Raw genomic sequence first — 113,967 nt, 5'->3', positions numbered from 1 at the left:
CCGCCCGGGACCGGCCCGGCGCGTCGGGACCCCGGTCGGTGGGGAGCGGCAGGAGCACGGTCCCGACCGCCGGGGCGGCCGGGAGGGGAACGGCCACCGGGGCGGGAGCGCCGCGACGACCGCTCCGTAGGCGCCGGCGACGGACGCGTCCCCGCCCCCTCCCCTCCCGGCGCCCGCACGGCACCGCCCGGCCGTCGCGGACACACGTGTGTGCGCCCGTTCCCCTCACCCGCCTACCATGACCGCGCCCCCGCCCACCTGGAGGAACGAGGAACCATGTCCCACTCCGCCCCCGACGGTCTGTCCGCCTTCATCGCCGGCCTCCCCAAGGCGGAACTCCACGTCCACCACGTCGGCTCCGCCTCCCCCCGCATCGTCGCCGAGCTGGCCGCCCGGCACCCGAGCACGTCGGTGCCGGCCGACGAGGAGGCGCTCGCGGAGTTCTTCACCTTCCGTGACTTCGCCCACTTCGTCGAGGTCTACCTGTCGGTGGTGGACCTCGTGCGCGACGCCGAGGACGTCCGGCTGCTGACCTACGAGGTCGCCCGGGACATGGCCCGCCAGAACATCCGCTACGCGGAACTGACCGTCACCCCCTACAGCTCCACCCGGCGCGGCATACCGGGGCCCGCCTTCATGGAGGCGATCGAGGACGCCCGCCGGGCCGCCGAGAGGGAGCTGGGCGTCACCCTGCGCTGGTGCTTCGACATCCCCGGCGAGGCCGGTCTGGAGGCCGCCGAGGAGACCGCCCGGCTGGCCTGCGAGCTGCGCCCCGAGGGCCTGGTCTCCTTCGGGCTGGGCGGCCCGGAGGTGGGGGTGCCGCGCCCGCAGTTCAAGCCGTACTTCGACCGGGCGATCGCCGAGGGGCTGCACAGCGTCCCGCACGCCGGCGAGACCACCGGCCCGGAGACGATCCGGGACGCCCTCGACGCCCTGCGCGCCGAACGCATCGGCCACGGCACCAGCGCCCCGCGCGACCCGCGGCTGCTGGAGCACCTGGCCGAGCACCGGATCCCGCTGGAGGTCTGCCCGACCTCCAACCTGGCCACCCGGGCCGTGGCCGCGCTGGAGGAGCACCCGGTGCGGGAGATGGCCGAGGCGGGCGTACTGGTGACGATCAACAGCGACGACCCGCCGATGTTCGGCACGGACCTGTGCACCGAGTACGGGATCGCGGCCCGTCTGCTGGGCCTGGACGCGGCCGGTGTGGCGGAACTGGCGAGGAACGCCGTCCGCGTCTCCTTCGCGCCGGACGACGTCAAGAAGTCCCTGCTGGGCGAGATCGACGCCCACCTCGCCTCCTGGCCGGCCTGAGGCGGGCCGCCGGGCGCGGACCGGCGGCGGTCCGCGCCCGGCGGCGGGCCGGTCAACCGGTCACAGGGCCGTCATCACGTGCTTGACGCGGGTGTAGTCCTCCAGCCCGTAGGCGGAGAGGTCCTTGCCGTAGCCGGACTTCTTGAAGCCGCCGTGCGGCATCTCGGCGACCAGCGGGATGTGGGTGTTGATCCACACGCAGCCGAAGTCGAGCGCCTTGGACATCCGCATCGCGCGGGCGTGGTCCCTCGTCCACACCGAGGACGCCAGGGCGTACTCGACGTCGTTGGCGTGGGCCACGGCCTCGGCCTCGTCACCGAACCGCTGGACGGTGATGACGGGGCCGAAGACCTCGTTCTGGACGATCTCGTCGTCCTGCCGCAGCCCGGAGACCACGGTCGGGGCGAAGAAGTAGCCCTTGTCGCCGACCCGCTTGCCGCCCGTCTCGACCTTCGCGTGTTCGGGCAGGCGCTCGATGAAGCCGGTGACCTTCTCCAGGTGGGTGGAGCTGTTCAGCGGCCCGTAGAAGCAGTCGGGGTCGGCGACGTCACCGGTCTTCACCTCGGCGGCGGCCTTGGCCAGGGCGGCGACGAACTCGTCGTGGACCGACTCGTGGACCAGGACGCGGGTGGCGGCGGTGCAGTCCTGACCGGCGTTGAAGAAGCCGCCGTCGCGGATGCCCTCGACGGCCGCGTCGATGTCGGCGTCCTCGAAGACCACACAGGGTGCCTTGCCGCCCAGCTCCAGGTGGACGCGCTTGACGTCCTTGGCCGCGCTGCCGGCCACCTCCATGCCCGCGCGGACCGAGCCGGTGATGGAGGCCATCGCCGGGGTGCGGTGCTCGACCATCAGGCGGCCGGTCTCCCGGTCGCCGCAGACGACGTTGAAGATCCCGGCCGGCAGGCCCATCTCCTTCAGCACGCCGCCGATGATCTCGGCCAACAGGACGGTGGAGGCCGGAGTGGTGTCCGAGGGCTTGAGGACGACGGTGTTGCCGGCGGCCAGGGCCGGGGCGAACTTCCACACGGCCATCATCATCGGGTAGTTCCAGGGCGCCACCTGGGCGCACACCCCGACCGGCTCGCGCCGGACGAAGGACGTCATGCCCTCCATGTACTCGCCGGCGGACTTGCCCTCCAGCAGGCGGGCGGCGCCCGCGAAGAAACGGATCTGGTCGAGCATCATCGGCAGTTCCTCGGCCCTGGTCAGCTCCAGGGGCTTGCCGGTGTTCTCGCACTCGACCGCCAGCAGCTCGTCACCGCGCTTCTCGATCGCGTCGGCGATCTTCAGCACGACGGTCTGTCGGGTGCCGGGGGTGGCGTCGCGCCAGGCCGGGAAGGCGGCCTCGGCGGCGGCCATGGCGGCGTCGACGTCGGCGGCGGCGGACAGCGGAGCCGTCGCGTACACCTCGCCGGTCGCCGGGTTGACGACGTCGGTGGTGCGCCCGTCGGCGGCGTCCCGGAACTCCCCGTCGATGTGGTTGCGCAGCCGACGCAGTTCGGTGCCCACTTCGCGCCCTCCTGCTCTGTTGTCCGATGAATGAGACACCCACCCTAACCACCGAAGAACGTGTTGGGCACACCCGCCGGCCCGGGAATTCTTCCGCTCCGGACACCCGAATGGCGGAAATGCGTGGGAGGGGCACCCGAAGGACCATTCGGAGGAAACTGGGCGGCTCCCGCGCCCGCCACCGCTCCGGTCGCGGCCGCGGTCCGTACCGTGCCAGTGACCGATACCCCCTGGCACTCGTTCACCCGTCAGGGAGGGAGGCACGACCCCGAAGGCGAGCGGAGGTGCCCGTCGATGGTGACCGCACCCGAGGACCTGCTCTGGGCGCGCGGACTGCACTACGAGCACGAGGGATCGCCCGCGCTGCTGGACGTGTCCGTCGGGGTCCGCGAGGGCGAGATCGTTTCCGTCACCGGTCCGCGCGGCAGCGGCAAGTCCACGCTGCTGGGCTGCCTGTCCGGGCGTCTGGTGCCGGGGCGGGGAGAGGTCTGGTTCGACGGCGTTCCCGTGCACGGCCTCACGGCCTCGGCACGTGAGCGGCTGCGCCGCGGCCGCTTCGGATGGGTCGGCAGCGAACCGCACCTGTTGCCGGAGCTGACGGTGTGGGAGAACGCCGCGCTGCCGCTGTTGTTGTCGGGGACGGGGCGACGGGAGGCCCGTCGGCGCGCCGGTGAGTGGCTGGACCGGCTGGACGTCGGCGAGTTCGCCCGCAGCCGGCCGGGCGCGCTGCTCCACGCGCAGCGTCAGCGGGTGGCCATCGCCCGCGCGCTGGCGCACTCCCCGACCGTGGTCTTCGCCGACGAGCCGACGGCCCGGCTGCACCAGGGCGAACGGACGCGGGTGCTGCGCACCCTGACCACCGCGGCCCGCTCGCACCGGATCACGGTCGTACTGGCCAGCCACGACGCGAGGGTGGCGGGCGTGGCAGACCGTTCGGTGATGCTCGTGGACGGCCGCCGGGTGGGCGCCGAGGCCCCGTCGGACGCTCCGGCGACCGCCGGGAGGACGGCCGGGAAACCCGGCTCGGAAGGCAGGGCACCGTGCTCGCTCTCCACCTAGTGCGCACCTCCCGCCCCAGCGCCCTGGCACGGCGGGCGCTGGTCGCCTCCGCCGCCGGCGCCGTGGGATTCCTGTTGCTGAGCGTGCTGTCCCACGCCGTGGCGCACCCGGGGCATCCGCAGACGGCGGTGGCCCGGCTGCTGTGGTGCGCGGTGCCGCTGGCGGCCCTGGCGCACCTGGCCGTCGCCACGGTCCGCGCCGATCCGAGCGTGCGCCCCCGGGAGGGGCTGGACGCGGTGGGCGTGGGGCCGGCCCGGCTGCCGCTGCTGGCCGCCGTCACCGCGGGCCTGTACTGCGCGGTGGGCTGTGCGTTGGCATGGCCCGCCTTCGTGCACCTGCGCGGCGGTCTGGGCGGGGCGCTGGACGCCGTACCGCTGGCCGGGGCGGCCGGGGAGCTGCTGGGGGCCGGGCGTCCGCTGCCGCGCGCCGCCGCGTTGACGCTGCTGGCCGTGCCACCGTTGGTGGCGGCCGGGGCCGGCGCGCTGGCGACCCGACTGCGCTCCACCCCGTCCGACGCCCTCCCGGGCCCGTCCACCGGTCTGCCGGATCCGGCCGCCGCCCTCCCGCGCCGGACACCGCCGGTGCCCACCGGCCTGCCGTGGGGGGTGGCGGTCACCGCGGTCGGTCTGGCCGTGGAGACCTACGCCGCCGACCGGCTCGCCACGTCCACGGGCCCCGGGGTGCCGCTCCCGGGCTCCCCGCCGGACGCCCTCGGCGTCGGAGTGGTGGCCGGCTGGCTGGTGATCGGCCTGGGGCTGGTGCTGGCCGGGCCGGGACTGGTGCACCTGTGCGGGATGTTGCTGGCCGCCGGGCGACCGGGGGTACTGCGGCTGTTGGCGGGCCGGGCGCTGCGGGAGGAGGCGCCGCGCGTGGGGCATCCGCTGGGAGTGCTGTGCGCGGTGACGGCCGGGGCCCTGGGGTCGGTCCGCCTGTACGGGACGGCGCGCGGGGCCGGGGAGGCCACCGTGGGACCGCTGACGGTGCTGGGCGCGGCGGTGGTGCTGGTGTGTGCGGTGGCGGCGGCGCTGGGCTCGGCCGCGGAGTTCCGCGCCGCGCGGGCGGCCGTCACCGCCGGGCTGTGCCGGCTCGGTGTCTCCCGTCGGCTGCTGCGGGCCGCCGCGACGCTGCGGGTGGTGGCCGTGCTGGCGGTGCTGGCGCCGCCGACCTGGCTGGTCGCGGAGTTGGCCACGGCGCCGTTGACACGGTGACACCGCCCCGGTGGCGCACCGGGGCGGACGGCACGGGCCCGCGCGGTCGGTGTCGGCGCCGGTGCGCGGGAGGCCCACCCCGCCGACGGGCCGCGCCGACGGGATCGTCCCGCCGGGGCGGCCTCCGCGCTACGCCGTCTCCGACGGCAGCACCACCACGTCGTCGGCGGTGAACACGACGCGCACGGCCGCTCCCGGTTCGGGTGCCGAGCGCAGCGGGCAGGACGCCTCCAGCGCCGGTCCGCGCTCCGGCTCCAGGAGCAGCGAGATCTCCGAGAATCCGCCGCCGCGCAGGGTGCGGGCCGTCACGGTGCAGGGCAGGCCCGCACCGGACGTCCCGCCGTCCCCGGGGGCGTCCGCCTCCTCGATCCGCACCCCACCGGGCCGTACCAGCAGCGTGCACGGCCCGGCCGGCGCGTCGGCCGGTACGGGGACCGCGCCCCAGGGCGTGTCGGCCGTGCCGGGGACGGTCCCGCGCACGGTCGCCGGGACGATGTTGGTGAAGCCCAGGAAACGGGCGACGAACTCGGAGGCGGGACGCTGCCACACCTCGGCGGGGTCACCCGTCTGGACGATCCGGCCTCCCTCCATCACCACCACCCGGTCGGCGAGCGCGAAGGCCTCGCCCTGGTCGTGGGTGACGGCCAGCACAGTGGTGCCCAGCCGGCGAAAGAGCCGGCGCAACTCGACGACCAGGCGCTCGCGCAGGGACCGGTCGAGCTGTCCGAGCGGCTCGTCCAGCATCAGCAGCCCGGGACGGGGGGCGAGGGCGCGGGCGAGCGCGACGCGCTGCTGTTCCCCGCCGGAGAGGGTGGCGACGGGACGACGCCGGGTGCCGGGGAGGCCCACGAGCTCCAGCAGCTCGGCGACCCGTGCCTCCCTGTCCTCGCGCGGTTCCCCCCGCACGCGAAGACCGAAGTCGACGTTGCCGCCGACGTCACGGGTGGGGAAGAGCTGGTGGTCCTGGAACATCAGCCCCACACCGCGTCGGTGCGGCGGCACCCCACGCTGGTCGCGCCCGGCGAGCAGCACCCGTCCGGCGTCCGGTTCCGTCAGGCCCGCCACGACCCGCAGCAGGGTGGACTTGCCACTGCCCGAGGGGCCGAGCACACAGACGATCTCGTGCTCGGCGACGTCGAGATCGACCGCGTCCAGGGCGGCGAGGCCGCCGTACCGCACGGTGACGGCCCGAAGTCGCAGGGACGCCATGGCTACAGCTCTCCCGATCGGTCGGTGCGGACGCCCTCCAGCGCCAGCAGGGTGGCCGCGCACACCACCATCAGGATGGTGCTGAGCGCCATGGCCTGCCCGTAGCTGGCCTCGCCGGCCCGGCCGAGGAGGCGGGCGACGGCCACCGGCAGGGTGGGCGTGTCGGCGCGGGCGATGAAGACGGTGGCGCCGAACTCCCCCAGGGAGACGGCGAAGGCGAAACCGGCGGAGACCAGCAGCGCCCGGCGCGCCGGCGGAAAGTCGACCTCGCGCCACACGCGCGCCGGCGGGGCGCCCAGGACGGCGGCGGCCTGGCGCAGTCGGTCGTCCACGGCCCGCAGGACCGGCAGCAGGGTCCGCACCACGAACGGGACACCGACCAGGGCCTGCGCCAGCGGGACCAGGATCCACGAGGAGCGCAGGTCCAGCGGCGGCTCGTCCAGGGCGATGAGGAAGCCGAACCCGACGGTGACGGCCGAGGTGCCCAACGGCAGCATCAGCAGTGCGTCGAAACCGCGCACCAGCCGTCCGGCCCGGCCGCCGGGCCCGCGCAGGGTGAGGGCGACGGCCGCGAGACCCCCGACGGTCAGGGCGATGGCGGTGGCGGCGACGGCATAGGCCAGGGAGTTGCCGACCGCCTCCAAGGGCGCGACGGCGAAGGTCCCGCCGGAGGCGTCGGACGAGGCGAGGGCGCGGTAGAAGTCCGTGCCGTAGCCGTCGGGACCGTTGAGGGAGCGCTCCACGAGCACGGCGAGCGGCACCGCGATCAGCACGGTGATCTGCGTGAGCACCGCGGCCAACAGCGCCTTCTGCCGCGCCCCGCGCGGACGGCGGGCGGTGCGGGAGGCGTCGACCAGGGCCGGGGCGCCGCCGCGACGCCGGACACCGCGGGCGTGCAGGGCCATCAGGGCGGCGACGGCGGCGAACTGCACCAACGTCAGAACGGCGGCGGTGGGCAGGTCCAGCAGATGGGCGGTCTGCCGGTAGATCTCCACCTCCAGGGTGGCGTAGCGGGGGCCGCCGAGGACCTGGACGACACCGAAGGAGGTGAAGGTGAACAGGAAGACCATCGCCGCGGCGGCGGCCACGGACGGGGCGAGCGCCGGGAGGGTCACGGTGCGCCAGGCGGTCCAGCGGCCCGCGCCGAGCACCCGGGCGGCCTCCTCCTGGCGGGGGTCGAGTTGGGCCCACAGGCTGCCGACGACGCGGACCACCACGGCGTAGTTGAAGAAGACGTGGGCGAGCAGGATCGCGGCGGGCCCCTCGTCCAACCGCAGGCCCCACCACTGCTCGGTCAGTCCTCCCCGTCCCAGCAGACCGAGGAAGGCGGAGCCGACGACGACGGTGGGCATCACGAACGGCACGGTGACCGCCGCCCGCACCACGCGCCGACCGGGGAAGTCGTACCGGGCCAGGACGTAGGCGCCGGGCAGGGCCAGGACGACCGTGAGCACGGTGGAAGCCGCCGCCTGCCACACGGTGAACCACACCACGTGGAGGATGCCGGGCTCACCGAGCACCAGGGCGATCCGCTCCGGGTGCCACCGGCCCCCGTCGTACAGTCCGCGGGCGGTGATGGCGGCGACGGGATAGGCGAAGAACAGCGCGAGGAAGGCGGCGGGCGGGGCGATCAGGGCGAGCCGCACCGCCGCCGTCCTGCCGCGGCCGCCGGTCGCCGCGCCCCCGCCCGCTTCGGTGTCCCGCCTCACGTCTCCGCCCGGGGCTCCCGTCCTCACCTCAGGACGGTCGAGGTCCACGCCTTGATCCACGTCTCGCGGTCGGCGGCGATCCGCTCCGGCGCCAGGGTGTGCGGGTCCTCGATGGTCTCGCCGTACCGGGTGAAGACCTCGGGCAGCTCGGTGCCCTCGCGCACCGGGTGGACGAACATCTGCAACGGCAGGTGCTCCTGGAACGCCTCGCCGATCATGAAGTCCAGCAGCGCCTTGCCGCCCTCGGGGTTGCGGGCGCCGTCCAGCAGCCCGGCGAACTCGACCTGCCGGAAGCAGGTTCCGGTGGCCACCCCGGTGGGGGCCTGTTCGGGGGCCGGGTCGGCACCGAGGACCTCGGCGGGCGGGCTGGAGGCGTAGGAGACGACCAGCGGCCGGTCGCCGCCGCGGCCGCCGGCGGAGCCGGAGAAGCGGTCGTTGTAGGCCTGCTCCCAGCCGTCGACGACCTCGACGCCGTTGTCCCTCAGCCTCTCCCAGTACTCCTCCCAGTCCTCGCCGTACTCGGCGACGGTGGCCAGCAGGAAGCCCAGGCCGGGCGAGGAGGTGGCGGCGTTCTCCGTGACCAGCAGGTTCTTGTACTCGGGACGGACGAGGTCGTCCAGAGTCCTCGGCGGCTCCAGACCGCGCTCGTCGAAGTAGGAGCGGTCGTAGTTGACGCAGACGTCGCCGTAGTCGACGGGGGTGACGCGGTGTTCCTCGTCGAGCCGGTACTCGGCGGGTATCTTCTCCAGCCCCTCGGCCTCGTAGGGGGTGAAGAGGTCGGCGTCCAGGGCCCGGGAGAGGAGGGTGTTGTCGACGCCGAAGAAGACGTCGCCCTGCGGATTGCCCTTGGTGAGGATCGCCTGGTTGAGGGCCGAGCCGGCGTCGTCGCCGCCCAGCACCTCGACCGTGTGGCCGGTCTTCTCGGTGAACTCCTTCAGCACCTCGTCGGAGGGCACGAAGGAGCCGTGGGCGACGACGGTGACCTTCTTCGTGTCCCCCTTCCCGCCGCCGGACGACTCCGGACCGCCGCAGGCGGTCAGGGCGGAGAGGGTGAGCGTGCCGAGGACGGCGACGCCCAGGGCGCGCCGGAACTTCGTGACCACGGTGTGTTGACTCCCTACGCCGGTACTAACCGGATCAGGTTCGAGGGTCTGCGGCTCCCCGGAACCGGCCTCCCGGCCGGTCGGCGACACCGCACTCTCAGCGCTGTACGCGCTCCCCTGTCGGTTCGATTGTTTCGATGTTCGACACTGCGTGCGACCTGTGCGGTCACCGCCACGGTACCAGCGGCCCGCCGCGTCCTTGGGCCCCCGTCTCCCGGTACGGCTCAGCGTTCGGTGGCGGCGAGCTGTCCGCAGGCGCCGTCGATCTCCTGGCCACGGGTGTCGCGGACGGTGACGGGCACGCCGTGGGCCTCCAACGCCTCGACGAAGGCCCGCTCGTCCTCGGGCCGGGAGGCCGTCCACTTCGAGCCGGGGGTGGGGTTGAGGGGGATGAGGTTGACGTGCGCCCGCTTGCCCGCCAGCAGCCGCCCGAGGAGGTCGCCCCGCCACGCCTGGTCGTTGATGTCGCGGATCATGGCGTACTCGATGGAGACCCGGCGGCCGGACCGCTCGGCGTACTCCCAGGCGGCGTCGAGGACCTCACGGACCTTCCACCGCGTGTTGACCGGCACCAGGGTGTCGCGCAGTTCGTCGTCGGGGGCGTGCAGGGAGACCGCCAACCGGCACTTGAGTCCTTCGTCGGCCAGACGGTGGATGGCGGGCACCAGGCCGACGGTGGAGACGGTGATGCCGCGCTGGGACAGGCCCAGCCCGTCGGGCTCGGGGTCGGTGAGGCGGCGGATGGCCCCGACGACCCGCTTGTAGTTGGCCAGCGGCTCGCCCATCCCCATGAAGACGATGTTGGACAGCCTGGCCGGGCCGCCGGGCACTTCCCCGTCACGCAGTGCGCGCATGCCCTCGACGATCTGGTGGACGATCTCGGCGGTGGACAGGTTGCGGTCCAGCCCGGCCTGCCCGGTGGCGCAGAACGGACAGTTCATGCCGCATCCGGCCTGGGAACTGACACACATGGTGACCCGGTCGGGGTAGCGCATCAGCACGGACTCCACCAGCGTCCCGTCGTGCAGTCGCCACAGGGTCTTGCGGGTGGTGTCGTCGTCACAGGTGACATGCCGCACCACGGTCATCAGTTCGGGCAGCAGTTCGCCGGCCAACTTCCCGCGCGCGGCGGCGGGGATGTCGGTCCAGGCGGCGGGATCGGCGGCGTACCGGGCGAAGTAGTGCCGCGACAGCTGTTGGGCGCGGAAGGGCTTCTCGCCGATCGCCGCGACCGCCTCCCGGCGCTCGGCGGGGGTGAGGTCGGCGAGGTGCCGCGGCGGCTTGGCGGCCCCGCGCGGCGCGACGAAGGTGAGTTCTCCGGGTGCAGGCATAACTTCTCCAGTGTCGCAGATCGACTACGGCACCCCAGGCCGGAGCGGGGAGGCCGTGGTCACCCCCGGCCGCCTGCCGTCGTCGGCCACCCTCGCACGGCCCACAGACGGCCCAGGACCGGGTGTCCCTCCTGCTTCGACGGGGCTATCGTGCCGCTGTGACCGGCTCGGCGGAGCGCCCCCTCCTCTTCCTCGACATCGACGGACCGCTGATCCCGTTCGGGCCGCCGTTCCATCGCCCCCGGCAGGGCGGCTCCGCCGGCTCCGCGGGGTCTCACCGTCGGGGGAATCCACTGCTGGACCGCCTCGACCCCGCCGTCGGGCCGCGCCTGACCGCCCTGGGGTGCGACATGGTGTGGGCCTCGACATGGATGGACGACGCGAACGATGCCGTCGCCCCACGACTCGGACTGCCGGCGCTGCCTGTCCTCGGATGGCCGGACACGTTCACCGACGAGGGACCACGCGGCTTGCACTGGAAGACTCGCCACCTTGTCGAGTGGGCCGGCCACCGCCGTTTCGTCTGGGTCGATGACGAGATCGGCGAAATGGACCGACTCTGGGTTACCGCCCAGCACCGAGGACCGTCACTGCTTCACCGTGTCGACCCGAGCACAGGGCTCGCCGACGACGATTTCGACGTGCTCGCCGGTTGGCTCCACCTCACCGCGCCGACCATCTCGACAGGGGTGGATCACGAACCGCTCAGAGGCCCTTCGTGCGGCGGTGAGAGCACGTGCAGCGGCCATGCCGAATGGTGACACGACGTGACGCGGGACCTCGCCGACCTGGGGCGCTTGGGGCGGCCAACGCTGTGACCCGCGGCTCAGCCACCGACGGTTGTCAGCGTCGGCCGCCCTCGCCGGTACAGCTCGCTCCGGCCGGGACACGGCCCGGGTCACGGTGCCCGGCGCCCCACGCGCCCGGAACCGAGAACGGGAATGCTCGGCCTTCCTCGCGTCCGGTCCCACCCGAGCGCACCGTGCTCGCGCCGCGAGTTCGCGTACCTCCCGGTGAGGGCCCGGCGGAACTCAGACGGGGTCGTGCCGCTCCGCCGGGCGACGCCACCACTCCGTGGACTTGAAGCAGCCCATGAGCCAGTGCGCTTCCGCGAGATCGAGGATGACGTGGCCGATCGACGGGATCGGCTCGAAACGGAGCATCCACTCCTGGACGGGCACGGGCTCCCAGTCCAGGTCGTGGTGGAGCAGCGTCGCGTACGGCTCCCCCCGGCGCTGCCAGAAGACCATGGGTTCGGCGACCTCGTTCTCGAAGAACTTGACGATGTCGTTCGGGGCGAACTCGACGCCCGCCATGTCCGCCCACCTGCCGACCCCCTGGCGTTCCCGAGCCAGATAGTTCCGCATCTTCTGCACGAACGCGTCGAGACTCGCGTCCTCCAGTACCGACTCCCGGGGGACGACGATGGACTTCGCCGTCTTGCGCAGTGCCATGGCCCGACGGAGTTGACGGGTCGCGTTGGCCCAGAAGAGGCCGCCCCGCTCGGGGTCGTGGACCACGCAGAGCACGGGGAGACTGCCATCGCGCCAGTTGTCCCCGTGGTCGCCGACCGGGACACGGTGCCCCTTCCCGGTCCGGGTCGAGATCCCGCCCTTCACCTGCACGGCCACGGAGTCCTCCGTCCGCTGCCCGCTTCGGACGAAGGTGACGTGCAGGTCCTCGCCGTGGTCGTTGCCACCGTCGATCTCCTGCACGATGTGGCCGTGCCGCTCCAGCAACGCACGCACCTCGTTCACCGCCATGCGTCCGACACGCCGGCTCTCCGGCACCTTCGGCATCCAGCCCCTCCCTCACCGTGTGCGGGAATCAGGTTACGGCCGGCCAACGACACGCTGTCCGTCCCCGAGGACCGTGGCGGTGTGCGCCCCACGTGCCTCGCTTCGCCGCTGTGTCGGTCTCGGCCGGAACGCGGTCCGGACGCGTCCACCGGCTCCGGACGGCCGTGTACGGGACGGGGACGAGCGAGACGAACCAGACGGACCGCGCGGTTACCGCCCGCGGTCACCTCCGCGGGCGCACCCGGGCCCGGCGCGATGCGGCGCCGGGCCCGGGGAACGGGGGTGTCAGCCGGCGCCGACGAAGACGGTCAACAGCAGCCAGACCACGGGGGCGGTGGGCAGCAGGGAGTCCAGTCGGTCCATGATGCCGCCGTGGCCGGGCAGCAGGGTTCCCATGTCCTTGATGCCCAGGTCCCGCTTGATCATGGACTCACCCAGGTCGCCCAGGGTCGCGCTGGTGGCTGCCGCCAGCCCCAGCACCAGGCCCTGCCACCAGGCGCCGCCGTCGATGAGGAAGTGCGTGCACAACGCGCCCGCGACCATGGCGAACACCATCGCCCCCAGCAGTCCCTCGCGTGTCTTGCCGGGACTGATGCGCGGGGCGAGCTTGCGGCGGCCGAAGCGCCAGCCGACGGCGTAGGCCCCGGTGTCGCTGACGACGGTGAGCAACAGGAAGGTCAGCACCCGCTGCGGGCCGTCGGCGGCGGCGAGCATCATGGCCACGAAGGTGGCCAGGAAGGGGACGTAGAAGGCGGCGAAGACGCCCGCGGTGACGTCCCGTAGGTAGTTCCCCGGTTCTTCCGTCATCCGCCAGGCCAGGACGGCCAGGGCGGTGAGCGCCACCGCCACCCAGGCGCCCTCCGCGCCTCGGACGTATCCGGCGACGACCATGGCGGCGCCGCCCACGGCCAGGGGCACCAGCGGCACCCGGATCTGCTTGCGCTCGGCGAGGCGGGAGGTGAGCTCCCACAGTCCGACCACGACGGCGACCACTATCACGCCGACGAAGACGGGCTTGTAGACGAAGAGCGAGGCGAGGATGACGACGCCCAGCCCCACACCCACCCCTATGGCGGCGCGCAGGTCACGGCCGGCCCGCTTGCGGCTTTGGGACCGGCCGTGGGACGCGGGGCCGGCCGAGGCCGGGGACACGTCGGGGTCGGCCGGCGGTCCGGACGGACCACCGTCGGGGCGGGGGCCGTCGCCGGGCGGACGCCCGGCCGCCCGGCCGTCGCGATCGTCCTGGTCACCGCCGGGGGCGTCGGGCACGATGGGCATACGCCGAGTCTGCGACGCCTCGCCGTCCTCGCGCACGTAACCCGCCGAGACCGGAGCGGTCTCCGCGCGGAGCGGGGAGTGGGAGCCCTGGCCGGGAGGGCTCCAGTAACCGGGTCGGCCGGGGGGTCCGGCGCCCGGCGGCGCTCCCCAGGATGAGTCGTTCACGGAAATCGCAGCCTTAGGATCTCAGACCTCGAGCAGCTCGGCTTCCTTGTGCTTGAGCAGCTCGTCCACCTGCGTGACGTACTTGGCGGTGGTGTCGTCGAGCTCCTTCTCCGCGCGGCGGCCCTCGTCCTCGCCGATGTCACCGTCCTTGACGGCCTTGTCGATGGCCTCCTTGGCCTTGCGTCGGACGCTGCGGATGGAGATCTTGGCGTCCTCGGCCTTGCTCTTGGCGACCTTGATGTACTCCCGGCGGCGCTGCTCGGTCAGCTCCGGGAAGACGACACGGATGATGTTGCCGTCGTTGGAGGGGTTGACGCCGAGGTCGGAGTCGCGGATGGCCTGTTCGATGTTGCGCAGCGCGCTCTTGTCGAACGGGGTGACCACGGCCATGCGGGGCTCGGGCACCGAGAACGACGCGAGCTGGTTGATCGGGGTCATCGCGCCGTAGTAGTCGGCCACGATCTTGTTGAACATCGCCGGGTGCGCACGACCGGTGCGGATCGCGGCGAAGTCCTCCTTGGCGACGACGACCGCCTTCTCCATTTTCTCCTCGGCCTCGAGGAGGGTCTCTTCGATCACCACGTGCTCCTGGTTCGATGATTGAGCCGGAAAGCCCTGATTCCTGCACGGTGTCCGACCGGCAGGCTGTTGTCCATCCCCGTACCGTGCCCTTCGTGTGGCACGGAGTTGCCGTACCGGAGCCGTGTCTCCCGCTCCGGTACGGACGTCGTGTTCGTCTCCGGTGCCGGTGGTCAGCTCCGGGAGCCCTGGTCGCTCACCAGCGTGCCGATCTTCTCACCCCGGACCGCCCGCGCGATATTGCCCTCGGCGAGCAGTTCGAAGACGAGGATCGGCAGCTTGTTGTCGCGACAGAGGGTGATGGCGGTGGCGTCGGCGACCCGCAGGTCGCGGGCGATGACCTCGCCGTACTCCAGGGCGTCGAACTTCACCGCGTCGGGGTTGGTCGCCGGGTCGGAGTCGTAGACGCCGTCGACGCCGTTCTTGCCCATCAGCAGCGCCTCGGCGTCGATCTCCAGGGCGCGCTGGGCAGCGGTGGTGTCGGTGGAGAAGTACGGCATGCCCATGCCCGCGCCGAAGATGACCACGCGCCCCTTCTCCAGGTGACGCACGGCGCGCAGCGGGATGTACGGCTCGGCGACCTGGCCCATGGTGATGGCGGTCTGGACGCGCGAGTCGATGCCCTCCTTCTCCAGGAAGTCCTGGAGGGCGAGACAGTTCATGACCGTGCCGAGCATGCCCATGTAGTCCGAGCGGGCCCGGTCCATGCCGCGCTGCTGGAGCTCCGCGCCACGGAAGAAGTTGCCGCCGCCGATGACGACGGCGATCTCCGCCCCGTCGCGGACCACGGCGGCGATCTCACGGGCGACCTTGTGCACGACGTCGGGGTCGACTCCGAGCCCCCCGCCGCCGGCGAACGCCTCGCCGGAGAGTTTCAGCAGGAAGCGGCGGTGGCCGCGGTCCTTGTCGGAGGCTTTGTCTCCGGGGTCGATGCCCTGTTTCATGCGGATCTCCTCGTGCACATGCGTGAGGAGGCCATTGCCGATGGTTCCTCTTGGCCCCAGGTAGCGGCAATGGCCTCCTCGTCACAACTGCGGTCGTCCGGTCCGGGCGCGTCGTACACACCGTGCGCGACGACCGGGACGGGCCCCGTGGCCCGACCCTGACCGGGCGCGGCCGGTCCGCCGTGGAAGTACGGCGGTGCGGGTCAGGCGCCGACGCGGAAGCGGGCGAAGCGCTTCAGCGTGACACCGGCCTCGTCCAGCACCTTCTGGACGGACTTCTTGTTGTCCTTGGCGAAGGGCTGGTCCAGGAGGCAGTTCTCCTTGAAGAAGCCGTTCACGCGACCCTCGATGATCTTCGGCAGGGCCTGCTCGGGCTTGCCCTCCTCACGGGCGGTGGCCTCGGCGACGCGACGCTCGTTGGCGACGGTGTCGGCCGGGACGTCCTCGCGGGAGAGGAACTTCGGGGCGAACGCGGCGATGTGCTGCGCCACGTCCTTGGCGATCTCGGCGCTCTCCTGGTCCAGCTCGACCAGGACACCGACCTGCGGCGGCAGGTCCGGGCTGGTGCGGTGCATGTAGGCGGCCACGTAGCCGCCGGAGAACTGGGCGAAGCGGTCGAGGACGATCTTCTCGCCGAGGGTGGCGTTGGCCTCGTCCACGTACGCCTGGACCGTCTTGCCGGACTCGATCTCGGAGGCGAGCAGCGCCTCGGTGTCGGCCGGGGAGGTGGCGGCGATGTGGGCGGCGATGGCGTCGGCGACGGCGAGGAACTTCTCGCCCTTGGCGACGAAGTCGGTCTCGCACTTCAGCTCGACCAGCACGCCGGACGTGTTGTCGTCGGCGAGCAGGGAGACGACGGCGCCGTTCTCGGCGGTGCGGGACTCGCGCTTGGCGACGCCCTTCTGCCCCTTGACACGGAGGATCTCGACGGCCTTGTCGACGTTGCCCTCGGCCTCGTCCAGCGCCTTCTTGCAGTCCATCATGCCGGCGCCGGTGAGCTCACGGAGCTTCTTGACGTCGGCGGCGGTGTAGTTCGCCATGGTCGGTGAATCTCTTCCCGGAAAGTCGATGAGGATGGATCGATCCGCGGGTGTACGCCGGGGGCGGCGCTCACGGCACCGCCCCCGGCCGCACCGTCTGCGGCGTGGTCAGGCCTGCTCGGCCGGCTTCTCGTCCTCGGCGGGGGCGGTCTGCTCCGCGGCCTCGGCTGGGGCGGCCTGCTCCGCGGCCGGGGCCTCGGTCTCCTTGGCCTCGTCGGCCTTCTGGGCGTCACCCTCGAGCAGCTCGCGCTCCCACTCGGCGAGCGGCTCGCCGGCGGCCTTCTCGCCCTTGCCCTCGCCGGTGCCGCCGGAGCGGGCGATGAGCCCCTCGGCGACGGCGTCGGCGATCACACGGGTGAGCAGGGTGACGGAGCGGATCGCGTCGTCGTTGCCCGGGATCTTGTAGTCGACCTCGTCCGGGTCGCAGTTGGTGTCGAGGATGGCGACGACCGGGATGTTGAGCTTGCGCGCCTCACCGACGGCGATGTGCTCCTTCTTGGTGTCCACGATCCAGACGGCGCTGGGCACCTTCTGCATGTCGCGGATACCACCGAGCGTCTTCTCCAGCTTGGCCTTCTCGCGGGAGAGGACCAGCAGCTCCTTCTTGGTGAGACCGGAGGCGGCCACGTCCTCGAAGTCGATCTGCTCGAGTTCCTTCAGGCGCTGGAGGCGCTTGTGGACGGTGGAGAAGTTGGTCAGCATGCCGCCGAGCCAGCGCTGGTTGACGTAGGGCATGCCCACGCGCGTGGCCTGCTCGGCGATGGCCTCCTGGGCCTGCTTCTTGGTGCCGACGAACATGATGGAGCCGCCGTGGGCGACGGTCTCCTTGACGAACTCGTAGGCGCGGTCGATGTACGACAGCGACTGGAGCAGGTCGATGATGTAGATGCCGTTGCGCTCGGTGAAGATGAAGCGCTTCATCTTCGGGTTCCAACGGCGGGTCTGGTGCCCGAAGTGGACGCCGCTCTCCAGCAGCTCCCGCATCGTGACGACGGCCATGGCCGCATCTCCTTGGGATACTCGGTTGTCCGCGGCGGCCGGACGGCCACCGCTCCTGACGCCCCGACGCGCTGCCTGCGAAACCTGGGGGCCGAGGGCCGCCCGGCTTCGAGGACCGAGTGCGCGGCCGCCGCCGGGCGGCGGGGCGTGCGAAGTCGACCCGGTGACCCGGATCGCACCAGAAGTGTACGGGACCGGGGAACCGGTGGGCGACACGCACCGGGTGTCCGTGGGGGCGGTCGGCGTCGGGGGACGGAGGGTCCGGCGAGCGGGTGGAGTCCGGACAGTCCACCGGAACGGGTGACGGAGTTGTCCACAACCGGCCGGTAATCCACCGTTTCCCCTCGTTCCCTCCGCCCTCCTCCGGCTCCCACCACGCTGTGTCCGTGCGACGTCGACTCCGCGCGGCACTGCTGTGCTGCCTTCCGTTTCTTCTCCTTCTCGCCGGTGCCGCCCCCGCCCGTGCGGCCCCCGGGGACGATCCCCTCGGCGCCGACCGGGTCCGGCCGGTACCGGGCCGGGTCGAGCGCGGCTGGGCTCCGCCGCCCGAGCGGTGGGCGGCCGGCCACCGGGGCGTGGACTTGGCGGCCCGCCCCGGGGATCCGGTGCGGGCGGTGGCGGCGGGCCGGGTCTCGTTCGCCGGGACGGTGGCGGGACGCGGAGTGGTGTCGGTCGAGTTGACGGGGACGGGCGCGTCACCGCTGCGCACGACGTACGAGCCGGTCGAGGCGCGGGTGCGCGAGGGAGACCGGGTGCGGGCGGGGGACGTGGTGGGCGTGCTGGAGTCGGACGGCTTCCACTGCTCGGCGGGCTGTCTCCACTGGGGACTGCGCCGCGGTGAGACCTATCTGGATCCGCTGTCCCTGCTGGGACAGGGGCACTCCCGGCTGCTTCCGGTGCTGGGCGTACCGCTCCCGGAAGGTCCGCGGCGCGTGGGGAGCGGGGCCGCTGTCGCGGAACCGGTGCGGGCGTCGGCGACCGGCGGGGCCTCCTCCCGCAGGGCAGGGGGGACGGTCGCAGTGACCTTGGTGGTGGCCGCGTTCTGGGCGCACCGCCGCCACGTCCGCCCGCGTGGTGGTCCGCCTCCGTGGGACCGGCGGCCGGTGCGGGACGCGCCACGGCCCCTCCACGCGGACCTCCTCACGCGCCGCGGAGTCGGCGGAGCACGGCGGGCCCGGCCACGGCCGTCCGCAGAGGGGGCCCGGAAGGGCAGAATGGTGCGGGGAGGGGTCAGCCCCCGACGCCGTGGAGCGCCATCGACACCGCGGCCCTCGCGACCCGCTCCGGCTCCTCCGCGGCACCCAACTCGATCCGGCGGACCGCCGCGTCCACGATGCCCTGGAGGAGGGTGGCGGTCAGCCGTGGTTCCTCGTGGCCGAGGGCGGCGAGGGCGTCCACGACCATGGTGATCAGCCCGCCGTGGGCGGCGCGGATCTTCTCGCGGGCACCCGCGTCCAGCTCACCGGCGGAGATCGCGACGACGGCCCGGTGACGGCGGTCTCCGGCCAGGGCCAACTGTCGTCGCACATAGGCCTCGACCTTCGCCTCAGGAGTGTCGGCCTCCGCCATGGCGGTCTCCACCTCGGCCGCCCAGACGGGGAAGTCGACGGCGCACAGTTCCTCGACGACGGCCGCGCGGGAGCGGAAGTACTCGTAGACGGAGGAGCGCGCCAGCCCCGTGCGTTCGGCGAGGGCGGGGAAGGTCAGCGCTTCGGTACCGCCTTCGGAGAGCAGGGATCGTGCTGCCTCCAGCAGGGCGCCGCGCTGCATCGTCCGGTGCTCGGCCACGGAGGCCGCTCGAATCCTGGGCACGGGCCCCACTGTACGGACGGAGGTGTCGATTCAGCGACCGACGTCCGCGAGCTTGGCCCTCAGCTGCAGGACGGACTTGGTGTGGATCTGGCTGACCCGGCTCTCGGTGACCCCCAGCACCTGTCCGATCTCGGCGAGGGTGAGGCCCTCGTAGTAGTAGAGGGTCACCACGGTCTTCTCCCGTTCGGGCAGGGTGTTGACGGCACGGGCCAGCAACCGCCGCAGTTCACGGTCCTCGGCGATCTCGACGGGATTGTCGGCACCGGTGTCCTCCAGGGTCTCCATGAGGCTGAGGCGGTCGCCGCCCTCGCCACCGGCGTGGAGCACCTCCTCCAGCGCGACCATGTTGGCGAGCGGGAGCTGGCTGAAGATGCCGTGGAGTTCCTCCAGCGGGATCCCCATCTCGTCGGCCACCTCGGACTCCGAGGGGGTGCGCCGCAACGTCGCCTCCAAGGCGGCGTGGGCACGCTCGAACGCCCGGGCCTTCTGCCGGACGGAGCGGGGGATCCAGTCCAGGGCCCGCAGTTCGTCGATCATGGCTCCGCGGATGCGGGTGATGGCATAGGTCTCGAACTTGATCGAGCGGTCGGGATCGAACTTCTCGATGGCGTCGATCAGCCCGAACACTCCCGAGGAGACGAAGTCGGCCTGTTCCACGTTGGCGGGCAGGCCGACGCTGACGCGTCCGGCCACGTATTTGACCAGCGGCGAGTAGTGGAGGATCAACTGTTCCCGCAGTCGCTCGTCGCCCGTGCACTTGTACGTCCGCCACAGCTCGTCGAGTGATCTGGGCGGGGCAGGGCGCGCAGCGTCGTCGGCTGCGGTCGGTTCTGCCGTGGCCGTGCGGTCGGACCCGGAGATGTGGTGGGGCATACGTCGTCTTGAGCCGTTCTGCCGTGTTCTGTGCGCTGACGCCTGAGGGACCGTTGGGAACGGGGCCATGGGAGCGTAGCGTGACTGCCGGGTCGCTCAGAGCAATGTCCCGGTCGATCGAGTATCCGCAGATACGTTCCGCTGTCCGCGCTTCGGGGCCATCCCGGGCGCCGGGGCGGGGTGGGGCGGCGCCACTGTGCGGAACGAACCATTCAGCGGTCATGCTCTCACCCTTTCACTCGGCCGCCCTGGGTCAAGGATCCTCCTGTCACCTGTTGGGGTGTTGGTTCGCCGGGCGTGCCAACTGCCAGTGGTCACCATGCCGTTCGACGAAGCCGAGCGACCGCAGTTCCTGGAGGCGGGCGAGCGTGAGCTCCTCGGTGAGCGCCGCCGCGCGCGCCACCGCCGCCGCCGTGAGCGCGCCACGGGCCGGCAGCGCTTCCAGTGCGCGTGTCGTCTCCGGGGCCAGCAGGTCGAGTGGAAGTGTCGGCCCGCGCCGTTCGGGGGCGAGCTCGCCGATGGCACCGACGAGCTCGACGACCTCGTCGGCGTCGGTGACGACCAGGCCCTCACCACGCAGGAGCTGATGGACCCCGGCCGACAGGCCACTGGTGACCGGGCCCGGCACGCCCATGGTGAGCCGACCGAGGGCGAGCGCCCGCCGTGCCGTGACCAGGGAACCGCTGCGCAGCTCGGCCTCCACCACCACGGTTCCCCGGGTGAGGGCCGCGATCACACGGTTGCGCAGCACGAAGCGGCTGCGGGTGGGGTGGTCGCCCGGAGCCAGTTCGGCGACCAGGAGCCCCTCCTGCCCGATGCGCCGGATCAGGGTGCCGTTGCCCGGCGGGTAGGCGACGTCGACCCCGCAGGCCAGTACCGCGACGGTGGCTCCGCCGGCGGCGAGCGTGCCGTGGTGGGCGGCGCCGTCGACGCCGTAGGCAGCGCCGGAGACCACCGTCCAGCCGCGTGCGGCCAGGCCGGCGCCGAGGGACGACGCCACATGTGCCCCGTAGTCGGTGCAGGCCCGGGCCCCGACGACGGCGACCGAGCGCAGCGCCCACAGGCGCAGTGAGGCGCGGCCGAGTACCCACAGCCCGACGGGGCGGGCGTCGCCGAGATCCTCCAGTTGGCTCGGCCACTCGTTGTCCCCCGGGCAGACGAGGCGACCGCCGAGTCTGTCGACGGCCTCGAGGTCGGCTTCGGGCGTGAGGTCGCGGGCCCGTGCGCGCAGTCCGGCCCAGCGGGCCCGGGAGGCGCCGGGCAGTGGGTGATCGGACGCGAAGGCTCTGAGGGTCTCCGCGGCCCCGTAACGGTCGATCCATCTGTTCAACGCCTCGTCCCCGGGCTCCCCGACCCTGGTGAGGGCGGCTCGGGCGGCGCGCTCCTCGCCGTCGATCACCTCCGGCCTCCGGTGAGCGCCGCGCCGCGCCGCACTCCCGTGCGCAGCTCCAGGGCCCCGTCCACGTCGTCGGCGGTGGGCCGGTCGTGCCCGGCGAGGTCGGCCAAGGTCCAGGCGACCCTGAGGACCCTGTCCAGGCCACGTGCGGTGAGCAGCCCGCGTTCCATGTCCTCCTCGGCCCGACCCAGCGCTCCGGGCGCCACGGGCCAGCGGGTGCGCAGTTCGTGGCCGGGGACCTCGCTGTTGGTGTGCCAGGGGGAGTCGGTGTAGCGGGCGGCGGCGCGTTCCCGTGCGGTGTGTACGCGCGCCGCCACGGTGGCGGTGGACTCCCCGTGCGCGGCGGGGTCGACCAGCTCCGCGCGGGTGACGGGCTCGACGGTGACCCGGAGATCGACGCGGTCCATAAGGGGGCCGGAGAGGCGGGCGCGGTAGCGCCTGACGGCGGAGGGTCTGCACTCGCAGCCACCGGCCCGGGAGCCGTGCCGGCCGCAGGGGCAGGGGTTGGCGGCGAGGACGAGCAGGAAACGGGCGGGCATGCGCATCATGCCCTGCGCTCGTGCCACGGTGACCTGGCCGGACTCCAGGGGTTGGCGCAGCGCGTCCAGCACCCGTGCGCTGCACTCGGCCGCCTCGTCCAGGAAGAGCACGCCGTGGTGGGCCAGGGAGACGGCTCCGGGCCTGGGCAGACCGCTGCCGCCGCCGACGAGGGAGGCGGTGGTGGCCGAGTGGTGGGGCGCGCAGTAGGGCGGCCGCTCGACCAGGGGCCGGCCCGGCGGGAGGGTTCCGGCGACGGAGTGGACGGCGGTGACCTCCAGGGCCTCCTGGGGGGTGAGGGGAGGCAGCAGTCCGGGGAGTCGTTCGGCGAGCATGGTCTTGCCCGCTCCGGGCGGCCCCTTGAGGAAGAGGTGGTGCCGGCCCGCGGCGGCCACCTCCAGGGCCCTGCGGGCCGCGGCCTGGCCGGCGACCTCGGCGAGGTCCACGTGTCGTTCGCCGACGATCTTGGGGATGCCGGACCCGGTGCCCGGTACGGCGAGACCGGCGAGCATGGCGGCCGCGGGGCCTTCCCCGGTCGGCTCCTCCTCCGGCACGGGGGCATCGGTCAGAACGGCGACGAGTTGACGCAGGGAGCGGACCCCGAGCACGGACACCCCGGGGACGAGGGCCGCCTCGGAGGCCGTCTGCTCGGCGACGACGACATGGCGGTGCCCGGCCTCGGCAGCGGCCAGGACGGCGGGCAGGACGCCGCGCACGGGGCGTACACGGCCGTCGAGCCCGAGTTCGCCGATCATCACCAGATCGGTGAGCGCCCGTGGGTCGATCAGTTCGGCCGCGCCGAGCACCGCGCAGGCCACGGCCAGGTCGAATCCACTGCCGCTCTTGGGGACCGAGGCGGGGCTGAGCCCCACGGTGAGTTTCCGCTGGGGCCAGTCGATGCCCGAGTTGACGACGGCGGCCCTGACCCGGTCACGGCTCTCGACGAGGCTCTTGTCGGGCAGGCCGACCAGGGTGAAGGTCGCCAGACCGGGTTCGAGGTCGGCCTGGACCTCGACCACCACGCCGTCGACGCCGACGAGGGCGACCGAGCAGGTGCGGGCGAACCCCATGTCAGGCCACCCCCCTCAGGTGCTGCACCTGCGGAGCGCCGCGTTCGGGCAGGACGACGCCGACGAGGTCGATGCGCACGCCACCGGTCGGCGGGCGGCCGTACCGGGTGAGCCACCGCTGGGTGAGCCAGTGGGAGGCGAGCCTGCGCAACCGTGCCGCCCTGTTCGGACCGATGGCGGCCGTCGGGTGTCCGTAGGGGCCCGTCCTACGGGTCTTGACCTCACAGACGACCAGCGCGTCGGCGTCCCGGGCGACGATGTCGATCTCTCCGTCCCGACACCGCCAGTTGCGGTCGAGGACGGCCATGCCCGACTCGCGCAGCCGCCGGGCCGCCAGGTCCTCGCCGTAGCGTCCGAGCGCGTTGTTGCCGTGGCGGCCCTTGGTCCCTCGGTTGCCGCTTCCGCTGCCGTTGTTGCCGTTCATCGGCACCACCTCCGCCGCCGACTGTGGCGGAGGCGGGGGCGGTCGGGCGGACCATGGGCCGTTTCGGTGGATTACCCGCCGGTTGTGGACAACGCGCCCACCCTCGCGGGTGAGGCCCGTGGACCGGTGTGGACGCGTCGAGCGGCCGCGGAGTCCGGCGCGGGAACGGACTCACCGCTTGAAGCCGGTGTCCTCGGGCAGGTCGAGGTCGCTCTTGTTGAGTTCCTCGATGTTGACGTCCTTGAAGGTGAGCACCCTGACCTGCTTGACGAAGCGGGCCGGTCGGTACATGTCCCACACCCAGGCGTCGGCCATGGTGACCTCGAAGAAGACCTCGCCCTGGACCGAGTGCACCTGCATCTCGTAGTCGTTGGTGAGGTAGAACCGCCGTTCGGTCTCGATCACGTACCGGAACAGCCCGACGACGTCCCGGTACTCCCGGTAGAGCTTCAGCTCCATCTCGGTCTCGTACTTCTCGAGGTCCTCGGCGCTCATGGCATGTTCCCCTTCAGCCGTGCGTCTCCCCATTGTGCGCCGGCCGGACCCGCTTCCCGCGGACCGAGGCGATCGCCCCCTGCGCGGCGCCACCGAGGACCAGGGCGGCACCGACGACGGTCGCGAGCAGGGCGGGCCGCAGCGGGCCGGGCCGGGAGACCCCTCCGGGCAGCTCCGCGAAGCCCTGGGGACGTTCGACCGTGCCCGCGCTGCCCGGCGGCCAGACGACGGCGTCGATCCGGCCGGTCACCGCGTCGCGGTCGACGGATCCGTTGCCGGCGTCCTCCAGATGTGTGCGGGAGTCCAGTGAAGAGGCACGGTGGTCGCCGAGGAGGAAGAGCTTCCCCTCGGGGACGGTCGCCTCGAAGGCGGAGAAGGGAGCGTGTTCCCCCTCTTTCAGGTACGGCTCCTCCACCGGTGTGCCGTTGATGGTCAGCCTGTTGTCCCGGTCGCAGCACTCGACGGTGTCGCCGCCGACGCCGACGACCCGCTTGGCCATCGGTATGTCGCCCCACAGCGGATCCAGGAAGACCACCACGTCACCGCGTCTGACCTCGTCGCCGTCGATGCGCTCGGCCAGGACGCGGTCCCCCGCGTTCACGGTGGGCGCCATGGAGTCGGTGGGCACGGCGTAGGGCCGGTAGAACAGGGCCGCCCAGCCGAAGCCGCCGAGGAAGAGGACGCAGCCGACCGCGACGGCCAGCGAGGACAGGACGTGGCCCGGACCTCCGCCACGGCCTCCGGGACGTTCCGCTCTGCTCACTGGGCGCTCCCGGGGCCTGGTCCACCGACGGTCTGGCCGCACCCTACCCCCGGGTGCGCGCGCCGGTCAGCCCTCGGCCCGCTCCTCGCCCGGCTTCCCGTGGGCGCGGGCCTCGACCCGGGCCGTCAGGCGCCGGCGACGCCACAGCACCAACGGCAGCGCGCCCGCTGCGCCCAACACCGCCGGAGCGGCGGCCAGGCCCTGCTCGGCGAAGGTGTCCGGCACGGGGAGGGTGTCCCAGCGGTCGATCGGCCACGCCTTGACGACGGCTCGTCCGACGACCTGGTCCACGGGGACGGTGCCCCGTCCCTCGAGGTCCTGGTGGAAACGGGAGTCCAGGGAGTTCTGGCGGTTGTCGCCCATCACCCAGATCCGCCCCTCGGGGACCTTCACCGGTCCGAAGCCCTCGGGACCGCAGGGGGTGCTTCCGGGAAAGATGTAGGACCGCTCGTCCAGTGCCTTGCCGTTGACCGTGACGGGACCGCTCCCCTCGCAGGCCACGGTGTCACCGCCGACCGCGATGACCCGCTTGATCAGGTCCTGGTCCTCGGCCGAGGGCATCAGTCCGATGAAGCTCATGAAGCCCTGGAAGACCCCGGTGAGGCCGCCGGGGTCGCTCTGCGCGCTCTCGTTCAGCCAGCCGCCCGGATCGTGGAAGACGACGACCTCGCCCCGTTCGGGCTCGGAGCCGAACCAGGGGGTCAGCTTGTCCACCAGGACCCTGTCGCCCCGCTGGAGGGTGTTCTGCATCGAGTCGGAGGGGATGGAGAACGCCTGGAGCAGGAACGTCTTGATCAGCAGCGCCAGGAGCAGCGCGACGCCGATCAGGATGGGAAGTTCCTTGAGGAAGGAGCGCTGTTTCTTCTCCGTCACACTCTCTCCGTCGTCCGGGTCCGTGTCGTCCGACCCCTGGCCCTCCGGCCGTGCGGCCGGCCGGTCATCGCGCTCCGCGCCCTCCTTCTCGGCTCGCCTGTCCGGCTCGTCCGCGTCGGAGCGCGCTCCGGCCGCCACGTCCCCCACATCCACTCCTCACACTGCTCGCACTGCTCGTACCGCGCCGTCGTCCGCGCCTCAGTCGGTGCGGACCGACGCCCACCACTCCCATAACGATCGGGAGTTCCGCAGGAATCGGGACCCGCGCCATCTCATTGTCGCCGCCCGCCGCCGCGGAGGTGGACCCGCCGCGCGGGTCCGGTACGGAGGCGTAGGTCCCGGGTTCCTCCAGTCGCCGCCAGTGGGAGTACGGCCAGGCGATCACCACGGCCTTGCCCACCACGAGATCCTCCGGGACGGTCCCCTTCCCCGGCTCGTCCAGGTGATAACGGGAGTCGGCGGAGTTGGCGCGGTGGTCGCCCATGACGAAGATGCGGTTCTCCGGCACCTCCACCTCGAAGGGCATCCCCGAGGGCGCGTTCCCGGGGTGGAGGTAGGGCTCGTCGAGCGGTGTGCCGTTGACGGTGACCCTGCCGTCCGCGTCGCAGCACTTGACGGTGTCGCCGCCCACGCCGATGACCCGCTTGATCAGGTCCTGTTCGTCGTCCGAGGGCAACAGCCCGATGAACGTCAGGAACTGCCGGGCCTGTTTGATCCCGACGGGGTCGTCGCGCTCGGGTTCCTCCTGGGGCGGCAGCCAGCCTCCGGGATCCTTGAAGACGACCACGTCGCCGCGTTCGGGGCGGGCGCCGAACCAGGGGGTCAACTTGTCGACCAGGACCCGGTCGTCGATCCGGATGGTCTGTTCCATGGAACCGGAGGGGATGACGAACGCCTGGACCAGGAACGTCTTGAGCACCAGGGCGATGAGCAGCGCCACACCCACCAGGACGGGGATCTCCTTGGTCATCGACAGCCGTCGACGCCGTCGCATCCGCTTGGCCGCGCGCCGCCGGTCGGCCCGCCCTTCCCCGGGGCCGCGCAGGGTCGCCCCGGTCTCCCCCGCCGCGGCGGGGAGCTCCTCGGCCCTTTGCCGGTCCCTGGGTCGTCCGCGCCTACCCATGCCGGTCCCGCGGCGAGCTCCAACGGCCGGCCGGCCAGACGATCCAGTCGACCCGACCGACGACACGATCCACCGGGACGGTGCCTCCGCCGGGGGAGCCGAGGTGGTCGCGCGAGTCGCTCGACCGGGAACGGTGGTCGCCCATCACCCACAGCCGTCCCTCGGGAACCTCGATGTCGAAGGGCACGGCCGAGGGGCGGTCGCCGGGGTGCAGGTACGCCTCGTCCGCGGGCTCGCCGTTCACCTCGATCCTCCCCCGCTCGTCGCAGCACGTCACCCGGTCCCCGCCGACCCCGACGACCCGCTTGACGTAGTCGGAACCGTCCGACCGCACCGGGTCGAACGAACCGGCGCCGTCGAACACGACAACGTCCCCGCGGGCCGGAAGGTTGCCGAAGCGGTACGCCAACTTGTTCACCAGGACTCGGTCCCCGACCTCGAGGGTGTTGGCCATCGAGTCGCTCGGGATGCGGAAGGGCTGTGCCACGAACATGTGGACCAGCAGGAGCACCCCGATGGTTCCGGCCACCGCCAACGCCGTACGACGCACGGAGCGCGACCGGCGACCCCGCCCCCGGTCGGGGTGCGGGGAGCGGTCGCGCTCCGTGGGAGGTGTGTGCCGTCCGTCGGTGTCCATCGAGCCGAGAGCCTAACCCGGCGACGACGATCTTCGGGGGGACGGCGGCGCGGCGCCCTCGACCGCGCGGCCGGTACGTGCCCGTGTGTGCCGTATCCGTCCGCCCGGGGCGCGCCGCGGGCGCGGTCAGTTCTCGCGCTTCTCCTTGATCTTCGCGGCCTTGCCGCGCAGCTCGCGCAGGTAGTACAGCTTGGCGCGGCGGACGTCACCGCGGGTGACGACCTCGATCTTCTCGACGACCGGCGTGTGCACCGGGAAGGTGCGCTCCACGCCGACGCTGAAGCTGACCTTGCGGACGGTGAAGGTCTCGCGGACGCCCGAACCCTGGCGACGGATGACGACGCCCTTGAACTGCTGCACGCGGGAGCGGTTGCCCTCGATGACGCGGACGTGGACGTTGACGGTGTCGCCGGGGCGGAACTTGGGGATGTCGGTGCGCAGCGAGGCGGCGTCGACGCTGTCGAGCAGGTGCATGTCGGTCTGCTTCCTCGCCGATGCCACAGGTCATCGGCGGAACGGTTCGTCTGGAATGTTCGGAAGGCCACCGTGCCGACGGCGTCGGTCCCCCTGTGGCAGGGTCGCGCGTCGGGCGTGAGGCAGCGGCCTATTCTTCCACGTCCGAGGCGGTGCGCCCAAATCGGCCGTCGTCGCCCTCGGTCCAGCCGAGTTCGGCCAGCAGCACGCGGTCCTGGGCGTCCAGCGCCGCGGGGTCGCAGCGCTCGATGAGGTCGGGGCGGTACCGCGCGGTGCGGTGGAGCGCCTGGTCGCGGCGCCAGCGGGCGATCCGTCCGTGGTGGCCGCTGAGCAGCACCTCGGGGATGCCGCGGCCGCGCCACACCGGGGGCTTGGTGTAGACGGGGCCTTCGAGGAGGTCGGCCATGGCGCCGGGAGCGAAGGAGTCGTCCCGGTGGGACTCGGCGTTGCCCAGGACGCCGGGCAGCAGTCGGGCGACGGCCTCCACCATGACCAGTACGGGTGCCTCGCCGCCGGCCAGGACGTAGTCGCCGATGGACAACTCGCGCACCCTCAGGCGCTCGCCGTACTCCTCGATCACGCGACGGTCGATGCCCTCGTAGCGGGCGGGGGTGAAGACCAGCCAGGGCTCGGCCGCCAGCTCGACGGCCGTCGTCTGGGTGAAGGGGCTTCCGCTGGGGGTGGGGACGACGACGACCGGCCCGTGCTCGCTCCCGCCGCGGCTCCCGTCCTCGGTGTCGCTCCCCTCCCCGGGGCCGCCGGAGGCGACGATCGCGTCCAACGCCTCGCCCCACGGCTCGGGTTTCATCACCATGCCGGGGCCGCCCCCGTAGGGGGTGTCGTCGACGGTGTTGTGCCGGTCGTGCGTCCACTGCCGCAGGTCGTGGACGCGCACGTCCAGGAGGCCGCGGGCGCGGGCCTTGCCGACGAGGGAGACGTTCAGCGGCTCCAGGTACTCGGGGAAGATCGTGACGATGTCGAGCCGCATCAGCGGGCTCCTTCCCCACGCCGATCGCCGTCCCCGCCACCCTGCCCCTCGTCACCACCGCCGCCACCACCGCCGCCACCGCCGTCGCCCGACCGGGAACCGGCGACGACCGCACGGTCGTCGAGGAGCCCGGGGGGCGGGTCGACCACCGCCCGCTGCGCCTCCAGGTCGACCTCGGGCACGATCTCGGCGACGAAGGGGATCAACACCTCACCCCCGTCGACCCTCCGCACCACGAGCAGGTCCTGGTACGGCAGATGGGCGATCTCCTCGACCCGACCGACGGCCGTACCGTCGCGGGTGACGACGTCGAGGTCGACCAGTTGGTGGTCGTAGTACTCGTCGGGGTCCTCAGGGGCCTCGTCCGGATCGACCTCGGCGATCAGGAGGGTGTTCCGCAGCGCCTCGGCGGCGGTGCGGTCGCGCACGCCCTCGAAGCGCAGCAGCAGCCGCCCGCTGTGGACGCGGCCGGCGGCGATGGTCAGCGGGCCGACGGAGGCGGGGTCGGTGGCCAGGACCGCGCCGGGGGCGAGCCGCACCTCGGGCTCGTCGGTGCGCACTTCCACCGTGACCTCGCCCTTGATGCCGTGGGCGCGGCCGATGCGTGCGACTACCAGCTGCACTGCTCGTCACTCCAGGTTCTCGTACCTGCTCGTACATGACGGCACGGGCCGGGGGCGGTGGTGCCGCCCCCGGCCCGTGCCGGTGCCTCGTGCTGTTCGCTGCGACTCTTCAGCGGACCTGGTCGACGTCGACGAGGTCGACGCGGACGCTCCGTCCGCCGAGGGCCCCGACGACGGTGCGCAGCGCACGTGCGGTCCGGCCGTTGCGGCCGATCACCTTGCCGAGGTCCTCGGGGTGGACCCGGACCTCCAGCACGCGCCCGCGGCGCAGGTTGCGGGACGCGACCTGCACCTCGTCGGGGTGGTCGACGATGCCCCTCACCAGATGGTCGAGGGCCTCTTCCAGCATGGTCACGCCTCGGTCGACTCGGCGGAGGCCTCGGCCTCGTCCGCCTTCTTGTCGGCCTTCTTCGCCTTCGGGGTGATGGCGTCACCCTTGGGCTCGTCCGCCGACTCCTTGGCGGCGGCCTCGAAGAGGGCACGCCTGTCGGGCTTGGGCTCGGCGACCTTCATCGGCTCCGGGGCGGGCAGGCCCTTGAACTTCTGCCAGTCGCCGGTGACCTTCAGGATGGCCAGGACCGGCTCGGTCGGCTGCGCGCCGACACCCAGCCAGTACTGGACGCGCTCCGAGTCGACCTCGATGCGCGAGGGGTTCTGCACCGGGTGGTACAGACCGATCTCCTCGATGGCCCGGCCGTCGCGACGCGTACGGGAGTCGGCGACGATGATGCGGTAGTGAGGCGAACGGATCTTGCCCAGTCGCTTCAGCTTGATCTTGACTGCCACGGCTGTGGTGTCTCCTGGTGTTGGCGTGGTTGGACCCAGCGGGATGCCACGTGGGGTGGTGGTACCCGAGTGTCCGATGGACGCGTCAGCCGGAGGAGAGAGGGGTCCTGTGCGGCTGTCGAGTACAGCCGCCCATTGTGCCACACCTCGTGGGCGCGCCGTTCCGGGCCACCGGCCCCCCACCGGCTCCCCTCGACGCTCCCGACCGGCGCGCGTCCCGCGTTCACCCCACGCCGACCGCCTCCTTCTCGGGGATGCGGAACGGTTTCCCACAGGCCCCGCACACGATCGGCGCCTGGGCCAGGACGGACGGCACGACCCGGACGTTGCGGCCGCAGTCGCAGACCGCCTTGACCCTCACGCCGCCACCGGACGACCCGTGTCGGGCGGCCGGTCCCCGGAAGGCGCGGGAGGTGTCGTTGGTGGTGGCGGCGCTGTGGGCGCGCAGGGCGCGCTGCAGCCGCTCGATGGTGGGCCGGTAGCGCTTTCTCGTCTCGGGCTCCATGACGACCAGCGAGAAACCGCTGCTCGGATGCGGCTCGTCCGAGTGTTCGAGGCCGAGCTCCTCGGCGATCGCCAGAAAGCGGCGGTTGTGGTAACGGCCGGCACGCGAGGTGTCCCGGACTCCGCGGGCGGCGGCGATCCCGTGGACTGCCTCGTGCAGCAGCCTTTCGAAGGAGAGTTCGGCGCCACACGCGGACGACGACTCCCCGATCAGCGATTCGGGCGCGGCCAGGTCGGGCAACTCGGGGTGGTGCCGTTGAATGTCGGCCCAGGCGAGTGCCAGCTCGGCGGCGAGTACAGGTGGTGTCGTGCTCACGTCGTGCACAACGAGCCAGAGTGTCCCGGTGTTCCGATTACGGGGCATCCCAAATAATTTTGCACGTACCAGTCAGTTCAGGTTGATGCGTGCCGACGGGGCGGGAGTACCGATCCGGGGAGGACCCGGCTCCGACCCACCCCAAGCGGGATGTTACCGACCTGCCGGTAACATCCCGACCGGCTTCGGGCGCGGCTCCCGGCGGCTCCTCAGTAGGAGCGGGCGACCACGGCCACCGTACCGGGGGCGTCGTCGGACTCGGGGACCGCCCCGTCCTCGCCCACCAGACACCGGACGGTGACGGCCCGCTCGGCCAGCCTCGCCTCGCCCTCGGGCCCCAGGTCGGCCCAGGGAATACGGGCCCAGCCGCCACCGGTGGCGACCTCGGCGGCCTCCTCCACCGTCCGCACGTCCGCCGTGCGGGCCTCGCGGCGCTCGCGGGACCGGCGCAGCAACAGCGCCTGGTCCTCCTCCAACAGCTTGGGGGACAGCTCGACCAGGGTGTCGATCGCCACCGGCTCCTTCCCCCCGGCGATGCGGCGGACCAGCATCGCGGTGCCGTTCTCCAGGTCGCGCGGGCCAATCTCGATCCGCAGCGGGACGCCCTTGAGCTCCCAGTCCACCGCGCGCCGGCCGAAGGGGGTGTCGGTGCGGTCGTCCACCTTCACCCGGACCCCGGCCGCGGCGAGCCGGTCGCCGACCTCGCGGACCTTCGCCAACACCGCGTCGTCACCCTTGATCGCCAGGACGACGGCCTGGACGGGGGCCAGCCGCGGCGGGACGCGCAGGCCGTGGTCGTCGCCGTGCATCATCACCAGGGCGCCGATCATCCGGGTGGTCGAACCCCAGGAGGTCTGCCAGACCAGCTCCCGCTCGCCGTCCCTGGACAGGTAACGGGTGTCGAAGGCCTTGGCGAAGTTCTGTCCCAGCTCGTGGCTGGTCCCCATCTGGAGCGCCTTGCCGTCGCCCATCATGCCCTCCAGGGTGAGGGTGTTGATGGCGCCCGCGAAACGTTCCCTGGGGGTCTTGCGGCCCAGCACGACGTCCATGGCCAGGACGTTCTCCATGAAGTCGGCGTAGACCTCGCGGTGGATGCGGGCCGCGAAGTCCCGCGCGTCCTCGTAGGTGGCGTGGGCGGTGTGCCCCTCCTGCCACAGGAACTCACTCGTTCGCAGGAAGAGGCGCGGACGCATTTCCCAGCGCACCACATTGGCCCACTGGTTGATCAACAGGGGCAGGTCGCGGTAGCTCTGCACCCACTTGGAGAAGTACTCGTTGACGATCGTCTCGGAGGTCGGCCGGACGACCACCGGCTCCTCCAACTCCTTGCCGCCGCCGTGCGTGACCACCGCGAGTTCCGGGGCGAAGCCCTCGACGTGCTCGGCCTCCCTGGTCAGGTACGACTGCGGGATGAACAGGGGGAAGTAGGCGTTCTCGGCGCCGGCGGCCTTGATGCGGGCGTCCATCTCCCGCTGCATCCGCTCCCAGAGTCCGTACCCGTACGGTCGGATGACCATGGTGCCGCGCACCGGCCCGTTGTCGGCCAATTCCGCCTTGCTGATCACGTCCTGGTACCAACGCGGAAAGTCGTCTGCCTGGGGGGTGAGCACGGGAGCCTTCGCCATGGCTGGCATGGTACGGCGCGGTGTCGCGGATGCGTGAATCGGGATGTCGGGGGAACGTAGGAGTGCGCGCGGGCGGCGCGGGCGAGACATCCCGGCGCACCCTCTGGACTCGGGGACAGATGCGCAGTTCCCTGGCTTTCGGGGACAGACCTCTCGGGGGACGAGACGGCGGCCGGGTATCCGGCGATCCTTCCATCGGAATGGGGATGTTGCGATGGCACCCACGCTCGCACAGCGGCACCTCCCGCGGCCGGCCCGGGACTGGGCGGAGATCCAGGAGCGGATGCTGGTTCCGCTCTACGAGGCGGTGTACGACCGGTTCGAGGTCGGACGGCACACACACGTCCTGGGCCTGGGCTGCGGCTCGGGCCTGGCGCTGGTGATGGCCGCCGCCCGCGGCGCCGCCGTCACGGGGACGGACACCGACGAGGCGCGTCTGGAACTGGCCCGGCAGCGGCTGCTGCCGGAACCGCAGTGGGGGGCGCGGCACTGGAGCGCGCGGGTGCTGCCGAGCGGGCCGGACGGCGGACCGGACGCCGCCACGCTGCGCGAGGGACCCCCGCCCACCCTGGTGACGGCCTTCGACACCCTGCCCGGGCCGGAGGTGCTGGCCCGGGTGGCGGAGGTGACGGGACGGGACACTCCGGTGGTGCTGGCGGGGTGGGGGCCGGTCGAGCGGTGTGCCGCCGCCCCCGCGCTGCGGGTGGCCGAACGGCTGGCGGAGCCGCGCCGGGCGACCGGGCGCTGCTGGCGGCCCGGCGGTCGGGACGACCTGGAGGACCTGGCCCGTCGGGCGGGGCTGCGGCCCGACGGCTCGGGGCGGGTGGCGTGCCCGTTCGGCTACGCCGACCTGGACAGCGCGGTGCGAGGGTTGATCTCCACGGGCCTGTACGACGCGGCGGTCAGGGCGACGGACGCGGGACAGGTCACCAAGGAGCTGACCGAGGCACTGCGCCCCTACGTGCGGGCCGACGGCACGGTGTGGATGCAGAACCTGTTCCGCTACGTCGTCGCCATGACCTGACGGAGCGGGCCGCGGGCGTCTACTTCGGCGGAAGCATGTCCTTGAACTCCTGCGGCAGTTCGAAGTCCTCCGGCGCCTGGCCTCCGGGCAGGCCGAAGGCACCGCCCTGGGCCGCGGCGCGGCGCTCGGCCAGCGCCTGCTCCTCGGCCTTGCGCTTCATCGGGTTGCCCGAGCGCTGCTTGCCCTTGGCCTTCTTCTGCTTGCCCTTCTTGCGGGCGCCACCCGCCCCGGGCATCCCCGGCATCCCGGGCATGCCCGGCATCCCGCCGCCCTGCGCCATCCGCGACATCATCTTGCGGGCCTCGAAGAAGCGCTCCACGAGGTTCTTCACCGCGCTGACGTCCACGCCGGACCCACGGGCGATGCGGGCCCGCCGCGAGCCGTTGATGATCGTGGGGTCCTCGCGTTCGGCGGGAGTCATCGACTTGATGATCGCGGCGGTGCGGTCCACGTCGCGCTCGTCGATGCTGTCGATCTGCTCCCGCATCTGCCCCATGCCGGGCATCATCCCCAGCAGCTTGGAGATGGAGCCCATCTTGCGGACCTGCTCCATCTGGGCCAGGAAGTCGTCGAGGGTGAACTCCTTGGGCCCCTTGGCCAGCTTGGCGGCCATCTTCTCGGCCTCTTGCCGGCTGAAGGTCTGTTCGGCCTTCTCGATGAGGCTGAGGACGTCGCCCATGCCCAGGATGCGGGACGCCATCCGGTCCGGGTGGAACGCGTCGAAGTCGTCCAGCTTCTCGCCGTTGGAGGCGAACATGATCTGGCGGCCGGTGACGTGCGCGACCGACAGGGCCGCACCGCCGCGGGCGTCACCGTCGAGCTTGGAGAGCACCACGCCGTCGAAGCCGACGCCGTCACGGAAGGCCTCGGCGGTGTTGACGGCGTCCTGGCCGATCATCGCGTCGACGACGAAGAGGGTCTCGTCGGGACGGACCGCGTCGCGGATGTCGGCGGCCTGCCGCATCAGTTCCTCGTCGATGCCCAGGCGGCCGGCGGTGTCGACGATGACCACGTCGTGCTGCTTGGTACGGGCGTACTCGATCGAGTCCTGGGCGACCTTGATCGGGTCGCCGACGCCGTTGCCCGGCTCGGGGGCGTAGATGCCCACGCCCGCCCGTTCGGCGACGACGGTGAGCTGGTTGACGGCGTTGGGCCGCTGAAGGTCGCAGGCGACCAGCAGCGGGGCGTGCCCCTGCGCCTTGAGCCAGCGGCCCAGCTTGCCCGCCAGGGTCGTCTTGCCCGCGCCCTGGAGACCGGCGAGCATGATCACCGTGGGCGGGTTCTTGGCGAACCGCAGGCGACGGGTCTCGCCACCGAGGATGCCGATCAGCTCCTCGTTGACGATCTTGACGACCTGCTGTGCCGGATTCAGGGCCTTGGAGACCTCCGCGCCCAGGGCGCGCTCCTTGACCTGCTTGATGAAGGCCCGTACCACGGGCAGGGCGACATCGGCCTCCAGCAGGGCGATACGGATCTCGCGCGCCGTGGCGTCGATGTCCGCCTCGCTCAGACGGCCCTTGCCCCTGAGGTTCTTGAACGTCGCTGTGAGGCGATCGGAGAGAGTGTCGAACACGGCGGTCGCGGATCCTTCGCGTTGCGGCGGTGGCGGTCGACCTCCAAGGGTATCGGCCCGCCCGCGGTGCGGTCAGCCGCCCAGGGCCCGTTCCAGTTCCCGGACGAGTTCGGCGGCCTCGACCGGGGGCAGCGGCGCGCCGTCGGGGGTGGTGACGTAGAAGGCGTCCACGACGTCGGCGCCGAGCGTGCTGACGCGGGCGCTGCGCACGGCCGCCCCGGCCTCCTCCAGCGCCCGTCCGACGCGGTAGAGCAGCCCGGGGGCGTCCTGGGCGCGCACCTCGATCACCGTCGCCAACCGCGATCCGGTCGGGGCGACCGTCACCCTGGGCGGCGGGGCCCCACCGCCGCGGCGGGCGCGGGGGGCGCCCCGGTGGGCGGCCTCGCGCTCGGCGAGGCGGCCGGGGACGTCCAGCGAGCCGTCCAGGGCGCGGACCAGGTCCGCGCGGAGCCGGTCGGGGCCGGGGGGCGAACCGTACTCGGCGGCGATCCGCCAGCTCAGCAGGAGGACGGGAGCACCGTCCGGCGACTGCCCCGGGTTCCCGCCGGGGGCCTCGACGGTGCGCAGATCGGCGGCGCGGACGGTCAGCCGGTGCAGGGCCAGCACCCCGGCCGCGGCGGGCAGGACGCCGGGCCGGTCCGGCAGGGCGATGTGCAGCTCGGCGCCGACCGGCCCGGGACCGGCCGGGTCGGGGTCCTCACCCACCGGCGCCTCGGCGCGGGTGCGCAGGGCGAGCACCGGGCCGCCGGTGCGCCGCGCCTCCCGCGCGAGTCGTTCGGCTGCGGGGTCGGGGCGGCCGGGGTGTCCGGGGCGGCCGGGGCGGCCGAGGTGCTCTTCCCGCTCCCCGGCCGCGGGTTCCCCGGCCGACGCCGCCCTGGTGCGTTCGACCAGGTCGGCCACGAGACCGGCGCGCCACGTCGACCAGGCGGCCGGCCCGGTGGCCAGGGCGTCGGCCTCGGTGAGGGCGTGCAACAGCTCCAGGGTGCCGGTGTCCCCGACGGCTTCGACGACGGTACGGACGGTGGCGGGATCGTCCAGGTCGCGGCGGGTGGCGGTCTCCACCAGCAGCAGGTGGTGGCGGACGAGGGCGGCCAGGACGGCCGTGTCGGCGGCGCCGAAGCCCATCCGGGCGGCCAGGTCACGGGCGACGGCCTCGCCGGTGACGCTGTGGTCGCCGGGCAGGCCCTTGCCGATGTCGTGCAGCAGCGCGGCGACCAGCAGCAGGTCGGGGCGGCCGACCCGGCGGACGCGCGAGCGGGCCCGCACCACGGTCTCGATCAGGTGACGGTCCACGGTCCAGCGGTGCACGGCGTTGCGCTGCGGACGGCAGCGCACCCGCTCCCAGTCCGGCAGCAACGCGGTGACCAGCCCTTCGGCGTCCAGCGCCTCCCACACCCCGACGGTCGCCTCGCCGGCGCCGAGCAGGGTGACGAACGCCTCACGGGCCTCGGTGGGCCAGGGCACCGGCAGGGGCGGTACGCAGGCGGCCATCCGGCGCACCGCGGGCCGGGCCAGGGGCAGTCCGGCCTGCGCCGCGGCCGCCGCGGCGCGCAACGGCAGCACGGGGTCGCGTTCGGGGCGGGCGGTGCGGGCGAGCACCACCTCGCCGTCCTGTTCGACGACGCCCTCCGCGAGGGGGGTGCGCGGGACGGCGCGCGGGGCGCGCGCGGCGCGTGAGCGCAGTACCCGGCCGACCTCGCGCCAGGTGACGTCCCCCGCGTAGGAGATCACCCGCGCCGCCTCGTACACGCGGCGCAGCAGCGCGTCCGCGTCCGGCAGTCCGAGCGCCTCGGCGACCTGGTCCTGTTCCTGGAGGGTGAGTCGGTCACCCGAACGACCGGTGGTCAGGTGGAGGGCGTCGCGCACGTCGAGCAGGGTGTGGCGGGCCTCCTCCAGGCCCTCGCGGGGGGCGTCGGCCAGCCAGGAGGCGGCGACGGCCCGCAGGGCGGTGGCGTCACGCAGTCCGCCCCGGGCCTCCTTGAGGTCGGGTTCGAGGAGGAAGCGCAGCTCACCGTGGCGGCCGGCGCGCTCCCGGACGCTCTCGTGCAGCTCCGGCAGCCGCCGACGGGCGTCGGCGCGCCAGCGGGCGAGGTGCTCGGCGCGCAGGGCCGCCGTCAGTTCCGCGTCTCCGGCGAGGTGCCGGGCGTCGAGCAGACCGAGCTGCACCCGCAGGTCGTCGGCGGCGGCCCGGCGGGCCTCCCGCGGTGTGCGCACCGAGTGGTCGAGGGCGATCCCGAGGTCCCACACCGGGTACCAGACGCGGTCGGCGAGGGTGGCGACGGCGCGGGGATCGCGTCCGTCGTGGAGGAGGAGCAGGTCGAGATCGCTGCGCGGGGAGAGTTCTCCGCGGCCGTAGCCTCCGACGGCCACCAGCGCGACCCCGCGGGCCGGCTCTCCCAGCAGCCCGGCGAGCCAGGCGTCGGTCAGCTCCGCGAGGGCGGCGCGGCGCGGCGGCCCGGACCGCTCCTCCTCGGTGAGGAGGCGCAGCCGGGCCGCCGCGTAGTTGCCGGGGGTGTCGGGTTCCGTGGTCATGCGGTGTCCCGTTCCGTGTCCCGTTCCGTGTCCCGTCGGCCGCTCCGCTCGATGTCGGGCGGGGTGTCGTCCGGTGGGGCGGGCCGGCCCGGCCGGGTCACAGGGCGTCCGGGCCGCGTTCACCGGTGCGCACCCGCACCGCCGTCTCGACGGGGACGCTCCAGACCTTGCCGTCGCCGATCTTGCCGGTGCGGGCGGCCTTGGCGACCACGTCGATCAACTGCTCGGCGTCCTCGTCCTCGACCAGGACCTCGACGCGGACCTTGGGCACCAGGTCGACGGTGTACTCGGCGCCGCGGTACACCTCGGTGTGGCCGCGCTGCCGCCCGTAGCCGCTGGCCTCGGTGACGGTCAGACCCTGGACTCCGAACGCCTGCAGGGCGTCCTTCACCTCGTCCAGGCGGTGCGGTTTGATGACTGCGGTGATGAGCTTCACGCGTCCACCTTCTCGTCGAGTCCCTTGCCGGACGGCAGGGCCGTCGCGCTGTCGTCGGGGATGCCGGCCGTGCCGCGGGAGGCGGGCGATCCGCCCACCGCGCTGAAGTCGTAGGCGGTCTCGGCGTGGTACGCCTGGTCGAGGCCGGCGGTCTCGTCGTCCTCGTCGGCGCGGAAGCCGACGACGGCGTCGACCAGCTTGGCCAGCAGCCAGGAGACCACGAAGGAGAAGGCCATCACCGAGAAGGCGCCGACGGCCTGCTTGCCGAACTGCTCCGCGCCGCCGATGCCGTCGATGGCCAGGAAACCGACCAGCAGGGTGCCGACGACACCGCCGACGAGGTGGACGCCGACGACGTCCAGGGAGTCGTCGTAGCCGAGCTTGTACTTGAGGCTGACGGCCCAGGAGCAGACGGCGCCCGCGACCAGGCCGATGACGATCGCGCCCACCGCGTTCACGTGCGCGCCGGCGGGGGTGATGGCGACCAGGCCGGCGACGGCTCCGGAGGCGGCGCCCAGGGTGGTGAAGGCGCCGTGGCGGACGCGTTCGTAGGCGAGCCAGCCCAGGACGGCGGCGGCGGTGGCCACCTGCGTGTTCAGGGCCATGGTGGCGGCGGTGCCGCCCGCGCCCAGCGCGGAGCCGGCGTTGAAGCCGAACCAGCCGAACCACAGCAGGGCGGCGCCGAGGACCACCAGAGGCAGGCTGTGGGGGCGCATGGGCTCCTTCTTGAAGCCGATGCGCCTGCCGACGACCAGGGCGGCGGCCAGCGCGCCGACGCCCGCGTTGATGTGGACGGCCGTACCGCCGGCGAAGTCGATGACCTCCAGCTCGAAGAGCCAGCCGCCCTCGGCCCACACCCAGTGGGCGACGGGGAAGTAGACGACGGTGGCCCACAGGGTGATGAACAGCGCCCAGGCGCCGAACTTCACGCGGTCGGCCAGTGCGCCGCTCATCAGAGCGGGGGTCAGGGCGGCGAACATCAGTTGGAAGACGACGAAGGCGAGGACCGGGATGCCCTCGTCACCGCCGGTCAGCGTCTCGACGCCGATGCCGCTCAGACCGACGTGTTCGAAGCTGCCGATCAGGCCACCGGTGTCGGTGCCGAAGGCGAGCGAGTAGCCGTAGAGCACCCAGAGGACGCTGACGATGCCCAGGGAGATGAAGGACATCATGAGCATGTTCAGGGCGCTCTTGACCCGCACCATGCCGCCGTAGAAGAGGGCCAGTCCGGGTGTCATCAGCATGACCAGCGCCGCGCTGATCAGTACGAAAGCGGTATCCGCGCCGTTCAATGTGGGCGTCTCCTCGCGTGCGCGACCCGTGGGGGCGGATCTGGGGGTCAGGATGCGCCACAGGTTCGCGAAGTCCCGTTTCCTGTGATGCGGCACGGCGTTTCACCGTGGTGACGAAGGCACCCGTCGTGTTACGTCCGGATGAACGCGCTCCCCCGACCGGAATCCCCCGGTCGGGGCTCCTCGTCCCGCTCCCCGTGTCCCACACCGCCCCCACCGACGGCGACGGCCGCCGGACGCGCGGTGGGCGTCCGGCGGCCGGCACGGTCGTATGACAACTCGGACACACCGGGGAATCGGCCGAAGAGCGCCGGTTCACACGGCGAGGGCGATCCCGCCCTCGGCCGGCTCGCAGGCGAGCCGCTCGGTGAGCTCGACGATCTCGGCGACGTCCCCGAACTCGCGGGCGGCCGAGGCGACGGCCTTGCGGATGCGGGTGTTGACCCGCTCGGACCTGAGGCGGCCGGCCACCCCCAGGGCCCTGCCGGCCATGTCGGCACACTGCTCGGGCTCCCGCTTGAGCAGGTGGACGGTGGCCATCCCGGCGAGGTTGAGGGCGTAGGACCGCTGGTGACCGCTGCCGTCCTCACCGCACTCGCGGGCGAACAGCTCCACGGCCTTCTCCATCTCGGGCTGGGCGAGCGAGACGTAGGCGGGACTGCGACCGGCGACGTAGGCGAGATCCCGGTAGGAGTGGGCGTTCTCGGCGCTGAGTTCGGCCTCGGAGAAGAAGCCGATCCAGTCGGGGTCGGCGTCGCCCGGGGTGATCTCCTCGAAGGTGTCCCGGGCCATCCGCACCGCCCGGTGGCACCTGTCGGGGCGCCCCATGTTGGCGTACGCCCGCGCCTCCAGGGCGTGGAACATGGCCTGGGTGCGCGGCGTGGCGCTCTCCCGACTGCCGTACTGGGCGAGGTGGACCAGCTCCAACGCGTCCTCGGGGCGGCCCAGGTGGATCATCTGGCGACTCATGTCGGAGAGCACGTACGCCCCCAACGGTCGGTCGCCGGCCTCCTTGGCGGCGTGCAGGGCGAGGACGAAGTACTTCTGGGCGGTCGGCTGGAGTCCGACGTCGTAGCTCATCCATCCGGCCAGCTCGGCCAGCTCGGCGGTCACCTTGAACAGCCTCCGCCGCACCGGCTCGGGGTGGGAGTCCTGGAGGAGCTCGGTGACCTCGTGGAGCTGACCGACGACGGCCTTGCGCCGTAGGCCGCCACCGCACTGGGCGTCCCACTGGCGGAACATCACGATGGCCTGCTCCAGCAGGTCCAGTTCGGGGGTGGACAGACGGGCCCCGCGCCGGGCTCCGCCCTCCCGGAGCGGCACCACCGGGGCCGGCGGGGTCGTCGCGACGGACGCGCCGGTGGGGGCGGGCACCAACCAGCGCTGCATCGGCTCGACGAGGGCGGGACCGGCGGCCACGCTCAGGGAGGGGCCGAGGAAGCCCCGGCGGGCCAGCATCAGGTCGCTGCGCGAGAACTCGCTGATGGCCGCCACGGTCTGCGGTCCGGTCCAGGGCAGTTCGACGCCGCCGCCGGAGGCGGCCGGGCGGCCGGAGCGCAGCCCGAGGTCCTCGACGGCGACCACGCTGCCGAAGCGCTCGGAGAACAGCTCGGAGAGGATGCGCGGGATGGGTTCGCGGGGTTGTTCGCCGTCCAGCCAGCGCCGCACCCGGGAGGTGTCGGTGCTGATGTGGTGCGCGCCCAGCCGGCGTGCGCGGCGGTTCACCTGCCGGGCCAGTTCGCCCTTGGACCAGCCGCTGCGCACGAACCACGACACGAGTTGTTCGTTGGGGCGCTTCCCAGTGGTGCCGCCTCCGCCGCCGCTGCCGTTGCCGCCCACTGGAGCGCCCCCATTCCCGGCCCGTCGTCCGTGTGCCGCCGTCCACCGGGCCTGCCGACGACGGCACGCTTCCGGCACGAGCACACGACGGGCACCGTCCGTGTGTCCGTGTCGCCGTGTGAACCGAAAGTAATCCTACGATCACCGACGCGGCGAGTGAAATTGCAAAACCGCCACCATTCGCCACCCCTTCGGGTGAGGCCGGGGAGGCGTCCGCGCGATTCACTTGGACCAGGCGGCTCCCAGCGATCGGGGTGATGCGCGCCGGGGCGCACGTCGCACACCGCGCCCCTCCGCGTGCCTCGGCACCTCGCTCCGTCCGGGGTCACTCTGCGTCGCTCCGGGCGACGATCTCGTAACCAAGAGCGCACGGAACCCGTTGGAGGGGGCATGGGCTTCACTATCGGCAGCATCCGGGAGATTCGGGAGCTCCGGGAACTGCGGTCCGGCACCCGACGCCGGGGCCGCGCCCCGGTGTGCACGGCCGTGGCCGAGTACACCGGTCTGTGGGGCTGGGACGTCGTCCCCGGCGCCCGCGCCGTACGCGGGGGCGGCCGCACCACCTGCTCCTGCCGGGTTCCGGACTGCCTCCTGCCGGGCGCCCATCCCCTCGACGACTCCCCGGTGGTGCCCGCGGGCGCCACCTTGGACGAGGCCACGCGGGCCTGGGGGAAGGTGCCCGGCGCGACGGTCCTGCTGCCGGTGGGCCGGGCCTTCGACGTCATCGAGGTGCCCGAGGCGGCGGGGCGACGCGCCCTGGTCCGGATGGAGCGGATGGGGCTCCCGCTCGGCCCGGTCGCCGTCGCCCCGGACCACCGCGCCTGGTTCTTCGTCGCTCCCGGGGCCGCCGCCCGCCTGTCCGAACTGCTGTACCGCATGGGTTGGGACGACTGCGTACCGGCCCTGCGCGGTCTCGGGCCCGGTGATCACGTCACCGCCCCGCCCTGCGACCTGGGCGGGCTCGGTCCGGTGCGGTGGCTGCGCCCGCCCACCCTGGAGGGGGCCGGGCGTCCACCGCACGCCCGGCTGCTGTTGGGCACCCTGGCCTACGTCTGCCACCGGGCGCCGGTCGGCGACTGACCCCGCCCGCCACGGGCCCCGGCGGGTGGCCGACACCGGCCGGGCCCCGCCGCGCCCGTGCCTCCACGGTCGCGTGCGGCGGGCCCCGGCACGGGCTCCTGTGAGCCCGCGCCCACGCGGTGCCTCCGCGAGACGCCCGACGTCAGTCGCCGATCAGGGCGTCGACGAAGGCCTCCGGCTCGAACGGTGCCAGGTCGTCCGCGCCCTCGCCCAGGCCGATCAGCTTGACCGGGACGTTCAGCTCGCGCTGGACCGCGACGACGATGCCGCCCTTGGCCGTGCCGTCGAGCTTGGTGAGCACGATGCCGGTGATGTTCACGACCTCTGCGAAGACCCGGGCCTGGATCAGGCCGTTCTGACCGGTGGTGGCGTCCAGGACGAGCAGCACCTCGTCCACCGGGCCGTGCTTCTCCACCACCCGCTTGACCTTGCCCAACTCGTCCATCAGGCCGGTCTTGGTGTGCAGCCGGCCCGCGGTGTCGACCAGGACGACGTCCGCGCTCTCGGCGATGCCCTCCTTGACCGCGTCGAAGGCGACCGACGCCGGGTCCCCGCCCTCGGGGCCGCGGACGGTACGGGCGCCCACCCTCTCGCCCCACGTCTGGAGCTGGTCGGCGGCGGCCGCGCGGAAGGTGTCGGCGGCTCCCAGCACGACCGACTTCCCGTCGGCGACCAGGACACGGGCGAGCTTGCCGGTGGTGGTGGTCTTGCCGGTGCCGTTGACGCCGACGACCAGGACCACGCCCGGACGCACCACACCCTCGGACGAGACCCCGCCCTCGGTGTGGACGGTGCGGTCCAGATCGGTGCCCACCAGGTTCAGCAGCTCCTCGCGCAGCAGCGCGCGCAGCTCCTCGGTCGTGCGGGTGCCCAGCACCCGCACCCGCTCGCGCAGCCGCTCCACCAGCTCCTGGGTGGGGGCGACGCCGACGTCGGCGGTGAGCAGGGTGTCCTCGATCTCCTCCCAGGTGTCCTCGTCGAGGCGGTCGCGGGAGAGCAGGGTGAGCAGGCCGCGCCCCAGGGTGTTCTGGGAGCGCGACAGTCGCTCGCGCAGCCGCACCAGCCGGCCGGCGGTGGGCGCGGGGGTTTCGAGCTCGGGCTCGGGGGGCGCGGGAGGCGCGGCGGCCTCCGCGTCCGTCGCCCCGGACGGGGTCGGGGGCAGGTCGACCTCTTCGATGGTGCGGCGTTCCTCCGCACGAGGCGGCCCCGCCTCCTCCCCCACCTGTGGTTCCCGGGCGGGGGGTGTGGTGATGGTCGGTGGGGCGGACCGGGGGGGCACCGGTGGCGTCTTCTTCTTCCTGAGACCGGTGACCACGAGTCCGCCGATCGCGGCGACGGCGACCACGGCGATGACGACAACGAGAATGAGGATGTCCATAGCAGGTCCAGTATCGGCCACCACCGGCCTCCGGCCGATGGTCCGTGCCGCCCGGCGGTGTCCTCGGGCGTGGCGGCGGACGGGCGGCGGTGGGGGGGAGGCAGCGGAGGGGACGGAGGGGGCGGGGAAAACGGTCGGGCGCCGCCCCGGCACGCTGGTGGCCGGGGCGGCGCCCGTGGTGTGGGGAGGACGGGCGACGGGGACTACCCCATCTCCTCCAGCGCCCGGCCCTTGGTCTCCGGCACCCACTTGAGGACGAAGGGGATCGAGAGCACGGCGAAGACCGTGTAGATGACGTACGCGCCCGACAGGTTCCACTCCGACAGGCTCGGGAACGTCACGGTGATCAGCCAGTTCGCCACCCACTGGGCCCCGGCCGCGACGCCGAGGGCGGCGGCCCGGATGCGGTTGGGGAACATCTCGCCGAGCATCACCCAGACCACCACACCCCAGGAGAGGGCGAAGAAGAGGACGAAGGAGTGCGCGGCGATCAGGGCGACGGTGCCCTGGGCGTCGGGCAGGGAGATGTCCTCGCCGGTGCCGCTCTTGTAGGAGAACGCCCAGGCGGCGGCGCCCAGCGAGAGCGCCATGCCGGTGGAGCCGATCAGGGCGAGCGGCTTGCGGCCGATCCGGTCCACCAGGAGCATCGCGATCACCGTGCCGACGATGTTGATGATCGAGGTGGTGAAGGAGTAGAAGAACGAGCTGCTGGGGTCGATGCCGACCGACTGCCACAGCGAGGCGCTGTAGTAGAAGATCACGTTGATGCCGACCAACTGCTGGAACAGCGACAGGCCGATGCCCACCCAGACGATGGGCAGCAGGCCGAAGCGTCCGCCCAGCAGATCGCGCGGGCTCGGCTTGTGCTCGCCGCGCATGCGTTCCTCGATCTCGACGATCCGGGCGTCCAGGTCGCTGCCCGCGGGTTCCACTCCCGCGAGGACCGCCTTGGCCTCCTCCGTTCGCCCCTGGGCGACGAGGTGACGCGGGGACTCGGGTATGCGCAGGGTCAGCAGACCGTAGAGCAGCGCGGGGACGATCTCGATGCCGAGCATGAGCTGCCAGGCCTCCAGGCCCAGCAGGCGTCCGCGCTGTTCGCCGTCGGCGAGGTTGAGGACGCCCCAGTTGACGAGCTGCGAGACGGCGATGCCCAGCACGATCGCGGCCTGTTGGAAGGAGGCGAGCCGGCCGCGGTACTCGGCCGGGGCGACCTCGGCGATGTAGGCGGGGGCGATCACCGACGCCATGCCGATGGCGACACCGCCCAGGGTCCGCCAGAAGGCCAGGTCCCACATGCCGAAGGGCAGCATGGACCCGATGGCGCTGAGGGCGAAGAGCACCGCGGCGATCTGCATCACCCGGATGCGGCCGAGCCGGTCGGCGAGCCGGCCCGCGGTGGCGGCGCCGATGGCGGCTCCGATCAGGGCGGCGGCGATGACCTGGGCGAGCGCGCCGGAGCCGATGTCGAATCTGCCGCGGATGCCCTCGACCGCGCCGTTGATCACGGAACTGTCGTAGCCGAAGAGGAAGCCTCCCATCGCCGCCGCGACGGCGATGAAGACGACGTGTCTGAGGTGCTGGTGCCGTACGGCCGGGACGCCCGGCCCGTCCGACCCCACCTGCGCGGTGCTGGTCACTGTGTACTCCTGCGATCCCCGGCGACGGTGCCGGGTGGGCTGCCAAGTGGTTGCCGCCTTCTACCCGGTGCGAACGAGCACATGCCGCCGTGTGAAGGCAAGGACGACCATGCAGAGACTATTCCTTCAAAAGTTGAAGTCAATAGATGAGGCGAACTCGGCTTGAATCGCAGGTGTGACTTTTTTCGTTCGACAAGTGAAGCAGGGGTGAAGGCCGGGACGGGCCGGGAGAGCTCAGCGAAGGCGCTGGCTGATCACCTTCGAGACCCCGTCCCCCTGCATCGACACCCCGTAGAGGGCGTCGGCCACCTCCATGGTCCGTTTCTGGTGGGTGATCACGATCAGTTGGGAGCTCTCCTGGAGTTCCTTCATGATTCCGATCAACCGCTGGAGGTTGGTGTCGTCCAGGGCCGCCTCGACCTCGTCCATCACATAGAACGGGCTGGGCCGCGCCTTGAAGATCGAAACCAGCAGCGCCACGGCCGTCAGCGAGCGCTCCCCGCCCGACAGCAGCGACAGCCGCTTGACCTTCTTGCCCGGTGGACGCGCCTCGACGTCCACGCCCGTGGTCAGCATGTTCCCCGGATCGGTGAGGACCAGCCGCCCCTCGCCGCCGGGGAAGAGCCGCGAGAAGACGCCCTCGAACTCGCGGGCCGTGTCGTGGTAGGCCTCGGTGAAGACCCGTTCGACCCGCTCGTCCACCTCCCTGACGACCTGGAGGAGGTCGGCCCGGGTCTTCTTCAGGTCCTCCAGCTGCTCGCTGAGGAAGCGGTGCCGCTCCTCCAGGGCCGCGAACTCCTCCAACGCCAGCGGGTTCACCTTGCCCAACTGCTGGTACGCCCGCTCCGCCGCCTTCAACCGCTTCTCCTGCTCGGCCCGCACGAAGGGAACGGGACGGTTGCGCGGGTGGTCGGGGTCCTCCGGCAGCACCTCGCCCTGCGCGGGCAAGGACGGCGGTACGAGCCGGTCGGGACCGTACTCGTCGACCAGTACGGCCGGCTCCACGCCCAGCTCCTCCAGGGCCCTGGTCTCCAACTGCTCGATGCGCAGCCGCTTCTCCGCCCCCAGCACCTCGCCGCGGTGCACGGAGTCGGTGAGCTTGTCCAGTTCCTCCTTCAACTCCCGACCCCGGTTGCGGGCGGCGGCCAGTTCCCGTTCCCGCTCGGCCCGGGCACCCGCGGCGGCCTCGCGCTCCTCCTCGGCCCGCGCCAGCGACACCTCCACGTGCGCCAACAGCAGACGGGTGCCGGAGGCCACCGCCGAGGCCACCTCCCGCTCGTGCCGCAGCCGGGCTCGGCGGCGTTCGGCGCGCGCCCGCGCGTCCCGCTCGGCGCGCGCCGCCCGGTCGAGCGAGTCCGCCCGACCGGCGAGTCCCCTGACGCGCTCCTCGTGGGTGCGGACCTGGAGACGGGCCTCCATCTCCGTCTGCCGGGCATTGGCCCCGTCGGCCGCCAACCGATCGCGCACCGAGGTGTCCGGCTCCTCCTCCCCCGGCTCCTCCTCGGCCACCGCCAGCCGCTCGGCCAGCTCCTCGACCTCCTCACGGGCCCGGGTCAGCGCCTCCTCGGCCTTCGCCACGGCCGCCGCCGCTCGCTCCGCCTCCCCGGCCGCGGCCCTGGCCTGCCCTCCCAGCCGCCCCAGCCGACCGGCGACCTGCGATCTGTCCTTCTCCGCCGCGCTGCGCCGCGCCCCCAGCTCCTCCACCCGGGCCGCGCACGCGCGCCGCCGCTCGCGCGCGCTCTCCCGCCGCCCGGTCAGTTCCTCCGCCCGGGCGTCCAACCCCGCCAGCTCGGCGGTCGCCTCGTCCACCGAGGCCCGCACCTCCAGCGACGACGGCGCACCGACCGAACCGCCCTGGGCGAAACGGGCTCCCAACAGATCGCCGTCGGCGGTGACGGCGGTCAGCTCCGGATGCTCCGTCACCACCTCCACCGCGTCCCGGAGGGTGTCGACCACCACCGTGTCGCGCAGCATCCACCGCAGCGCGGGCAACAGTTCCTCGGGACCCGCCACCAGGCCGGCCGCCCGCCGGGCACCGGACACACCCGGCACGTCCGACCCGTCCGGTCCGTCCGGTCCGTCCGGGGAACCGCCCACCAGCAGCGCCGCCCGTCCCGCGTCCTCCTCCCGCAGCAGGCGCAGCGCGTCGGCGGCCGCGGCGGGGTCGGCCACGGCGACGGCGTCCGCCACCGGTCCCAGCGCGGCGGCGACCGGGACCTCGTACCCCGGGGCGACGGTGAGGAGTTCGGCGGCCGGGCCCAGCAGCCCGGCGAGCCGCTCGCCGGCGTCGAGCAGGGCGCCGGTGCCGTCCTTGCGCCGCAGCCCCAGGGCCAGCGCCTCCCGGCGGGCCGAGACGGCCGCGCGCTCCCGCTCGACGGCCGACAGGGCGTCGCGGGCCGCGCTCAGCTCCGCCTCCGCCTCCGCCAGCTCCCGCTTGGCCGCCTCGTGCTCCTCCGCCAGCTCGGCGTCGTCCGCGTCGAGTCCCTCCACCTCGGCCCGTAGCGCCTCGTACTCCTCCTGCGCCGCCGCGGCGCGCTCGCGCGCGGCGTCCCGCGCCTCCACCAGACGTCCGATCTCGGCCTGCGCGGAAGCGGCCCGGCCGCGGGCCGCCGTCACCTTGCCCTGCAACCGGGCCAGTCCCTCGCGGCGGTCGGCGATGGCACGGGCGACGTCCTTGAGTCTGCGCTCCTCCTCGGCCAGCCGCCGCTCCAGTTCGGCCCGGTGCGCGACGGTGTCCTCCAGCGCCCGGCTCGCCGCCTCCAGCGCCGCGGTCAGCTCCGCCTCCTGCTCCCGGACACGGGCGGCCTCGCGCTCCATCTCCTGCGGATCGCGCCCCCGGCGCTCCTCGACCGGCTCGGCGGAGGCACTGCGGACCCGGGCGTCGGCCAGGCTGACGGTGCCGCGCACCCGCTCGGCCAGTTGCGACAGCTCGTACCAGGTCTGTTGCGCCCTCTCCAGCCTCGGGGCCAGCTCCCGCAGCCGCTGCTCCAGCACCGCCTCCCGCTGCAGCGCCTCCCGCAGCTCCGCTTCCACGGCCTCCCTGCGCTCCTTGAGCACGGCCTCGTCGGCGAGCTCGGCCCTGAGCGCCGCGCGCAGGGTGACCAGGTCGTCGGCGAGCAGCCGCAGCCGGGCGTCGCGCAGATCGGCCTGGATCACCGCGGCCCGACGGGCGACGGCCGCCTGCCGTCCCAGGGGCTTGAGTTGGCGGCGCAGCTCGTCGGTCAGGTCCTGGACGCGGGCGAGGTTGGCCTGCATCGCGTCCAGTTTCCGCAGCGCCTTCTCCTTGCGCCTGCGGTGTTTGAGGACGCCGGCCGCCTCCTCGATGAAGGCCCGGCGACCGGCGGGGTCGGCGTGCAGGACGGAGTCGAGCTGTCCCTGTCCGACGATGACGTGCATCTCCCGGCCGATGCCGGAGTCCGACAGCAGTTCCTGGATGTCCAGCAGTCGGCAGGTGTCACCGTTGATCTGGTACTCGCTGCCGCCGTTGCGGAACATGATCCGCGTGATGGTGACCTCGGAGTACTCGATGGGCAGCGCGCCGTCGGTGTTGTCGATGGTCAGGGAGACCTCGGCGCGGCCGAGCGGCGGACGCCCGGAGGGACCGGCGGTGCCGGCGAAGATGACGTCCTCCATCTTGCCGCCGCGCAGCGACTTGGCACCCTGCTCGCCCATCACCCACGACAGGGCGTCCACCACGTTGGACTTGCCGGAACCGTTGGGGCCCACCACACAGGTGATGCCGGGTTCGAACCGCAGCGTGGTGGCCGAGGCGAAGGATTTGAACCCGCGCAGGGTCAGGCTCTTGAGGTGCACGGTCCCGGACTTTACTCCCCGGTGACGGTTTCACGTCCGAGGCGAGTTTCGCCGCTGAACGGGTGGGGCACATCACACGGTAAGCGCCGTATCCGCGGGCGGAAACGACGAAGGGACGCCGAAGCGTCCCTTGCAGTTTTCTCCAGCGGCTCGGCGCTGCGGTCTCCTGTGCCGGCTTCCCGGTCAGGTGAGCGCAGGCTCCGCCTTGGAAACGTCGATGCCGTCCAGCAGCGAGTCGCCGTGCCGTGCAGCGGCGGCCGACAGAGCGTCGTTCTCGGCCTGAATCCGTACGAGCTCGGATTCCAGGTCCTGAACACGCTGCTGTAGCCGTCGCATCTCGGCGAGGACTCGGGGGTCAGGACCGCCGACGTAACCGAGAAGCGCCTTTGCCATGATGGATGGTCCTCCGCACTGAGTGACCGACCGAAGCGGTGGTGGGTCGTGAGGGATTCGCACCCGCGGTCCCTGCCCTGCCTTCATTCCCAAGGCAGAACAGTTGCGGTGCGCGGGGCTTCCAGCGTCTCACCAAAAGTTTTGACGGTCAACACGATCACGCCACGCGCCCCGGCGGCCTTGACTCGACGGCGCTCAAGGCGCCGGAGGGCTCGCGGGGGGCTTCCGGACTTCGTTGGCGGCAGCCTTGCACGTCGGGCGGTGAAAGGCAACCGTTTTCGATCACCGGATCGAGAAGCCCTCGTATCCCCCACGAGGGGGACCCCAGATCTCGGTCACCCCCTCCACCCGGCCGGGCGTGTCCCCCGTGCGGAGCCACTCCAACAACCGTTCACAGCGGTCCCGCGCTCCCTCGGCCAGCACCTGCACCCGACCGTCGTCGAGATTGAGCGCGAAGCCGTCCAGTCCGCCGATCCGCAGGGCGGCCGCCCTCGTGTACCACCGGAAGCCGACGCCCTGCACCCGGCCGCGCACCCAGGCCGTCATGCGCACGGTCCCATCCGCCGCTCCGGCCTCGTCGATCCCCTCGTTCTCCGCGTTCACACCCATGGGACGCACGCTATCGACAGGCCCGGCGGTTCGGCGCCGGGCCCGCTCCGTGCCCGCCACCTTGTGGTTCCTCACGTTTCCCGCCGTTCGCTCCTGCCTCCTCCGTGAATGCCGTACAGTCACGCGGCAACGGGTCTCACTCTTTCGAGTGAAACAAGTGACGCCGACCACGTGAGGACCGCAACAGATGGGACGCCACCGCCGCTCCGAACCGGCCCCAGCCCCGGCCCCCGTCGCCTCCGCCCACCGCGCGGTGGGCGGACGCCACCGCAGCTCACGCCGGAAGCGGAGCGCCGTCCCCGTCCGCACCGGCCTGCTCGGGGCGTCGGCCGCGATGGCGATGGGCGCCGTGGCGGTGGCCTCCGGTCTGCTCCCCGGCCCGAACGGCACCTACAGCATCGGCGGCGGACTCATCAACCCGTCCGGAAGCGTCCCCGGCGGATCGGCGGACCTGCAGACCCAGGGCACGGTGACACCGACCCCCGAGGTGCGCGGCGGGGAGTCCGCCGCGGACCGCGGCGGCGAGCGCGCCTCTTCCCCCGGCACCCCCGGCACCCCCGGCACCCCCGGCGCCGAACCCTCGCGTGACGCGGAGAAGCCCGAGGCGGAGCCGTCCGAGAAGCCGGCCGACCCCACCCCCTCCCCCGACGACACCCCTGGCGGCACGCCTCCGGCCACCGAGGACGACACCACCCGGGCGCCCGCGCGGACGCCCACCGCCTCGGAGGGGGACCGGTCGCCCTCGTCCGCCGCCTCACGGCAGTCCGTCACCCCCGTCTCCCCCACCACCGACGCCGAAGCGGCCGCCGAGGCCGAGGTGCTGCGACTGGTCAATCTGGAGCGCGCCGAGGCCGGCTGTCGGCCGCTCACCGCCGACCCGGAGCTGGCGGAGTTGGCCGGACGGTTCAGCCGGGACATGGCCGCCCGAGGCTTCTTCTCCCACACCGGTCCCGACGGCGACACCCCCTGGGACCGCGCGGAGGCGGCGGGGATCGACAACCTCGCCGCCGAGAACATAGCCCGCGGCCAGGCCAACGCCCAGTCGGTGATGGACGCCTGGATGGACAGCCCCGGCCACCGCGCCAACATCCTCAACTGCGACTACCGGACCCTGGGCGTGGGGGCGCACTTCGCCGAGGGTGGCCCGTGGTGGACGCAGAACTTCGGCTTCTGAGCGAACCCGCAGGTCAGCCCTGGTTCGGCCCCCGGGCCGTCACCGGAGCCGGCCGGGCCGCCGGCAGGTCGGGATGGCGGCCGCAGTCGTACGCGGGTCGAGAAGGCCGCGCGTCACTTCCTCGGCTCCCGGGCGACGCCGCCGATCGCCGTGTCAGCGGGACGGACGGGGCGGGCGCTGGCAGCGGGGGCAGAAGTGGCTCGACCGGTTCATCCAGGGGCTGCGGCGTATCGGGGAGGCACAGCGGCGGCAGGGCAGTCCTTCCCGCCCGTAGGCGTCCAGGGCTCGTTCGAAGTAGCCCGACTCGCCGTTGACGTTGACGTAGAGACTGTCGAAGCTCGTCCCGCCGACGGCGAGCGCGGCGTTCATCACGTCGCGGACGTGGCCCAGGAGTTCGGCGGTGCGCGGACGGGTGAGGGTGGCGGTGGGACGGTCGTAGTGGAGGCGGGAGCGCCACAGCGCCTCGTCCGCGTAGATGTTGCCGACCCCGCTGATCAGCGACTGGTCCAGCAGGGCCCGTTTGATCGTGCTGCGGCGACGCCGCAGGGCGGAGTGGAAGGCCGTCTCGTCGAAGGCCGGGTCCAGCGGATCCCGGGCGATGTGGGCCAGGACGTCCGGCAGTCCGTCGGGAGTGGTCTCGTGGAGGGACAACCCGCCGAAGGTGCGCTGGTCGACGAAGCGCAGTTCGGTGCCCGTCCCGTCGGCGAAGCGGACCCGGACGCGCAGGTGCCTCTCGTCGGGCGCGTCGTGGGGCTGGACGAGCAGTTGCCCGCTCATGCCCAGGTGGGCCAGGACGCAGTGACCGGTGTCGGTGAGGGGCAGCCACAGGTACTTGCCACGGCGCCGGGGCGCGCCGATCCGGGCACCGCGCAGCCGGGCGGCGAAGTCGACCGCCCCGGCGGCGTGACGGCGGACCGCGCGCGGGTGCAGCACCTCGACGTCGGCGACGGTGCGTCCGCCGACCCAGCGCTCCAGTCCGCGCCGAACGACCTCGACCTCGGGCAGCTCTGGCAACGACGACTCCTCGTGGACGGACGGGGCGGACGGAACGGGCCGCCGGACCGGCCGGCGGCGCCGAAGCGCACGCCCGGGTGCTCGGCGGAACGCACGCCCACCCGCCCTTGTTCCGGGCGGGTGGGCGTCGGGCGTACGGGAAGGGACGCGGACGGGTGGCGCGAGAGCCGACCGTTTCGGCCGATCCGCCGGTCAGGAGGCTTCAGGAGACCCTTTCGGCGGTCTGCTCCCCGGTCTGGTCGCCCTCGGTCCGCTCCTCCGACGGTGGTCCGTCGCCGTTCCGGTCGGCGGCGGCCCGGATCGCGCGCCAGGCGGCCTCGGCCGCCTGTTGCTCGGCTTCCTTCTTGCTGCGGCCGGTGCCGGTGCCGTACGCGACACCACCGACGCGGGCGGCAGCCGTGAAGGTCTTCTCGTGGTCGGGGCCGGTCTCGCTGACCAGGTACTCCGGGACTCCCAGCCCCTCGGCCGCGGTCAGCTCCTGGAGGCTGGTCTTCCAGTCCAGTCCGGCGCCGAGGTTGGAGGACTCCTCGATCAGCGGGTCGAAGAGCCGGTGGACCAGCTCGCTCGCCGATTCCAGTCCCAGGTCCAGGTAGACCGCGCCGATCACGGCCTCCAGGGTGTCCGCGAGGATCGACGCCTTGTCCCTGCCCCCGGTGCCCTCCTCGCCCCGGCCGAGCCGGACGAAGGCGCCCAGGTCGAGGCCGCGTGCGACCCCGGCGAGCGCCCGCGAGTTGACCACCGCGGCGCGCAGCTTGGCCAGTTGGCCCTCGGGCAGGTCGGGGTGGGTGCGGTAGAGGGCGTCGGTGACCACCAGGCCCAGGACGGAGTCCCCGAGGAACTCCAGGCGCTCGTTGGTGGGCAGACCGCCGTTCTCGTACGCGTAGCTGCGGTGCGTCAGCGCACGCGTCAGAAGGGCGGCGTCGAGTCGGTACCCGAGCCGCCCTTCCAGAAGCGTGAGGGACGAGGCCGCGTCCACCAGACCCGCCTGCGCCACCGCCTCACCCCCGTCGGGGCGGGGGGAGCCTCCAGGCGTAGTGGCGTCTGACATGGAGCCCGTCACCCGCCGATCAGACCTCGAGGACCTGGCGGCGGTTGTAGGTGCCGCAGTTCGGGCAGGCGATGTGCTGCTGACGGGGCTCCTGGCAGCGCTCGCACTTCACCAGGGTGGGGACCGCAGCCTTCCACTGCGACCGGCGGTGGCGCGTGTTGCTGCGCGACATCTTCCGCTTCGGAACAGCCACGGCTATTTCTCCTGTGAATCGTCCCCGTCGCTGCGGGGGTCGTTGTCTTCGGCCTTCTCGCCGCCCCGCATGGAGTCGGCGAGTCCTTCGAGCGCCGCCCACCTGATGTCGGCGGCCTCGTTGTGGTCGTGGTCGGGATCGTCCGCGAGCCGCGCCCCACAGCGGGGGCACAGTCCGGGGCAGTCCTCCCGGCACACGGGCTGCAGCGGCAGCGAGAGCACCACCGCGTCGCGCAGCACGGGCTCGAGGTCGAGCAGGTCGCCCTCGAGCCGGAACGTCTCCTCGTCCTCGGCGTCGTCGCCGGTGTCCGCGGGGCGGCTCCGGTCGTCGGCGTCGGGGTAGGAGAACAACTCCTGGAAGTCCGCCTCGCACTGCTGCTCCAGCGGCTCCAGACACCTTACGCACTCCCCCGTGAGCGGTGCACGGGCGGTGCCCGTGACGAGCACCCCGTCCATGACCGACTCCAGGCGGAGGTCGAGCTCCATGGAGGCGCCCTCCGGCACTCCGATGACCTCGATGCCGAGGTCCCCGGGCGCCGGAACCGTGCGGGAGAGCTCCTTGAGCGCACCGGGACGACGCCCCAGCTCGCGTGTGTCCAACACGAGGGGGGAACGAGGGTCGAGGGGGGCGTTCAGGGCTTCCTGCTTTCTACGGTCTGACACCGGCCGGCTCCACATTCCTGCGTTCTGGGCAGCCGAAGTCGCGGGCGTACCACGACCGAATGGCCAGGATACTGGACGGTTCGCCGGAGGCCCAATCGGGCCGGGCCGGGCCGCCGCGAGCGGCCCGGCCCTCCGGTCAGCGGCCCTGCTCGTACTGCCTGAGCTGCTCCATGTCGATCATGCCGGTGTCGAAGAAGCTGGTCTCGTCGAGCGCGGCGGGCGGCGGCGCGGGCACCTGCTCCTGCCGGCCGTACTCCTGGGGATAGCCGTACCCCTCGACCTGCTGCGGCTGCTGGGCCTGCCGGTAGTCGTACGACGGGTACGGATCGGCCGCCGGCTGCCCGTAGTCGTCCTGCTGGGCCTGCCGGTAGCCGTACGGGTCCTGCTGCCCGTACTCCTGGGGATAGCCGTACCCCTCGACCTGCTGCGGCTGCTGGGCCTGCCGGTAGTCGTACGACGGGTACGGATCGGCCGCCGGCTGTTGCGGCTCGTACTCCGCCGCCGGCTGCATCCGGTGGACCGGGTCCCCGGGGTGGTGTTGCACGGTGGCGGGGGCCGGATCCCGGGCGACGGCGGCGAGGTCGGCGAGGTAGTCGGCGTCGCTCTGCTGCGGGGCCTGCTCGTCCTGGGCCGCGAGATGGGCGCCCAGCTCGTCGATGGGGCGGTGGCCGGTGAGTTTCTGCCGGCCGCGCCCGACCGCCTCCAGGGTCTTGGAGAGGACCGCCTCGAAGGCCCGGAACTGGGCCTCCACGTACGAGTCGGCACGGCGACGCAGCTCCTCGGGGTCCGCGGAGCGCTCGGGGACGTCCTCGCCGTGCTCCTCGGCGTAGGGGTCGGCGCCGGTGTCGCGGCCGAGGAGCTTCTCGCGCCCGCGGTCGACCGAGCCGATGGTCTTGCTGAGCACGACCTCGAAGTTGGCGAGCTTGCTGTCGACGTAGTCGTCGGCCTCGGCACGGATCTCCTCGGCCTCCTGACGGGCCCGGGCGAGGATGTGGTCGGCCTCCTCCTGGGCACGGCGGGCGACCTCGGTGCCGGAGACGAGCGAACCGCGTTCGGCCTGCGCGGAGTCGATGATCCGCTGGGCCTCCTGCCGGGCCTCGGCGATCATCTGCTCCCGGTCGCCGATGAGCTCCTGCGCCTGGGCGAGCGAGCCGGGCAGCGCCTGCCGCACCTCCTCCAGCATGGCCAGCAGCTCCGCGCGGTTGACCACGCAGGAGGCCGACATGGGCATGGAGCGGGCGCTCTCGACCGCCGCGACGATGTCGTCGAGTTTCTGCTGTACGTCCACGGGTGCGACTGTACGGGCACCGCGGGCCCGCGCGACACCGGATGCCGGGAGCGAACCGGGGCGGGGCCCGGAAACGACGGCCGCGGTTCGGGGGCTCAGGAGCGGGCGAGGCGTCCGCGCAGGGCCGCGAGGACGGCGGGCGGCACCAGATGGGAGACGTCCCCGCCCCAGGTCGCGACCTCCTTGACCAGGCTGGAGGAGAGGAAGCTGTAGGTCGGGTTCGTCGGTACGAACAGTGTCTCCACGCCGGAGAGGCCGTTGTTCATCTGGGCCATCTGCAGTTCGTAGTCGAAGTCGCTGACCGCCCGCAGGCCCTTGACGATGGCGGGGATGTCGCGCTGCTTGCAGAAGTCCACCAGCAGGCCGTGGAAGGCCTCGACCCGTACGTTGCCGTAGTCGCCGGTCACCTCGCGGATCAGGTCGATGCGCTCGTCGACCGTGAACAGGCCCTTCTTGGACTTGTTGATCATCACCGCGACGTACACCTCGTCGTAGAGCTTGGAGGCGCGGGCGATGATGTCGAGGTGCCCGTTGGTGATGGGGTCGAAGGACCCCGGACAGACGGCGCGGCGCACTGGCGTCTCCTCGCTCTCCGTGCGGGTCATGGTGCTTCTGCGGCTTCCTGATCGCCGGTCCCGCCGACCCTGCCGGCGCTTTCGGCGGCGCGACCGTACCAGAGCGTCCCCTCGCCGTAGCGGCGGGAGCGCAGCCCCTCGAAGCCCGCCGGCCAGCCGAATTCACCGCCCCTGGTGCTGCGTTCCACGGTGACCAGGGCGTCGCCCGCGATCCATCCTCCGGCGTCGAGTGTGAGAAGGATCTCGCGCAGCTCGTCGTCCGTGACGACGTACGGCGGGTCGAGGAACACCAGGTCGTACGGCTCGTCGGGGGCGGGACCGCGCGCCACCTGCTCGGCCCGGCCCGGCCTCACCTCGGCGCCGGGCAGGCCCAGTTCACGGACGTTTCGGCGGATGGTGCGCACGGCCCGGGCATCGGACTCGACCAGCAGCGCGTGGGCCGCGCCGCGCGAGAGCGCCTCCAGACCCACCGCTCCCGACCCTCCGTACAAATCGAGCACCCGCAGCCCCGTCAACGGCCCGTGCAGCGACTCCCAGGTGGAGAACAGTCCCTCGCGCGCCCGGTCGGAGGTCGGGCGGGTGCCCCGGCCGGGCGGCACCGCCAACCGTCGTCCTCCGGCGGCTCCGGCGATCACGCGGGTCATCGCTGCATCGTTCCTCGGGTCCTGGGCGGTGGTGGGCCCGAGGGCCGCCGACCACCACGATAGGTGCCGGCGGAGGCGTCGGCCCGCCGCGCGCCCCTCCGCCCACCGCCGACGGCGACGTTCCGTGCCGCCTTCCGCGGGCGCTGGTGGCTCACCCCTTCTCCAGGTACTCCTCGCGCTCCTCGTCGAGCAGGGCCTCCAGGGCGACGCGGAGTTCGGGCAGCCGCTCCAGGCCGGGGTCGTCGGCGACGAGCGCGGTCGCCTTCTCGCGGGCGTCGACGATGACCTCCTCGTCATCGATGACGGCGAGCATCCGCAGCGACGACCGGGTGCCGGACTGCGCCTGTCCCAGCACGTCGCCCTCACGACGCTGCTCCAGGTCGATCCGGGAGAGCTCGAAGCCGTCCAGCGTCGCGGCGACCGCCCCCAGTCGGGCTCGCGCCGGGCTGCCGTCGGGGGCCTCGCTGACCAGCAGGCACAGCCCCGGCGCGCTGCCGCGTCCGACCCGGCCGCGGAGCTGGTGGAGCTGGGAGACGCCGAACCGGTCCGCGTCCATGATCACCATCACGGTGGCGTTGGGGACGTTCACCCCGACCTCGACCACGGTGGTGGCCACCAGGACGTCCACCTCGCCGGCGGCGAAGCGGCGCATCACCTCGTCCTTGGCGTCCGGCTGCATCCGGCCGTGCAGCGCTGCGACGCGCAGCCCCTCCAGCGGCCCGTCGGCGAGCCGCGCGGCGACGTCCAGGACGGCCAGTGGCGGACGCCGATCGCCGTCCGCGCCGGCTCCCTCCCCGTCGGCCCCCGGGCCACCGTCGCCGCCGCCCGTTCCCGCGCGGCCGGCGCCCGCGGCCTCCTGCTCCTCCTCGTCGCCGATGCGCGGACAGACCACGTACGCCTGGTGCCCGGCGGCCACCTCCTCGCGCACCCGTTCCCAGGCGCGCGCCAGGAAGTGGGGCTTCTCCGCGGCGGGCACCACGTGGCTGGCGATGGGCGAGCGGCCGGCCGGGAGCTGGTCCAGGACGGAGGTCTCCAGGTCGCCGAAGACGGTCATCGCCACCGTGCGCGGAATGGGCGTCGCCGTCATCACCAGCAGGTGCGGGGGCTGCTTCCCCTTGGAGCGCAGGGCGTCGCGCTGTTCGACGCCGAAGCGGTGCTGCTCGTCGACCACGACCAGGCCCAGGTCGTGGAACCGCACCGCGTCCTCGATCAGGGCGTGGGTGCCGATCACGATCCCGGCCTCGCCGGTGGCCAGCTCCAGCAGGGCCCGACGACGGGCCGCGGCGCCCATCGAGCCGGTGAGCAGCACCACCTTGGTGGCGTGCTCCGGGCCGCCGAGCATCCCGCCCTCGGCCAGCTCGCCCATCATCTCGGTGATCGACCGGTGGTGTTGCTGGGCCAGCACCTCGGTGGGGGCCAGCAGCGCGGCCTGCCCGCCCGCGTCCACCACCGCGAGCATGGCCCGCAGCGCCACCAGCGTCTTGCCGGAGCCGACCTCTCCCTGGAGGAGTCGGTGCATGGGGTGCTCGCCGGCCAGGTCCTCGAAGATCTCCCGGCTGACGGTCCGCTGTCCGTCGGTGAGGGTGAACGGCAGCCGGGCGTCGAAGGCGTCCAGCAGGCCGCCCTCGCGCGGCTTGCGGGGCACGGCGGGCAACTGGCCCTCGGCGAGGCGGCGGCGGGCCAGGGCGACCTGGAGGACGAACGCCTCGTCCCACTTCAGTCGGGCCCGCGCCTGCTCCAGGTCGGCCTTGGAGTGCGGCTGGTGGACCTTCTCCAGTGCCTCCGGCAGGGTGGGCAGAGCGCGTTCGGTGCGCAGCGCGGCGGGCAGCGGATCGGCGACCCCGGCCCATCCGGTGGCCCTCAGGGCCCCCAGGACGGTGTCGACGGCCTTGGCGATCTTCCAGGACTCCATCTGCTTGCAGGCCGGGTAGATCGGCATCAACCGCCCGGCGAACGCGGCCGGCGCGTCCGCGTCGCTGTCGGCGCCCAGCAGTTCGTAGGCCGGGTGGGAGAGCTGGAGCCTGCGGTTGAAGACCCCGACCTTGCCGGCGAACATCCCGCGGCGGCCGGGCAGCAGTTCCCGGTGGTGGTGATGGACCGTCCTGCCGAAGAAGACCAGTTGGAGACGGCCGCTGCCGTCGGTGAGGGTGACCTCCAGTCGCTTGCCGCGCCCGTGGTTGAAGGTGTGCACCCGGGCGTCGGCGACCTGGGCGACGACGGTGACGTGCTCGTCCAGCGGCAGGTCGGCGAGCCGGGTCAGCTCGCCGCGCTCGGCGTACCTGCGCGGGTAGTGGTGCAGCAGGTCCCCGACGGTGTTCAGGCCGAGGTGCTCGGCCATCACCTTCGCGGTGGTGCCGCCGAGCGCCTTCCTCAGCGGCTCCGTCAGCGGGTCTTTCCGGGTCTCTTCCAGCTCGGGCACGCCCCCATTGCACACCACGGCACCGACAGCGCGGGCGCGCGACCCGGGGTCGGGCGTCCCGTCACTCCACGCCGATGAGCAGCGGTCCGCCCTGCCGCCCCTCGTGGACGAGGGTGTCGACGGCCAGGTGGGTCCGCCTCACGTGCTCCTCCAGCCGGTCGGCCAACCCCTTCGGGGCGTCCGCGCCGATCACCAGGGTGACCAGTTCCCCGCCGCCCGCGAGCATCCGGTCCAGCACGGCCGCGGCCACCCGCGCCGGTTCCGTGCCGATCAGCGCCACGTCCCCCTCGATCAGGCCCAGGACGTCCCCGGCCTGGCAGACGCCGGCGGTGGTCCAGGCCTGTCGCTCGGCGACGCACACCTCGCCGTACCGGGTGGCTCCGGCAGCCGCAGTCATGGCCACGACGTCCTCGTCGAAGCGGCGGCCGGGCTCGTGGACCGCGAGCGCCGCGATGCCCTGCACCGGGGAGCGGGTGGGGACGATGGCGACCCTCAGCCCTTCGGCGCGGGCCCGCTCGGCGGCCGCGGCGGCGGTGTGCCGCAGGTCGGGGTCGTTGGGCAGCAGGACGACCTCGGCTGCGCCCGTCCTGCGCAGGGCCTGCGCCAGCTCGCCGGCTGCGGGCGACTCCCCGGGGCACACGGTGACGGTCGTGGCGCCCGCCTCGGTGTACAGCTCCGCGAGTCCGTCGCCGGGCACCACCGCGACCACGGCACGGGGCAGGGGCGGGTCCGCGACGTGTTCGGCGCGCCGAGCGGGGCCGCCGCCGAAGTGGGTGATGCCGATGCGGAAGGGGCGACCCGCCTCGATGCCGGCCTCCACGGCGGCGCCGGCGTCGTCCACGTGGACGTGGACGTTCCACAGCCCGTCGCCGCCGACCACCACCAGACTGTCGCCGAGGGCGTCCAGCCGGGTGCGCAGGGCGTCGACGGCCCCGTCGTCGGCCTCCAGCAGGTAGACGACCTCGTAGGCCGGGCCCTCGGGCACGTCCGTGCCGGCCGTACCGGCCGTGTCACCGCCGGGCCCGCCGGGGTGCTCGGGCCCCGAAGCGGGACACGGCCGCCGCGACAGGTCCGCAGCAACCCCGGGGGCACCGGCGGCCGGGTCCGCCGGGCGCTCCCCGGAGAGCGCCCCGACCAGCGCGCCCAGGACCGTGACCAGGCCGTATCCGCCGGCGTCCACCACGCCCGCGCGGGCGAGCACCGGAAGCCGGTCGGGGGTGGTGTCCAGGGCCGTGCCGGCGGCCCGCCAGGCGGCGCGGGCCACCGCGGCGCAGTCCCCGGTGGCGTTCCGGGCGCCCTCGGCCGCGGCGTCGGCGACCGTGAGCACGGTCCCCTCCACCGGACGCGCCACCGCCGCCCGGGCCGAGCCGGCGGCCCGCCGCAGCGCGCGCCGCAGCAGTTCGGCGTCGTCCACGGCGGTTGCGGCGTCCACGGTGGTCGCGGTGGTCACGGCGTCGTCGATGGTCGCCGCTCCGCCTGGAGTCTCCAGGCCGTTCCCGCCGTCCTCCCGCGTCGCGATCTCCTCGGCCATCCCGCGCAACAACTGCGCCAGGATCGTTCCGGAGTTGCCTCGCGCGCCGATCAGCGCGCCGTGGGCCATGGCCCGGATCGCCTGGGTCGGGGTGGGCCGCCCCACGCAGGCCGCCTCCACGGCCCGGGCGGCGGACTCCACGGTGAGGTAGAGGTTGGTTCCGGTGTCGGAGTCGGCCACCGGATAGACGTTGATCGCGTCGATCGTCTCGCGGTTCCGGCCCAGCGCGTCGAGCGCCTGGGCGCACCAGTTCCGCACCGCGGCGGCGTCGAGCGGTTGCGGCACGGACGGGCCTCCTGGTGGACTGCGGCCGGGGGGCCGGGGGACAACGACGACGGCCGAAGGCTAGTGCCGCCGCCGTCGCGCGGCCCGAACCGGGGGGCGCGGCGGGGTGATTTCCTCCCCACCCCGCTGCCGGGGTATGCTGCACCGGTTGCCCGACCCGTGTCGGGCTCTACTCAATTCCCTGGCAGTGCCGGTCATCCTTGATCCTGCCGACGCCGGGATTTCACTGTAAGTGCATCTGAAGTCTTTGGAGTGACCCGTGGCTGCCAACTGCGACGTCTGCGGCAAGGGGCCGGGCTTCGGCAACAACATCTCGCACTCGCACCGCCGTACGTCCCGCCGTTGGAACCCCAACATCCAGCGCGTGCGTGCGATGGTCGGTCGGACGCCGAAGCGGCTCAACGTGTGCACCTCGTGCATCAAGGCCGGCAAGGTCTCGCGCTGAGCGCCTGACCTCTCCCCGCTCCGGCGGGGACGACCCGGTCCCGCGCTGACGTGTCATCCAGCGCGGCCACTGCCGGTCCTCGGGAAGCCGGTCCACCTCGGGTGGGCCGGCTTTCCGGCGTGTCCGCACGGGCCGGGGCCGCCGGTGGGCGCGGGACGACCGGGATGCCGGTCCGGCCGCCCCGCGCCCCGGCGCTAGCGCCGGTCGCCGCCCAGGCACCAGCCGTGGTCCACCGGCCCGATGCCATCCCCCAGCGCGAAGCCCGCGGCGATGGCCCCCGTCACGTACTCCTTGGCCCCGCGGGCCGCCTCGGGCACGGAGGCCCCCTTGGCCAGCAGGGCGGCGATCGCGGCGGCCAGGGTGCAGCCCGTGCCGTGGGTGTGGCGGTTGTCGTGGCGCGGCGCGCGCAGCCAGTGTTCGGCGGTGCCGTCGGTGAGCAGGTCCACGGCGGTGTCCCCGTCCTTCAGGTGACCGCCCTTGATCAAAACCCACCGCGGCCCGTGGGCCAGCACCGCCTCCGCGGCGCGCGGCAGTTCGGCCTCGGTCTCGGCCCGTACGCCGGTGAGCTGGGCCACCTCGTCCAGGTTGGGGGTGGCGACGGTGGCCTTCGGCAGCAGCGCGGTGCGCACCACCTCCAGCGCCTCGGGGGCCAGGAGCGGATCGCCGTGCTTGGAGACCCCGACCGGGTCGACGACCACCGGTGCCGTGAGTCCGTCGAGCAGGTCGGCGACCGTCTCGACCAGTTCGGCGCCGGCCAGCATGCCGGTCTTGACCGCCTGCGCCCCGATGTCCTCGATCACGCTGCGGAACTGCTGCCGGACGGCCTCGGCGGGCAGCTCCCAGGCGCCCTGCACGCCCAGGGAGTTCTGCGCGGTGACGGCGGTGAGCACGCTCATCCCGTGGGTGCCCAGCGCCAGCATCGTCTTCAGGTCGGCCTGGATGCCCGCGCCGCCGCCCGAGTCGGACCCGGCGACGGTGAGCACTCTCGGTGGTGGTGTACGCATGACCGCAGCCTACGGCCGGGCACGTGCCGTGCGGCACGCGGCGTACGGTGCTCGCTCTTGGCCCTCAGCCCCCGAAGTGGTCCCAGCCGCCGCCCGCCGTCCACGGCGCGCCGTCCACCGTCACCTGCGGCGACGCCGAGGGGTGGAGCACCTCGCCGACGCGTCGCCAGCGGGCGGGCAGTTTGGCGTCGGGCGGGAAGGTGGCGACGATGGCGTGGTCCTCTCCCCCGGTGAGCACCCACCGCAGCGGATCGACGCCCACCGCCTGGCCGATGTCGGACATCTGGGCGGGGACGTCCAGGGCGGCCGTCCGGATGTCGATGCGCACCTTGCTCGCCTCGGCGATGTGGCCGAGGTCGGCGACGAGCCCGTCGCTGACGTCGGTCATCGCGGTGGCGCCGAGTTCGGCCGCCGCGGGGCCGGCGTGGTAGGGCGGCTCGGGGCGGCGGTGGGCCTCGACGAAGGCGCGTGGGGAGCGGAAACCGCGGGCGAGCACCGCGTACCCGGCCGCCGACCAGCCCAGCCAGCCGGTCACCGCGACGACGTCGCCGGGCCGCGCCCCGGTGCGGGTGACCGGTTCGCGGCCCTGGAGGTCGCCCAGCGCGGTGATCGCCACGGTGATGGTGTCGCCGCGCACCACGTCACCGCCGACCACGGCCGCTCCCGCCACCCGGCACTCGTCGTGGAGGCCGTCCATCAGCTCGGCGGGCCAGGTCGCCGGCAGCTCGGCCGGAACGACGAGGCCGAGCAGCAGCGCGGTGGGCGCGGCCCCCATGGCGGCGATGTCGGCGAGGTTCTGCGCGGCCGCCTTGCGGCCCACGTCGTAGGCGGTGGACCAGTCGCGGCGGAAGTGCCGACCCTCCACCAGCAGGTCGGTGCTGGCGACCACGCGCCGGTCGGGTGCGGCGACCACGGCCGCGTCGTCGCCCGGTCCGATCCGCACGGCCGGGGTGGGGGTGATCCGCGAGGTCAGCTCACGGATCAGTCCGAACTCCCCGAGCTCCCCCACCGTCCGGCCGGGGGTCCTGGGGACGCCCCCGGAGAAGTGAGGGGGAGGCTGTCCTCCGGGAGAACTCAGCATCGTCGTGCCCCTTCGTCTGTCCGCTCGAACGGTACCGTCGCGGCCGTCCCCGGGATCCGCGGCCCCGTCACGGTCCCCGTCCCCGCCGTCCTCCTGCCACGCCCATCGGCGGCTCGGGTCTCCCCGGCGGCGTCGACGACGCGGTACCGTGGCGTCCCCTCGTCCCCCATGATCCTCGTAGCCGCCCTGGAGGTTCCGTGGTACAGGCGTACATCCTGATCCAGACCGAGGTCGGCAAGGCCTCGACCGTCGCCGAGATCGTCGGTGGAATCCCGGGGGTGATCCAGGCCGAGGACGTGACCGGCCCCTACGACGTGATCGTGCGCGCGCAGGCGGACACGGTGGACGACCTGGGCCGCATGGTGGTGGCCAGGATCCAGCACGTGGAGGGCATCACCCGCACCCTGACCTGCCCGGTCGTGCACCTGTAGCTCCCCCGTATGCTCGTTCGGTGGACGCCTCGCCCCGCCTGTCACCGTGGACGGTCCTCCCGTCGCTCGTCCGGCCGGTCATCACACTGAGCGCCGCGACGGCCGTGTGCATCACGGCCACCGGGTGTTCCCTCGGCGACGACGCGCCCCGACCGCCCGTGCCGAGCCCGACCGGCTCGGCCGCCGCGGTCTGCCGCACGCTGCACGACGCGCTGCCGGAGCGCGTGGACGGGCAGTCGCGGGTCGCGATCGAGCCGGAGACGCGGTACGCCGCCGTGTGGGGCGATCCCGGCATCGAGCTGGGCTGCGGGGTGCCGCGGCCCGAGGTGCTCACGCCCGGCAGTGAACACTACAACCCCACCGCCGAGGCGGTGGAGGTGAACGGCGTCTCCTGGCTGGTGGAGGAGACCGACGGCGGCTACCGGTTCACCACCACCGGCCGCGAGGTGTTCGTGCGCGTGACCGTGCCCGACGCGTACGCGCCCGAGGTCAATCCCCTGACCGACCTGTCCGACGCGGTGCGCGCGGCCGTGCCCGTCGAACCGCTGTGACGCCCGGGACGCCCGGTTCGCGTCGCAGGAGGAGCGTCCCGGGGCCCGGGCCGGGCAGAGGAGAGGGGGGCGACGCGCGTCAGCGCAGCCCGGTGGAGCGGTCGAGCGCGGCCCCGATGAGGCGGTCGACCAACTCCGGATAGCTCACGCCGCTGGCCTCCCACATGCGCGGGTACATGGAGATGGGGGTGAAACCGGGCATGGTGTTGATCTCGTTGATGACGAACTCGCCGTTGTCCAGCAGGAAGAAGTCGGCGCGGACCAGTCCTTCACAGGAGGCCGCCTCGAAGGCGCGCACCGCCAGCTCCTGGACCCGGCCGGTCTGCTCCTCCGTCAGCGGGGCGGGCACGATGCCCTCGGCCGAGTCGATGTACTTGGCCTCGAAGTCGTAGAAGTCGTGGGCGCCGGCCGGGGGGATCTCGGCCGGGAAACTGGCGCGCGGGCCGTCCTCGAACTCCAGGACGCCGCACTCGATCTCACGGCCACGCAGCAGCGACTCCACGATGATCTTCGGGTCGTGACGCCGTGCCTCGGCGATCGCCTCGTCCAGGGCGGCCAGGTCGTCGACCTTGGTGATGCCGAAGGACGAGCCGGCGCGCGCGGGCTTGACGAAGACGGGCCAGCCGTGTTCGCCCGCGAAGTCCACGATCTTCTTCCGGGCGGCCGTCTCGTCCCGCTTCCACTCGCGCGGCCGGACCACCGTGTACGGGCCCACGGGCAGTCCGAAGGAGGCGAAGATCCGCTTCATGTACTCCTTGTCCATGCCGACCGCCGAGGCCAGGACTCCCGATCCCACGTAGGGGACCCCGGCCAGTTCCAGCAGGCCCTGGAGCGTGCCGTCCTCGCCGTAGGGGCCGTGCAGCATGGGGAAGACGACGTCGACCTCGCCGAGCACCTTGGGCACCGCGCCGGGCTCGGTGTAGACGACCTCCCGGTTGGCGGGCTCGGCCGGCAGCAGCACCGAGCCGGTGTCGGACTCGGCGAGCTGCTCGACGTTGGGCAGCGTACGGCCGGTGATGGCCATCCGCTCGGGGTCGTCGGCGGTCAGGGCCCAGCGTCCGTCCGCGGTGATGCCGATCGGCAGGACGTCGTACTTCGCCCGGTCGATGGCGCGCAGGACGGCACCCGCGGTCACCACGGAGATCGCGTGCTCGGAGCTGCGTCCGCCGAAGACGACGGCGACGCGCGGCCGGGGGGTCTGGGGAGAGGACTGGCTGCTCATATCCGGTCGAGACTACCTAACGTACGGGCGGCCGGCGGTCAGCGGCGCTCGGCTTTGGCGCTGCGGGACATCAGTTCCTTCAGCGCGACCAGCGGCGGCTTGCCCTCGTGGACGATGCCGACGACGGTCTCGGTGATGGGCATCTCGACGTCGTGCCGCCGGGCCAGGTCCAGCACCGATTCGCAGGACTTGACGCCCTCGGCGGTCTGCCGGGTGGCGGCGATGGTCTCCTCCAACGTCATTCCCCGACCGAGGCTGCGACCGAAGGTGTTGTTGCGGGACAGCGGCGAGGAGCAGGTGGCCACGAGGTCGCCCATGCCCGCCAGTCCGGCGAAGGTGTGCGCGTCGGCGCCCATGGCCAGGCCCAGCCTGGTGGTCTCGGCCAGTCCGCGGGTGATCAGGGAGGCCTTGGCGTTGTCGCCCAGCCCCATGCCGTCGGCGATGCCCACCGCCAGCGCGATGACGTTCTTCACCGCGCCGCCCAGTTCGCAGCCGACGACGTCGGTGTTGGTGTACGGGCGGAAGTACGGGGTGTGGCAGACGGCCTGGAGCCTGCGGGCCACCTCCTCGTCACGGCAGGCGACGACGGAGGCGGCGGGCTGCCGCTCGGCTATCTCGCGCGCGAGGTTGGGGCCGGACAGCACGGCGATCCGGTCCCGGCCGGCTCCGGCCACTTCCTCGATCACCTCGCTCATCCGCTTGGCGGTGCCGAGTTCGACGCCCTTCATCAGGGAGACGAGCACGGTGTCGGCGGACAACAGGGGTCTCCACCGGGCGAGGTTGTCGCGCAGGGTCTGGGAGGGCACCGCCAGCACCGCGAACTCCGCGTCCCGGGCCGCCTCGGCGGGGTCGGTGGTGGCGCGGACGGTCTCGGGGAGCGTGACGCCCGGCAGGTAGTCGGGGTTGGTGCGGGTGGTGTTGACCGCCTCGGCCAGTGCGGCCCGGCGTCCCCACAGGGTCACCTCGCAGCCCGCGTCGGCGAGCACCATCGCGAAGGCGGTGCCCCAGGATCCGGTGCCGTAGACGGCGACGCGCGTCACGCGTTCCCCCCCTCGGCGGCCACGCGCTCGACGGCCGCCCCGCTCCCGGTGGTCCTCCCCGCGTCCACGGCGCCGGGCGATGTGGCCGGGGGGTGCGCGGCCGCCACCCTCCGGTCCCCGGCGAGCGCCCTGCGGCGGTCGTAGCGTCGGGCGGGCGCGGGCTCGCCGCGCAGTTCGACCAACAGCTCGGTGATGGCGTCCATGAGGACGTCGGTGACCTCGCGCAGCAGTTCCGCGGTGGGCTCCCGGTCGTGGAACCGGGAGAGGTCGACGGGCGGCCCGGCCAGCACCTTCAGGGTCTTGCGCGGAAAGAGCCGCACCCTGTTCCGCCTGGCGTACGGCGGTACGGCCTCGTTGGCGCCCCACTGTGCGACGGGGATGACGGGGGCCTTGGTGAGCAGGGCGACGCGGGCGGCACCGGTCTTGCCCTCCATCGGCCACATGTCGGGATCGCGGGTGAGGGTGCCCTCGGGGTAGAAGGCCACGCACTCGCCCTTGCCGATCGCCTCCACGGCGGCGCGGAAGGCGTTGGCCGCGTCGAGGCTGTCCCGGTAGACCGGGATCTGCCCGGTGCCGCGCATCACCGCGCCGACGAATCCGCCCTTGAACAGGGAGTCCTTGGCCAGGAAGCGGGGGACGCGCCCGGTGTTGTACTGGAAGTGCGCGTAGGAGAGCGGGTCGAGATAGGAGTTGTGATTCACCACGGTGATGAATCCGCCCTCGGCCGGAATGTGCTCCATTCCCCGCCACTCCCGCTTGAACAGCGCCACCAGGGGCGGTTTCACCAAAACCGCTGCGAGGCGGTACCAGAAGCCGATTCTGCGGCGGGACACCGGGACACCATCTCCTCTTGCCTGCTGCGGCACGCACACCGCCGGGACAACCGCACAAGTGTCGCTCCGGGGCGTCGCCCTGTCGAGCACACCGTAACCCCGCGGGCGGCGGGCGGATCCGGCGGCGGGGGAGAATGGCGCCGATGCACCGTGACGACACACCGCAGACCGGGACCGCCTGGACGCTGGTGGTGCCCCTCAGGCCCCTGTCCCGGGCCAAGAGCAGGCTCGCCGCGGCGGCCGGCGAGGAGCTGCGGCCCCGTCTGGCCCTGGCCTTCGCCCAGGACACCGTGGCCGCCGCCCTGGCGTGCCCGCTGGTGGAGGGGGTGGTGGTCGTCACGGACGATCCCCTGGCGGGGGCGGAGCTGGCCGCCCTGGGGGCGCGGGTCGTGCCGGACGTGCCGGCGGGCGGGCTGAACCCCGCGCTGGGGCACGGCGAGGCGGTGGTGCGGGCGGAGCGCCCCCGTGCCGCGGTGGCCGCGCTCAACGCCGACCTGCCGGCACTGCGGCCGGTCGAGTTGGCGCGGGTGCTGGGCGCGGCACGGGTGCACCGGAGGTCGTTCCTGGCCGACGCCGCGGGGGTGGGCACCACCCTGCTCGCCGCGTCCGGCGGCACCGCTCTGGCGCCGGCCTTCGGCGGTCCCTCACGCGTCCGGCACCTGCGGTCCGGGGCGGTGGAGCTGGCGCTGCCGGACGTGGCGAGCGTCCGGCGGGACGTGGACACCGGCGAGGACCTGGCCGCGGCGCTGGCCCTGGGCGTGGGCCCGCACACCCTCAGAACGTCTGCAGCGTCACCAACGTGATCCGCCGGTCGGCGCCCTCGCCGTCGATCTCGATCCGTACCCGTTGGCCCGGTCGCAGCAGCCGCAGGCCGCCCGCGTCGAAGGCGGCGGCGTCGAAGGGGAGAGGCGTGCCGTCGTCGAGGAGCACGGCGCCGCTGCGGGTCGCGGGGTCGTAGGTGTACGCGGTGGCCTGCATGGCGACGAGCCTAGAGGAGCCGGCGGCCGCGGGGGCGGCACGGGTGCGGGGGCCGGGTGCGGAGCGGACGGGCCGCGGACCGGGCTCCGCGGGAGCCCGGTCCGGCGCGGTCGGTGGTTCCCCGTCTCACTTCCTGCGGGCGGTGGCCCTCTTGCGGGTCGAGGTCCTGCGGCCGGGGGCCTTCTTGGCGGGCGCCTTCTTGGCCGTGGCCTTCTTGGCCGCGGTCTTCTTCGCCGGAGCCGCCTTCTTCGCCGCGGTCTTCTTCGCCGGGGTGGCCTTGGCCGTAGCCTTCTTGGCGGGCGCCTTCTTGGCCGTGGCCTTCTTCGCCGTGGTCTTCTTCGCCGGAGCCGCCTTCTTGGCGGCGGCCTTCTTCGCCGTCGCCTTGCGGGTGGTGGTACCGCCCGAGAGGCTGCCCTTGGGCGCCTTCTTCACGGCCACGTCGTTCTTGGGGAGCTTCTTGGCGCCGCTGACCAGATCCTTGAAGCCCTGCCCGGCGCGGAAGCGCGGAACGGAGGTCTTCTTGACCCTGACGCGCTCGCCGGTCTGGGGGTTGCGGGCGTAACGGGCCGGACGCTCGACCTTCTCGAACGAGCCGAAGCCGGTGACCGAGACCCGGTCGCCGGCGACGACCGCGCGGACGATCGCGTCCAGCACCACGTCCACCGCGTCGGCGGCCTGCTGTCGTCCGCCGAGCTTGTCGGCAATTGCTTCAACGAGCTGCGCCTTGTTCACGTCTTCCCCTTCGGAGGCATTGCCAGAACGAATCTGTCCGAGCTTTTTCGCACGTTAGGCAGATATTCACCGCAAATCAAACGCGAAACGTGCGAATCACCCTTGTGTCGCAACAAAATCGACCATCACGCACTTCCCTCGGTGCCCGGGCCTTCCCGCCGTCCGGGAGTCCCTTCTCCGTCGAGTTCCGCCACGAAGCGGTCCAGTCGCCGTGCCGCGCCGGACAGATCGTGTTTGGCGGCCGCCGTGATGACCAGCAGCCGACGGGTGAGCGCCTTCCGGGCGTCCTCCGGCACCCGCATCCGCCACACCCTCGTGTGGGCGTCCTTCAGCCGAGCGGCGACGAGGTCGTGGAGCGGGAGTTGACCGTCGCTTTCCATGCACAGATTGTGTCATTGGTGGCGAGTTGTCACCCCTGAGGGGCCCAACGCCCGAGGACGGTCGGGGAGGACGGACGCCTCCACGCCCAACCGCCTCCCCGGGCGGGGAAGGTGGCCTCCGCCTCCGGAGCGTTCCGGCGCGAAGGCCCCGCGAAGGCCCGACGTCCCGCCCACGCACGGGAGCGCCCCCGACCGGGGGGGGTCGGGGGCGCTCCCGTGCGTGGGCGGGGCTCCGTAGCCGCTCAGGCCACCAGGGTCCGCGGCTTGAACGAGGGCCGCCCGGCCTCGTAGGCGGCGATGGCGTCCTCGTGCCGCAGGGTGATGCTGATGTCGTCCAGCCCCTCCAACAGTCGCCAACGGGCGTTCTCGTCCAGCTCGAAGGCGGCCGTCACGCCGGGGGCGGTGACCTCGCGCGCCACGAGGTCCACGGTGATCTCGACCGTCGGATCGGCCTCGGTCAGCTCCCACAGCGCGTCCACCGTCTCCTGCGGCAGGACGACGGTGAGCAGGCCGTTCTTCAGCGAGTTGCCGCGGAAGATGTCGGCGAAGCGGGAGGAGATCACGGTCTTGAAGCCGTAGTTCTGCAGCGCCCAGACGGCGTGCTCACGCGAGGAACCGGTGCCGAAGTCGGGGCCGGCCACCAGCACGGTGGCACCCTGCCGCTCGGGCCGGTTGAGCACGAACTCCGGGTCCTTGCGCCACGCCTCGAACAGGCCGTCCTCGAAGCCGTCGCGGGTGACCTTCTTCAGCCAGTGCGCGGGGATGATCTGGTCGGTGTCGACGTTGCTGCGGCGCAGCGGAACGGCGCGACCGGTGTGTGTGGTGAAGGCTTCCATGGCTGCTCTCAGACTCCCGCGAGCTGGACTGCGTCGGACAGGTCGGCCGGCGAGGCCAGGTGCCCCAGCACGGCGGTGGCGGCGGCGACCTGCGGGGAGACCAGGTGGGTGCGGCCGCCCTTGCCCTGCCTGCCCTCGAAGTTGCGGTTGGAGGTGGACGCGGAACGCTCACCGGGCTTGAGCTGGTCGGGGTTCATGCCCAGGCACATCGAGCAGCCCGCGTGCCGCCACTCGGCACCGGCGGCGGTGAACACCTTGTCCAACCCCTCCTCCACGGCCTGGAGCGCGACCCGTACCGAACCGGGTACCACCAGCATCCGCACCCCGTCGGCGACCTTGCGGCCCTCCAGCACGGCGGCGGCCGAGCGCAGGTCCTCGATCCGGCCGTTGGTGCAGGAGCCGACGAAGACGGTGTCCACGGCGATCTCGCGCAGCGGTCGGCCGGGCTCCAGCCCCATGTACTCCAGCGCCTTGACGGCGGCCAGCTTCTCGCTGGGGTCGGCGAAGGAGTCCGGGTCCGGCACCGCCGCGCTCAGCGGGGCGCCCTGCCCGGGGTTGGTGCCCCAGGTGACGAACGGGGCCAGCTCGGCGGCGTCGATGACCACCTCGTGGTCGAAGACGGCGTCGTCGTCGGTGCGCAGGGTCCGCCAGTACTCCACGGCGGCGTCCCAGTCGGCGCCGGCGGGAGCGTGCTCCCGACCCTTCAGGTACGCGAAGGTGGTCTCGTCCGGGGCGATCATCCCGGCTCGGGCGCCGGCCTCGATGGACATGTTGCAGATGGTCATCCGCGCTTCCATCGACAGCTTCTCGATGGCCGAACCGCGGTACTCGATGACGTAGCCCTGACCACCGCCGGTGCCGATGCGCGCGATGATCGCCAGGATCAGGTCCTTGGCGGTCACCCCCTCGGGCAGCTCGCCGTCGACCGTGATCGCCATGGTCCTGAAGGGCGCCATGGGCAGGGTCTGGGTGGCCAGCACGTGCTCGACCTGGCTGGTGCCGATGCCGAACGCCAGCGCGCCGAAGGCGCCGTGCGTGGAGGTGTGGCTGTCGCCGCAGACCACCGTCATGCCCGGCTGGGTCAGTCCCAGCTGCGGTCCCACCACGTGGACGACGCCCTGCTCGACGTCGCCGAGCGGGTGCAGCCGCACGCCGAACTCCGCGCAGTTCCTGCGCAGCGTCTCCAACTGGGTGCGCGAGACCGGGTCGGCGATGGGCTTGTCGATGTCGAGGGTGGGGGTGTTGTGGTCCTCGGTGGCGATGGTGAGATCGGTCCGCCGCACCCGGCGCCCGTTCTTGCGCAGCCCGTCGAACGCCTGCGGGCTGGTGACCTCGTGCAGCAGGTGCAGATCGATGAAGAGGAGGTCGGGTTCGCCTTCGGCGCGCCGGACGACGTGGTCGTCCCAGACCTTCTCCGCGAGTGTCCGTCCCATCGCTTTCCCTCCGGCCGGCAGCACTGCCGGCCTCTTCTCGGCGTCCATGCCGCCCCGCCCGCGGCACTGCTGGTGTGCGGGGTGGCGACCGTCACCCCAGCTTGGCGGGTCCCCGGGGAAATTGAACTTGCGTTTCGTAATGTGAGACGCGAGTATCGTTGCATGGACAACTCTAGCGGCGTCGGCGTACTCGACAAGGCGGCTCTGGTCTTGAGCGCTCTGGAGTCCGGTCCGGCCACCCTCGCCGGGTTGGTCGGGGCGACCGGGCTCGCCCGCCCCACGGCGCACCGGCTCGCGGTGGCCCTGGAACACCACCGTTTCGTGGCCCGCGACATGCAGGGCCGGTTCATCCTGGGCCCGCGGCTGGCCGAACTGGCCGCCGCCGCGGGCGAGGACCGTCTGCTCGCCTCGGCGGGCCCGGTGCTCACGCACCTGCGCGACGTGACCGGGGAGAGCGCCCAGCTCTACCGGCGCCAGGGCGACATGCGCATCTGTGTGGCGGCGGCGGAACGACTCTCCGGACTGCGGGACACCGTGCCGGTCGGCTCCACGCTCCCGATGAAGGCCGGCTCGGCGGCCCAGGTGTTGATGGCCTGGGAGGAGCCCGAGCGGCTGCACCGCGGTCTGCAGGGCGCCCGGTTCACGGCGACGGCCCTGTCGGGCGTGCGCCGGCGCGGCTGGGCCCAGTCCATCGGCGAGCGCGAACCCGGCGTCGCCTCGGTCTCCGCCCCCGTGCGCGGCCCGTCCAACCGCGTGGTGGCGGCCGTGTCGGTCTCCGGGCCGATCGAGCGCCTGACCCGCCACCCCGGCCGGATGCACGCCCAGGCCATCGTGGAGGCCGCCGGCCGGCTCACCGAGGCGCTACGCCGCAACGGCGGCTGACAGGGCGGCCGGATACGCACCGCGGCCCGTGGTGCGGCACTCCGCCCCGCCGCCTCCCCGCGAAGGCCCACGGCACGACCGCGCCGACGTCGCCGCGGCCGGGCCCCCTTCGCGCCCCTCCTCGCCCCCACCGACCGTGGTACGGACGGCACGGCCTCGCCTCCGTGCACACCTGTCCGGTCGCCCGGGGCCGGAGCGCTTCGAGGAAGGGACCGCGAGAAGACAACGGGAAAACGGGAAGAGGCCCTCCGCCTGAACGGAGGGCCTCCCTTTTTCTCCCGTACCCCCGACCGGATTCGAACCGGCGCTACCGCCTTGAGAGGGCGGCGTGCTAGGCCGCTACACAACGGGGGCCCCAGCTACGGTCCCGAGGAACCGAGTACCCCCGACCGGATTCGAACCGGCGCTACCGCCTTGAGAGGGCGGCGTGCTAGGCCGCTACACAACGGGGGCGTGGATCTCGCTGGGAAGATCGCGCTGGGGTACCAGGACTCGAACCTAGACTAACTGAACCAGAATCAGTCGTGCTGCCAATTACACCATACCCCACCGGAACTCAAGTTCTTGTCGAACTTGTCGTCCTGGTGATCGCCTTGCTTCTCCGGCCTTTCGGCCCGTTCCGCCTGGCGACGGGAAGAACATTACCCGATGGAAGCCCGTGCTCCAAAACGAGTTCCCGCCGGGTCGTCGGTGTCCTGTCGCACCGGCGTTCCGTGTACGGACGACCCCGGGCGTTGCCGCCTCGCCGGGACCCGAGCGGGCGGGTTCGCCGAGCGATGACGCGTGGAGGGCCGGGACGGGCTCCCGGCCCACCACCCGGCCCTCCACCGCTCACGCCTCCGTCCGCGCCCCCGCGCCGGCCTCCAGCTTCGCCAGGGCGGCGTCCACGCGGGCCAGGGTGCGGTCGCGGCCCAGGACCTCCAGGGACTCGAACAGCGGCAGCCCGACGGTGCGGCCGGTGACGGCGACGCGGACCGGGGCCTGGGCCTTGCCCAGCTTCAGGCCGTGCTCCTCGCCGGCGGCCAGGACGGCCTCCTTCAGCGGCTCGGCGCTCCACTCGGCCTCGGCCAGCTTGGCGCGAGCGGTGCGCAGCAGGGCGTCCGCGCCGGGCTTCATGGCCTTCTTCCACGACGCCTCGTCCTGGACCGGCTCCGGCAGGAAGAGGAAGTCGACGTTGGCGGTGATGTCCGACAGGACGGTCAGCCGGGTCTGGGCCAGCGGGGCCAGCGCCTCGAAGGCGGCGCGGTCGAAGTCCTCCGGCGCCCAGGGGGCGTGCGGGGCGACCAGCCACGGCTCGCAGCGGGCGACGAAGTCCTTGACGTCCAGCTCCCGGATGTGGGTGGCGTTGATGGCCTCGCACTTCTTGAGGTCGAAGCGCGCCGGGTTGGCGTTGACGTTCCCGATCTCGAAGGCCGCGACCATCTCGTCCATCGAGAAGATGTCCCGGTCCTCCGCGATCGACCAGCCCAGCAGGGCCAGGTAGTTGAGCAGGCCCTCGGGGAGGAAGCCGCGCTCGCGGTAGAGGTTGAGCGAGGACTGCGGGTCGCGCTTGGAGAGCTTCTTGTTGCCCTCCCCCATCACGTACGGCAGGTGTCCGAACTGTGGGACGCTCCCGTTGCCGACGCCGATCTCGGCCAGCGCCCGGTACAGGGCGATCTGGCGCGGGGTGGAGGAGAGCAGGTCCTCGCCGCGCAGGACGTGGGTGATCTCCATCAGCGCGTCGTCGACCGGGTTGACCAGCGTGTACAGCGGGGCGCCGTTGGCCCGGACGATGCCGTAGTCGGTGACGTTCTCCGGGGTGAAGGTCAGCTCGCCGCGGACCAGGTCGGTGAAGGTGATCGGCGTATCCGGCATCCGGAAGCGGACGATCGAGGCGCGCCCCTCGGCCTCGTACGCGGCCTTCTGCTCGTCGGTGAGGGTGCGGCACTTCCCGTCGTAACCGGAGGGCCTGCCGGCCTTGCGGGCGGCCTCGCGGCGCTCCTCCAGCTCCTCGGCGGTGCAGTAGCAGCGGTAGGCGTGGCCGGCTTCCTGCAGCTTCCGGGCGACGTCCGCGTAGATCTCCATCCGCTGCGACTGGCGGTAGGGGGCGTGCGGGCCGCCGACCCCGGGGCCCTCGTCCCACTCGAAGCCCAGCCAGCGCATGGCGTCCAGGAGCTGCTCGTAGGACTCCTCGGAGTCGCGGGCCGCGTCGGTGTCCTCGATGCGGAAGACGAAGGTGCCGCCGTGGTGCCGGGCGAAGGCCCAGTTGAACAGGGCGGTGCGGACCAGCCCCACATGGGGGTTGCCGGTCGGCGAGGGACAGAACCGTACGCGTACGTCAGATGCGCTAGCCACGCTTGATCACCTTGTTGGTGAGAGTGCCGATGCCTTCGATGGTGACGGCGACCTCGTCGCCGACGTTGAGGGGGCCGACGCCCGCCGGGGTGCCGGTGAGGATCACGTCCCCGGGGAGCAGCGTCATCGCCTCGGTGACGTGGACGACCAGGTCCTCCACCGAGCGCACCATCTGGCTGGTGCGGCCGAGCTGCCGCTGCTCGCCGTTGACGGTGCACATGATCGCCAGGTCCGACGGGTCGACGTCGGTGACCACCCATGGGCCCAGCGGGCAGGCGCCGTCGAAGCCCTTGGCCCGGGCCCACTGGTCCTCGGCGCGCTGGACGTCACGGGCGGTGACGTCGTTGGCGCAGGTGTAGCCCAGGATCACGTCCGCGACCCGCTCCCGGGGAACCTGGCTGCACATCCGGCCGATGACCACGGCCAGCTCGGCCTCGTGGTGCACCTCCCGGGAGAAGGACGGGTAGGTGATCGGATCATCGGGCCCCACCACGGAGGTGGAGGGCTTGAAGAAGGTGACGGGGACCTCGGGAACCTCGTTGCCCAGCTCCGCCGCGTGCTCGGCGTAGTTGCGGCCGATCGCCACCACCTTGTTGGGCAACACCGGCGGCAACAGGCGGACCTTGTCCACCGGGACGCGCCGGCCCGAGCGCTCGAACTCGGCGAAGGGGTGGCCCTTGATGATGTCGAGGACGGGGCCGTCGCCGGCCTGGGCGTCCCCTTCCACGACTCCGAACGCGACGTTGCCGTCGATGGAGAACCTGGCGATGCGCACGGGTGGTGCTGCCCCTCGTTGATCGCGGATGGGAGATGACACTCCAGGGTAAGCCCCGGCCGGCCCCGGCGTGCCGCTCGGCCCGCCCACCGGAGCCGGCCGGGGCGGCCGGGGCGCAACACGCCGCGGGCCCCGCACCCGGTGGGGTGTGCGGGGCCCGTCGTACGGGTGTGGGGGTGTGGTCTTCGGGTACCCGCGGCAAGGCGGGAGGAGAAGACCCGGATCCGGTCAGCGCAGGCGCGCCATGAGCGCGTGTTCGACCAGGGTGATCAACGCGCTCTTGGCCTCCGCCCGCTGCCGCGCGTCGGTGGTGATGATCGGCGCGTCCGGACCGATCTGCAACGCCTCACGCACCTCGTCCGGCGTGTACGGCTGCTGCCCGTCGAACCCGTTGAGCGCGATCACGAACGGCAGACCCGAATTCTCGAAGTAGTCCACCGCCGGAAAACAATCCGCAAGACGCCGGGTGTCCACCAACACCACCGCACCGATCGCACCACGCACCAGGTCGTCCCACATGAACCAGAACCGATCCTGCCCCGGCGTACCGAACAGGTACAGGATCAGATCCTGGTCCAACGTGATACGACCGAAGTCCATCGCCACCGTCGTGGTGGTCTTGTCGCCGGTGTGGGTCAGATCGTCGATCCCCGCGGACGCGGCGGTCATCACGGCCTCGGTGCGCAGCGGGTTGATCTCCGACACGGCGCCCACGAAGGTCGTCTTGCCCACGCCGAACCCGCCCGCCACCACGATCTTCGCGGAGGTGGTGGAGCGCGATGCACCGCTAGAGCTTGCGAAGTCCACTGAGCACCCTTTCGAGCAGTGTCACGTCTGGCTGGCCACCGGCGGACTCTTCGCCGCCGGCCTGGTGGATGGCGACGAGTCCGGCCTCGGCCAGGTCGGCGACGAGGATACGGGCGACGCCCAAGGGAATGGAGAGGAGTGCGGAGATCTCCGCTACCGATTTGATCTCATAACACAGTCGGCAGATCCGCTGGTGCTCGGGCAGTTGGCCCTGGAGCTGCGCGGGCTGCGCCGTGGTGTGCACCAGCGCCTCTATCGCCAACTGGTAGCGCGGGCGGGTGCGACCCCCGGTCATGGCGTACGGACGCACCAGCGGCGAGGAGTCTCCGCCGCCGCCCGCCGCCCCGGTCTCTCGGGGCCCGGTCTGCTCGGTCGGGCGGGACGGGGGAGGCTGCTGCCGGTGCTGCCGGTACTGTTCCGGGCCGTCGGGAGGCGGAGGCGTCTGCCACTGCCGGCTGGGCGCGGAGGGGAAGTTGTACCGCTGGGGCTGGTCGTGCTGCGGCTGAGGCTGGTGTTCACCGCCGTAGGGACCACCTGGGGGCGTTACCACGTCTCCTCCTCCACTGCCGGACGTAATTCGGGGGTCGTCGCTTCGGAACTGGCCGGATCCCATCGCGCCCCCGCACCCTAGCGGCGCGGAGACGCGATGCGCACGGTCTGTTGGTTAGTTGAGGAGACTTCCCTGCAGTTCGGCGCGGAGGTCCGGCGTCAGCACCGTACCCGCGCGATCCACCAGCAGGGCCATCTCGTACCCGACCAGACCGATGTCCGCCTCCGGGTGCGCCAACACCGCCAACGAGGAGCCGTCGGAGATCGACATGATGAACAGGAACCCACGCTCCATCTCCACCACCGTCTGATTCACCGCACCCCCCTCGAAGATCCGCGACGCACCAGCGGTCAGCGAGGTCAGCCCCGACGCGACCGCCGCCAACTGATCGGCACGGTCCCGCGGGAACCCCTCGGACATGGCCAGAAGGAGGCCGTCGGCGGAGACCACCACCGTGTGCGACACCCCCGGGGTGTTCTCCACGAAGTTGGTGATCAACCAGTTCAGGTTCTGCGCCGCCTGGCTCATCGGGCTCACACTAACGCTCCTGATCGTAGGTGCTGCCGGGGCCGTAGCCCGGTCGGTCGTTCTGGGTGGCATCCGAACCGCCCGCGGTACGTCCTCGTCGAACGCCTCGGTGCAGGTTGCTCAACCTGCCGCGGACGTCCTCCGGGGCGCGGGAGACCTGGGGGCCGCCCTGGGATGTTCCTTCCGCTTCCGCGGTGCCCGCCACCAGGTTGGCGCGGGGCACGCGTCGCGGCAGTCCGGAGGAGGTGACTCCGCCGGCCTTGGGGTCGCGGAGCCGCTCCGCCCGCTGCCGGCGCTCGTCGTTCGCCGTGTCGCCCCAGGCGGAGTCGTCGGAACGATCCTCCTGCCGGGGAGCTTCCGGAGATTCCGCTTGCGGCCGGTGCAGCGGGGCCGGGCCCTCGTCGGACGGCTGCCGCTTCCGTTCCCGACGCGGAAGTCCCGCACCGGTCAAGGAAGAGGAGTCGTCCGGAGCCTGGCCCGGTCGGTCGAAGCCTACGCGTTCTCGGCTCTCTTCGGGAACGCTGGGGACGGATTCCGTTTCCGCTCCCGTGAAGATCCCTTGAACGTTTCCGTAACCGCTCGGGCCGTATCCGGCGTCGTAGTCGGGCCGGTACTCCTGCCCGTAGTCGGAGTGGTGCTCCTGCCGGTGGTCGCCCTGGACGCTCCGGTCGTCCCGGCCGTACGGATCGCCCTGGCCGTACGGGGCGCCCTGGGCGTACGGGGCGTCCTGGCGGTAGGGGTCCTGGTAGGGGTCCCGGCCGTACGGGGTCTCCTGGCCGAAGTCCTGCGGGACGGCGTACCGACCGGTCTGTCCGCTGTCGTAGGAAGCGGGCTGCGGCCGGTACTGCTCCTGCGGGGGTTCCTGCGCCGGATACCGCTCCTGCTGGGACTGCTCCTGCGCCGGGTACTGCCGGCCCTCCAGCGCCGCCCGGCGCTCCTCCCGCATCAACGAGCGGCCGACCGGGTCGAGGACGGAAGGGTTCTCCGGCTCCGGAGACGGGGACGGGGCGCCGTAGCGCGAGTCGTCGAAGCCCAGGTCGGCGGCGGACAGCTGCCGCTGCTCCTCGTGGGTGGGCTGGGCCGCGGCCGGCTGCTCCGGGACGATCCGGGAGACGGTGAAGTCCTCCTCGACCTGCTCCTCGCCGCCGCCACCGTGGGTGATCTCCTCCGGCAGCATGACCAGCGAGGTGGTGCCCGTCTGCTCGCCGGAGGGCCGCAGCTGGACGCGGATGCCGTGGCGCAGGGAGAGGCGACCGACCACGAACAGACCCATGCGACGGGAGACCGAGACGTCCACCGTCGGCGGATTGGCCAGCTTGTGGTTGATGTCGGCGAAGTCCTCGGGGGTGAGACCGATGCCCTTGTCGTGGATCTCGATCATCACCCGGCCGTCGGGCAACCGGGTCGCGGTGACCTTGACCTTGGTCTGCGGGGAGGAGAACGAGGTGGCGTTCTCCAACAGCTCGGCCAGCAGGTGCACCAGGTCGGTGACGACCCGGCCGTGGATCTCGCTGTCCGGCACGCCGGACAGCTCGATGCGCTCGTAGTCCTCCACCTCCGAGGAGGCGGCGCGCAACACGTCCACCAGCGGGATCGGCTGGTTCCACCGACGGCCGGGCTCCTCGCCCGCGAGGACCAGCAGGTTCTCGCCGTTGCGGCGCATGCGGGTCGCCAGGTGGTCCAGCTTGAAGAGGTTCTCCAGCTGCTCCGGATCGGCCTCGTTGTTCTCCAGGTCCGTGATGAGGGCGAGCTGGCCCTCGATGAGGCCCTGGTTGCGGCGGGAGAGGTTGGTGAAGATGGCGTTGACGTTCCCCCGCAGCATCGCCTGCTCGGCGGCGAGTCGGACCGCCTCGCGGTGGACCTGGTCGAAGGCCCGGGCGACCTCGCCGATCTCGTCACGGCTGTCGATGGGGATGGGCTTCACGCGGGTGTCGACCTTGCCCGGGTCGGTGCGCGAGAGCTGATCGACCAGCATGGGCAACCGGTCCTGGGCGATGTCGAAGGCGGCGGTGCGCAGTCGACGCATGCTGCTGCTCATCGAGCGGGCCATCATCCCGGCGATGACGAAGGCCGCCAGCAGGGCCACGAGCACCACGACGGAGTTGACGATCGCGTCCCGCTGGGCGTCGGCGGCGATCTCCCCGGTCTCCTCCACCGCCTTGTCGGTCAACTCCTTCTCGATCACGCGGTAGGCGTTGAACTTGCCGGTGGCGGAGGTGTACCAGTTCTCGGCGGTGACGCCGCGGGCGCGCAGGGCCTGGGGTGACGCTCCGGAGGCGATCGCCTGGACCATCTTGTCGGTGGCCGGCGGATCGACGAAGGTCTCGCCGGCGGCCTGCGCCTCCTCCTTGGCCTCGGCGAGCCGTTCCCGGACCTCCTCGTTGCCCTTGGCGAGCTCGTCCTGCAGGCGCTTCCAGTCCTCCTCGGTTCCGCCGCCGCGGTACTCGTCGACGGCGATGCGCTCCAGGTAGGCGTAGGAGCTGAAGGCGGTGAGCTGGCGCTGCTTGTCCTCCGCGCCGGGTCCGGGCTCGATCAGCAGGTGGGTGCCGATCGAGCGCTGGAGGGAGCCGGCGGCCTTGGCCAGTGAAACGGCGTAGACGGTGCGCCCGTAGGAGGTGATGTTGCCGGTGCCCAGCCCGAGTTCGTTGGCGAACTCCATCAGCGGGTGCTGGATCCGGACGTATCCCTCCTCGGTCTCCACGCCGCTCAACCGATCGGTGTAGGCGGCCTGACGCAGCTCGGTCAGGCCCGGCTCGACCTCGGTGAAGGCGGCGAGGCGGCGCTTGAGGCCCTGGCGGTCGGGCATCTGCTCGACGCGCCGGTGGAACTCCTCGCGCGCGGCGTCGGTGACGTCGCGCACCTCCTCGACCACCGGGTCGTCGGCGTTGCCCTGGAGGAGCGGCGCGGCGCTGCGGTCACGCTCGTCGATCAGGGCGTGGGCGTAGGTGGCCGCGGCCCTGACCAGTTCGGCGGTGCGCTCGGCCTCCTCGGCCTCGTTCAGCGTCTCCAGGGAGCTCTGCACCCGGAAGCCGCCGAAGACGAGGGCAACGAGCACGGGAAGCAGCAGGATGGCGTTCAGCCTGGTGGCCACACGCCAGTTGCGCACCGCGAAGCGACCGCCTCCACCCGAACCCCGGACGTCTCCGGGCAGGTCGGAGGGCTCCTCCACGGCACGCCGCGGCGGCGTGAAATTACCCCGCGACTCCCGGGACGGGGCGCTCGTTTTGCTTCGCCTCACTCGACCAAACCTCTCGGCTTCAGCCCATCGCCTTCGATGAAACCGTAACTACTGCTCGGTTCAGCGAATTTCAGCACGCCGGGCAGAAGCTTTCCAAACAACTGGACCTCTGGAGACGACCTCCGTAACAGGCGGGCAAAAAGGGCATCAAGCTCATGTCACGTCAAACGATCGAAGGTTTGTGCGCGCTGGGGAGTGGAGCGCTCGCGGCGAGTGGTGTCGATGCCCCAATTCTCTGTCGAAACGTTATGAAAGTCGGGGCGAACGGGCACGGAACCCATCCACCTCGGACACCGATCCACGACATTCTCGTCAGCCTCCACCACAGGGCCGCGCGCGATGGGCGCCACGGTCAGCGCAGGCGCGCCAGCAGCGCGTGTTCGACCAGGGTGATCAACGCGCTCTTGGCCTCCGCCCGCTGCCGCGCGTCGGTGGTGATGATCGGCGCGTCCGGACCGATCTGCAACGCCTCACGCACCTCGTCCGGCGTGTACGGCTGCTGCCCGTCGAACCCGTTGAGCGCGATCACGAACGGCAGACCCGAATTCTCGAAGTAGTCCACCGCCGGAAAACAATCCGCAAGACGCCGGGTGTCCACCAACACCACCGCACCGATCGCACCACGCACCAGGTCGTCCCACATGAACCAGAACCGATCCTGCCCCGGCGTACCGAACAGGTACAGGATCAGATCCTGGTCCAACGTGATACGACCGAAGTCCATCGCCACCGTCGTGGTGGTCTTGTCGCCGGTGTGGGTCAGATCGTCGATCCCCGCGGACGCGGCGGTCATCACGGCCTCGGTGCGCAGCGGGTTGATCTCCGACACGGCGCCCACGAAGGTCGTCTTGCCCACGCCGAACCCGCCCGCCACCACGATCTTCGCGGAGGTGGTGGAGCGCGATGCACCGCTAGAGCTTGCGAAGTCCACTGAGCACCCTTTCGAGCAGTGTCACGTCCGGTGCGCCGCCGGGCTCGCTGCTGCTTCCCGGCTGGTGGATGGCCACCATCCCGGCCTCGGCCAGGTCGGCGACGAGGATACGGGCCACTCCGAGAGGTATCGCGAGCAGCGCCGAGATCTCCGCCACCGACTTGACCTCCTGGCAGAGGTGGCAGATCCGCTGGTGCTCGGGCAGCAGCCCCACCAACTGGGTCGGGTCCGCACTGGTGCTCACCAGCGCCTCTATCGCCAACTGGTAGCGCGGGCGGGTACGACCCCCGGTCATGGCGTACGGACGCACCAGCGGCTGGTCGCCCTCACCGTCGTACGGCATGTGGTCGTTGTGGCCACCGTACGGACCGGGTGAGGCGGGCGGCGGGGTCATGGCTCCTCCGGGCGAGGCATGAGGTCGGCGATGCGGACTGTGGTGCTCATGTGGGGGGAGCGTTCGTCAGTTGAGGAGACTTCCCTGCAGTTCGGCGCGGAGGTCCGGCGTCAGCACCGTACCCGCGCGATCCACCAGCAGGGCCATCTCGTACCCGACCAGACCGATGTCCGCCTCCGGGTGCGCCAACACCGCCAACGAGGAGCCGTCGGAGATCGACATGATGAACAGGAACCCACGCTCCATCTCCACCACCGTCTGATTCACCGCACCCCCCTCGAAGATCCGCGACGCACCAGCGGTCAGCGAGGTCAGCCCCGACGCGACCGCCGCCAACTGATCGGCACGGTCCCGCGGGAACCCCTCGGACATGGCCAGAAGGAGGCCGTCGGCGGAGACCACCACCGTGTGCGACACCCCCGGGGTGTTCTCCACGAAGTTGGTGATCAACCAGTTCAGATTCTGCGCCGCCTGGCTCATCGGACTCAACTAACGCTCCTGCTGGTAGGTGGGGTCTGTGCCGTGGCCGCCGCCGGTCCGGCCGCTGCCGGCCTGTCGACCCTGTTGGATGCCCCGGCGGAGGTTGGTAAGCCGGCCGCGCACGTCGTCGGGCGCACGCGAGACCTGCGGGCCGGTCGGTGTGGACGGCCCCTGCTGCGCGGTGCCCGCCACCAGGTTGGCGCGGGGCACGCGTCGCGGCAGTCCGGAGGTGGTGACCCCGCCCGCGGCGGGCTGACGGAGCTGTTCGGCCCGACGCCAACGCTCGTCGTTCGGGGACTCCTGCCACGTGCCGCCGGTGTTGCCCCGCCCCGCGAAGGCGCCGACGGACGCCCGCTGCGAGTCGGCCGGGCCCGTGGCACGGGCGGCTCCATTCGGCTGCCCACCGCCGAAACCCGGGGACCTGTCGCCCCCCTGGCGCGGGCCCTCCTGCCGGCGGGCCTCCGGCTGGGCCGTGTGCTTGGCGCTGAACCAGCTCGACTCCATCGATTCGAAAATCGGAGTGCGCTCGTTCGTGTCGCCGGCGGGCGAGCTGCCGGGCAGTTCGTAGCCGGACGCGCCACGCTCGGCGGGCGAAGCCTGCTGGGGTACGTATCGGGAGGTGTCCTGCGAACCCTGCGGAGCCGGGAACTGGCCGGTGTCCTGCGAACCCTGCGGAACCGGGAACTGGCCGGTGTCCTGCGAACCCTGCGGAACCGGGAACTGGCCGGTGTCCTGCGAACCCTGCGGAACCGGGAACTGGCCGGTGTCCTGCGGAGCCGGGAACCGACCGGTGTCCTGCTGCGAATCGCGGAGGCCCTCCCGTCCGCCGTCCGGCTCCACGAGCGGGAACCGGGCCGTGTCACCCGGGTCCCCGAGTTGCCGGTGCGTTCCCGTGTGCTCGGATCCGGTGAACTCCGAGGTGGTCTCGATCTCCTCGTGGCCACGCGGCGCGTCGGCCGCCTCGGGCCGACCGTGAGGGCGAGCACCGGGATCGTCGGCCCAACTGGGGCGGCGGTCACCGGCACCGGTGGGCAGCGCGCTCGTGGGGGCGTTGCCACCTCCGCGCTGCGGCAGCCCGCCGCGACCGGCGCGGTCCTCGGGACGGGGGCCGGCTCCGAAGGCGTTCGCGCCCGCCGGGGCCCCCGCGGGGCGGTCGGAGCCACCGGGTCCGGCGGGCCCGCCCGGACGGCCGGGGCCTGCGAAGCCGCCGTTGCCACCACCCGCGGCGGGACTGCCGCCCGGCAACGCGGCGCGTGAGGCACCGCCCTGAACCTGGTTGCGAGTCGGCAACGCACCGAGCCGGCTGGTACCGGCGGGTGCCCCGCCCCCCTGCGGCTCGCGTCGGAGCGTGGCGGACGGACCGGGACCCTGACCACCGTCGCCGCCCGGCTTCTTCTGCTGACCACCGCGCTGGGTGACGTCGACCGGGAGCATGACCAGCGCGGTCGTGCCGCCGGAGTCGGAGGGGCGCAGCTGGATGCGGATGCCGTGGCGCAGGGAGAGGCGACCGACCACGAACAGACCCATGCGACGGGAGACCGAGACGTCCACCGTCGGCGGATTGGCCAGCCGCTCGTTGATCGCCGCCAAGTCCTCCGGCGACAGCCCGATGCCGGTGTCGTGGATCTCGACCAGCACCCGACCGTCGGGGAGGGCGTGGCCGGTGACCTTGACCTTGGTCTGCGGGGAGGAGAACGAGGTGGCGTTCTCCAGCAGCTCGGCCAGCAGGTGCACCAGGTCGTTGACGACCCGGCCGGCGACCTCGGTGGTGGGGACGGCACTGAGCTCGATCCGCTCGTACTGCTCCACCTCGGACGCGGCAGCGCGCAGCACGTCCACCAGCGGCACCGGACGCGTCCACCGACGGCCGGGCTCCTCGCCCGCGAGGACCAGCAGGTTCTCGCCGTTGCGGCGCATGCGGGTCGCCAGGTGGTCCAGCTTGAACAGCGAGGAGAGCTGGTCCGGGTCGGCCTCGCGGGACTCCAGCTCCGAGATGAGCGACAACTGGCGCTGGATCAGACCCTGGCTGCGGCGCGAGAGGTTGGTGAACATCGCGTTGACGTTCCCCCGCAGCAACGCCTGCTCGGCGGCGAGTCGGACCGCCTCGCTGTGGACGTCGTCGAACGCCGCGGCCACCTTGCCGATCTCGTCGCGGCTGTGGACGCCGACGGACTCGACCGAGGTGTCCACGTCCTGCGGGTCGGCCTCGGAGAGCTGCTTGACCAGTTCGGGCAGGCGGCGGCGGGCCACGTCCTGCGCGGTGTCCTGCAGGCGGCGCAGCGAACGCACCATGGAGCGGGCCACGACGAACGCGCCGACCAGCGAGATGCCGAGAACCAGCAGGACGAGGACACCGTTGACGAAGGCCGACTGCTGGGCCTCCGCACGCAACTGGCGGGCCTGCTCGTCCATCTGGGTGAGCAGTGAGGCCTCGATCTTCTCCATCTGCTCGATCTTGACCCGGTCCTGGTCGAACCAGTCCAGGTACGAGCGGTTCTCACGCGAGATGCCCTCGGGGTTCTTCACCACGCGCTCGGCGTACTGGTCGGCCGAGGTGATGTTGACGATGCCCTCGTCCAGCGGCTTGGTGAGCTCGGCCGCGCGGCTGTTGCCGTAGATGTCCGCGAAGCGGGTGCGGGCGGCGGACTCGCTGTCCCAGGCCGTCCGCAGGTAGAGGTGGTCGTTGTCCGAGAGCTTGGGGCCGCCCTTGCGCGCCAGGCCGGCGCTGATGATCGCGCGCTGCACGGAGGCGTACTCCTTGGCGGAGGAGAACGCGGCCAGCGCGCGGGTGCTCTGGATCATCTCCGGGTTGCTGGTGGCCTGCGCCATGTCCTGCGACAGGCTCAGCAGCGACTCGATCAACTGGTTGTAGTCGTTGACCGTCTGCGCGATGTTGTCCGGGTTGTCGTACGCCCGGTCACGGATGCTCTTCAGCCGGTTGAGCTGCCGATGGATCTCGGTGACCGACGCTCGGACGCCGGAGAGCACGTCGTTGTCGGCGTTGTCGAGACCGGCGGTGGCGTCGAAGAACGCGCCCTTGACCTGGTCGGTCGTCTCGCGCGGCGCGACGACCGTGTCGTCCTTGGGGTTGCCGGTGCCCGTCAGCGGACCGGCCGAGCGGTCCCGCTCCTCCTGGAGAGCCGCCGCCAGTTCCGTGGCGTGCTCGGTCATCTCCGTCAGGAGCTTCATGTTGTCGAGCTGGTCGACCTCTTCCAACGAGCTGTTGATGCGCAGCACGCCCAGCGAGGTGGCCGCGACGACCGGAAGGGCCAGCAGCGAGACCAGTCGGGTGCTGATGCGCCAGTTGCGCAGGGCGAGGCGAGAGCCCGCCGCGCTGGGCTCCTTGGGCTTCGGGGCGCCCTCGTGTTCGCCGTCCGGCTGCGCCTTCGAGCGCTTGCCTCCCTCGGTGTCGAGGGCCTGTTCCCGGCCACCGCTCTCCTGGGCACGCTGTGGTGAGGAGCCGCGGTCGGTCGCACCGCGCAGCTCCGGGTCCCCCACAGCGCTGCCATCCCTCTTGAAACGTCCCTGCACTAGCGTCGCAACCTCTGGACCAGGCGTCCCCCCGCGAACGGCGGAACGGTATCGAGTCGGGGAAGGCCCGAGGACCCCCCTGACGGTCGTGAGTGACCGGCGCGCCCCCAAGTCACCGCCACGCGGCGCTCCTGTGCGCCCCTTGCGCGCCGGTTCGTCTGCGGCGGTCCGTGGAATTCCAGCACAGTGCCGGATCTCCAACAAGGTCCGTGGATAACCCTGTGACATGCGTGACGCTGCGCAGACGAGGTGTCGCGGAGGGTGCAACCGCACACCTCACATTACGGACTTTCGGCAGCTAGTGCCGCAGCGGACCCCGGGGGAGACCCCCTGCCCCGGTAGCGTCACCGGAGGGCGGAAAATCCGATTTAGGGATATGGTGTCCGTTTATCAGCCCGCTCCAGTCGGCCTGCTATGCACCTTTTGCCCGTCGATTCGTGAGTAAAATCACAGGTGGATCGTTGTCCGAGTCAGCCCCGGAGGGGAATGAGGACCCTTACGCTCACCTTTACAGGACATCGGCGAACGACAAGAAGGCGAACGAGGCAGACTCGGTGAAGACGACGATGATCATGCGCAGCGTTGCCAACCCGCGGCGCACGACCCTGGCCCACCTGAAGGACGCCGAGGAACTCGCCGTGGTTCCCCCGGCGGACCGGGCCGAGGAGAAGCCGGCCGCCACCCTGCCGCTCCAGACCGCCAATCCGCGGCGCACCGTCCTGACGAACGCGCCCGTCGGCTGAGCCCCGAAGGCGGCGCGCCGTACCGCGCGTCGCAGCGGCCCCGTACGCCGAGGCGTACGGGGCCGACGTGTGTTCTACGGCGAGTACCGGACGGCGGGCTCAGATCTGCCAACTGTGGGGAGCGCGGAAGCCGGCGGTGCGCTCCAGCCGGCGCCAGGGCGCGGTGCTGCGACCGGGGCGCGCGGCGGGAGCGCTACGGGTGCGGTGGGCCGCGGCGCGGGCCAGGAGCAGGGCGGTGACGGCTGCGAGTTCCTCCTCGCTGGCATGGCCCTTCTCCACGCGGACCACGTCGGTGACGGCGAGGGTGGCGGAGTCGTTCACGGGGCGTTCCTCACGGTGCGTCGTTGGTGTCGTCGTTGGTGTCGTCGTGCATGTCGCCGCGGACACGGGGTCTCCTCACTGGGGCGGGTTGCCGTGTTTGCGGGCGGGCAGGTCGGCGTGCTTGGTACGGAGCATGGCCAGGGCCCCGACGAGGACGGAGCGGGTGTCGGCCGGATCGATCACGTCGTCGACCAGACCGCGTTCGGCCGCGTAGTAGGGATGCATCAGCTCGGACTTGTACTCCTTGACCAGTTCCCGACGCGTCTCGTCCGGATCGTCGGAGGCGGCGATCTCCCGCCGGAAGATCACGTTGGCGGCGCCCTCGGCACCCATCACCGCGATCTCGTTGGTCGGCCAGGCATAGGTCAGATCCGCACCGATGGACTGGGAGTCCATCACGATGTACGCGCCCCCGTACGCCTTGCGCAGCACCACCGACACCCGCGGCACCGTGGCGTTGCAGTACGCGTACAACAACTTGGCGCCGTGCCGGATGATCCCGCCGTGCTCCTGGTCCACCCCCGGCAGGAACCCGGGCACGTCCAAAAGGGTGACGATCGGGATGTTGAACGCGTCGCACATCTGCACGAACCGCGCGGCCTTCTCCGACGCGTGGATGTCCAACACCCCCGCCAGATGCCGGGGCTGGTTGGCCACGATCCCCACCACCTGCCCGCCCAGCCGGGCCAGCGCGCACACGATGTTGTTCGCCCACCGCTCGTGCACCTCGAGGTACTCGCCGTCGTCGACGATCTCCTCGATCACCGCCCGCATGTCGTAGGGACGGTTGCCGTCGACCGGCACCAACTCCAACAACGCCTCGCTCCGCCGGTCGACCGGATCGACGCACTCGGTACGCGGCGGGTTCTCCCGGTTGTTGGACGGCAGCAGCGACAGCAGGTAGCGCACCTCGGCCAGACAGGTCTCCTCGTCGTCGTAGGCGAAGTGCGCCACCCCGGAGGTGGCCGCGTGCACATCGGCACCGCCCAACCCGTTCTGCGACACCCGCGCCCCGGTGACGGCCTGCACCACGTCCGGACCGGTGATGAACATCTGCGAGGTGTCACGCACCATGAACACGAAATCCGTCAACGCCGGCGAGTAGGCCGCCCCACCCGCACACGGCCCCAACATCACCGAGATCTGCGGAATCACCCCCGACGCCCGGGTGTTGCGCTGGAAGATCCCGCCGTACCCGGCCAGCGCCACCACACCCTCCTGGATGCGGGCCCCGGCCCCGTCGTTGAGCGAGACCAACGGCGCACCGGCCGCGATGGCCATGTCCATGATCTTGTGGATCTTCGCCGCGTGCGCCTCCCCCAACGCCCCACCGAAGATCCGGAAATCATGGGCGTAGACGAACACCGTCCGCCCCTCCACCGTCCCCCAACCGGTGACCACCCCATCGGTGTACGGCCGCCGGCCCTCCAGACCGAACCCCGTGGCCCGGTGCCGCCGCAACGGCTCCACCTCGTGAAACGACCCGGCATCCACCAACAACTCGATCCGCTCACGCGCGGTCAGCTTCCCCTTCGCGTGCTGCGCCTCGGTCGCCTTCTCGCTCGGGCCTCGCCGCACCTGCTCACGGATGGCGTGCAACTCCGCCACACGACCACGGGCATCGTTCGCCTCGGACGGCGTCTGGGACAGATCGGTCATGTTCAGACCCTACGAAACAGTCCGGCCGTTCGCCGTCGTCGGATCCGTACAGTCTCGACCCTGGATTCATGGTCACGCCGCACAGAACTGTGCCCTCGCAACACCCACACCAGGGAAGACCCCCAGAATCTCGCCGCGCGTACTGTGGGGTTCCCACAGTACGCGCGGGAGACGTCCGTACCCGTACGGAGTGCTCCGTGACGACCGGTCAGCCCATCGGCTCGACACCCGCACGCAGTAGACCGTAGGCGTAGGCGTCGACGAGCGCCTGCCAGGAGGCCGCGATGACGTTGTCGGCGACGCCCACGGTGGACCACTCCCCACCACCGTCGCCGGTGGAGACGAGCACCCGGGTGGTGGACTCGGTGCCGTGGGTGCCCGCCAGGATGCGGACCTTGTAGTCCACCAGCTCCATCTGGGCGAGTTCGGGATAGATCCGCTCCAGCGCCACCCGCAGCGCCCGGTCCAGGGCGTTGACCGGTCCGTTGCCCTCCGCGGTGGCGACGATGCGCTCGCCCTTGGCCCACAGCTTCACGGTGGCCTCGTTGGCGTGGGAACCATCGGGGCGGTCCTCGACGATGGCCCGCCAGGACTCGGTGGTGAAGAAGCTCTGCGGACGCCCCTCCACCTCCTCGCGCAGCAACAGTTCGAAGGAGGCGTCGGCGGCCTCGTAACTGTAGCCGCGCAGTTCGCGCTCCTTGACCCGTTCCACGATCCGTCCGACCAGCTCGCGGTCGTCGCCGAGGTCGATCCCCAGCTCCCTGCCCTTGAGCTCGATGGAGGCGCGTCCGGCCATGTCGGAGACCAGCATCCGCAGCCGGTTGCCGACCCGCTCGGGGTCGATGTGCTGGTAGAGGTCGGGATCCACCTTGATGGCGGAGGCGTGCAGTCCGGCCTTGTGCGCGAAGGCCGACACTCCCACGTACGGCTGGTGGGTGGAGGGGGTGAGGTTGACGACCTCGGCGATGGCGTGGGAGATCCGGGTCGTCTCGCGGAGCGCGCCCTCGGGCAGCACCCGCATGCCGTACTTCAGCTCCAGCGCGGCGACGACGGAGAAGAGGTCGGCGTTGCCCACGCGCTCGCCGTAACCGTTCGCGGTGCACTGGACGTGGGTGGCTCCGGCGTCCACGGCGGCCAGGGTGTTGGCGACGGCACAGCCGGTGTCGTCCTGGGCGTGGACGCCCAGGCGCGCGCCGGTGTCGGCCAGTACGGTGCGCACCACGGCCTGGACCCGGGCCGGGAGCATGCCGCCGTTGGTGTCGCACAGGATCACCACCTCGGCGCCGGCCTCGTGGGCGGTGCGCACGACCTGCTTGGCGTACTCGGGATTGCCCAGGTAGCCGTCGAAGAAGTGCTCGCAGTCGACGAAGACCCGGCGTCCGGCGGACCGCAGGTACTCCACGGTGTCGCGGACCATCTCCAGGTTCTCCTCCAAAGTGGTGCGCAGGGCCAGCTCGACGTGCCGGTCGTGCGACTTGGCCACGACGGTGACCACCGGCGCCTCCGCGTCGACCAGGGCCCGCACCTGCGGATCGTCGGCGGCGGCCACACCCGCCCTGCGGGTGGCTCCGAAGGCGACGAGCGACGCGTGCCGGAAGTCGATCTCCTCCCGGGCGCGTCGGAAGAACTCGGTGTCCCTGGGGTTGGCTCCGGGCCATCCGCCCTCGATGAAGCCGACACCGAAGTCGTCCAGGTGGCGTGCGATGGTCAGCTTGTCCGCGACGGAGAGGTTGATTCCCTCGCGCTGGGCCCCGTCGCGGAGTGTGGTGTCGAAGACGTGGAACGCGTCACCGAGGGGAGACGCGTCTCCCGGGTGCCGGGAGACCGCGGCGTCGGTCATGCTGGTCAGGCTCCTGTCGGATGAGAGTAGGTCCGGAAGGCTTGGCCCCACTTGTCCCCATCATCCCTCACGCCTTCGCCCCGGCAGGGTGGGCCGGAAAACGAAAAGACCCCTCGCGGGTGCGAGAGGTCTGCGCGCGGGTCTGGGACACGGTGTCCGCCACCGCACCGGGTCCGTGCGGGGGTGGTCACTGCGGACCGGCGCGCCTGCTGCCGATAATCATGGCGAGGTGAGGCACGGGGAGAGTCTGGCACGAATCCGCACCGTGGAGAGAAGCATCTCACGATGTGGTCAGGGAGGCGGTACGGGGAGCCGGCCTCCCGCGCACTCCCGACTCCCGCGCGTCCCCGCGCGACCGTCTCCCCCGTCGGCGCGGTCGCGCCCACCCGGACCCGGGTGGACGCGACCGCGCCGACGGGGAACGGCCCGACCGGTCCGGCCCCGTCAGGCGAGCCTGTGCATCCAGCCGTGCTTGTCCTCGGCGCGGCCGGTCTGGACGGCGAGCAACGCGTCGCGGAGCCGCATCGTGATCTCGCCCGGCTCGCCGTCGCCGACGGTCCACTCGCCGTCGGCGGACTTCACGGTGCCGACCGGGGTGATGACGGCCGCCGTGCCGCAGGCGAACACCTCGCTGATCGAGCCGTCGGCGTTGCCCTCGCGCCAGTCCTCGACGGAGATACGGGCCTCCTCGGTGCGGTAGCCCAGGTCCGTGGCGATGGTCAGCAACGAGTCACGGGTGATGCCCGGCAGCAGGGTGCCGGTCAGCTCGGGGGTGACGATGGTGGCGTCCTCGCCCCTGCCTCGGACGAAGTAGAGGTTCATGCCGCCCATCTCCTCGATCCAGCGGCGCTCGGCGGCGTCCAGCCACACCACCTGGTCGCAGCCGTGCTCGGCCGCCTCGGCCTGGGCGACGAGGGAGGCCGCGTAGTTGCCGCCGGTCTTCGCCTCGCCCGTCCCGCCGGGGGCGGCACGGACGTACTCCTTCGACAGCCACACCGAGACGGGCTTGACGCCCCGCGGGAAGTAGGCGCCGGCAGGGGAGGCGATCACCGTGAACAGGTACTCGTTCGCGGGCCGCACCCCGAGTCCGACCTCGGCGGCGAACATGAAGGGCCGCAGGTACAGCGATTGCTCGCCCTCGCTGGGCACCCAGGCCTCGTCCTGCTGGACGAGCAGGTCACAGGCCTCGACGAAGGTCTCCACCGGCAGCTCGGGCATGGCCATGCGACGCGCCGAGCGTCGGAAGCGCTCGGCGTTGGCCTCCGGCCGGAAGACGGCGACGGAGCCGTCGGGCTGACGGTAGGCCTTGAGTCCCTCGAAGATCGTCTGGGCGTAGTGCAGCGTCATGTTCGCCGGGTCCATCTGGAACGGCGCGTACGGCTGGAGCCGTGCGTCGTGCCAGCCACGGCCCTCGGTCCACCGGATGGTGACCATGTGGTCGGTGAAGTGGCGACCGAAGCCGGGGGCGGCCAGCACCGCCTCGCGCTCCGCGTCCGGCAGCAGGTGCGCGGAGGGCTTGAGGTCGAACTCGATACGGGGCGTCGTCATGGTGAGCGCGTCCTTCACTGGGTGTCGTGGTGGACCGCACTCCCGTGTTCCCACGGGTACCAGGACGTCCGAGTTTCCTCGCGTACGGCGGTCCCATGTCCGATTATCGGAGGGCGGGAGGCCGTGTGGCGGACACGGGTGGGCGGTCCTGGGGTAGATGGTCGCACCCAACCGCCGAGTAGCACAGCGGCCGGGCGCCTGCGGGCCCGGCCGGAACGTGCGGCGGGACCCGCTAGTCGGCTACTCGCGCCGCGAGGGCGTCACCGATCTCGTCGGTGGTGCGGGAGCCGGAACGCTCCGCGAGGTCGGCGGAGACCGCGTCCTCGACGCGGGCCGCCTCGGCCTCGAGACCGAGGTGGCGCAGCATCAGCGCGACGGACAGGATCGTCGCGGTGGGGTCGGCCTTGCCGGTGCCGGCGATGTCGGGCGCGGAGCCGTGGACCGGCTCGAACATCGACGGGAAGGCGCCGGTGGGGTTGATGTTCCCCGAGGCGGCCAGTCCGATGCCGCCGGTGACGGCGGCGGCGAGGTCGGTGAGGATGTCACCGAAGAGGTTGTCGGTGACGATCACGTCGAAGCGCTCGGGCTGGGTGACGAAGAAGATCGTCGCGGCGTCCACGTGCAGGTAGTCGGTGGCGACCTCGGGATACTCCCGGCCGACCCGGTCGAAGATGTTCTTCCACAGGTGGCCGGCGTGCACCAGGACGTTGTTCTTGTGGACCAACGTGAGCTTCCGGCGCGGACGGGCCTTCGCCCGCTCGTAGGCGTCCCGCACCACGCGCTCGACGCCGTAGGCGGTGTTCACGCTGACCTCGGTGGCCACCTCGGCCGGGGTGCCGGTGCGCAGGGAGCCGCCGTTCCCGGTGTAGGGGCCCTCGGTGCCCTCGCGGACGACGACGAAGTCGATGTCCGGCCGGCCCTCGAGCGGGGTCGCCGTGTTGGGGAAGAGCTTCGACGGGCGCAGGTTGACGTAGTGGTCGAAGGCGAAGCGCAGCTTGAGCAGCATTCCGCGCTCCAGCACCCCGGAGGGGACGGACGGGTCGCCGATCGCGCCGAGCAGGATCGCGTCGTGGCCCTTGAGACGCTCCAGCTCGGCGTCCGGCAGGGTCTCCCCCGTGGCGTGCCAGCGCCTCGCGCCGAGGTCGTACTCCGTCGTCTGCAGCTTCACGTCCTGCGGCAGGACGGCGGACAGGACCTTCAGGCCCTGGGCCACGACTTCCTGACCGATGCCGTCACCGGGAATCACTGCGAGGTCGATGCTGCGAGACATGGGGGGACCCTACCGCTCGTCCCAGGAGTCGACACGCGCTGTCCAGGATCCGGACGACCGCCGCGCGGGCGGCCCGGCCGCTTCCGGGCCGTCCGCGGGGGTCTGCGAGCACTCCCGGAGGTGTTCAGTGGCCGGTGGCTCCGCCGTTGTCCCGGCGGTCCAGCGCCCGCTGGAGCGCGGCGGCCGCGTTGCGGCGGTCGGTGTCGTCGTGGTGGTCGCGGGCGGCGTGGCGGGCACGGCGGCGGGCGGTCTCGTCCATGGTCGGAACTCCTTGGGGGAACGGAACCTGAAAACGGGAAGAGGAGGGATTCCTACGGGATTCCAAGCGCCGTAAGCGGCGGGGGCGGCCGGGTGCGGCAGGGGTCACCTGCGAGGGCACGGCGCCTCATCCGCCATTCGCTGATGGAGCGAGACGTTCGGCTCCCACCAAAGTAAGGGCTGAAAGCTGTAATGTCCCGCTGATTAGTTGGTCTTCCTAGCATCTGAGACGGCGCCGCCCCTGACCTGCGGTTTTCCCACTGTGACGCCGCCCACTTCACCTGTCCGAGCGAAAACGCCCCCTCGTCACCGCCACCACGCCCGACGCCCCCGTCCGGTCCGGGCGGGGGCGTCGGGCGTGGGCTGCCAGGGAGGGTTCAGCCCATGTGGGGGTAGCGGTAGTCGGTCGGCGGAACCAGGGTCTCCTTGATGGAGCGGGTGGAGGTCCACCGCATCAGGTTCTGCTTGGATCCCGCCTTGTCGTTGGTGCCCGAGGCGCGGCCGCCGCCGAAGGGCTGCTGACCGACGACGGCGCCGGTGGGCTTGTCGTTGATGTAGAAGTTGCCCGCCGCGAAGCGCAGCGCCTCGCAGGCGTGGGCCGCGGCGGCGCGGTCTCGGGCGATGACGCAGCCGGTCAGGCCGTACGGGGCGACCGACTCCATCTGCTCCAGCACCGCCTCGTACTCGGCGTCCTCGTAGACGTGGACGGCCAGGATCGGGCCGAAGTACTCCTGCCAGAAGACCTCGCTCGTCGGGTCGGTGCAGGCGATGACGGTCGGGCGGACGAAGTAGCCGACGCTGTCGTCACAGCTGCCGCCCGCGATGATCTCGCAGGTCGGGTCGGACGCGGCGCGGTCGATGGCGGCCTTGTTCTTGGCGAAGGCGCGCTCGTCGATGACGGCGCCCATGAAGTTCGCCAGGTCGGTGACGTCGCCCATGGTCAGGCCCTCGACCTCGGCCGCGAACTCCTCCTTGAAGCCGCTCTCCCAGATGGAGCGCGGCACGTAGGCGCGCGAGGCCGCCGAGCACTTCTGTCCCTGGTACTCGAAGGCGCCGCGGGTCATCGCCGTCCTGAGCACCGCCGGGTCGGCCGAGGGGTGGGCGACGACGAAGTCCTTGCCGCCGGTCTCGCCGACCAGCCGCGGGTACGTCTTGTACGTCTCGATGTTGTTCCCGACCGTCTTCCACAGGTACTGGAAGGTCTTGGTCGAGCCGGTGAAGTGGATGCCGGCGAGGTCGGGGTGGACCAGCGCCACCTCGGAGACCTCCTTGCCGTCCCCGGTCACCAGGTTGATGACGCCGTCGGGCAGGCCCGCCTCCTCCAGCAGCCGCATGAGGAGCACCGCGGCGTGCGTCTGGGTCGGGGACGGCTTCCAGACGACGGTGTTGCCCATCAGCGCCGGAGCGGTGGGCAGGTTGCCCGCGATGGCGGTGAAGTTGAAGGGCGTGATGGCGTAGACGAAGCCCTCCAGCGGGCGGTGGTCCATCCGGTTCCACACGCCCGGGGAGTTGGCGACCGGCTGCTCGGCCAGGATCTGGCGGGCGTAGTGGACGTTGAAGCGCCAGAAGTCGACCAGCTCGCAGGGGGTGTCGATCTCGGCCTGCTGCGCCGTCTTGGACTGACCCAGCATGGTGGAGGCGGCCATCGTCTCCCGCCAGGGACCGGCCAGCAGCTCGGCGGCGCGCAGGAAGATCGCGGCACGGTCGTCGAAGGACAGCGAGCGCCACATCGGGGCGGCGGCGAGCGCGGCGTCGACGGCGTCGACGGCGTCCTGGCGGGTGGCGTGGGCCGCGGTGCCGAGCACCGCCTTGTGGTTGTGGGGCTGTACGACGTCGAAGCGCTCCCCGCCGCCCAGCCGCTTCTTGCCACCGATGGTCATCGGCAGGTCGATCGGGTTCCCGGCGAGCTCCTTGAGCTTGGCTTCGAGACGGGCGCGCTCCGACGTGCCGGGTGCGTAGGTGTGCACCGGCTCGTTCACCGGCGCGGGGACCTGGGTCACAGCGTCCATGGCCGTGTCTCCTTCGAGGGTTCGGTCGTGTCGTCGTGCGTTCGGACCGTCGGCCCGTCGCGGCCGCGGTCGGCCGCTCAGCCTCTGGTGGCCAGCGAGCGGAGGAAGAACGCCAGGTTGGCGGGGCGCTCGGCGAGCCGTCGCATGAAGTACCCGTACCAGTCGGTGCCGTAGGGGACGTACACCCGCATCCGGTGCCCGGCGCCGGCCAGTCGCTCCTGTTCGGCGGTGCGGATGCCGTAGAGCATCTGGAACTCGTACTCGCCCGGCTTGCGGCCGCAGCGCCGCGCCAGCTCCTGGGCGATGGCCACCATCCGCGGGTCGTGGGAGCCGATCATGGGGTAGCCCCCGCCCTCCATGAGGATCCGCAGACAGCGGACGTACGCCCGGTCCACCTCGTGCTTGTCCTGGAGGGCCACGGACGCGGGCTCCTTGTAGGCGCCCTTGACCAGCCGCACCCGTGACCCCTCGCCGGCCAGGGCCCGGCAGTCGTCCTCGGTGCGGTGGAGGTACGACTGGAGGACGGCGCCCGTGGCGGGGAAGCGCTCGCGCAGCTTCGCCAGGATCGCCAGCGTGGAGTCGACCGTGGTGTGGTCCTCCATGTCCAGGGTGACGGTCGTGCCCGCCTCGGCGGCGGCCTCCACGACCGGGAGGACGTTGGCGTACGCGATGTCGTCGCCGCCCGGCAGGGCCTGCCCGAAGGCGGAGAGCTTCACCGACATCTCGGCCCGCTCCCCCAGGCCCGTCGTCCGCAGGGCCTGGGCCAGCTCCAGGTAGGCGTCGCGGGCGCGCAGCGCCTCGCCGCGGTCGGTGACGTCCTCGCCCAAGTGGTCGAAGGTGACCTCCAGGCCCCGGTCGGTCAGGGCACGGAGGGTCGTCAGGGCCTGGTCGAGGCGCTCTCCGGCGACGAACCGGTCCACCACGGGGCGGGTGACCGGTGCGGCCGAGACGATGCGACGGATGCTGTCGCTGCGCGCGGCCGCGAGGAGCACGGGACCCAGCACGGGGCACCTCCACGGACGGATCTTGACGGTGGTCTGGTGGCTGGAGAGCCACCGTCGAACCTAAGGATCGCTCTCCCTTCCCGCCATCGACAGCTGTCACGCTTCCGTGGCCCGTATCTCATACATCTGTATGACAATGGTGGGGTCCACGGCGGGCGACGGGCCCTTCCGCGGACGACCCGAACGGGAAGGCGACGCGGGACGATGCACGAGGACTACCAGGCGTTGGTCGACGAGGTGACCGCCCTTCTCGGCACCCCGGCGACGTTGGAGAACCGCGACTTCGGCCTGATCGCCTTCGGGGCCCACGAGGGCGACGGGGACGGGGACGACGCCGCGCCGCTGGACGCCGCGCTGATGGACCCGGTGCGCACCAGCTCGATCCTGCGGCGGCGCTCCAGCGCCCGGGTGCGGGCCTGGTTCGAGAGCTTCGGCATCACCCGGGCGACGGGCCCGGTGCGCATCCCACCGGACCCGTCGGCCGGAGTGCTGCGCGGCCGGATCTGCGTGCCGGCGCGGCACGGCGGCGTGACCCTGGGATATATCTGGCTCCTGGACGACGGGGCGCTGGAGCTGTCCGATCCCAGACTGGCGGACGTACGGGCCGTGGCCGACCGCGTCGGGGGCCTGCTGGCCGCCGAGTCCCGGACGAGCACCCGGCTGGGCGAACTGCTGCGCACCCTGCTCACCGCGCCCCCCGGGCAACGGGCGGCGGAGCGGGCCGAGACCGAGCTGGCCCAGGAGTTGGGGGCCGCGGCGGCCGGACCGCTGACGATGGTGGCCGTGGTGCCCTGGGGAGAGGCGGACGAGGAGCCCACCGGACTGGCGTCGCCCGCCCCCGGCGGGGGGATCCCCGGGGTCCTCGCGGGGTGCGTGGTGCCCCTGCGCCCCGTGGCGGAGGCCTCCCCGACGGAGGACGCCGTGCGGGAGGCGACGGGAAGCGCGGGAGGACTGGCCGTCCTGGTCCGGCTGCGCACGCTCGGCGGGACGGGACCGGCCCGCACCGCCGCCGAGCGGCTGCTGCGCTCGCCCCGGGCCGGGACACCGGGGTCGCCCGGCGCGGCGGCGGGCATCGGCGAGCCCCGCACCGGGCTGGGCGGGGTGACCGCCGCCTGGCGGCAGGCGCTGGCCGCGGCCCGGGCGGCCCGGGCGGAGCGGCGGTTCGGGCCGGTGGCGCGGTGGGACGGGATCGGGCCGTATCGGATGCTGGCCGTTCCCGGCGGTCCGGCCGGGCCGCCGGACCCGTCGGTGCGGACCCTGCTGGAGCCCGATCGCCGGGAGCTGGCCCGCACGGCCGAGGCGTTCCTCGACTGCGCCGGCCAGGCGGGCCGCACCGCGACGTTGCTGGGCGTCCACCGCCAGACGCTCTACTACCGGCTGTCGAAGGTCGAGCAACTCACCGGTCTCGACCTGGACGACGGCGAGGACCGCCTGTTGCTGCACATGGCGCTCAAGAGCGCACGGCTGCTCCGCACCTGACGGACGACGGGCGGACGACGGGCGGACGACGGGCGACGGCCCGGAGCGAACTTCCGCTCCGGGCCGCCGCCCATCACTCCGAGGAGTGCGCGAGGATCAGTCCTCCAGGTTGACGCCGCGGGCCGATCCGGCGCCGATCTCGTCGGCGATCTCGGAGAGCACCGCGGGCGGGATGGGCCCGTCCACGGTGAGGGCCACCAGCGCCTCGCCCCCCTCCTCGGAGCGGGAGACCTGCATACCGGCGATGTTGATGCCCGCCTCGCCCAGGACGCGTCCGACGGTTCCGACCACACCGGGGCGGTCGGCGTAGCGCAGGAACGCCATGTGGTCGGCGAGCGCCAGGTCGATGTCGTGCTCACCGACGGCGACGATCTTCTGGATGTGCTTGGGGCCGGACAGGGTCCCGGAGACCGAGACCTCCTCTCCCCCCGCGAGGGTGCCGCGCACCGTCACCACGTTGCGGTGCTCGGGGGACTCCGAGCTGGTCGTCAGCCGGACCTCCACGCCCCGTTCCTGGGCGAACAGCGGCGCGTTGACATAGCTGACCGTCTCGTCCACCACGTCCTCGAAGACGCCCTTGAGCGCGGAGAGTTCCAGCACCTTGACGTCGTGCTGGGTGATCTCCCCGTAGACCTCGACGTCGAGCCGGACGGCGACCTCGCCCGCCAGCGCGGTGAAGATCCGCCCCAGCCGCTCGGCCAGCGGCAGTCCGGGCCGCACCTCCTCGGCGATCACACCGCCCTGGACGTTGACCGCGTCCGGCACCAGCTCACCGGCCAGCGCCAGCCGAACGGACCTGGCCACCGAGATGCCCGCCTTCTCCTGGGCCTCGCCGGTGGAGGCGCCCAGGTGCGGGGTGCACACGACGTTGTCGAAGGCGAACAGCGGGGAGTCGGTGCACGGCTCGGTGGCGTACACGTCCAGGCCCGCACCCGCGACCCGGCCCTCCTTCAGAGCCGACAGCAGGGCCTCCTCGTCGACGATGCCGCCGCGCGCGGCATTGACGATCCGCACCGTCGGCTTGACCTTGTGCAGCGCCTCGTCCCCGATCAGGCCGAGCGTCTCGGGAGTCTTGGGCAGGTGCACGGTGATGAAGTCCGACACCTGGAGCAACTCGTCCAGGGAGAGCAGCTTGACGCCCATCTGCGCGGCCCGCGCGGGCTGCACGTACGGGTCGTAGGCGACGACCTTCATCCCGAAGGCGGACATGCGCTGGGCGACCAGCACGCCGATGCGGCCGAGACCGACGACGCCGAGGGTCTTCTCCGACAGCTCCACGCCGGTGTACTTGCTCCGCTTCCACTCGCCGTTCTTCAGGGCGGTGTTGGCCTGCGGGATGTTGCGGGCGGTGGAGATGAGCAGGCCACAGGCGAGTTCGGCCGCGGTGACGATGTTGGAGGTCGGCGCGTTGACGACCATCACGCCGGCCTTGGTGGCGGCGGAGACGTCGACGTTGTCCAGACCGACTCCCGCGCGGGCGATGACCTTCAGCCGCCGGGCGGCGGCGACGGCCTCGGCGTCGACCTTGGTGGCGCTGCGCACCAGGATGGCGTCCACGTCCGCGATGGCCGGGAGCAGTTCGGCGCGGTCGGCTCCGTCACAGTGCCGGATCTCGAAGTCCGGGCCAAGGGCGTCGACCGTGGCCGGGGAGAGTTCTTCGGCGATGAGTACTACGGGTTTGCTCACTTCGGTCTTCAGTCCTCACTGGTCCTTGGGGCCCCTCCCGCCACCTGGGATGGCGGGCGAGGACGGCCGCGTCCCGACGGCCGAGGGCGGTGGAGGTAGGCAGCCGCGTGGAGACGCACGACGCTGTGAGCCTGTGACGCGCTTGTTCACGAGTGTATCGGCGCGGAGGCGGCCCCGGTGGCCGTTCGCCGATCACCGGGGCCGCGCCGCGCCTCGCGGGCGGGCCGCTCGCCGTCCACCTGCGGATGAAAGAGCGGTGGGCGGGTCGCTCAGTTCTCGTCGTCGACCCAGCTCATGAGCTTGCGCAGCTCGCGGCCGGTGGTCTCCAGCAGGTGGTCGGAGTCGGCCTTCTTGTACTCGTTGTACTTCGGCAGACCGGCGTTGTACTCGGCCATCCAGTTCTTGGCGAAGGTGCCGTCCTGGATCTCGGCGAGCACCTTCTTCATCTCGGCCTTGGTGGTGTCGTTGACGATCCGCGGGCCGGTGACGTAGTCGCCCCACTCGGCGGTCTCGGAGACCGACCAGCGCATCTTCTCCAGGCCGCCCTCGTACATCAGGTCCACGATCAGCTTCAGCTCGTGGAGGCACTCGAAGTACGCGATCTCCGGCTGGTAGCCGGCCTCGACCAGGGTCTCGAAGCCCGCCTTGACCAGCGCCGAGGCACCACCGCACAGCACCGCCTGCTCACCGAACAGGTCGGTCTCGGTCTCCTCGGTGAAGGTGGTCTTGATGACGCCGGCGCGGGTGCCGCCGATGCCCTTGGCGTACGACAGCGCCAGCGGGAAGGCGCTGCCGGTGGCGTCCTGCTCGACGGCCGCGATGCACGGCACGCCGCGGCCCTCCTCGAACTGGCGGCGGACCAGGTGGCCCGGCCCCTTGGGGGCGACCATGCAGACGTCCACCCCGGCCGGGGGCTTGACGAAGCCGAAGCGGATGTTGAAGCCGTGGCCGAAGAAGAGGGCGTCGCCGTCCTTGAGGTTCGGGGCGATGGACTCCTCGTAGACCTTGGCCTGGATCGGGTCCGGAACCAGGACCATGATCACGTCGGCCTCGGCGGCGGCCTCGGCCGGGGTGACCACGCGCAGCCCCTGCTCCTCGGCCTTGGCCCGGGACTTGGAGCCCTCCGGGAGACCGACCCGGACGTCGACGCCCGAGTCGCGCAGGGACAGGGCGTGGGCGTGGCCCTGGCTGCCGTAACCGAGGACCGCGACCTTGCGGCCCTGGATGATGGACAGGTCGGCGTCGTCGTCGTAGAACAGCTCGGCCACTTGGGGTATCTCCTTGGTGTTCTTGCCGTACGGAGGTCTCGCCGTACGGATCGGGGGGTGCGGTGGGCCCGTCCCCGAACCGCTCCGGGGTCACCGTATGTCGCCGCGGGCGGGGACGGGCCGGGGTCTCGCTATGCGGTCCGGTCCAGGGCGCGCAGCGACCGGTCGGTGATCGACCTGGCGCCGCGTCCGATCGCGATCGTGCCGGACTGGACCAGTTCCTTGATGCCGAACGGTTCCAGCATCCTGAGCATGGCCTCCAGCTTGTCACTGCTCCCGGTCGCCTCGATGGTGACGGCCTCCGGGGAGACGTCGACGGTCTTGGCGCGGAAGAGCTGGACGATCTCCACGATCTGCGAGCGGCTGTCGTTGTCGGCGCGGACCTTGACCAGGACGAGTTCACGCTGGACGGCGGAGGACGGCTCCAGCTCGACGATCTTCAGCACGTTGACGAGCTTGTTGAGCTGCTTGGTGACCTGCTCCAGCGGCAGGTCCTCCACGTTCACCACGATGGTGATGCGGGAGATGTCGGGGTGCTCGGTGACGCCGACGGCGAGCGAGTCGATGTTGAAACCGCGGCGGGAGAACAGGGAGGCGATCCGGGCGAGGATGCCGGGGGTGTTCTCCACCAGGACGGAGAGCGTGTGCTTGGACATCGGACGTGGTGCTCCGTTCCTAGGGTTCCTCGGGGTTCTCAGTCGTCGCCGTCGCCGAAGTCGGGCCGGACGCCGCGCGCCGCCATGACCTCGTCGTTGGAGGTGCCCGCCGCCACCATCGGCCAGACCATCGCGTCCTCGTGGACGATGAAGTCCACGACGACGGGGCGGTCGTTGATGGAGTTGGCCTTCTCGATGACCGCGTCGAGCCGGTCGGGGGACTCGCAGCGGATGCCGACGCACCCCATGGCCTCCGCCAGCTTCACGAAGTCCGGGACGCGGGTGCCCTTGGGCGCCTCCTCGACGGGCCGCGCGTCGGGGCCGCTGTGCAGCACGGTGTTGGAGTAGCGCTGGTTGTAGAAGAGGGTCTGCCACTGGCGGACCATCCCCAGAGCGCCGTTGTTGATGATCGCGACCTTGATCGGGATGCCGTTGAGCGCCGCGGTGGCCAACTCCTGATTGGTCATCTGGAAGCAGCCGTCGCCGTCGATCGCCCAGACGGTGCGGTCCGGAACGCCGGCCTTGGCGCCGAGGGCGGCCGGGACGGCGTAGCCCATGGTGCCCAGACCACCGGAGTTCAGCCAGGTGGCGGGCCTCTCGTAGTGGATGAAGTGGGCCGCCCACATCTGGTGCTGTCCCACGCCGGCGGCGAAGACCGTGCCCTCGGGGGCCAGGGCGCCGATGCGCTCGATGACCTGCTGCGGGGACAGGGAGCCGTCCTCGGGCAGGTCGTAGCCCAGCGGGTAGGTCTCGCGCCAGCGGTCCAGCTGCCGCCACCACTCGGTGTGGTCGCCGACGTTGCCCGCCTCGTGCTCGGCGCGGACGGCCACGACCAGGTCGGCGATGACCTCACGGGCGTCACCGACGATGGGGACGTCGGCGGCGCGGTTCTTGCCGATCTCGGCCGGGTCGATGTCGGCGTGGACGACCTTGGCGTACGGCGCGAAGGAGTCCAGCCTGCCGGTGACGCGGTCGTCGAAGCGGGCACCGAGCGCGACGATCAGGTCGGCCTTCTGCAGGGCGGTGACGGCCGCCACGGTGCCGTGCATGCCGGGCATGCCCAGGTGCTGCGGGTGACTGTCGGGGAAGGCGCCGAGTGCCATCAGGGTGGTGGTGACGGGGGCGCCGGTCAGCTCGGCGAGCACCTTCAGCTCGGTGGTGGCGCCGGCCTTGAGGACGCCGCCGCCGACGTACAGCACCGGGCGGGCGGCCTCGGTGATCAGCCGGGCGGCCTCGCGGATCTGCTTGGCGTGCGGCTTGGTCACCGGACGGTAGCCGGGCAGCTCGTGGGCGGGAGGCCAGGAGAACGTCGTCCGCGCCTGGAGGGCGTCCTTGGCGATGTCCACCAGGACCGGACCCGGGCGGCCCGTGGAGGCGATGTGGAACGCCTCGGCGATCACCCGGGGGATCTCGGCCGGGTCGGTCACCAGGTAGTTGTGCTTGGTGACCGGCATGGTGATGCCGCAGATGTCGGCTTCCTGGAAGGCGTCGGTACCGATCGAGCCGGAGGCCACCTGACCGGTGATCGCCACCAGCGGGACGGAGTCCATGTGGGCGTCGGCGATGGGCGTGACGAGGTTGGTGGCCCCGGGGCCGGAGGTGGCCATGCAGACGCCGACCCTACCGGTGGCCTGGGCGTAACCGGTGGCGGCGTGACCCGCGCCCTGCTCGTGGCGGACCAGGACGTGGCGCACCCGCGAGGAGTCCATCATCGGGTCGTAGGCGGGCAGGATGGCACCCCCCGGAATGCCGAATACCGTGTCGGCGCCGACTTCCTCGAGAGAACGGATGAGGGACTGGGCTCCCGTGACGTGCTCGACGGTGGCGGGCTGCGGCTGTGCTCCGCCGGTACGGGTCCGCGGCTGCGGGCGGGGGGCCCCGGTGGCCTGCTCGGTCATCGCTTGTCTCTTCTCGGAGAGTGAGGGTTGACGCTCGTTGAGGGTGGCTGTGGCTGGGTTGCGCGCTGGAGTGCCGGTGCAACAAAAAACCCCTCGTGCCGTCAGGCAAGCGAGGGGAGCGCGTCGCTGTCGTCCAGGGGCGGGCGAGCCCGAGGTCAGTCGACGCGCTGTCCAAGTACGAGAATTCGGGTGCGCATGGCACTGACAATCCTCCCGTCGCCTGCGAGGTGTCAAGTGGGTGGGACGGACGTCTCAGTATTTGGGCGTACCGGGGGGTGCGGCAACGGCTCCGTCCCGGCCGCTCCGCTCCCGCGCAGGGGCAGCGAGCCCGCGACCACGACCGAACGGCCACCGACCGTGGCGCGCTGCTCGCCGTAGGGGACGGGGTAGCGCCCGCGGGCCATGGCGCGGCGCAGCCTGTGCTCTTCCAGGGGTTTGCAGAAGACCGGCCCCTGCGCGTGAGTGCACCCCATCGCGCGCAGGACGGCCGCCTGTTCGGGACGTTCCACCCCCTCCGCCACGGAGGCCATGCCGAGGTCGCCGGCGATCCGGAGCAGTCCGGACGTGATTTTGCGCACCTTGGGTGACTCCAGCACCCCGTCGACCAGGGAGCGGTCCAGTCTGAGCACATCGGCGGGGAGCCTGCCGAGCACGACGAGACCGGCCTGGGCGCCGCCGAAGCCGGCCAGCGCGATCCCCACGCCCATCCTGCGCAGCGCCGTGACCCACAGCTCCAACTCGTCGAGGGAGACCTGGGCGTCACAGCCCGCCACCTCCACGACGAGGGCCTCGGGCGGCAGTCCGTGCCGGGACAGCAGGGACTCGACGGCGGCCGGAGTCGTGGAGCGGCCCGTGAGACGACGCGCGTCAAGCCGTACGGACACCGGCACGGAGAAGCCCGCACGGTGGCGTTCGGCGGCCTGTTCGATGGCCCTGGCCAACAGTCGCTGCTGCCCCGTCCCGCCGGGCTCGTCCCCGCCGGAGGGCTCGACCGCGGGAACCTGCTCGGGATCGCCGGAGGGGAGGAGTACACCGGGGACGGGGTGTCTACGGGCCTGGGCGGCGACCGAGGTGATCCGGCCGCTGGAGAGTTCGACCACGGGCTGGTGGAGCAGGGCGAACTCTCCCTCGACCGGCGCGCCGCGCAGCCGGTCGGTGGTCAACTCGGCGCGGCGGACCGCCTCGGCCTGCTGCCGGGGCGCGTACAGCTCGACCCGGTTCTTGCCGGCCTGCTTGGCGCGGTACATGGCCAGGTCGGCGTGGCGCATCAGGACGGCCGGGGTCACCCCGGGCTCGGCGAAGGCCACCCCGATGGACGCGGCGACCCGCACCTCGCCCCCCTCGACGCGGTACGGCCGGGAGAGGGCCGCGCGCAGCCGCTCGGCGATCTCCAGTACGCGGTACTCGCGCTCGGCCCGGTCGCACCGATCGTCGCCCACGATGAGCGCGGCGAACTCGTCGCCTCCCAGCCGGGCCGCGGTGTCCCCCGACCGTACGGACTCCTGGAGCCGGCGGGCCGCCTGGACCAGGAGTTCGTCGCCCGCCTGATGGCCGATGGTGTCGTTGACGGCCTTGAAGCCGTCGAGGTCGATGTAGAGCACCGCCGTGTGGCCCGCCGCGGTGTCGCCCCGCCGCCGTCCGCCCAGCGCCTGCCGGACCCGATCGGTGAACAAGGCGCGGTTGGGCAGGTCGGTCAACGGATCGTGGGAGGCGTTGTGCTGGAGTTGGGCCTGGAGCCGCACCCGCTCGGTGACGTCGCGGCTGTTGAAGATCAGTCCGCTCTGGTAGCGGTTGACGGTGGACTCGACGTTGAGCCATCGGCCCGAGGCGTGTCGGATGCGGCACTCGATGCGGGTGGAGGGCTCCTCGTCGGGTCGGGCGGCCAGGAAGCGGCGCACCTCGTGCAGGACCCGACCGAGGTCCTCGGGATGGATCAGGGAGGCGAGTTCGGAACCGACCAGTCTGTCCGGTTCCCGTCCGTAGACGCCCGCGGCGGCCGGTGAGACGTAGCGCAGCATCCCGGCCGGGGAGGCGATCATGATGACGTCGCTGGAGCCCTGTACCAGGGAACGGAAGTGGTTCTCCTTCTGGGCCAGTTCCTGGGTGAGGTGGATGTTGTCCACCAGCATGATCCCCTGGCGCACCACCAGGGCCAGCACGACGGTGCACCCGGTCAACAGCACCACCCGGTCGATGCTCCCACCGTCGCGGACGTTGTAGAGGATCCCCAGGGTGCACACGGCGGCCGCCAGGTACGGCGTGAGAGCGGTCAGCGACCCGGTCATGGCACCGTTCGCCGGGACGGGCTGCCGGGCGGAGGGGCGCCGGGCCCCTCCCTCGCCGGCGCCGACCCAGGGCGCGTACGCCAACAACAGGGATCCGGCGAACCAGCCCGCGTCGAGCAGCTGGCCCGACGAGTAGTGCTCCCGCAACAGGGGCGAGGAGAACAGGGCGTCGCACAACACCGTCAGGGTGAGGGCGCCGATGACGGTGTTGACGGCGGAGCGGTGGGCGGACGAGCGCCGGAAGTGCAGGACGAGGACCATGCTGATCAGGACGATGTCCATCAGTGGGTAGGCCAGGGAGAGCGCCACCCGGGACACCGACTCGCCCTGCCAGTACGAGGGGTGGTCGAGCGCCAGGCTCCAGGAGAGGGTCAGCAGCGAGCCGCCGATCAGCCAGGCGTCGAGGGCCAGGCAGACCCAGCCCGCCCGACTGACCGGCCGCTTGGCGAGCACGAGCAGTCCGACGATCGCGGGGGGCGCGAAGAGCAGGAAGCAGAAGTCGGCGAGCGAGGGGCTGGGCACGGGACGGCCGAGCACGACCTCGTACCACCCCCACACCGCGTTCCCCGACCCGGCCATCGCCGAGGAGACGGCGAAGAGCGCCCAGGCGGGACGGAACGGGGTGCCGGGGTGGGTGCGGGCGTAGTGGAAGCAGGACGCCGCGGCCACGAAGGCCGCGATGCTCAGTCCGAAGTCGCCCATGAAGAGGGCCACCGTCTCCGAGCCCCAGCCGAGCGCCGCCCCCACCGCGTAGGCCCCGCAGAGCGCGGCGAGGGTGAGCCTGGGAAGTGTCCTCGGGCCCTTCGACCCCGTCTCGTCGCGCCGCCGCGCCGCGCGGGGCGCCCTGGGGAACCGCGGGAAATCCGTCTCCCGGAGGATCATCGCGCGGCCCTCCGGCACGATCGGCGCCGCCCCTGCGCGCGGAGTCCCGCGGCTCCGTGGTCCGTCCGACGTCGGTGGTGTGTCCGGTGATTCGTCCGGTGGCCGTGCATGTCGCCCGTCCCCCCTCGTGGTCTGGTACGCCCCCGAGCGGACGATACACCAGAAAAGTCACTCAGGGACATAGGTCACCTACACAGCGTGACTGAGATGAAAATTGCAGATACAATGCGCAGCCGCCCGTATCCGGAGCGTACAGCGGGTGGTGCGGTCGGCTCGTCGCGCCTACCGCTTCCGTTCCACCACCGCTCCGGCGCACTCCTCCCCCCGTCGAAGGGGCGCTACGCCGTGGCGACGACGTTCTCCGGGGGCCTCCCCGCCGCGAAGAGCCTCAGCTGGGAGCGGATCAGCCGCTTGGCCCGCGGTAGGAACGCCGTGGTGGGACCACCGACGTGAGGCGTGATCAGGACACCCGGCGCGCTCCACAGCGGATGCCCCTCGGGCAGCGGTTCGGGATCGGTGACGTCCAGGGCCGCCCGCAGCCGTCCGGACTCCAGTTCCGCCAGGAGCGCCGCGGTGTCCACGACGGCCCCGCGGGAGACGTTCACCAGCAGTGCCCCGTCCTTCATCCGGGCCAGGAAGTCCGCGTCCACCAGCCGGCGGGTGGCTTCGGTCAGCGGCGTGACGACGAAGACGACGTCCGCCTCGGGCAGCAGTCCGGGCAGGTCGGCCAGGGTGTGCACCGGGCCGCGCGGCGTGTCGCGGGCGGTGCGGGCGACACGGTGGACCGCCTCCGGTTCGAAGGGCAGGAGCCGTTCCTCGATGGCGGCGCCGATCGCGCCGTGGCCGACGATCAGCGCCGTCCGGTCGGCCAGGGCCGGGCGGAAGCCCGGTTCCCAGCGTCCGGCGTCCTGGGCCCGCACGAACTCCGGCACGCCGCGCAGGGAGGCGAGCGCCAGGGTGAGGGCGAGTTCGGCGGTGGAGGCGTCGTGGACGCCGCGGGCGTTGCACAACAGGGTGCCCGGGGGCAGCTTCGGTACGGCGGGCTCCACGTGGTCGACGCCCGCGGTGAGCGTCTGCACCACCCGTACGTTCGACATGTGCGCGAGCGGCCGTACGGCGACCGCCTGACCCTTCAGGTAGGGGACGACGTAGAAGGCGCAGCGCGTCGGGTCCGCCGGGAACTCCTCCGCCCCGTCCCAGTGGACGTACCTGAACGGTGCGGGCAGACCGTCGATCTCCTCGGGCCGGATGGGCAGCCAGACGTCCGTGCGTTCCATGGCCAGAGGCTACCCGGAGGCTGTGCGGGGCCCCGCCGGGCCACCCGTTAGGTTGGAACGGCGCCCGGTGGGGGGCGAGGGAGGGAGCACGTCCAGGTGGAGCGCAGGAGGATCGGTGCGACGGCGCTGGAGGTGGGCGCCATCGGGCTCGGCTGCATGCCCATGAGCTGGGCCTACACCACGTCCGAGCAGGATGGCGAGTCCTCGCTGCGCACGGTGCACACCGCGCTCGACCGGGGCGTGACGCTCCTGGACACCGCCGACATGTACGGCCCGTTCACCAACGAGCTGCTGCTGGGCCGGGTGCTCCGGCGACGCCGCGCGGACGCCTTCGTCTCCACCAAGTGCGGACTGTTGGTCGGGGAACAGCACATCGTGGCCAACGGACGCCCCGGCTATGTCAAACGGGCCTGCGACGCCTCGCTGCGCAGGCTGCAGACCGACGTGATCGACCTCTACCAACTCCACCGCGCCGACCCGGAGGTGCCCGTCGAGGAGACCTGGGGCGCGATGGCCGAGCTGGTGGCGGCCGGCAAGGTGCGCGCGCTGGGACTGTGCGCGGTCGGCGCACGGGCACGGCGGAGAGGCACCGGCACGTCCCTGTACGACGAAACGATCCGGCAACTCGAACGGGTACAACAGGTCTTCCCGGTCGGTTGTGTCCAGGCCGAGCTGTCGGTCTGGTCCCCGGAGGCCCTCACCTCGCTGCTGCCGTGGTGCGAGGCGCGCGGGATCGGCTTCCTGGCCGCGATGCCGCTGGGCAACGGTTTCCTGACCGGCACCCTCACCCCGGGAGGCGGCTTCGAGCCCGACGACGTACGGGCCCGCCACCCCCGGTTCACCGCCGAGATGATGGCCGCCAACCAACCGATCGTCGCCGGGCTGCGGCGCGTCGCCCGGCGGCACGGCGACGCCACCCCGGCCCAGGTCGCCCTGGCCTGGCTGCTGGCACAGGGACGGCACGTGGTACCGGTTCCGGGCACCAAGAAGGAACGTTGGGCGGCACAGAACGCGGCGGCGGCGCAGCTGGAGCTCACCGCGGACGACCTGGCGGAGATCGCCTCGCTGCCCCCGGCCCGGGGTTCGTGGGACTGAACCGGGAACATTCGAGGCCGCTTTCGACGTGTTCGGCGTACGGTCGGGTACGGGACCGCCGCGGCACCGGCGCCGCGGACGCCACCGTGACCGAGAGCCCCAAGAGTCTTCGAAAGGCACGTCGATGCTGCGAAGCCGTTCCCATCGTCCTCGGGCGGCCGTCGCCTCCCTGGCCGGTCTCGCCCTGCTCGCGGCGGGTTGTTCCGGCGGCGATTCCGATCCCGCCGGTTCCCCGAGCGCCACCACCGACCGGTCCTCCGCCGCCTCCTCCCCCTCCCCCGGCGCCTCGGCCGCGCCGGCCGAGGGCTCGGCGAAGGTGGTGGACACCGTCGCGACGGACCTGGAGTCGCCCTGGGGACTGGCGCCCCTGCCCGACGGCGACCTGCTGGTCTCCTCCCGGGACGAGGCAACGATCTCCCGGGTCGACGTCGACAGCGGGGAGGTGACCGAACTGGGCACGGTGCCCGGGGTGGACCCGGGTGGCGAGGGCGGCCTGCTGGGCATCGCCGTCTCGCCCGACTTCGCCGAGGACCACCACGTCTACGCGTACTTCACCAGCGCCTCCGACAACCGGATCGTGCGCATGCTCCACGACGAGGACGAGGAGCCGGGCGATCGGCTCGGCGCGCCCAGCACCGTCCTGAGGGGCATCCCCAAGGGGGTGATCCACAACGGCGGCCGGATCGCCTTCGGCCCCGACCGGATGCTCTACGCCGGCACCGGGGACACCGGCGACGAGAGCCTCGCCCAGGACAGGGACTCCCTCGGCGGCAAGATCCTGCGCATGACCCCGGAGGGCGAGCCGCCGGACCACGGCAACCCCGAGGCGGACTCCGTCGTCTACTCCTGGGGGCACCGCAACGTCCAGGGGCTGGCCTGGGACGCGGAGAAGCGGCTGTGGGCCTCGGAATTCGGCCAGGACACCTGGGACGAACTCAACCTGATCCGCCCCGGCGGCAACTACGGCTGGCCCGAGGTGGAGGGCGAGGCCGGCGAGGAGGGGTTCGTCGACCCCGTGGCCCAGTGGAAGCCGGCCGAGGCGTCCCCGAGCGGCATCGCCGTGGCCGAGGGGTCGGTGTGGATGGCGGGCCTGCGCGGCGAGCGGCTGTGGCGGATCCCCCTGAAGGGCGAGGAAACAGTGGCGGATCCGCAGGCGTTCCTGGAAGGTGAGTACGGGCGGTTGCGGACGGTCGTCTCCGACGGCGGCGACGGGCTGTGGCTGGTGACCAACGAGACCGACTCTCGCGGTACGCCCGAGGAGGGCGACGACCGCATCCTGAAGCTGGAGGTCCGCTGATGTTCAACCTGGTCGAGGAGTTGTTCAGTCCCGGCCGGCGCCACACCGACGACGAGCGCAGGCGGCTGGAGCACACCCGGGTGGAGGAGGGCGACCACGATCCGGGAAGCGGGCCCATCGACCTCTCCTCGGGACAGGTCCTGATAAGGCCCCAGCGTCCGGCCCCCGCCGAGGAGACCGACCCGGCGGCGGAGCGGGACTGAGGCGAGGGCTCGGCCGCCCGCCGGCGGCCGCCCGGCCAGGCCCCGGTCCGCCGGGTCCCCGTTCCGGCCTCCGCCGGGAACGGCGGAGGCCGGAACGGGGACCGGAAGGGGTTCAGCCCTGGACGCCCAGCTTCTCCAGGATGAGTTCGCGGGCGCGGGCGGCGTCCGCCTGACCGCGGGTGGCCTTCATCACGGCGCCGACGAGGGCCCCCGCCGCGGCCACCTTGCCGCCACGGATCTTCTCGGCGACCTCCGGGTTGGCGGCGATCGCCTCGTCCACGGCCTTGCCCAGCGCGCCGGTGTCCGAGACCACCTTCAGGCCGCGCTTCTCCACGACCTCATCCGGGTCGCCCTCGCCCGCGAGGACGCCCTCGATGGTCTGCCGGGCCAGCTTGTCGTTGAGGGATCCCTCGGCGACCAGCGCGCACACCCGGGCCACCTGGGCCGGGGCGATGGGCAGGGCGGACAGCTCGGTGCCCTGCTCGTTGGCCCGACGGGCCAGCTCGCCCATCCACCACTTGCGGGCCTGGTCGGCCGGGGCGCCCGCGTCGATGGTGGCGACGATCGGTTCGATGGCGCCGGCGTTGAGGACGGACTGCATCTCGTGCTCGGAGATGCCCCACTCCTCGCGCAGCCGGTTGCGGCGCACCCGCGGCAGCTCGGGCAGCTCGGCCCGGAGCTTCTCCACCCACTCGCGGGCGGGCGCGACGGGCACCAGGTCCGGCTCGGGGAAGTAGCGGTAGTCCTCCGCCTCCTCCTTGACGCGGCCGGAGGTGGTGGTGCCGTCGTCCTCGTGGAAGTGGCGGGTCTCCTGGACGACCTTCTCCCCCGCGTCCAGCAGCGCGGCGTGGCGCTGGATCTCGAAGCGGGTGGCCCGCTCCACGCTGCGCAGCGAGTTGACGTTCTTGGTCTCGCTGCGGGTGCCGAACGTCTCGGTGCCGTTCGGGCGCAGCGACAGGTTGACGTCGCAGCGCAGCTGCCCCATCTCCATCCGGGCCTCGGACACTCCCAGGGCACGGATGAGTTCGCGCAGCTCGGCGACGTAGGCACGGGCCACCTCGGGGGCGCGCTCCCCGGCACCGGTGATCGGCTTGGTGACGATCTCGATGAGGGGGATGCCGGCCCGGTTGTAGTCCAGCAGCGAGTGCGAGGCGCCGTGGATGCGGCCGGTGGCGCCGCCGATGTGGGTGGACTTGCCGGTGTCCTCCTCCATGTGGGCGCGCTCGATGCCCACCCGGAAGACCTCGCCGTCCTCCAGTTGCACGTCGAGGTAGCCGTCGAAGGCGATCGGCTCGTCGTACTGGGAGATCTGGAAGTTCTTCGGCATGTCCGGATAGAAGTAGTTCTTCCGGGCGAATCGGCACCACTCGGCGATCTCGCAGTTGAGCGCGAGGCCGATCCGGACGGCGGACTCCACCGCGGTCGCGTTGACCACCGGCAGGGAACCGGGCATGCCGAGGCAGACCGGGCAGGTCTGGGTGTTGGGCTCGGCGCCCAGCGCTGTGGAGCAACCGCAGAACATCTTGGTCCTGGTGCCCAGCTCGACATGGACCTCCAGGCCCATGACGGGGTCGTAGGAGGCCAGCGCGTCCTCGTACGACACCAGTTCAGTGACAGTCACGGAAAGCCAAACCTTTCAGGCGCTGCGGTCAGTCGTCGGCGAGGACGTCGTCGATGTCCAGGCGGCGCAGCTCGCGGATGAGGACGGCGGCGTTGGTGAGGACCGCGGCGCCGGAGACGACGGCGTCCAGCAGCTTGAGCGTGTCGGTCTCGCGGCGGGCGAGCTGGATCTGCTTGGCGACGCCGACGATGCCGAAGAGCGAGGTGCCGATGGACAGGTACAGGCCGGGCCTGCTCTTCTTGAACCCCTTGGCCTTCTTCAACGTGTTCACAGCGCGGGTGCCTCCTCCAGCAGCGGGTGGCCCCACCGTGCCTGGAACGCGGCCTCGACCGCGGCTCCGACACGGTACAGCCGGTCGTCGGCCATGGCGGGGGCGATGATCTGCAACCCCACCGGCAGGCCGTCCTCGGGGGCCAGGCCGCACGGCAGCGACATGGCCGCGTTGCCCGCCAGGTTGGCGGGGATGGTGCACAGGTCCGCCAGGTACATGGCCATCGGGTCGTCGGCGCGTTCCCCGATGGGGAAGGCGGTGGTGGGGGTGGTCGGCGAGACCAGCACGTCCACCTTCCCGAACGCCGCGTCGAAGTCGCGCTTGATGAGCGTGCGCACCTTCTGGGCGGAGCCGTAGTAGGCGTCGTAGTAGCCGGAGGACAGCGCGTAGGTGCCGAGCATGATGCGGCGCTTGACCTCGGGGCCGAAGCCCGCCTCGCGGGTGAGGGAGGTGACCTCCTCCGCGGAGTGGCCACCGTCGTCGCCGACGCGCAGGCCGTAGCGCATGGCGTCGAAGCGGGCCAGGTTGGAGGAGCACTCCGACGGCGCGATCAGGTAGTACGCGGCCAGCGCCCTGTCGAAGGACGGGCAGGAGATCTCGACGATCTCGGCGCCCAGTTCGCGCAGCAGCTCCACGGACTCGGTGAAGCGCCGCATCACCCCGGCCTGGTAGCCCTCGCCGCCGAGCTCCTTGACCACGCCGACGCGCAGCCCCTGGACGTTCCCGTCGCGGGCGGCGGCGACCACCGGCGGGACGGGGGCGTCGATGGAGGTGGAGTCCATCGGGTCGTGTCCGGCGATCACCTCGTGCAGCAGGGCCGCGTCCAGCACGGTGCGGGCGCAGGGGCCGCCCTGGTCCAGGGAGGAGGAGAAGGCGACCATGCCGTAGCGGGAGACGCCGCCGTAGGTCGGCTTGACGCCGACGGTGCCGGTGACGGCCGCCGGCTGGCGGATGGAGCCGCCGGTGTCGGTGCCGAT

Annotated in this window: 102 protein-coding genes, 3 tRNA genes, 1 pseudogene and 1 riboswitch (2 of these 107 cut by a window edge); of the genes and pseudogenes, 19 read left to right on the top strand and 87 right to left on the bottom strand. The window is 72.2% G+C overall.

Annotation, left to right across the window (positions count from 1 at the left end):
* Both F0L17_RS19375 and F0L17_RS19370 read left to right on the top strand, forming a co-directional pair.
* On the top strand, window positions 1-130 hold the end of the coding sequence (locus F0L17_RS19375; RefSeq protein WP_338018142.1) for a phosphatase PAP2 family protein. It extends 596 nt beyond the left edge of the window; 130 of the gene's 726 nt are visible here — the last part of the coding sequence; its start codon lies beyond the left edge, outside the window; its stop codon occupies window positions 128-130.
* 146 nt (window positions 131-276) lie between these two features.
* Window positions 277-1,314 carry an adenosine deaminase gene (locus tag F0L17_RS19370; protein WP_155072049.1) on the top strand — a complete coding sequence of 346 codons (1,038 nt, stop codon included), beginning with the start codon at window positions 277-279 and terminating at the stop codon, window positions 1,312-1,314.
* A gap of 60 nt (window positions 1,315-1,374) precedes the next feature.
* Here the strand turns inward: F0L17_RS19370 and F0L17_RS19365 are convergent, their stop codons facing one another.
* Window positions 1,375-2,823 (bottom strand): aminobutyraldehyde dehydrogenase, encoded by a 1,449-nt coding sequence (locus F0L17_RS19365; RefSeq protein ID WP_162466435.1) that lies wholly within the window; start codon window positions 2,821-2,823, stop codon window positions 1,375-1,377.
* Window positions 2,824-3,117: 294 nt separating this feature from the next.
* Between F0L17_RS19365 and F0L17_RS19360 the strand changes: the two genes are divergently transcribed.
* Together F0L17_RS19360 and F0L17_RS19355 are read left to right on the top strand one after the other, a co-directional pair.
* The gene (locus F0L17_RS19360) at window positions 3,118-3,882 is read left to right on the top strand and encodes an ABC transporter ATP-binding protein (protein WP_155072048.1); all 765 of its coding nucleotides are present in this window, start codon (window positions 3,118-3,120) and stop codon (window positions 3,880-3,882) included.
* Complete coding sequence (locus F0L17_RS19355; protein WP_162466434.1) at window positions 3,864-5,090, top strand: hypothetical protein; 1,227 nt, start codon at window positions 3,864-3,866, stop codon at window positions 5,088-5,090. Before F0L17_RS19360 ends, F0L17_RS19355 begins: the two co-directional genes overlap by 19 nt.
* A gap of 129 nt (window positions 5,091-5,219) precedes the next feature.
* Here F0L17_RS19355 and F0L17_RS19350 read toward each other — a convergent pair whose 3' ends face one another.
* The 4 genes from F0L17_RS19350 to rlmN all read right to left on the bottom strand — a co-directional run bounded on the left by F0L17_RS19350 (window position 5,220) and on the right by rlmN (window position 10,442).
* On the bottom strand, window positions 5,220-6,299 hold the full coding sequence (locus F0L17_RS19350; protein WP_155072047.1) for an ABC transporter ATP-binding protein: 1,080 nt from the start codon (window positions 6,297-6,299) through the stop codon (window positions 5,220-5,222).
* Between the two features lie 2 nt (window positions 6,300-6,301).
* The gene (locus tag F0L17_RS19345) at window positions 6,302-8,008 is read right to left on the bottom strand and encodes an ABC transporter permease (RefSeq protein ID WP_338018141.1); all 1,707 of its coding nucleotides are present in this window, start codon (window positions 8,006-8,008) and stop codon (window positions 6,302-6,304) included.
* Window positions 8,009-8,031: 23 nt separating this feature from the next.
* The gene (locus tag F0L17_RS19340; protein WP_162466432.1) at window positions 8,032-9,111 is read right to left on the bottom strand and encodes a thiamine ABC transporter substrate-binding protein; all 1,080 of its coding nucleotides are present in this window, start codon (window positions 9,109-9,111) and stop codon (window positions 8,032-8,034) included.
* Window positions 9,106-9,240, bottom strand: a riboswitch (TPP riboswitch). Its footprint overlaps the gene before it by 6 nt.
* Before the next feature lie 95 nt (window positions 9,241-9,335).
* Window positions 9,336-10,442 carry a dual-specificity RNA methyltransferase RlmN gene (gene rlmN, locus F0L17_RS19335; protein ID WP_155072046.1) on the bottom strand — a complete coding sequence of 369 codons (1,107 nt, stop codon included), beginning with the start codon at window positions 10,440-10,442 and terminating at the stop codon, window positions 9,336-9,338.
* A gap of 158 nt (window positions 10,443-10,600) precedes the next feature.
* On the opposite strand from rlmN, the gene F0L17_RS19330 reads away from it, so the two are divergent.
* Window positions 10,601-11,203, top strand: a complete 603-nt coding sequence (locus tag F0L17_RS19330) for an HAD domain-containing protein (RefSeq protein WP_162466431.1) — start codon at window positions 10,601-10,603, stop codon at window positions 11,201-11,203.
* 270 nt (window positions 11,204-11,473) lie between these two features.
* Here the strand turns inward: F0L17_RS19330 and F0L17_RS19325 are convergent, their stop codons facing one another.
* From F0L17_RS19325 to rpsB, 6 genes are all read right to left on the bottom strand, one after another.
* Window positions 11,474-12,241 carry a DUF4365 domain-containing protein gene (locus F0L17_RS19325; protein WP_238419441.1) on the bottom strand — a complete coding sequence of 256 codons (768 nt, stop codon included), beginning with the start codon at window positions 12,239-12,241 and terminating at the stop codon, window positions 11,474-11,476.
* Between the two features lie 285 nt (window positions 12,242-12,526).
* Complete coding sequence (locus tag F0L17_RS19320) at window positions 12,527-13,684, bottom strand: phosphatidate cytidylyltransferase (RefSeq protein WP_162466430.1); 1,158 nt, start codon at window positions 13,682-13,684, stop codon at window positions 12,527-12,529.
* 21 nt (window positions 13,685-13,705) lie between these two features.
* Window positions 13,706-14,263: a ribosome recycling factor gene (gene frr / locus F0L17_RS19315; RefSeq protein ID WP_162466429.1), complete on the bottom strand. Its 558-nt coding sequence runs from the start codon at window positions 14,261-14,263 to the stop codon at window positions 13,706-13,708.
* 173 nt (window positions 14,264-14,436) lie between these two features.
* Window positions 14,437-15,207 (bottom strand): UMP kinase, encoded by a 771-nt coding sequence (pyrH, locus tag F0L17_RS19310; RefSeq protein WP_155072044.1) that lies wholly within the window; start codon window positions 15,205-15,207, stop codon window positions 14,437-14,439.
* A 203-nt stretch (window positions 15,208-15,410) separates the two neighbouring features.
* Complete coding sequence (tsf, locus tag F0L17_RS19305; RefSeq protein ID WP_155072043.1) at window positions 15,411-16,247, bottom strand: translation elongation factor Ts; 837 nt, start codon at window positions 16,245-16,247, stop codon at window positions 15,411-15,413.
* A gap of 108 nt (window positions 16,248-16,355) precedes the next feature.
* On the bottom strand, window positions 16,356-17,246 hold the full coding sequence (gene rpsB, locus F0L17_RS19300; RefSeq protein WP_155072042.1) for a 30S ribosomal protein S2: 891 nt from the start codon (window positions 17,244-17,246) through the stop codon (window positions 16,356-16,358).
* Between the two features lie 272 nt (window positions 17,247-17,518).
* Here rpsB and F0L17_RS19295 point away from each other — a divergent pair.
* Window positions 17,519-18,091 (top strand): annotated as a pseudogene (locus F0L17_RS19295) (murein hydrolase activator EnvC family protein); the annotation flags it as partial.
* Between the two features lie 385 nt (window positions 18,092-18,476).
* Here F0L17_RS19295 and F0L17_RS19290 read toward each other — a convergent pair.
* The 17 genes from F0L17_RS19290 to proS form a co-directional block, all read right to left on the bottom strand.
* On the bottom strand, window positions 18,477-19,016 hold the full coding sequence (locus tag F0L17_RS19290) for a TetR/AcrR family transcriptional regulator (RefSeq protein WP_155073875.1): 540 nt from the start codon (window positions 19,014-19,016) through the stop codon (window positions 18,477-18,479).
* A gap of 72 nt (window positions 19,017-19,088) precedes the next feature.
* Complete coding sequence (whiG, locus tag F0L17_RS19285; protein ID WP_155072041.1) at window positions 19,089-19,931, bottom strand: RNA polymerase sigma factor WhiG; 843 nt, start codon at window positions 19,929-19,931, stop codon at window positions 19,089-19,091.
* A 268-nt stretch (window positions 19,932-20,199) separates the two neighbouring features.
* Window positions 20,200-21,330 (bottom strand): DNA-processing protein DprA, encoded by a 1,131-nt coding sequence (gene dprA, locus F0L17_RS19280; RefSeq protein WP_162466428.1) that lies wholly within the window; start codon window positions 21,328-21,330, stop codon window positions 20,200-20,202.
* Window positions 21,327-22,934, bottom strand: a complete 1,608-nt coding sequence (locus F0L17_RS19275; protein WP_155072040.1) for a YifB family Mg chelatase-like AAA ATPase — start codon at window positions 22,932-22,934, stop codon at window positions 21,327-21,329. The genes dprA and F0L17_RS19275 overlap by 4 nt, the downstream gene beginning before the upstream one ends.
* Before the next feature lies 1 nt (window position 22,935).
* Entirely contained in the window at window positions 22,936-23,358 is a 423-nt protein-coding gene (locus tag F0L17_RS19270) for a YraN family protein (RefSeq protein ID WP_155072039.1), read from the bottom strand.
* 171 nt (window positions 23,359-23,529) lie between these two features.
* The gene (locus F0L17_RS19265; protein WP_155072038.1) at window positions 23,530-23,853 is read right to left on the bottom strand and encodes a DUF2469 domain-containing protein; all 324 of its coding nucleotides are present in this window, start codon (window positions 23,851-23,853) and stop codon (window positions 23,530-23,532) included.
* 13 nt (window positions 23,854-23,866) lie between these two features.
* Window positions 23,867-24,616, bottom strand: a complete 750-nt coding sequence (lepB, locus tag F0L17_RS19260; RefSeq protein WP_162466427.1) for a signal peptidase I — start codon at window positions 24,614-24,616, stop codon at window positions 23,867-23,869.
* 66 nt (window positions 24,617-24,682) lie between these two features.
* On the bottom strand, window positions 24,683-25,627 hold the full coding sequence (gene lepB, locus F0L17_RS19255; RefSeq protein WP_162466860.1) for a signal peptidase I: 945 nt from the start codon (window positions 25,625-25,627) through the stop codon (window positions 24,683-24,685).
* Window positions 25,554-26,612, bottom strand: coding sequence for a signal peptidase I (lepB, locus tag F0L17_RS19250; protein ID WP_155072037.1), 1,059 nt, complete (start codon window positions 26,610-26,612; stop codon window positions 25,554-25,556). Before lepB (F0L17_RS19250) ends, lepB (F0L17_RS19255) begins: the two co-directional genes overlap by 74 nt.
* On the bottom strand, window positions 26,605-27,249 hold the full coding sequence (gene lepB / locus F0L17_RS19245) for a signal peptidase I (RefSeq protein ID WP_155072036.1): 645 nt from the start codon (window positions 27,247-27,249) through the stop codon (window positions 26,605-26,607). The genes lepB (F0L17_RS19250) and lepB (F0L17_RS19245) overlap by 8 nt, the downstream gene beginning before the upstream one ends.
* A gap of 126 nt (window positions 27,250-27,375) precedes the next feature.
* A complete protein-coding gene (gene rplS, locus F0L17_RS19240; protein ID WP_155072035.1) occupies window positions 27,376-27,723 on the bottom strand; it encodes a 50S ribosomal protein L19 in 348 nt (115 codons plus the stop codon).
* A gap of 130 nt (window positions 27,724-27,853) precedes the next feature.
* Entirely contained in the window at window positions 27,854-28,711 is an 858-nt protein-coding gene (gene trmD / locus F0L17_RS19235) for a tRNA (guanosine(37)-N1)-methyltransferase TrmD (RefSeq protein WP_155072034.1), read from the bottom strand.
* Window positions 28,711-29,334 carry a ribosome maturation factor RimM gene (gene rimM, locus F0L17_RS19230; protein ID WP_162466426.1) on the bottom strand — a complete coding sequence of 208 codons (624 nt, stop codon included), beginning with the start codon at window positions 29,332-29,334 and terminating at the stop codon, window positions 28,711-28,713. Before rimM ends, trmD begins: the two co-directional genes overlap by 1 nt.
* Before the next feature lie 109 nt (window positions 29,335-29,443).
* The gene (locus tag F0L17_RS19225; protein ID WP_155073871.1) at window positions 29,444-29,683 is read right to left on the bottom strand and encodes an RNA-binding protein; all 240 of its coding nucleotides are present in this window, start codon (window positions 29,681-29,683) and stop codon (window positions 29,444-29,446) included.
* A gap of 2 nt (window positions 29,684-29,685) precedes the next feature.
* Window positions 29,686-30,120 (bottom strand): 30S ribosomal protein S16, encoded by a 435-nt coding sequence (gene rpsP, locus F0L17_RS19220; protein ID WP_162466425.1) that lies wholly within the window; start codon window positions 30,118-30,120, stop codon window positions 29,686-29,688.
* Between the two features lie 223 nt (window positions 30,121-30,343).
* Window positions 30,344-30,988: a hypothetical protein gene (locus F0L17_RS19215; RefSeq protein WP_155072033.1), complete on the bottom strand. Its 645-nt coding sequence runs from the start codon at window positions 30,986-30,988 to the stop codon at window positions 30,344-30,346.
* Window positions 30,989-31,149: 161 nt separating this feature from the next.
* The gene (gene proS / locus F0L17_RS19210) at window positions 31,150-32,565 is read right to left on the bottom strand and encodes a proline--tRNA ligase (protein WP_155072032.1); all 1,416 of its coding nucleotides are present in this window, start codon (window positions 32,563-32,565) and stop codon (window positions 31,150-31,152) included.
* Window positions 32,566-32,779: 214 nt separating this feature from the next.
* On the opposite strand from proS, the gene F0L17_RS19205 reads away from it, so the two are divergent.
* A complete protein-coding gene (locus tag F0L17_RS19205; protein WP_155072031.1) occupies window positions 32,780-33,589 on the top strand; it encodes a class I SAM-dependent methyltransferase in 810 nt (269 codons plus the stop codon).
* A 19-nt stretch (window positions 33,590-33,608) separates the two neighbouring features.
* On the opposite strand, the gene ffh is transcribed toward F0L17_RS19205, so the two are convergent.
* From ffh to nsdA, 5 genes are all read right to left on the bottom strand, one after another.
* A complete protein-coding gene (ffh, locus tag F0L17_RS19200; RefSeq protein WP_162466424.1) occupies window positions 33,609-35,162 on the bottom strand; it encodes a signal recognition particle protein in 1,554 nt (517 codons plus the stop codon).
* Window positions 35,163-35,234: 72 nt separating this feature from the next.
* On the bottom strand, window positions 35,235-37,694 hold the full coding sequence (locus F0L17_RS19195) for a [protein-PII] uridylyltransferase (protein ID WP_155072030.1): 2,460 nt from the start codon (window positions 37,692-37,694) through the stop codon (window positions 35,235-35,237).
* Between the two features lie 97 nt (window positions 37,695-37,791).
* Window positions 37,792-38,130 (bottom strand): P-II family nitrogen regulator, encoded by a 339-nt coding sequence (locus F0L17_RS19190; protein WP_162466423.1) that lies wholly within the window; start codon window positions 38,128-38,130, stop codon window positions 37,792-37,794.
* Window positions 38,127-39,422 (bottom strand): ammonium transporter, encoded by a 1,296-nt coding sequence (locus F0L17_RS19185; protein WP_155072029.1) that lies wholly within the window; start codon window positions 39,420-39,422, stop codon window positions 38,127-38,129. The genes F0L17_RS19190 and F0L17_RS19185 overlap by 4 nt, the downstream gene beginning before the upstream one ends.
* Window positions 39,423-39,737: 315 nt before the next feature.
* The gene (nsdA, locus tag F0L17_RS19180) at window positions 39,738-41,261 is read right to left on the bottom strand and encodes a transcriptional repressor NsdA (RefSeq protein ID WP_162466422.1); all 1,524 of its coding nucleotides are present in this window, start codon (window positions 41,259-41,261) and stop codon (window positions 39,738-39,740) included.
* 390 nt (window positions 41,262-41,651) lie between these two features.
* On the opposite strand from nsdA, the gene F0L17_RS19175 reads away from it, so the two are divergent.
* On the top strand, window positions 41,652-42,341 hold the full coding sequence (locus tag F0L17_RS19175; protein WP_155072028.1) for a bifunctional DNA primase/polymerase: 690 nt from the start codon (window positions 41,652-41,654) through the stop codon (window positions 42,339-42,341).
* 142 nt (window positions 42,342-42,483) lie between these two features.
* Here F0L17_RS19175 and ftsY read toward each other — a convergent pair whose 3' ends face one another.
* The 5 genes from ftsY to F0L17_RS19145 form a co-directional block, all read right to left on the bottom strand.
* Window positions 42,484-43,719, bottom strand: coding sequence for a signal recognition particle-docking protein FtsY (gene ftsY / locus F0L17_RS19170; RefSeq protein ID WP_155072027.1), 1,236 nt, complete (start codon window positions 43,717-43,719; stop codon window positions 42,484-42,486).
* Between the two features lie 203 nt (window positions 43,720-43,922).
* On the bottom strand, window positions 43,923-45,356 hold the full coding sequence (locus F0L17_RS19165; RefSeq protein WP_162466421.1) for a sugar porter family MFS transporter: 1,434 nt from the start codon (window positions 45,354-45,356) through the stop codon (window positions 43,923-43,925).
* 234 nt (window positions 45,357-45,590) lie between these two features.
* Window positions 45,591-49,169: a chromosome segregation protein SMC gene (gene smc, locus F0L17_RS19160; protein ID WP_162466420.1), complete on the bottom strand. Its 3,579-nt coding sequence runs from the start codon at window positions 49,167-49,169 to the stop codon at window positions 45,591-45,593.
* A 183-nt stretch (window positions 49,170-49,352) separates the two neighbouring features.
* A complete protein-coding gene (locus tag F0L17_RS19155; RefSeq protein WP_155072026.1) occupies window positions 49,353-49,562 on the bottom strand; it encodes a hypothetical protein in 210 nt (69 codons plus the stop codon).
* Window positions 49,563-49,844: 282 nt separating this feature from the next.
* A complete protein-coding gene (locus tag F0L17_RS19145) occupies window positions 49,845-50,171 on the bottom strand; it encodes an acylphosphatase (RefSeq protein ID WP_155072024.1) in 327 nt (108 codons plus the stop codon).
* Window positions 50,172-50,358: 187 nt separating this feature from the next.
* Here F0L17_RS19145 and F0L17_RS19140 point away from each other — a divergent pair, with 187 nt between their 5' ends.
* Window positions 50,359-51,345 carry a CAP domain-containing protein gene (locus tag F0L17_RS19140; RefSeq protein WP_155072023.1) on the top strand — a complete coding sequence of 329 codons (987 nt, stop codon included), beginning with the start codon at window positions 50,359-50,361 and terminating at the stop codon, window positions 51,343-51,345.
* Between the two features lie 153 nt (window positions 51,346-51,498).
* Here F0L17_RS19140 and mutM read toward each other — a convergent pair whose 3' ends face one another.
* From mutM to F0L17_RS19095, 9 genes are all read right to left on the bottom strand, one after another.
* Window positions 51,499-52,359, bottom strand: a complete 861-nt coding sequence (gene mutM / locus F0L17_RS19135; protein WP_155072022.1) for a bifunctional DNA-formamidopyrimidine glycosylase/DNA-(apurinic or apyrimidinic site) lyase — start codon at window positions 52,357-52,359, stop codon at window positions 51,499-51,501.
* A gap of 202 nt (window positions 52,360-52,561) precedes the next feature.
* Window positions 52,562-53,407 carry a ribonuclease III gene (gene rnc, locus F0L17_RS19130; RefSeq protein WP_238419439.1) on the bottom strand — a complete coding sequence of 282 codons (846 nt, stop codon included), beginning with the start codon at window positions 53,405-53,407 and terminating at the stop codon, window positions 52,562-52,564.
* Window positions 53,408-53,426: 19 nt separating this feature from the next.
* Window positions 53,427-53,600, bottom strand: a complete 174-nt coding sequence (gene rpmF / locus F0L17_RS19125) for a 50S ribosomal protein L32 (protein ID WP_031508259.1) — start codon at window positions 53,598-53,600, stop codon at window positions 53,427-53,429.
* A 2-nt stretch (window positions 53,601-53,602) separates the two neighbouring features.
* Window positions 53,603-54,202, bottom strand: coding sequence for a YceD family protein (locus F0L17_RS19120; protein ID WP_338018140.1), 600 nt, complete (start codon window positions 54,200-54,202; stop codon window positions 53,603-53,605).
* A gap of 196 nt (window positions 54,203-54,398) precedes the next feature.
* Entirely contained in the window at window positions 54,399-55,550 is a 1,152-nt protein-coding gene (locus tag F0L17_RS19115) for a cell division initiation protein (protein WP_162466419.1), read from the bottom strand.
* A 95-nt stretch (window positions 55,551-55,645) separates the two neighbouring features.
* Entirely contained in the window at window positions 55,646-56,155 is a 510-nt protein-coding gene (gene coaD, locus F0L17_RS19110; RefSeq protein ID WP_155072020.1) for a pantetheine-phosphate adenylyltransferase, read from the bottom strand.
* The gene (gene rsmD, locus F0L17_RS19105) at window positions 56,152-56,769 is read right to left on the bottom strand and encodes a 16S rRNA (guanine(966)-N(2))-methyltransferase RsmD (protein ID WP_155072019.1); all 618 of its coding nucleotides are present in this window, start codon (window positions 56,767-56,769) and stop codon (window positions 56,152-56,154) included. The genes coaD and rsmD overlap by 4 nt, the downstream gene beginning before the upstream one ends.
* Before the next feature lie 151 nt (window positions 56,770-56,920).
* Window positions 56,921-59,107: an ATP-dependent DNA helicase RecG gene (recG, locus tag F0L17_RS19100; RefSeq protein WP_238420718.1), complete on the bottom strand. Its 2,187-nt coding sequence runs from the start codon at window positions 59,105-59,107 to the stop codon at window positions 56,921-56,923.
* A gap of 142 nt (window positions 59,108-59,249) precedes the next feature.
* The gene (locus tag F0L17_RS19095) at window positions 59,250-61,004 is read right to left on the bottom strand and encodes a DAK2 domain-containing protein (RefSeq protein ID WP_162466417.1); all 1,755 of its coding nucleotides are present in this window, start codon (window positions 61,002-61,004) and stop codon (window positions 59,250-59,252) included.
* A gap of 259 nt (window positions 61,005-61,263) precedes the next feature.
* Between F0L17_RS19095 and rpmB the strand changes: the two genes are divergently transcribed.
* On the top strand, window positions 61,264-61,449 hold the full coding sequence (gene rpmB, locus F0L17_RS19090) for a 50S ribosomal protein L28 (RefSeq protein ID WP_093662092.1): 186 nt from the start codon (window positions 61,264-61,266) through the stop codon (window positions 61,447-61,449).
* A 194-nt stretch (window positions 61,450-61,643) separates the two neighbouring features.
* On the opposite strand, the gene thiD is transcribed toward rpmB, so the two are convergent.
* Both thiD and F0L17_RS19080 read right to left on the bottom strand, forming a co-directional pair.
* Window positions 61,644-62,453, bottom strand: coding sequence for a bifunctional hydroxymethylpyrimidine kinase/phosphomethylpyrimidine kinase (thiD, locus tag F0L17_RS19085; protein ID WP_155072018.1), 810 nt, complete (start codon window positions 62,451-62,453; stop codon window positions 61,644-61,646).
* 64 nt (window positions 62,454-62,517) lie between these two features.
* A complete protein-coding gene (locus tag F0L17_RS19080; protein WP_155072017.1) occupies window positions 62,518-63,534 on the bottom strand; it encodes a thiamine-phosphate kinase in 1,017 nt (338 codons plus the stop codon).
* Between the two features lie 197 nt (window positions 63,535-63,731).
* Here F0L17_RS19080 and F0L17_RS19075 point away from each other — a divergent pair, with 197 nt between their 5' ends.
* Complete coding sequence (locus F0L17_RS19075) at window positions 63,732-63,965, top strand: Lrp/AsnC ligand binding domain-containing protein (protein WP_162466416.1); 234 nt, start codon at window positions 63,732-63,734, stop codon at window positions 63,963-63,965.
* A gap of 20 nt (window positions 63,966-63,985) precedes the next feature.
* Window positions 63,986-64,516, top strand: a complete 531-nt coding sequence (locus tag F0L17_RS19070; protein ID WP_420802436.1) for a DUF3515 domain-containing protein — start codon at window positions 63,986-63,988, stop codon at window positions 64,514-64,516.
* A 79-nt stretch (window positions 64,517-64,595) separates the two neighbouring features.
* Here F0L17_RS19070 and F0L17_RS19065 read toward each other — a convergent pair whose 3' ends face one another.
* Genes F0L17_RS19065 through F0L17_RS19055 form a run of 3 tightly spaced genes read right to left on the bottom strand, consistent with a single transcriptional unit; the run spans window position 64,596 to window position 67,611 of the window.
* Window positions 64,596-65,738 (bottom strand): D-alanine--D-alanine ligase family protein, encoded by a 1,143-nt coding sequence (locus F0L17_RS19065; protein WP_155072015.1) that lies wholly within the window; start codon window positions 65,736-65,738, stop codon window positions 64,596-64,598.
* Window positions 65,739-65,776: 38 nt separating this feature from the next.
* Complete coding sequence (locus F0L17_RS19060; RefSeq protein ID WP_162466415.1) at window positions 65,777-66,778, bottom strand: NAD(P)H-dependent glycerol-3-phosphate dehydrogenase; 1,002 nt, start codon at window positions 66,776-66,778, stop codon at window positions 65,777-65,779.
* Entirely contained in the window at window positions 66,775-67,611 is an 837-nt protein-coding gene (locus F0L17_RS19055) for a 1-acyl-sn-glycerol-3-phosphate acyltransferase (RefSeq protein ID WP_162466414.1), read from the bottom strand. The genes F0L17_RS19060 and F0L17_RS19055 overlap by 4 nt, the downstream gene beginning before the upstream one ends.
* Before the next feature lie 143 nt (window positions 67,612-67,754).
* On the opposite strand from F0L17_RS19055, the gene cofC reads away from it, so the two are divergent.
* On the top strand, window positions 67,755-68,414 hold the full coding sequence (gene cofC, locus F0L17_RS19050; protein ID WP_238419438.1) for a 2-phospho-L-lactate guanylyltransferase: 660 nt from the start codon (window positions 67,755-67,757) through the stop codon (window positions 68,412-68,414).
* Here the strand turns inward: cofC and F0L17_RS19045 are convergent.
* The 5 genes from F0L17_RS19045 to leuC all read right to left on the bottom strand — a co-directional run bounded on the left by F0L17_RS19045 (window position 68,386) and on the right by leuC (window position 71,970).
* Window positions 68,386-68,589, bottom strand: coding sequence for a hypothetical protein (locus F0L17_RS19045; RefSeq protein ID WP_155072013.1), 204 nt, complete (start codon window positions 68,587-68,589; stop codon window positions 68,386-68,388). The genes cofC and F0L17_RS19045 overlap by 29 nt on opposite strands.
* A gap of 126 nt (window positions 68,590-68,715) precedes the next feature.
* Window positions 68,716-69,321, bottom strand: coding sequence for an HU family DNA-binding protein (locus tag F0L17_RS19040; RefSeq protein ID WP_162466413.1), 606 nt, complete (start codon window positions 69,319-69,321; stop codon window positions 68,716-68,718).
* Window positions 69,322-69,446: 125 nt separating this feature from the next.
* Entirely contained in the window at window positions 69,447-69,701 is a 255-nt protein-coding gene (locus F0L17_RS19035) for an SCO5555 family protein (RefSeq protein WP_155072012.1), read from the bottom strand.
* Between the two features lie 242 nt (window positions 69,702-69,943).
* Entirely contained in the window at window positions 69,944-70,537 is a 594-nt protein-coding gene (gene leuD, locus F0L17_RS19030) for a 3-isopropylmalate dehydratase small subunit (protein WP_155072011.1), read from the bottom strand.
* 8 nt (window positions 70,538-70,545) lie between these two features.
* Window positions 70,546-71,970: a 3-isopropylmalate dehydratase large subunit gene (leuC, locus tag F0L17_RS19025; protein ID WP_155072010.1), complete on the bottom strand. Its 1,425-nt coding sequence runs from the start codon at window positions 71,968-71,970 to the stop codon at window positions 70,546-70,548.
* Window positions 71,971-72,132: 162 nt separating this feature from the next.
* Between leuC and ndgR the strand changes: the two genes are divergently transcribed.
* Window positions 72,133-72,852 carry an IclR family transcriptional regulator NdgR gene (ndgR, locus tag F0L17_RS19020; protein ID WP_093662066.1) on the top strand — a complete coding sequence of 240 codons (720 nt, stop codon included), beginning with the start codon at window positions 72,133-72,135 and terminating at the stop codon, window positions 72,850-72,852.
* Between the two features lie 281 nt (window positions 72,853-73,133).
* Here the strand turns inward: ndgR and F0L17_RS19015 are convergent.
* From F0L17_RS19015 to F0L17_RS18955, 13 genes are all read right to left on the bottom strand, one after another.
* Window positions 73,134-73,206, bottom strand: a tRNA-Glu gene (locus tag F0L17_RS19015).
* A 26-nt stretch (window positions 73,207-73,232) separates the two neighbouring features.
* Window positions 73,233-73,305: transfer RNA gene (locus F0L17_RS19010), tRNA-Glu, on the bottom strand.
* A gap of 24 nt (window positions 73,306-73,329) precedes the next feature.
* A tRNA-Gln gene (locus tag F0L17_RS19005) sits at window positions 73,330-73,401 on the bottom strand.
* Between the two features lie 282 nt (window positions 73,402-73,683).
* On the bottom strand, window positions 73,684-75,186 hold the full coding sequence (gltX, locus tag F0L17_RS19000; RefSeq protein WP_162466412.1) for a glutamate--tRNA ligase: 1,503 nt from the start codon (window positions 75,184-75,186) through the stop codon (window positions 73,684-73,686).
* Window positions 75,179-75,961, bottom strand: a complete 783-nt coding sequence (locus tag F0L17_RS18995) for a fumarylacetoacetate hydrolase family protein (RefSeq protein ID WP_162466411.1) — start codon at window positions 75,959-75,961, stop codon at window positions 75,179-75,181. The genes gltX and F0L17_RS18995 overlap by 8 nt, the downstream gene beginning before the upstream one ends.
* Window positions 75,962-76,189: 228 nt before the next feature.
* Window positions 76,190-76,768: an ATP/GTP-binding protein gene (locus F0L17_RS18990; RefSeq protein WP_162466410.1), complete on the bottom strand. Its 579-nt coding sequence runs from the start codon at window positions 76,766-76,768 to the stop codon at window positions 76,190-76,192.
* A complete protein-coding gene (locus tag F0L17_RS18985; protein WP_162466409.1) occupies window positions 76,749-77,318 on the bottom strand; it encodes a DUF742 domain-containing protein in 570 nt (189 codons plus the stop codon). Before F0L17_RS18985 ends, F0L17_RS18990 begins: the two co-directional genes overlap by 20 nt.
* 114 nt (window positions 77,319-77,432) lie before the next feature.
* The gene (locus F0L17_RS18980; protein ID WP_155072008.1) at window positions 77,433-77,846 is read right to left on the bottom strand and encodes a roadblock/LC7 domain-containing protein; all 414 of its coding nucleotides are present in this window, start codon (window positions 77,844-77,846) and stop codon (window positions 77,433-77,435) included.
* A gap of 10 nt (window positions 77,847-77,856) precedes the next feature.
* Window positions 77,857-81,084, bottom strand: coding sequence for a nitrate- and nitrite sensing domain-containing protein (locus tag F0L17_RS18975; protein WP_162466408.1), 3,228 nt, complete (start codon window positions 81,082-81,084; stop codon window positions 77,857-77,859).
* 352 nt (window positions 81,085-81,436) lie between these two features.
* On the bottom strand, window positions 81,437-82,015 hold the full coding sequence (locus F0L17_RS18970; protein WP_162466407.1) for an ATP/GTP-binding protein: 579 nt from the start codon (window positions 82,013-82,015) through the stop codon (window positions 81,437-81,439).
* Window positions 81,996-82,409 (bottom strand): DUF742 domain-containing protein, encoded by a 414-nt coding sequence (locus F0L17_RS18965; protein ID WP_155072007.1) that lies wholly within the window; start codon window positions 82,407-82,409, stop codon window positions 81,996-81,998. Before F0L17_RS18965 ends, F0L17_RS18970 begins: the two co-directional genes overlap by 20 nt.
* A 66-nt stretch (window positions 82,410-82,475) precedes the next feature.
* The gene (locus tag F0L17_RS18960) at window positions 82,476-82,889 is read right to left on the bottom strand and encodes a roadblock/LC7 domain-containing protein (RefSeq protein ID WP_155072008.1); all 414 of its coding nucleotides are present in this window, start codon (window positions 82,887-82,889) and stop codon (window positions 82,476-82,478) included.
* Between the two features lie 9 nt (window positions 82,890-82,898).
* Complete coding sequence (locus F0L17_RS18955) at window positions 82,899-86,420, bottom strand: nitrate- and nitrite sensing domain-containing protein (RefSeq protein ID WP_162466406.1); 3,522 nt, start codon at window positions 86,418-86,420, stop codon at window positions 82,899-82,901.
* Between the two features lie 554 nt (window positions 86,421-86,974).
* Here F0L17_RS18955 and F0L17_RS18950 point away from each other — a divergent pair.
* Entirely contained in the window at window positions 86,975-87,163 is a 189-nt protein-coding gene (locus F0L17_RS18950; protein ID WP_155072005.1) for a hypothetical protein, read from the top strand.
* Between the two features lie 99 nt (window positions 87,164-87,262).
* Here the strand turns inward: F0L17_RS18950 and F0L17_RS18945 are convergent, their stop codons facing one another.
* From F0L17_RS18945 to F0L17_RS18915, 8 genes are all read right to left on the bottom strand, one after another.
* Window positions 87,263-87,484, bottom strand: coding sequence for an acyl-CoA carboxylase epsilon subunit (locus F0L17_RS18945; protein ID WP_162466405.1), 222 nt, complete (start codon window positions 87,482-87,484; stop codon window positions 87,263-87,265).
* 75 nt (window positions 87,485-87,559) lie between these two features.
* On the bottom strand, window positions 87,560-89,143 hold the full coding sequence (locus F0L17_RS18940) for an acyl-CoA carboxylase subunit beta (RefSeq protein WP_155072004.1): 1,584 nt from the start codon (window positions 89,141-89,143) through the stop codon (window positions 87,560-87,562).
* 208 nt (window positions 89,144-89,351) lie between these two features.
* Complete coding sequence (gene cimA, locus F0L17_RS18935; RefSeq protein ID WP_155072003.1) at window positions 89,352-90,983, bottom strand: citramalate synthase; 1,632 nt, start codon at window positions 90,981-90,983, stop codon at window positions 89,352-89,354.
* Between the two features lie 444 nt (window positions 90,984-91,427).
* Window positions 91,428-92,531: a branched-chain amino acid aminotransferase gene (locus F0L17_RS18930; RefSeq protein ID WP_155072002.1), complete on the bottom strand. Its 1,104-nt coding sequence runs from the start codon at window positions 92,529-92,531 to the stop codon at window positions 91,428-91,430.
* 232 nt (window positions 92,532-92,763) lie between these two features.
* Complete coding sequence (locus F0L17_RS18925; protein ID WP_155072001.1) at window positions 92,764-93,801, bottom strand: 3-isopropylmalate dehydrogenase; 1,038 nt, start codon at window positions 93,799-93,801, stop codon at window positions 92,764-92,766.
* Between the two features lie 124 nt (window positions 93,802-93,925).
* Complete coding sequence (locus tag F0L17_RS28095; protein ID WP_274389099.1) at window positions 93,926-94,060, bottom strand: hypothetical protein; 135 nt, start codon at window positions 94,058-94,060, stop codon at window positions 93,926-93,928.
* Between the two features lie 376 nt (window positions 94,061-94,436).
* Complete coding sequence (pruA, locus tag F0L17_RS18920; RefSeq protein ID WP_155072000.1) at window positions 94,437-96,068, bottom strand: L-glutamate gamma-semialdehyde dehydrogenase; 1,632 nt, start codon at window positions 96,066-96,068, stop codon at window positions 94,437-94,439.
* A 77-nt stretch (window positions 96,069-96,145) separates the two neighbouring features.
* On the bottom strand, window positions 96,146-97,072 hold the full coding sequence (locus F0L17_RS18915) for a proline dehydrogenase family protein (RefSeq protein ID WP_162466404.1): 927 nt from the start codon (window positions 97,070-97,072) through the stop codon (window positions 96,146-96,148).
* Between the two features lie 204 nt (window positions 97,073-97,276).
* Between F0L17_RS18915 and F0L17_RS18910 the strand changes: the two genes are divergently transcribed.
* Entirely contained in the window at window positions 97,277-98,551 is a 1,275-nt protein-coding gene (locus tag F0L17_RS18910) for a PucR family transcriptional regulator (protein WP_155071999.1), read from the top strand.
* Window positions 98,552-98,647: 96 nt separating this feature from the next.
* On the opposite strand, the gene serA is transcribed toward F0L17_RS18910, so the two are convergent.
* The 6 genes from serA to F0L17_RS18880 all read right to left on the bottom strand — a co-directional run bounded on the left by serA (window position 98,648) and on the right by F0L17_RS18880 (window position 108,503).
* Window positions 98,648-100,237, bottom strand: coding sequence for a phosphoglycerate dehydrogenase (gene serA / locus F0L17_RS18905; RefSeq protein WP_162466403.1), 1,590 nt, complete (start codon window positions 100,235-100,237; stop codon window positions 98,648-98,650).
* A 269-nt stretch (window positions 100,238-100,506) separates the two neighbouring features.
* Complete coding sequence (ilvC, locus tag F0L17_RS18900) at window positions 100,507-101,505, bottom strand: ketol-acid reductoisomerase (RefSeq protein WP_162466402.1); 999 nt, start codon at window positions 101,503-101,505, stop codon at window positions 100,507-100,509.
* Between the two features lie 131 nt (window positions 101,506-101,636).
* Window positions 101,637-102,161: an acetolactate synthase small subunit gene (ilvN, locus tag F0L17_RS18895; RefSeq protein WP_155071997.1), complete on the bottom strand. Its 525-nt coding sequence runs from the start codon at window positions 102,159-102,161 to the stop codon at window positions 101,637-101,639.
* Window positions 102,162-102,199: 38 nt separating this feature from the next.
* Complete coding sequence (locus F0L17_RS18890) at window positions 102,200-104,059, bottom strand: acetolactate synthase large subunit (protein WP_155071996.1); 1,860 nt, start codon at window positions 104,057-104,059, stop codon at window positions 102,200-102,202.
* 230 nt (window positions 104,060-104,289) lie between these two features.
* Window positions 104,290-107,226, bottom strand: a complete 2,937-nt coding sequence (locus tag F0L17_RS18885; protein WP_155071995.1) for a putative bifunctional diguanylate cyclase/phosphodiesterase — start codon at window positions 107,224-107,226, stop codon at window positions 104,290-104,292.
* Between the two features lie 338 nt (window positions 107,227-107,564).
* Window positions 107,565-108,503 (bottom strand): 2-hydroxyacid dehydrogenase, encoded by a 939-nt coding sequence (locus F0L17_RS18880; protein ID WP_155071994.1) that lies wholly within the window; start codon window positions 108,501-108,503, stop codon window positions 107,565-107,567.
* A 96-nt stretch (window positions 108,504-108,599) separates the two neighbouring features.
* Here F0L17_RS18880 and F0L17_RS18875 point away from each other — a divergent pair, with 96 nt between their 5' ends.
* The 3 genes from F0L17_RS18875 to F0L17_RS18865 all read left to right on the top strand — a co-directional run bounded on the left by F0L17_RS18875 (window position 108,600) and on the right by F0L17_RS18865 (window position 111,098).
* Window positions 108,600-109,598: an aldo/keto reductase gene (locus F0L17_RS18875; protein WP_162466401.1), complete on the top strand. Its 999-nt coding sequence runs from the start codon at window positions 108,600-108,602 to the stop codon at window positions 109,596-109,598.
* A gap of 124 nt (window positions 109,599-109,722) precedes the next feature.
* Window positions 109,723-110,895, top strand: a complete 1,173-nt coding sequence (locus F0L17_RS18870) for a PQQ-dependent sugar dehydrogenase (RefSeq protein ID WP_155071993.1) — start codon at window positions 109,723-109,725, stop codon at window positions 110,893-110,895.
* Window positions 110,895-111,098, top strand: coding sequence for a DUF6191 domain-containing protein (locus tag F0L17_RS18865; RefSeq protein ID WP_155071992.1), 204 nt, complete (start codon window positions 110,895-110,897; stop codon window positions 111,096-111,098). Before F0L17_RS18870 ends, F0L17_RS18865 begins: the two co-directional genes overlap by 1 nt.
* A 112-nt stretch (window positions 111,099-111,210) precedes the next feature.
* On the opposite strand, the gene gatB is transcribed toward F0L17_RS18865, so the two are convergent.
* The 3 genes in view from gatB to gatA are tightly spaced (at most 28 nt apart) and all read right to left on the bottom strand, a layout consistent with a single transcriptional unit that may run on beyond the window.
* On the bottom strand, window positions 111,211-112,719 hold the full coding sequence (gatB, locus tag F0L17_RS18860) for an Asp-tRNA(Asn)/Glu-tRNA(Gln) amidotransferase subunit GatB (RefSeq protein ID WP_162466400.1): 1,509 nt from the start codon (window positions 112,717-112,719) through the stop codon (window positions 111,211-111,213).
* A gap of 28 nt (window positions 112,720-112,747) precedes the next feature.
* Window positions 112,748-112,990 carry a hypothetical protein gene (locus F0L17_RS18855; RefSeq protein ID WP_162466399.1) on the bottom strand — a complete coding sequence of 81 codons (243 nt, stop codon included), beginning with the start codon at window positions 112,988-112,990 and terminating at the stop codon, window positions 112,748-112,750.
* Window positions 112,987-113,967, bottom strand: the 3' portion of a protein-coding gene (gene gatA / locus F0L17_RS18850) for an Asp-tRNA(Asn)/Glu-tRNA(Gln) amidotransferase subunit GatA (protein ID WP_162466398.1). 522 nt of this gene lie beyond the right edge of the window; the window shows 981 of its 1,503 coding nt (coding positions 523-1,503); its start codon lies off the right edge, out of view; its stop codon occupies window positions 112,987-112,989. Before gatA ends, F0L17_RS18855 begins: the two co-directional genes overlap by 4 nt.

This window comes from Streptomyces taklimakanensis (genome assembly GCF_009709575.1).
Taxonomy (GTDB): Bacteria; Actinomycetota; Actinomycetes; order Streptomycetales; family Streptomycetaceae; genus Streptomyces; species Streptomyces taklimakanensis.
The sequence above is the reverse complement of the archived record's forward strand: the minus strand, read 5'-3'. Positions and strand labels throughout refer to the sequence as shown.

What these genes read in the sequence shown, in the direction of transcription:
- ndgR (WP_093662066.1), top strand. Translation starts at nt 72,133, where the DNA reads ATGGACAACTCTAGCGGCGTCGGCGTACTCGACAAGGCGGCTCTGGTC.
- ftsY (WP_155072027.1), bottom strand. Translation starts at nt 43,719, where the DNA reads ATGGACATCCTCATTCTCGTTGTCGTCATCGCCGTGGTCGCCGTCGCC.
- F0L17_RS19035 (WP_155072012.1), bottom strand. Translation starts at nt 69,701, where the DNA reads ATGGAAAGCGACGGTCAACTCCCGCTCCACGACCTCGTCGCCGCTCGG.
- cofC (WP_238419438.1), top strand. Translation starts at nt 67,755, where the DNA reads ATGCACCGTGACGACACACCGCAGACCGGGACCGCCTGGACGCTGGTG.
- rlmN (WP_155072046.1), bottom strand. Translation starts at nt 10,442, where the DNA reads ATGCCTGCACCCGGAGAACTCACCTTCGTCGCGCCGCGCGGGGCCGCC.
- leuC (WP_155072010.1), bottom strand. Translation starts at nt 71,970, where the DNA reads ATGGGACGGACACTCGCGGAGAAGGTCTGGGACGACCACGTCGTCCGG.
- F0L17_RS19270 (WP_155072039.1), bottom strand. Translation starts at nt 23,358, where the DNA reads ATGAACGGCAACAACGGCAGCGGAAGCGGCAACCGAGGGACCAAGGGC.
- F0L17_RS18880 (WP_155071994.1), bottom strand. Translation starts at nt 108,503, where the DNA reads ATGGAACGCACGGACGTCTGGCTGCCCATCCGGCCCGAGGAGATCGAC.
- F0L17_RS18980 (WP_155072008.1), bottom strand. Translation starts at nt 77,846, where the DNA reads ATGAGCCAGGCGGCGCAGAACCTGAACTGGTTGATCACCAACTTCGTG.
- F0L17_RS19370 (WP_155072049.1), top strand. Translation starts at nt 277, where the DNA reads ATGTCCCACTCCGCCCCCGACGGTCTGTCCGCCTTCATCGCCGGCCTC.
- rsmD (WP_155072019.1), bottom strand. Translation starts at nt 56,769, where the DNA reads ATGACCCGCGTGATCGCCGGAGCCGCCGGAGGACGACGGTTGGCGGTG.
- F0L17_RS18890 (WP_155071996.1), bottom strand. Translation starts at nt 104,059, where the DNA reads ATGACCGAGCAGGCCACCGGGGCCCCCCGCCCGCAGCCGCGGACCCGT.
- leuD (WP_155072011.1), bottom strand. Translation starts at nt 70,537, where the DNA reads ATGGAAGCCTTCACCACACACACCGGTCGCGCCGTTCCGCTGCGCCGC.
- whiG (WP_155072041.1), bottom strand. Translation starts at nt 19,931, where the DNA reads ATGCCCCACCACATCTCCGGGTCCGACCGCACGGCCACGGCAGAACCG.
- F0L17_RS19195 (WP_155072030.1), bottom strand. Translation starts at nt 37,694, where the DNA reads ATGACCACGGAACCCGACACCCCCGGCAACTACGCGGCGGCCCGGCTG.
- F0L17_RS18870 (WP_155071993.1), top strand. Translation starts at nt 109,723, where the DNA reads ATGCTGCGAAGCCGTTCCCATCGTCCTCGGGCGGCCGTCGCCTCCCTG.
- coaD (WP_155072020.1), bottom strand. Translation starts at nt 56,155, where the DNA reads ATGACCCGCACGGAGAGCGAGGAGACGCCAGTGCGCCGCGCCGTCTGT.
- F0L17_RS19265 (WP_155072038.1), bottom strand. Translation starts at nt 23,853, where the DNA reads ATGAGCGCCGAGGACCTCGAGAAGTACGAGACCGAGATGGAGCTGAAG.
- F0L17_RS19045 (WP_155072013.1), bottom strand. Translation starts at nt 68,589, where the DNA reads ATGCAGGCCACCGCGTACACCTACGACCCCGCGACCCGCAGCGGCGCC.
- lepB (WP_155072037.1), bottom strand. Translation starts at nt 26,612, where the DNA reads ATGGGTAGGCGCGGACGACCCAGGGACCGGCAAAGGGCCGAGGAGCTC.
- F0L17_RS18925 (WP_155072001.1), bottom strand. Translation starts at nt 93,801, where the DNA reads ATGTCTCGCAGCATCGACCTCGCAGTGATTCCCGGTGACGGCATCGGT.
- F0L17_RS18930 (WP_155072002.1), bottom strand. Translation starts at nt 92,531, where the DNA reads ATGACGACGCCCCGTATCGAGTTCGACCTCAAGCCCTCCGCGCACCTG.
- F0L17_RS18910 (WP_155071999.1), top strand. Translation starts at nt 97,277, where the DNA reads ATGCACGAGGACTACCAGGCGTTGGTCGACGAGGTGACCGCCCTTCTC.
- F0L17_RS19175 (WP_155072028.1), top strand. Translation starts at nt 41,652, where the DNA reads ATGGGCTTCACTATCGGCAGCATCCGGGAGATTCGGGAGCTCCGGGAA.
- F0L17_RS19205 (WP_155072031.1), top strand. Translation starts at nt 32,780, where the DNA reads ATGGCACCCACGCTCGCACAGCGGCACCTCCCGCGGCCGGCCCGGGAC.
- trmD (WP_155072034.1), bottom strand. Translation starts at nt 28,711, where the DNA reads ATGCGGCTCGACATCGTCACGATCTTCCCCGAGTACCTGGAGCCGCTG.
- F0L17_RS18965 (WP_155072007.1), bottom strand. Translation starts at nt 82,409, where the DNA reads ATGACCCCGCCGCCCGCCTCACCCGGTCCGTACGGTGGCCACAACGAC.
- pruA (WP_155072000.1), bottom strand. Translation starts at nt 96,068, where the DNA reads ATGGACGCTGTGACCCAGGTCCCCGCGCCGGTGAACGAGCCGGTGCAC.
- pyrH (WP_155072044.1), bottom strand. Translation starts at nt 15,207, where the DNA reads ATGAAACAGGGCATCGACCCCGGAGACAAAGCCTCCGACAAGGACCGC.
- F0L17_RS19350 (WP_155072047.1), bottom strand. Translation starts at nt 6,299, where the DNA reads ATGGCGTCCCTGCGACTTCGGGCCGTCACCGTGCGGTACGGCGGCCTC.
- F0L17_RS19225 (WP_155073871.1), bottom strand. Translation starts at nt 29,683, where the DNA reads ATGCTGGAAGAGGCCCTCGACCATCTGGTGAGGGGCATCGTCGACCAC.
- tsf (WP_155072043.1), bottom strand. Translation starts at nt 16,247, where the DNA reads ATGGCGAACTACACCGCCGCCGACGTCAAGAAGCTCCGTGAGCTCACC.
- cimA (WP_155072003.1), bottom strand. Translation starts at nt 90,983, where the DNA reads ATGACCGACGCCGCGGTCTCCCGGCACCCGGGAGACGCGTCTCCCCTC.
- rnc (WP_238419439.1), bottom strand. Translation starts at nt 53,407, where the DNA reads ATGTCAGACGCCACTACGCCTGGAGGCTCCCCCCGCCCCGACGGGGGT.
- F0L17_RS19155 (WP_155072026.1), bottom strand. Translation starts at nt 49,562, where the DNA reads ATGGCAAAGGCGCTTCTCGGTTACGTCGGCGGTCCTGACCCCCGAGTC.
- F0L17_RS19215 (WP_155072033.1), bottom strand. Translation starts at nt 30,988, where the DNA reads ATGCCCCGTAATCGGAACACCGGGACACTCTGGCTCGTTGTGCACGAC.
- F0L17_RS19325 (WP_238419441.1), bottom strand. Translation starts at nt 12,241, where the DNA reads ATGCCGAAGGTGCCGGAGAGCCGGCGTGTCGGACGCATGGCGGTGAAC.
- F0L17_RS19080 (WP_155072017.1), bottom strand. Translation starts at nt 63,534, where the DNA reads ATGCTGAGTTCTCCCGGAGGACAGCCTCCCCCTCACTTCTCCGGGGGC.
- F0L17_RS19360 (WP_155072048.1), top strand. Translation starts at nt 3,118, where the DNA reads ATGGTGACCGCACCCGAGGACCTGCTCTGGGCGCGCGGACTGCACTAC.
- F0L17_RS18960 (WP_155072008.1), bottom strand. Translation starts at nt 82,889, where the DNA reads ATGAGCCAGGCGGCGCAGAATCTGAACTGGTTGATCACCAACTTCGTG.
- recG (WP_238420718.1), bottom strand. Translation starts at nt 59,107, where the DNA reads ATGGCCGAGCACCTCGGCCTGAACACCGTCGGGGACCTGCTGCACCAC.
- F0L17_RS18865 (WP_155071992.1), top strand. Translation starts at nt 110,895, where the DNA reads ATGTTCAACCTGGTCGAGGAGTTGTTCAGTCCCGGCCGGCGCCACACC.
- F0L17_RS19290 (WP_155073875.1), bottom strand. Translation starts at nt 19,016, where the DNA reads ATGCAGCGCGGCGCCCTGCTGGAGGCAGCACGATCCCTGCTCTCCGAA.
- lepB (WP_155072036.1), bottom strand. Translation starts at nt 27,249, where the DNA reads ATGGACACCGACGGACGGCACACACCTCCCACGGAGCGCGACCGCTCC.
- F0L17_RS19140 (WP_155072023.1), top strand. Translation starts at nt 50,359, where the DNA reads ATGGGACGCCACCGCCGCTCCGAACCGGCCCCAGCCCCGGCCCCCGTC.
- F0L17_RS28095 (WP_274389099.1), bottom strand. Translation starts at nt 94,060, where the DNA reads ATGGACGAGACCGCCCGCCGCCGTGCCCGCCACGCCGCCCGCGACCAC.
- F0L17_RS19065 (WP_155072015.1), bottom strand. Translation starts at nt 65,738, where the DNA reads ATGAGCAGCCAGTCCTCTCCCCAGACCCCCCGGCCGCGCGTCGCCGTC.
- rplS (WP_155072035.1), bottom strand. Translation starts at nt 27,723, where the DNA reads ATGCACCTGCTCGACAGCGTCGACGCCGCCTCGCTGCGCACCGACATC.
- rpsB (WP_155072042.1), bottom strand. Translation starts at nt 17,246, where the DNA reads ATGGCCGTCGTCACGATGCGGGAGCTGCTGGAGAGCGGCGTCCACTTC.
- F0L17_RS18885 (WP_155071995.1), bottom strand. Translation starts at nt 107,226, where the DNA reads ATGATCCTCCGGGAGACGGATTTCCCGCGGTTCCCCAGGGCGCCCCGC.
- F0L17_RS19145 (WP_155072024.1), bottom strand. Translation starts at nt 50,171, where the DNA reads ATGGGTGTGAACGCGGAGAACGAGGGGATCGACGAGGCCGGAGCGGCG.
- ilvN (WP_155071997.1), bottom strand. Translation starts at nt 102,161, where the DNA reads ATGTCCAAGCACACGCTCTCCGTCCTGGTGGAGAACACCCCCGGCATC.
- F0L17_RS19275 (WP_155072040.1), bottom strand. Translation starts at nt 22,934, where the DNA reads ATGGGGTTCGCCCGCACCTGCTCGGTCGCCCTCGTCGGCGTCGACGGC.
- F0L17_RS18940 (WP_155072004.1), bottom strand. Translation starts at nt 89,143, where the DNA reads ATGACCGATCTGTCCCAGACGCCGTCCGAGGCGAACGATGCCCGTGGT.
- thiD (WP_155072018.1), bottom strand. Translation starts at nt 62,453, where the DNA reads ATGCGTACACCACCACCGAGAGTGCTCACCGTCGCCGGGTCCGACTCG.
- proS (WP_155072032.1), bottom strand. Translation starts at nt 32,565, where the DNA reads ATGGCGAAGGCTCCCGTGCTCACCCCCCAGGCAGACGACTTTCCGCGT.